Raw genomic sequence first — 114,461 nt, forward strand, 5'->3', positions numbered from 1 at the left:
CGGCATACGCCGATTCGAAGACGGCGGTGGCGTGCTGCGCCTGGTCGTCGTCACCGGTCAGGGCGCGGAACACGGCGGCCTTCTCCTGGCCCATGGTGCGGCGTACGAAGGCGAGGGAGCGCTCGCGGTCGCCCTCCGACCCGGCCAGGCCGGCGGTGTCGACGGCGCGGACGAACGCACGCTCGACGAGACCGTCGTCGACGACGGTCGTGCCGACGAGGTCGAGCACCACGAGCTCGAGGTCGGCGAGCTCGTCGTCCTCCTCGGGCTCGATGATCGCGGTGTCGTCGAACTCGCTGGTGATGCGGCCGTCAGGGGTCATGGGGATGCCTTTCTCCTGTCTCGTGCAGACGTGTCAGTGGGCCCGGCCGGCGGCGGTCGCCAGCACGCCGGGAGCGGAGGCGAACAGCTCGTCGACCACGCGATCGGCCAAGCCCAGCCCGGTGGTCATCCCGATGCCGGTCATCACCGAAACGACGCGGACGTCGGGCTGCGGAGCGGCGACCAGGAACTCGTCGGGAGCGGAGGCGTAGACGCCCTGCCAACGCTCGCGCACCCGGAGCCGGCCGGTGCCGAAGAGAGCCCGCGCACGCTCCAGGAGCAGCTCGAACGCCTCCTCCGATTGGAACGGAGGGATATCCGGGCCGAGCCGGTGGGTGTCGCCGACGAGCAGCGAGCCGTCAGGACGCTGCGTGTACATCTGGTTCACGTCGAGCGCGGCCAGAGCGGGGTGCTCGGCCGCCAGGCGCTCGCGCACGGCCTCCGCGCTCGGCGTGCGTGCGAATCCCGGATACCGGACGAGCGACCAGCCGGTGAGCAGCGGGGCGGCGAGGGGATGGTCGAGCTCCGCCTCCACCAGCATCATGTCGAGCACGCAGCGGACCATACCGTGGGCCTCCGCGACGCCCGGGAACAGCTGCTCGACGTCATGGTTGACGGCGACGACGACCGCGTCGGCGGCAAGCCGGCCGCGCGACGTGTGGACCGTTCCGGTCTGCACCCCGCCCACCGCGGTCTGCCAGTAGAAGTCGACGCCGTGCGCGTCGAGCCAGCGCACGATCGCGGGAGCCGCCTCCCGCGGGTCCACTTGCAGGTCGGCGGGGAGGAACGCGCCGCCCACGGCGACGCCGTCGGCGACGGGGATGCGCTCGCGCACCTCCGCCGGTGTCAGCATGCGCACCTGACGGCCTCCGCGCTGCGCGCGGAACTCCTCCAGCACGCCCAGCTCGTCCGGGGCCTGCGCGACGACGACGGTGCCCGACTCCTGCAGCCAGAACCCGGCCTCGGGGGCGAGCGTGAGCCATAGCTCGCGTGCCAGCTCGGCGTAGGCCCGCGCCTCACCGTCCTGGCCCGTCACGTGGAGGTGCCCGAAGTTGCGCACGGACGCGCCGAAGGGAGCCGCGGCGCGGTCCACGACGGCGACGGTCAGGCCCCGGCGCAACGCCGCGACAGCATGGCCGAGGCCGACGATGCCGCTGCCGACGATGGCGAGATCGTAATGCCTGCCCATAGCACTCCTCCTGTAGCGCACACGCTAGGCGGCGGGGACGACGGCGGCGCGACGGCCGGGTAACCGGGAGGTGAACGACGGGTGGGGTGAAGGAGACGCGGACCCGGTCGCTGGCGGGCCGGCGGATCCGCTCAGGACGGCGCCGACACGGCCGTGTCGGCGAGCACACCGTGCCGCCCGTCCACGACCACGGTCGCGCCGACGCGGTGATCGCCGGGCGCGACGACGAGGAGCACCGCACCATAGCCCGTGGAGTCGAGAGCCAGGGTGTGGCCCGTCTCCGCACCGTCGAGCCACACCTCGACCGTGTCACCGGGCTCGCCGTGCACCACGAGGAGGGCGGCGAACGGAGACCCCATCGCGAACACGTCCGGTGCGGTCGCGATGCACGTCACCGCCGCGGAGGGCGGGGAGACGTTGCCGGCCTCGTCCGTCTGACGGGCGGTGAGCGCGTAGGAGGGGGACGCGAGCATGAGCTCCCCGGTGCTCCAGGATCCCGACCCGTCGGCGGTGACCGTCGTCAGCGCGCGGTCACCGTCCGACACCACGACAGTGGCCCCCGGCTCCGCCGTCCCGGACACGATCGGGGCCGCGCGCCCGGCCAGGGCTCCGGTGCCGGTGTCGACCGCGGCGATCACGGGAGGCAGAGCAGTGCGGTCGACCAGGAGGCCCAGCGTCGTCGGCGCCGAGGTGCCGGCGGAAGTGCGCTGGTCGACGTCGAGAAGCCACGATCCGTCGGCGAGGGAGGACAGATCGACGGCGAGCGACCATTCCCCCGTGCCGGAGACGGTGGTCGAGGCGAGGAGCGGGGAGGCCGGTGTGCTCGCGGTCGCGGCGGCCGAGGAGGTCGCCGACGGTCGGGCCGCAACACCGACGATGGCGCCGGGAGTGCCGGTGCCGGCGAGGTCCACGGCGGTGGCGGAGGTGGCGCGGTCGGACTCCCAGGGCGAGGTGACCACGGGCGCGGCCGGGGGCTGCGGATCGGTCGGGGTGGTCGGGCCCGTCGGGGTGGTCGGGCCCGTCGGGGTGGTCGGGGCGCTGGGCGTCGCCGGCTCCGTCGCGGCCGCATCGGCGGGCACCCCGGGTCGCGACGGCGCGGCGCCGTCGCCCTGCCCCGTGTCGCGGCCGGTGCCCGGAGGGACAGGCGGCGTGGACGGTCCGGGCCGCGGCGAGGCCGGCGGCTCGGCCACCGGAGCGTCGGCGAGGGGGCCGGATGTCGCGGAGCCCCTCGTCCCGTCCTCTCCCAGCGCGCGCGGCGCCGTCGCGACCGGCACGTCGGCGGTCGGACCGTCGCCGCCGGAGGCGAGGAGCTGCGGGCCGAGCACGAGGACCCCGGCGACCGCGGCAGCGGCGAGGAGTCCGCCGCCCGTCCAGGCGGCCACGGTGACCCCGCCCGCGATCGCTCCGCCACCGGCTGCACCACCCGCCGGACCCGCCGACGAGATCGCGGTCGAGACGGACGCCGGAAGCGGAGCCGCCGCCGTGGACCCGGCCGAGGCCAGGACCGCGTTGTGTCCACCCTGGATCCACGCGGCGTAGGCGGCCGCGGCTCCCGTGCCCACCGTCAGAGGCAGGACGATCAGGGCCAGCCGCGATCCGACGTCGCGGGCCTCGCCGAGCACGATCGTGCAGCGGGCGCAGGTGAGCAGATGCGCCTCGAACCGCTTCGTCTCGCGCGCGGCGAGCTTGCCGCGGGAGTAGGCGCCCATGCGATCCGTCACCCAGCGGCACTCCGAGTCCGCGTCGAGGGACTGGAGGTGCACCTGGATCCACGCCTGGCGGAGTCCCTCCCGCGCCCGGTAGGCGAGCGCTGAGACGCCGTTCGGGCTGAGGCCCAGCAGCGGGGCGACCGAGGCCGGGCTCAGCTGCTCGACGTCGCAGTACCAGAGCACCTCCTGCCAGCGATCGGGGAGGGAGCGGAACGCCTGGGCGGTGAGGGAGCGGTCGAGCGCCTTCAGCGTGGTCGACTCCGTCGTCTCGGGATCGGGGACCGCCTCTGCGTCCTCCAGCGGCGACTCCCGTCGATCGCGGCCCCAGGACGCGGCCAGGTTGCGGATCGTCGTGAAGAGATACGGGCGGAACCCCACCTGGGGCCCCTTGCCGCTCTGCACCGCCTGCAGGATCTTCAAGAACGCCTCGGCGACGAGGTCGTCGGGGTCGAGCGTCGAGCTCGCGGAGCGTGCCACGGTCAGACCCGCGCGGGCGTGCCGACGCCACAGCTCCGCGTACGCGAGCTCGTCACCGGCGCGCGACCGCTCGACGAGGTCGCTGTCGGAGAGCTCCTCGGGGTCGGTTCGGCCCCCACGGCGGCGGGAGGGCTTCCGGTGCTGCGGGGTGGGTCGCGTGTCGCGAGGGGTCATCGGAACGCTCATTCGGGAGGGGCAGCGACCGACGGGCGTGCGGCCGGCTGCGTTCGGGTTCGGGGTTCGGGAGTTCGGGAGTTCGGGTTTCGGGGTTTCGGGTACGACCGCTCCGACTGGTCGCGTCCAAAGAGACGCAGCACCGGGCGTTCCATGACGCGACGGCGTCGAAGCCCTGCTCGATATATGCGTTTGTGGCTGTTTGGATACGTATATAGTTGTCGCATGAGGTCATTTCTCAGCGTGAACGAAGCAGCCGACGAGCTCCGCGTACAGCCGCGCACCGTGCGCGACTACATCCGATCGGGGCGCCTCGCCGCCACCCGGATCGGCAAGCAGTACCGCATCCGCGTGGAGGATCTGCGCCTCCTCACCGGGGCGCCCGCCTCCGCCCCGACCACCGTGGCGGGCGACGGTGCAGCCACGACAGCGACGGTGATCCTCGACATCGACGCCCACGACAGCTCGATCGCGGAGCGCCTGACCACGCTCGTGACCGCACAGGGATTCGTGTCAGGGGTCGACGCTCATCTGTCGCGCGCGGCCGGCTCGCGGACACTCCGGGTCATCCTGAGCGGTTCCGCGGGGAGCGTGCTCGAGGCGGCGTCCACCATCCATCGAGCGGTGGAGGCCATCCATGCGTGAGGACGCAACGACCGCCTTCCGCTCCCCCGCGGGCGCACGGACCGTGCAGGACGCGTACGACGAGACCGTGCGAGCACTCCTGCCGGACGTCGAGCACATCCGAATCGGACTGCCGTCGAGCAGCTCGAGACCGGCCATGACCGTCCACGCCCTTGCCGCAGGACCGCTCGACGCACCGCCCGTCGTGCTCCTGCACGGATCCGGCGCGACGGCAGCAGGGTGGGCCGCGGAACTGACGGGGCTGAGCGCCGACCATCGCTTACTCGCCCTCGACCTCCCCGGAGAGCCGGGCGACCCGAGCGGAACACGGCTTCCCCTGAGTCCGGGAGTCCATGCGTCGTGGCTGGGCGCCGTCGTCCGCGAGCTCGGCGTCGAGCGCCCCGTCCTCGTGGGCGAATCCCTCGGCGGCTGGGTGGCCCTCGACGCCGCGTCGGCGGCTCCGCACCTCCCGCGCGCCGTCGTGCTGGTCTCGTCGAGCGGCATCGGGCCCCGCCGCACGGCACCGCTTCTCGTGGCCGGGCTCCTCGCCGTCGCCGGGCGCAGTGGCCGCGCCCGCGCGCTCTCCTATCTGACCGGTCCACATCCCACGTCGGGCACGACCGGGCCCAGCCCGCTCGCTACCCTCGCTCTCACGACGTTCGCCCACTTCTCTCCGCGCACCGATCCCCTGCCGGTCTTCGATGACGCCGCGCTGTCCGCGATCACCGCCCCGGTCTGGGCGCTGTACGGCGCGCGCGACCGAATGCTCGACGCGCCCGCCGCCGCCCGCCGCGCCGACACCGCGCTCGCCGGAGGGCACGTGGAGCTCATCAGCGACGCGGGACACCTGCTGCCCGGGCGGGCATCCCGCGTCGAGCGCGCCGTCCGCGATGCGGAGGCCGGCTCGGAGCGCGGCTGATCACCGGGGTCCTGGGAATCTCCGGCGTCTCGCTGTTGCGTTTTCGTGACGATCGGCGCAGAATTGCAGCATGAGCGTCGACGGGAACACGCGGGATCTCGAGCCGGACATCGTGACGGACTTCCGCGAGCGGATGTCGTACGGCTCCTACCTCGACCTGGCGACCCTTCTGAGCGCGCAGCACCCCGTCAGCCGGCCCGAGCACCATGACGAGCTGCTGTTCATCGTGCAGCACCAGACCACCGAGCTCTGGCTGAAGCTGGTGCTCCACGAGCTCGAATCCGCGCGCGACCTGCTGCGTGCCGACGAGCTGCCGCAGGCGCTCAAGCGGATCGCCCGCGTCAAGCACATCCAGAAGACGCTGACCGAGCAGTGGTCGGTGCTCGCCACCCTGACGCCGACCGAGTACGCGCAGTTCCGCGGGTTCCTCGGCAACTCCTCCGGCTTCCAGTCGTACCAGTACCGCGCGGTGGAGTTCGTGCTGGGGAACAAGAACCGCCGCATGCTCTCGGTGTTCGCCGCCGATCCCGAGGCGCACGCACTGCTCGCGAGCCTTCTCGAAGCGCCGAGCGTGTACGACGAGTTCCTGCACTACCTCGCCCGCGCCGGCCACGACATCCCCGCCGCCGTGCTCGACCGAGACGTCACTCAAGCCCACGTCTACACGCCGGAGCTGGTGCCGGTGTTCCGCGGCATCTACGAGAACGCCGACACCCACTGGTCCGAGTACGAGGCCTGTGAAGAGTTCGTGGACCTCGAGGACAACTTCCAGCTCTGGCGGTTCCGTCACCTCAAGACCGTCCAGCGCACCATCGGGATGAAGGTCGGCACCGGAGGATCGTCCGGCGCCGCTTTCCTGCAGAAGGCGCTCGACCTCACCTTCTTCCCCGAGCTGTACGCCGTCCGCACCGAGATCGGCGCCCCGCGGTGACCCGGCCCGATGCCGTCCGGGTCGACGCCGTCCGGCTCGATGCCGTCCGGGTCGACTCAGTCCGCTTCGACGCCGTCTGGACCGGGGACGGTTTCCGCACCCCCGCCACGTTCGAGGTGCGGGGCGACCTGCTGACCCCGACCGCCCGCACCGACCTCCGGCCGCACCACATCGGCGGCACGCTCTTCCCCCGGCTCACCGACCACCACGTGCACCTCGGCCTGATCGACCCCGCGGCGCTCCTCGCCGGAGGGATCACCCACGCCGACGACCTTGGTTGGACCCCCTCCATCGCCACCGGCTGGCTGGCGGCAGAAGCCCCTGGCCCGACGACCACGATCGCCGGCGCCCTCCTCACCGCCCCCGGCGGCTACCCCGCACGGTCCACCTGGGCTCCCCCCGGCGCCGCGCGCGAAGTGGGCGGGCCTCGCGACGGGAGGGAGGCGGTGCGCGAACAAGTCATGGCAGGAGCCTCCCGCATCAAGGTCGCGCTCAACAGCGCCGCCGGCGAAACTGTGGACGACGCGACGCTGCGCGCGATCGTGGATGAGGCCGTGACGGCCGGGCTGCCCGTCATCGTGCACGCGCAAGGCCCGGGACAGCCCGCTCGCGCGATCACCGCGGGTGCGACGCACCTCGCGCACACGCCCTTCGACGAACGAGTCGACGACGCCGTGCTCGCCGAGATGGCGGATCGCGGCGCCACCTGGATCTCGACGCTCGACATCCACGGCTGGGGGCACCCCACCGCGCAGCACGCGATCGCGATCGACAACCTCCGCCGCTTCCACGCCGCGGGCGGCCGGGTGCTCTACGGCACCGACCTCGGGAACGGCCCGCTCGCCGTCGGCGTGAACGCCCGCGAGATCGCCGATCTGCTCACGGCCGGTCTCACCGCGGTCGAGACGCTGCGCTCCATCGCGGGCGACGGGAGCGCCGCCCACCTCGCGCCGAACGCCTCCATCGGCCCGCGCTTGGCCTGGACTCCCGCGCCACCGCCCGCCGATCCGGCAGATCTCGCCGCCTGGATCGCCACCGCCCGCCCGCGCGCCGTCGCGGACCTCCCCGCCCCCGCCTCCCCCGACACGACCGACACCGACACCGACACGACCGGCACCGACACGACCGACAGCACCACACGCACCACCATCTCCACCGAAGGGCCGCACCGATGACCGACCTCACCGTTCCGACACTCCTCTCCCCCGAACCGTTCACCGCCGCGCGCGCCCTGGACGCCGCGGACGCCCTCGCCGGGTACCGCGACCGCTTCGTCGGCGTGGCGGACGGCTCCGGCGTCTCCGCCTACTTCGACGGCAACTCCCTCGGCCGTCCCACCCTGGCGAGCATCGAGCGGGTGCAGCGATTCCTGGTCGAGGGATGGGGAGGGCGGCTCATCCGCGGCTGGGACGAGGAGTGGATGGAGCTGCCGTTCACGATCGGCGACGCCCTCGCCGACGCCGCACTCGGCGCCGCCGCCGGGCAGACGTTCATCGGCGACTCCACCACGGTCGTCCTCTACAAACTCGCCCGCGCCGCCGTCGACGCCCGGCCGGGCCGCTCGCAGATCGTGCTCGACACCGACAACTTCCCCACCGACCGCTACCTGCTCGATGGGATCGCGCGGGAGCGCGGCCTCGACCTGGTCTGGATCGAGGCGGACACCGAGGCCGGCGTCACTCCGGAGCAGGTAGGCGCCGCGGTCGGCCCGCAGACGGCGCTCGTCGTGCTCAGTCACGTGGCCTACCGCTCCGGCTACCTCGCCGACGTGCCGACCATCACGCGCATCGCCCACGATGCGGGCGCCCTCGTGCTGTGGGACCTCTGCCACTCGGCGGGGTCCGTGCCGGCGCGGCTCGACGAGTGGGGCGTCGACCTCGCCGCGGGCTGCACCTACAAGTACCTCAACGGCGGGCCCGGCTCGCCCGCGTTCGGCTACGTCGCCGCGGGCCTGCAGGGCCGGCTGACCCAGCCGATCCAGGGCTGGATGGGTGCGAGCGACGTCTTCGCGATGGGCCCGGAGTACCGGCCGGCGGACGGCATCCGCCGTTTCATCAGCGGCACGCCGCCGATCGTCGGCATGCTGGCGATGCAGGACACGATCGGGATGATCGCGGACGCCGGGATCGACGCGGTGCGCGCCAAGTCGGTCGCCCTCACCGAGTTCGCGATCGCGCTCGCGGACGAGTGGCTCGCCCCGCTCGGCGCGACGCTCGCGAGTCCGCGCGACGCGGATCGGCGCGGCGGTCACGTGACGCTCAACCACCCGGCGATGCGCCAGGTGACCGCGACTCTGTGGAAGCAGGACGTCATCCCCGACTACCGCGACCCCGACGGCCTCCGCATCGGCCTCTCGCCGCTGAGCACCAGCTTCGAGGAGACGTGCCGCGGAATGGCCGCTGTGCGCAACGTCCTGGGCGAGCTGACGCATGACTGACCGGGAGGAGGCGCCCTCCGTCGCCGTCCGCGAGGATCTCGAGGCGACCAGCGGAAGCGCCACGGCTCTGCTGCGCACGCTCGTCGGCAACACGCTGCGCCCGCTCGGCGGCTGGATGTCCGCCGCCGGGGCGGTGCAGCTGCTCGGCTCGCTGGGCATCCCGCCCGCGACGGCCCGGTCGAGCATCGCGCGGCTCGTCGCGCGCGGAGTGCTCCGCCGCGAGACCGGCCCCGCAGGAGCTCTGGGCTACGCGCTCGACCCCGGCGCCCTCCCGATGCTGGAGCGCGGCGACGCACGCATCTTCGGCGAGCGCCGCGCGGCAACCGCCTGGTGCCTGGTGTCCTACTCCTTCCCGGAACGGCAGCGCGCCCTGCGCCACCAGCTGCGTCGCCGGCTGGCGGCGATCGGCTGCGGGACCGTCGCGGACGGTCTCTGGATCGGCCCGGCGGCCCTCGAGGAGGAGCTCGCCGAGGTGGTCGCCGAGTTCGACGCCGTGCTGTTCGTGGATGCCGGCGTCCGCGGCGATCTCGTCGACGGCCTCGCGCGCTGGTACGACCTCCCGGCGATCCGGCGCGTGCACGAGTCGTTCCTCGATCGCTTCGGCGACGCGGACGCCTCCGCAGCGATCGGAGACGAGGAGGCGTTCGCGCTCTGGGTGCGCGCGCTCGACGAGTGGCGCGTCGTCCCCTACCGAGACCCCGGCCTGCCGCCCGCAGCGCTGCCGCCCGACTGGCCGGGCGACGCGTCGGCCGCCCTCTTCGCCCGGCTGCGCTCGGCGCTCGAGCAGCGGGCCGTCCACTACGCCTCCCGCGTCGCCGGTCCGGACCGCGCCGCCGTCGGCGCACGGTAGAATCGCTGGCGAACCCCCCGACCGCGAGCGAGCAGGAGCGCACCTTTGTCGACGATCGTTGTGGAAGTCATGCCGAAGGCGGAGCTGCTCGACCCGCAGGGGAAGGCCGTGGCCGGCGCCCTCGCGCGCATCGGCAAGGGCCAGTTCTCCGGCGTCCGTGTCGGCAAGCGGTTCGAGCTGACCGTCGAGGGCCCGATCGACGAGGCCACCCGCACCGCGGTCCAGGAGATCGCCGACGAGATCCTCTCCAACTCCGTCATCGAGGACGTCGTGGGCATCCACTACCCCGACGAGGCGGGCGCCTGATGCGCATCGGCGTCATCACCTTCCCCGGTTCGCTCGACGACCGCGACGCCCTGCGCGCCGTGCGGCTCGCCGGGGCCGAGGCCGTCGCCCTGTGGCACGGCGAGCACGACCTCCAGGGCGTCGACGCGCTCGTCCTCCCGGGCGGTTTCAGCTACGGCGACTACCTGCGCTGCGGTGCGATCGCGAGCCTCTCGCCGATCATGACCGAGGTCGTCGATGCCGCCGGCACGGGGATGCCCGTGCTCGGCATCTGCAACGGATTCCAGATGCTCGCCGAGGCGCACCTCGTCTCCGGCGGCCTCATCCGCAACGACCACGGCAACTTCATCCGTCGCGACCAGGCGCTGACCGTCGAGAACACGGACACCCCGTGGACGAACGGCTTCGAGCAGGGCCAGGAGATCGTCATCCCGCTCAAGAACGGCGAGGGCGGGTTCATCGCGTCGGCCGAGGAGTTGAAGCGCCTCGAGGGCGAGGGACTGGTGGCGTTCCGCTACCGGGGTGTCAACCCGAACGGGTCGCTCAATGACATCGCGGGCGTCCGCAACGAGCGCGGCAACGTGGTCGGCCTCATGCCGCACCCCGAGCACGCGGTCGAGCCCGGCTTCGGCCCCGACACCCGGGACGCGATGCGTTCCGGTGTCGACGGCCTCACCTTCTTCACCTCCGTCATCCGCTCGGCTCTCGTCGAGGCGTAGCCGGCGCACCGAGGCGGCCGACTCTGGGCCGTCTCGCACCGAGGCGGCCGACTCTGGGCCGCCTCGCGCCCGGAGCGGCGATGTTACGCCAGGGGGGTGTAGACCACCAGGCGCAGCTCGGGGTGGTCGGTCGGGGTGAGTTGGTGGTGCTCGTACCGCGCGCTCACGCCGCCCGGGAGGCGGAACAAGCGCTCACGGGAGGCGAACCCGCTGATGTCGTAGTGCTCCCACGCGGCGCGGAACTCCGGGCTCGCCGCACGCAACCGTTCCACGAGCGTCCGCACGCCCGGATCCCCGGCCCGCGCGCCGGTCTCCGCCCGGAACTCGGCGAGGAAGCGCGCGCTGGTCACATCCCAGTCCGGCAGCAGGTCGCGCACGGCGTCGTCCGTGTAGACCAGCCAGAGCAGATTGCGGTCTTCGGGAGGCACGGCACCGACCCGCGGGTACAGGCGCTCATAGGCCGCGTTCCAGCCCGCGATCCCCCAGTCGGGAGCGAGCGCGAACGCCGGATTCGGGTCGATCGCGTCGAGCAGGCGCTGCAGGTGGGGAGGCGCGTCCTCCACCGCGCGCGCCGCGACCGTCGGCGTCAGGCCGAACCCGGCGAGCGAGAGCACGAACTCCTGCTCCGGCAGCGGGAGGCGGAGCGTGCGGGCGAGCGCGTCGAGCACCGACCGCGACGGGTTGATCGGGCGCCCCTGTTCGAGCCACGTGTACCAGGTGACGCTGACGCCGGAGAGGTAGGCGACCTCCTCCCGCCGCAGGCCGCGGTCGCGCGTGCGCCCCACCGGTGGCAGGCCGTAGTCGGCGCGTGGCGCCTGCTCACGGCGGGAGCGCAGGAAGCGCCCGAGCTCACGGCGGCGGTCCTCGGTCTCCGGCATGGCGTCGATACTAGTGCTCCCACTACTAGGAGCGATGCTGACTTCCCCTCCCGCCCGGACGACCGAAGGATGGGGGTATGCCTCCGCTCCGTTCACGCACTGTCACGCACGGCCGCAACATGGCCGGCGCCCGCGCACTGCTGCGCGCCGCCGGCGTCGCCCGCGAAGACTTCGGCAAGCCGATCATCGCGGTCGCGAACAGCTTCACCGAGTTCGTCCCCGGCCACACGCACCTCCAGCCGGTCGGCCGCATCGTCTCGCAGGCCATCCACGACGCCGGCGGCATCGCCCGCGAGTTCAACACGATCGCGGTCGACGACGGCATCGCGATGGGCCACGGCGGGATGCTGTACTCGCTGCCCTCGCGAGAGCTGATCGCCGACTCGGTCGAGTACATGGTCAACGCGCACTGCGCCGATGCGATCGTCTGCGTCTCCAACTGCGACAAGATCACGCCGGGCATGCTGCTCGCGGCGCTGCGCCTCAACATCCCGGTCGTCTTCGTCTCCGGCGGCCCGATGGAGGGCGGCCGCACCACGCTCGTCGACGGGACCGTGCGCACGCTCGACCTCATCTCGGCCATCGCCGACTCCGCGAACGACAGCGTGAGCGACACCGACCTGTTCCGCATCGAGGAGAACGCCTGCCCGACCTGCGGTTCGTGCTCCGGGATGTTCACCGCCAACTCGATGAACTTCCTCACGGAGGCGCTCGGCCTCGCGCTGCCCGGCAACGGCTCGACGCTGGCGACCCACACCGCGCGACGCGCTCTCTACGAGAAGGCCGGCGCGACCGCCGTCGAGCTCGCCCACCGCTACTACGACCAGGACGACGTGTCCGTGCTGCCGCGGTCGATCGCGACCAGCGCCGCCTTCGGCAACGCCATGGCTCTCGACATCGCCATGGGCGGCTCGACCAACACGATCCTCCATCTGCTGGCCGCCGCGCGCGAAGGCGGGATCGACTACGACCTGACCGACATCGACGCCCTGTCGCGCCGCGTTCCGTGCCTGTCGAAGGTCGCCCCGAACGGCGCTGCGCTCGTCGAGGACGTGCACCGTGCCGGCGGCGTCCCGGCCCTGCTCGGCGAGCTGGACCGCGCCGGCCTGCTCGATCGCGGCGTCCACAGCGTGCACGCCGCGACACTCGAGGACTGGCTGGCCGACTGGGACGTCCGCGGCGGCTCCGCGATCCCCGAAGCGATCGAGCTGTTCCACGCGGCTCCCGGCGGGGTGCGCTCGTCGTCCGCTTTCTCGCAGTCCGAGCGCTGGCACGAGCTCGACCTCGACGCGTCGACCGGCGTGATTCGCGATGTGGCCCACGCGCACTCGAAGGACGGCGGCCTGGCCATCCTGCGCGGCAACCTCGCGCCGGACGGCGCCGTGGTGAAGACCGCCGGCGTGGACGAGAACATCCTCACCTTCTCCGGACCCGCCGTCGTGGTGGACTCGCAGGAGGCCGCGGTCGAGGCCATCCTCGGCAAGCGCGTGAAGGAGGGTGACGTCGTCGTCATCCGCTACGAAGGACCGCGCGGCGGCCCCGGGATGCAGGAGATGCTGCACCCGACCTCGTTCCTCAAGGGCCGCGGGCTCGGCGCGAAGTGCGCCCTCATCACCGACGGCCGCTTCTCCGGCGGAACCTCTGGCCTGTCCATCGGCCACGTCTCCCCCGAGGCGGCGGCCGGCGGCCTGATCGCGCTCGTGGAGGACGGCGACACGATCAGCATCGACGTGCACACCCGCGCACTGCGCCTCGACGTGCCGGACGCCGTGCTCGACGCCCGTCGCGAGGCGCTGGAGGCCGGCCGCGGCTATCGCCCGCTCGACCGCGACCGCCCCGTGTCGGCGGCGCTCCGCGCGTACGCCGCGATGGCGCTCTCCGCCGACAAGGGCGCGGCACGGGACGTCGACCAGCTCGAGGAGCGCATTCGTACTTTCGGGTGATTCGACGGCGGCGGGGAGCGGCCAGGCTGGACGGATGACTCCCCGCCTGCTCTACCGCATCCTCGCCGTCGCCGAGGCGATCACCTGGACCCTCCTCCTCGCCGGGATGCTGCTGAAGTACGCCGTCGGGGTCGGCGATTGGCCCGTCGCGGTGGCCGGCCCGATCCACGGCTTCGTGTTCATCGCCTACGCGATCACCGCCGCACTCATCGGCGTCAACCAGCGCTGGCGGCCGGGCCTCATCGTGCTCGCGGTCGCGACCGCCGTCATCCCGTACGCCACCATCCCGTTCGACCTCTGGGCCGACCGCACCGGTCGGCTCGACGGCGCCTGGCGCACGACGCCGACCGAGGACCCGCGCGACCACACCTGGTTCGGGCGGCTCTTCCGCTGGATGCTGACCCACGTCGCCGTGCTGGCCACCTCCCTCGCGGTCCTCGCCGTCGCCATCATGGCGGCCCTGCTCGTGATCGGACCTCCGAAGCTGTCCTGAATCGGGTCCCCGGGCTCCCATCCGACGTGACACGACGTTCCGCGCGACCGTTCACGGCCCGCGAGGGCGTGTCCTGACGTCTCGATCCTGCCGACTCCTCGCGTCGACCGGCCCCGGTAGACTGGTCTCCATCCCCCGCTTCCGCCTGCAGCCTGGAGTGCCCGCGTGACCGAGACCACCGCCCAGCACGTCGTCGACACCGTCGCGAACGCGATCGAGACTCCCGAGAAGGAGCAGCCGTTCGCGGCCCTCGGCCTCAAGGAGGACGAGTACGCCACGATCCGCGAGATCCTCGGCCGCCGCCCCACCAGCGGCGAGCTGGCGATGTACTCGGTGATGTGGTCGGAGCACTGCTCCTACAAGTCGTCGAAGATCTACCTGCGCCAGTTCGGCCAGAAGGTCTCCCCCGCCATGAAGAAGAACCTCATGGTCGGCATGGGCGAGAACGCCGGCGTGGTCGACGTGGGCGAGGGCTGGGCGGTCACCTTCAAGGTGGAGTCGCACAACCACCCCTCCTACATCGAGCCGTTCCAGGGCGCCGCGACCGGCGTCGGCGGCATCGTGCGCGACATCATCTCGATGGGCGCGCGCCCGGTCGCCGTGATGGACCAGCTGCGCTTCGGCGCGATCGACGAGGCGGACACCGCCCGCGTGGTGCACGGCGTCGTCTCCGGCATCTCGTTCTACGGCAACTGCCTCGGCCTGCCGAACATCGGCGGCGAGACCTACTTCGACCCGATCTACCAGGGCAACCCGTTGGTCAACGCGCTCTCGGTCGGCGTGCTGCGCCACGAGGACCTCCACCTCGCCAACGCGTCCGGCGCCGGCAATAAAGTCGTGCTCTTCGGCGCCCGCACCGGCGGCGACGGGATCGGCGGCGCCAGCATCCTCGCGTCCGACACGTTCTCCGCGGGGGGTCCGACCAAGCGGCCGGCCGTGCAGGTCGGCGACCCGTTCGCCGAGAAGGTGCTCATCGAGTGCTGCCTGGAGCTGTTCCGCGACAAGCTCGTCGAGGGCATCCAGGACCTCGGTGCGGCCGGCATCTCCTGTGCGACCAGCGAGCTCGCCTCCAACGGCGACGGCGGCATGTACGTCGAGCTCGACAAGGTCCTGCTGCGCGACCCGTCGCTCACCGCCGAGGAGATCCTCATGTCGGAGAGCCAGGAGCGCATGATGGCGGTCGTCAAGCCCGAGCTGCTCGACGCCTTCCTCGCCGTCACCGCCAAGTGGGATGTCGAGACCAGCGTGCTGGGCGAGGTCACCGAGACCGGCCGCCTGGTCATCAACTGGAAGGGCGAGGAGATCGTCAACGTCGACCCGCGCACCGTCGCCGTCGACGGCCCGGTCTACGAGCGCCCCGTCGCCTACCCGGCCTGGATCGACGCACTGCAGGCCGACTCGGCCTCCCGCCTCCCGCGCCCGCAGGACGGCGACGCCCTCCGTGAGCAGTTGCTGGCGCTGCTCGGCTCCGCCAACCTGGCCGACAAGGGCTGGATCACCGACCAGTACGACTACTTCGTCGGCGGCAACACCGCGCTCGCCTTCCCCGACGACGCCGGTATGGTCCGCGTCGACGAGGAGAGCGGCCTCGGCTTCGCCATCGCGACCGACGCGAACGGCCGCTACTGCCAGCTCGACCCGAAGGAGGGCGCCAAGCTCGCCCTCGCCGAGGCCTACCGCAACGTCGCCGCGTCCGGCGCCGTGCCCGCCGCGGTCACCGACTGCCTCAACTTCGGCAGCCCGGAGAACCCGGAGGTCATGTGGCAGTTCTCGCAGGCCGTCGAGGGCCTGTCCGACGCCTGCCTCGAGCTCGAGATCCCGGTCACCGGCGGCAACGTCTCCTTCTACAACCAGACCGGCGACGTCCCCATCTTCCCGACCCCGGTCGTCGGCGTCCTCGGCGTGATCGACGACGTCGCGCGCCGCATCCCCGCCGGCTGGCAGGACGAGGGCGAGAACATCTACCTGCTGGGCATCACCCGCGAGGAGCTCGACGGCTCGGCCTGGGCCGGCACCGTGCACGGCCACCTCGGCGGACGCCCGCCCGCGGTCGACCTCGCCGCCGAGCGCACGCTCGCCGAGACGCTGCACGCCGCGTCGGTGGAGGGGCTCGTCTCCTCCGCACACGACCTCGCCGACGGCGGCCTCGCGCAGGCCCTCGCCGAGAGCGTCATGCGCTTCGGCGTCGGCGCCCGCGTCTGGCTGGGCGAGATCGCCGAGCGCGATGGCGTGGATGCGGCGACCGCGCTGTTCAGCGAGTCCACCGCGCGCGTGATCGTCTCCGTGCCGCGCGAGGACGACGTGAAGTTCCGCGGGCTCTGCGAGGGCCGCGGCGTTCCGCTCCTGCGCATCGGCGTCACGGATGCCGAGGTGGGCACTCAGCCCGTGCTCGAGGTGCAGGACCAGTTCACGATCGGCCTGGAGGAGCTGCGCGCGACGCACCGCTCCACCCTCCCCGAGCGTTTCGGCCCGGTCGTCGCCTGACGTCCCACGGCCTCTGAACAGCGGGGTCGCACTCTGTCGTTCCGGGAGGCCCGGAACGACAGAGTGCGACCCCGCTGTCGCGTGCGGATGGCGCTCGTCGGACGCCCGGCCGCGACACGGGCGGTCACACGATTCCGTGACGGTGCGACCGGCTGCCAGGCTGGGAGCACCATGACCCAGCACAGCATCGATCGTCTCTCCGGCCGCTCCGTCGTCCTCGTCGGAGGCGGCTCCGGCATCGGGCTCGCCGTCGCGCGCCAGGCCGTCGCCGCCGGTGCCCGCGTGCACCTGGGAGGCCGCACCGAGGAGACTCTGCGGCGGGCCGCCGCCCAGCTGGGCGGGGCTGCTACCTGGGGCGTGGTCGACACCTCCGACGACGACTCCGTCGGCCGCTTCTTCGAGCCGGTGGAGACCGTGGACGCGCTGCTGACGACCGCCGCGAGCTACACAACCGGTCCCTTCACGACCTCCACCCTCGCCGAGGCGCGCAGCCCGTTCGAGTCCAAGTTCTGGGGCCAGTACCGGGTCGTCCACGCCGCCCTCCCACTCCTGACCCCCGACGCGTCCGTCGTGCTCATGTCGGGCGCGGCGAGCGTGCGCCCCGCCGGACCGGCCGCCGCCTACGTCGCCGCGAACGCGGCCGTCGAGGGCCTGGCCCGGGGCCTCGCCGTCGAGCTGGCACCCGTGCGCGTCAACGCCATCGCTCCCGGGACGATCGACGGCAACCTGTGGGCGCAGCGCTCCGCAGAGGTGCGGGAGGCGGCCTTCCACGGTTTCAGCGCGACCACCCTCCTCGGCCGGCCCGGCACGGAGGACGAGATCGCCGACGCGGTCGTGCACCTCTTCACGAACACCTACACGACGGGCTCGACGCTTTACGTCGACGGCGGCTACGCGTTGCGCTGACCGGCCAGTTCGGCCTGCCTGCGCGAGAAGATGCGCACTCGCTGCTGCGTGAGCAGGATTCCGGCGAGCACGATCAGCGCGCCGACGGGCTCGTTCCAGCTGAGGTGCTCGCCGAGCACGAGGATGCCCAGTGCGACGCCGACGACGGGTGTCACGTAGGTCACGCCCGAGGTGGCCGTCGGTCCCCACGCGCGCAGCACGTTCATGTTCCAGATGTAGACGACGCCGGTGCCCAGCATCCCGAGGGCCAGCAGGCTGAGCAGCACCGGCCAGCTGAACTCGACCGGTCCCCACGCGACGACGGGCGTCAGGAGGACCATGATGACGGCGGCGATCCCGATGTTGAGGAACGCCGTCGTCGTGGCGGGGATGGCCCGGTGGCTGATGAACCGTCGGATGTAGCCGAAGCTGAAGCCGTAGCAGGTGACCGCGGCCAGGCACGCGAGCTGGCCCCACAGGCTGCCGCTGAGCGCGGCGACGGTCCACGGGCCGACGACCACCACGACCCCGACCACGCCGATCGCGACGCCGAGCACCTGGTCGCGGTTGAGCTTCTCCACACGGAAGGCGGCGGTCGCCAGGATGGCGGTGGTGATCGGCGTGACCGCGTTGTAGATGCTGGCCAGACTGGACGACACATACTGCTCCGCCCAGGCGAAGAGCAGGAACGGGACGACGCAGTAGGTGATCGCGACCACTGTGAAGTGCAGCCAGACGATCGGCTCCCGCGGCAGCCGGCTCCGGGCGACGAGCACGATGACTCCGAGCGTGATCGCTCCGAACACGAGTCGCGCCCAGGCGACCTGGCCGAAGGAGACGCCCTCGAGCGCGACCTTCATGAACAGGAAGCTGGCGCCCCAGATGAGCCCCATGGCGACGAACTGCAGAGCGACCTTCACGAATGCGACAGTAGCGAATGCCGCCGACGCCGGCTCGCGGGAATCGGACGCGGCGTCGCACTCTGTCCGCAGCTTTTCGAAAGCTGGCCGGATCTCCCTTCTGGAGGCCAGACTGGGGGTCGGGAATACTTCGGCAGCCTCCGCGTTATATGCGTTTGCATAGAAACGGCGAGACGAAACCCACAAGGAGCCAGCCATGCAGTACGGACTCTTCTCCGTCAGCGACATCACCCGTGACCCGGTCTCGGGCCACACCCCGAGCGAGGCCGAGCGGATCGACGCGATCGTGAAGATCGCGACCCACGCGGAGGAGGTCGGGCTCGACGTGTTCGCGATCGGCGAGCACCACAACCCGCCGTTCTTCTCCTCGTCGCCCACGACCCTGCTCTCGCACATCGCGGCCCTGACGAAGACCCTGACGGTCACCACCTCCACGACTCTCATCACCACGAACGACCCGGTACGCATCGCCGAGGAGTACGCGATGCTGCAGCACCTGTCGAAGGGCCGCATGGACCTGATGCTCGGCCGTGGCAACACCGGCCCGGTATATCCGTGGTTCGGCAAGGACATCCGCCAGAGCCTGCCCCTCGCGCTCGAGAACTACAACCTCCTGCACCGCCTGTGGCGAGAGGATGTCGTGGACTGGGAGGGACGGTTCCGCACTCCGCTGCAGGGCTTCACCTCCACCCCTCGCCCGCTCGACGACGTGCCGCCGTTCGTCTGGCACGGCAGCATCCGCACCCCCGAGATCGCCGAGCAGGCCGCGTACTACGGCGACGGCTTCTTCGCGAACAACATCTTCTGGCCCAAGGAGCACTACCAGCGGCTGATCGCCTTCTACCGCGAGCGCTTCGAGCACTACGGCCACGGGACCGCGAAGGAGGCGATCGTCGGCCTCGGCGGCCAGGCCTTCATCGCGAAGAACTCGCAGGACGCCAAGGACCAGTTCCGCCCCTACTTCAACGAGGCGCCCGTCTACGGCAACGGCCCGACCATGGAGGAGTTCACCGAGGCGACGCCGCTGACCGTCGGCAGCCCGCAGGAGGTCATCGACAAGACGCTGACCTTCCGCGAGTGGGCGGGCGACTACCAGCGCCAGCTGTTCCTGATGGACCACGCCGGCCTGCCGCTCAGCACCGTGCTCAAGCAGCTCGACCTGCTGGGCGAGGAGGTCATCCCCGTGCTCCGCAAGGAGACCGAGGCCCGCAAGGACCCGGAGGCCCCCGAGGCCCCGACCCACGCCTCCCTGGTCGCCGCGAAGTACGGCGACGCCGAGCCGCGCCAGCCGCGCCCGAACGCGAACCGCGGCGACAACGTGACCGGCGCCTCCCCCTACCAGGACACCGAAGAGCAGTTCCAGGCCACCTTCCCCTCCCTCTGAGGGACGAGGCGGACCGGAACCGAGAGAAGGACATGATGACGAACAGCGAGCAGCGCCCGTTCCTCGTGGTGGTGGTCAACGCCGGCGTGAGCGACCCGTCGTCCACCAAGATGCTGGCGGACCGGCTGGCCCTGCGGGTGGAGGCCGCCGCCCAGCGCGACGGCCGGACCGTGGAGACGCAGCACCTCGACCTGCGCGAGCTGCTGCCCGAACTGCCGGCGGCACTCGCCTCCGGTCACCTCGGACCGAAGTTCACGAAGGCGGTCGAGGCGCTGAAGGCGGCGGACGGCATCATCGCGACGGCACCCGTCTACAAGGCGGGCCCGAGCGGGCTGTTCAGCTCGTTCTTCCAGGTGCTCGACAACGACCTCCTGATCGCGAAGCCCGTGGTGCTCGGCGCGACCGCCGGCACCGCCCGGCACGCGCTCGTCGTCGACGAGCAGATGCGGTCGATGTTCGCCTTCCTCCGCACGATGACCACGCCCACGTCGGTGTTCGCGTCGACGGAGGACTGGCAGGACAAGTCGCTCGGCAAGCGCATCGACCGGGCCGCGCGTGAGCTGGTCGTGCTCATGGAGAGCGAGGTGGAGGCCAAGATCACCGATGCCTCCTGGGACCACTACCAGCACGAGTTCGGCTCGGCGGGCGGCAACGAGCTCGGGATCGACCTCGACTCCGACCTCATGAAGCTGGCGGCCGGCGGCTCGCTCGGAGCACCCCGCTCCTAGCCCCTGTGCAGAAGCGGGCCCCCTCCACAGGCGGGGGCCCGCTTCTGTCCGCTCCGCATGCCCCGCTGTAGGGTTGCGGGTAGACGAGGGGAGTTTCCGGGTGGATGTACTGAGCGTCCTGCAGTGGATCGGCGTCGTCGTCTGCCTGATCCTGGCGCTGACGGGATTCATCCCCGTGATCGCAGCCGCGGCCACGTTCTTCGTCATCCCGTTCCACGCGTGGTTCAACCACTACAAGAAGGCCGCCCCCTTCCTGCCGCGAGTCGCGATCGTCGTGCCGGCCTGGAACGAGGGCGCCGTGATCGGCGCCTCCATCGACCGCCTCATGAAGCTCGACTACCCGAAGGAGGCGCTGCGCATCTACGTGGTCGACGACGCCTCCACCGACGACACCCCCGACGTCGTGCGCAGCCGCGAGGCCCAGTACCCGGGCAACGTGTTCCTGCTCCGGCGCGACCAGGGCGGGCAAGGCAAGGCGCACACGCTCAACCACGGGATCAGCCGCATCCTCGACGAGGACTGGATGGAGGCGCTCCTGGTGATGGACGCCGACGTCATCTACCTCCCCGACTCCCTGCGCCGCATGACCCGGCACCTCGCCGACCCCGAGGTGGGCGCCGTCTCCGCGTACATCCGTGAGGGCAGCACCCAGGGCCGCAACTACCTCACCAAGTTCATCGGCGTCGAATACGTGCTGTCGCAGCCCGCCGCGCGCCGGGCTCAGAACGTGCTCGGCGCCCAGGCGTGCCTCGCGGGCGGCGCGCAGCTGCACTCGCGCGAGAACCTCGTGGCCATCGGCGGCCGCATCGACACCTCCTCACTCGCCGAGGACACCATCACCACGTTCGAGACGCAGATCAAGGGGCGCAAAGTGGTCTTCGAGCCGCACGCGCACGTGCTCGCCGAGGAGCCGAGCCGGGTCGACGCACTGTGGAAGCAGCGCCTGCGCTGGGCGCGTGGCAACGTGACCGTGACCGCCCGCTACTCGAAGGTCTGGTTCCGCCCGTCGAAGGTGCACCACCTCGGCGCCTGGACCTTCGGGATCGTCTGGTTCAGCCTGTGGCTGCTGCCCCTCATCATGATCCTGTCGGCGATCGGACTCGCCGGGCTGCTGTTCCTGCAGTTCCCGTTCGCGACGGGGGTGTTCCGGGCGCTGTGGATCAGCGCCGCGCTCGCGTACCTCTTCGTGCTGATACTCGGATCGCAGACCGACAGCCGCACCTCCCTGCACGCGCTCGGCCATGTCCTCTTGTTCCCGGGGATCATCAACATGCTGGTCATGGTCACCGCTCTGTTCCCGACGCTCATGCTGGTGTGGCTGCCCGGCGCGTTCGGTGCGAAACTGAGCGACTCGACCGTCTTCGTCCTCACCCTCCTGATCTACATCTGGATCCCGTTCTCGATGCTCGTCGCGTGGCTCGCGCGCGTGGTCGAGAAGCGCAGGCCGCTCCGCTGGCTGGCCCCCATCCTCATCTACCTCGCCGGGTACGGCTCGCTGCTGTGCGCCATCACGTTCGACTCCTACTTCAAGGAGCTCGCGGGCGCTGAGGCCCGCTGGGACAAGACGGAGAAGGTCGGCCGCGTCACCGTCTGACCTCCCCGCCGAAGTTCACGTTGTGGTCACCACAAGCGCGAAATGAGCGCAACGACGTGAACTTCGGCGGGCGACGGCTTCGGCGGACGGTTCGTCAGTCGACGATGGTGATTTTGACGGGGATGTTGCCACGGGTGGCGTTGGAGTACGGGCACACGTGGTGGGCCTTCTCCCCGAGCTGCTCGGCGACCTCGCGGCTCACGTTCGGCACGTAGACGTCGAGCTCGACCTCCAGGCCGTAACCGCCCTCCCCGTTGGGGCCGATGCCGACGCTGGCCGAGACGCCCGCGTCGGTGGTGTTCTGCTTCTCGGCGCGGCCGACGGCGTGCAGGGCGCTGAGGAAGCAGGCGGCGAAGCCGGCGGCGAAGAGCTGCTCGGGGTTGGTGCCCTCGCCGGAGCCGCCGAGCTCGCGCGGCGGGCGGGTGTCGAGATCGATCAGGTCGTCCTCGCTGCGGACGTGTCCGTCGCGTCCGCCTCCGGAGGCGTGGGCGATGGCGGTGTATGCGATTTCCATGAGCTCAGCCCACTCCTCCCGTCTGAACGGCGACTGGGAGCCGCGTGAACAGTGCGGGTGTATAAGGCGCTAGCGTAGAGACATGAAGGTCCGCGGAATGGTGCAGAACAGCGAGACCAGCGACCTCACGGCCGAGGCGGACGACGCCGAGACCGCGCGGGCGCTGGTTGAGGAGCAGGTCCCCGAGGGCTACGAGCTTCTCCAGGTGCACAACGCGATGCCGCGCGGCGGCCGGGTCATCGCCACAGCGAAGATCCGCCTCGCCGCCGTGACCGAGATCGAGGCGGACGGCGCGGACTACGCGGCCGCGCGGGACGCGCTCCGAGCGGCGGTGCCCGACGGCCAGCGGTTGCTGTCGATCACCATCGTCGGCGAATAGCCGCCGCCGCGCGTCAGCGCGGAGCCTCCACCGCGCTCAGCCGAGCCCCAGCTCCACGCCCGCGGCCTGCTCCAGCAGCGGCCACAGCCGGGCGCCCACCCGCGGCGAGCGGGATTCGCGCGTGGGATGCGCGTGGGTCGGGATGCCCTTCGTACGGCCGACCGGTCCGAGGTAGTCCTCGCCGGTGAGCTGCGGATCGAGCACGGCCCGCACCGGCGCCCAGGCGCCGTGATCCTTGCCCTGCGTCCACGCCGCCTGCAGGTTGTCGACGAACCGCGTGGCGCGGCTCGGCTGATTGACCCCGCGGATGCCCGGCGTGCGGCCGGAGGTCGAGTATCCGGGATGCACGACCAGGCTGGTCACGTCGCTGCCGGATGCCCGCAGCCTCCGTTCCAGCTCGAAGCCGAAGACCTGCACGGCGATCTTCGAGCCGGAGTACGCCCGCCACGAAGTGTAGGAGCGCTCCAGCTGGAGGTCGTCCAGCCGGAGGCGGCCCAAGCGGGTGGCGAGCGACCCGAGCGAGACGATGCGCGCTCCGCCCGTGCGCTGCAGAGCCGGGAGCACGCCCGCCACGAGGCGGACGTGGCCGATCACGTTGGTGGAGAGCACGAGCTCGTTGCCGACCGCATCGGTCTGCCGCTCCCGGGGCGGGTGCACGATGCCGGCGTTCAGGACCAGCGCATCCACCCGCTCCCGCTCGCGCAGCTGCTCGGCGGCCGCGTCGATCGAGCCACGGTCGGTCAGATCGAGAGGCATGGCCTCCACGCGGGAGCCCGGCACGCGGCGCCGGATGGCGGAGACGGCGGCCTCCGCGCGCTCGGGGTCACGGCAGGCGAGCACGACCCGCGCTCCGGCCCTGGCCAGCTGCTCGCCCGTGAAGTACCCGACGCCGGCGTTGCCGCCGGTGATGACGATGGTGCGGCCGAGGGCGTCCGGCAGCGCTGTCGGATCCCACACCACGGTCAGCGGCCGTTCTCGGTCGCGATGCGCTCGTGGTGGTGGATGACCTCGGCGATGATGAAGCCCAGGAACTTCTCCGCGAACGCCGGGTCGAGGTGGCTCTCCTCCGCAAGGGCGCGCAGCCTCTGGATCTGCTCGCGCTCACGTTCCGGGTCGGCCGGGGGGAGCCCGTGCTCGGCCTTCAGCGCGCCGACCTGCTGGGTGAACTTGAAGCGTTCCGCCAGCATGTGGATGACCGCCGCGTCGATGTTGTCGATGCTCTGCCGGATGCTGCGCAGCCGCTCGACGGCCGCGTCGGACTCTGTGTCACCCATGCTCCGACCCTACCGGTTCGCGGGCTGAGACCGAGAGCGCCCCACGACTCCGCTCAGAGACTCGGCGACGGCTCGGCGAGCACCCGGGTGAGCACGGGCCGGGTCGCGAGGAGAGCAAGCCAGACCAGCGCGAAACCTGCGGCGAGGCACCCGACGATCACCGCGATGCTCGCGGGTGCGATGAGCAGGCTGAGGCCGGCGAGCGGGAAGACCACGACCCCGGCGACGAGCGCGGAGCCCACCGTCGTGATGCGCAGCGGCGACAGCACCGCGCGGCCGCGGGCGGCGTTCATCTCGCTCACGGGCATCCCGAGCCGGTCGAGGCTCACGTAGAGGTCCCGTCGGTCGAGGATGGCCGCCGCCTGGTTGACGCCCGCCGAGCACGCGACCATGAGGAAGGACGCGATCACCGTGATGAGGACGCCCGTGCGCACATCCGTCGCGAGCTGGAGCGTCTCGGGATCCGCGTCGCCGACGGAGCCGAGCAGGGCGACGCCGACCCCCGCGAACACCGCCATGAAGCTCGTCATCGCGACGCCGGAGACCTGCCGCCACGCCGCCTTCGGCGACTCCAGCACGGTGCGGGCGGCGAGGAGGCGGCGCGGGGTTCGCGCGCGGCGGGCCTGGCCCGTGGCGAGCAGGCGCAGCACCCACGGGCCGACCAGGTTGAGCACCGCGATCGTCCCGCCGAAGCCGGCGCCGAGCACGGCGATGATGATCGCCATGCCGTCCAGCGCGCCGAGAGCGCTCATCGCGGCGTACACCGCAGCGACGACGGCGACCGCGATCACGGCACGCAGCCAGTGCATGCGCGGTGCGTCCTGCCGGGTGCGCACGCCGAGGGGCGAGAGCACGACCTGCCGCAGGCCGATCACGGCGCTGAGCGCGGCCAGCACGCCGACGCCCGCGACGACGAGCGCGATCCAGCCCGGGGCGAGCAGCACGGACATCCCGAGCGGCTCGCCCCGGAACGGGATGAGCCCGACGAGCGGTGCGGTGACCAGCGCGAGCACCACGCCGACGAGCGCACCGGCCACGGCGAGGACGGTCGACTCGATGACGGTCAGCGCCGCGACGGTGGCGGTCGTCGCGCCGAGCAGGCGGAGGCCGGCGAGGCGGTCGTCGCGGCGACGCGCGGAGAGGCGGGCCGCCGAGCCGCCCAGCGCGATCAGCGGGACGACCAGCAGGGCGAGCGCGATGACCGCGAGCGCCAGATAGAGCGGGTCGGACAGGAAGGTCTGCGCGCCGCCCGCGACGATCAGCAGCAACGCCGTCACCACGGCGAAGGCGATGATGGGCAGCAGGATGGTGGAGCGGTCGGTGGCCCCGCGGCGAGCGAACAGCCACGCGAGGCGGAGGGTGGTCATCGGGATCCCTCCGTAGGTGTGCGTACCTCGTCGACGATGCGACCGTCCGCCAGCCGCAGCACCCGCGAGCACCGGGCCGCCACCTCGTCGTCGTGCGTGACGACGACGAGGCTGCGCCCCCGGCCGGTCGTGGAGCCGATGAGCGCATCCATCACCTCGGCGGAGGTGCGGGAGTCGAGCGCGCCGGTCGGCTCGTCGGCGAACACGACAGCGGCACCGCCCACCTGGGAGCGCGCGATCGCGACGCGCTGCGCCTGACCGCCGGACAGCTGGCCGATGCGACGCTGCTCGAGGCCCGCCAGCCCCAGGGCGGCGAGCCAGTTCGCGGCGTTCTGCTCGGCGCCGGCGCGCGGGACCCCGGCGAGCATGAGCGGGAGGGCGACGTTCTCGATCGCCGTGAGCTCGGGCAGCAGCAGCCCCTGCTGGAAGACGAAGCCGAACGCCTCGCGCCGCAGCCGGGAACGCTCAGCGTCGCCCAGGCCCGTCACCTGGAGCGGTCCGTGCGGGGTGGAGAGCACCACCGATCCCGCGTCCGGCCGTACGATGCCGGCGAGGCAGTGCAGCAGGGTGGTCTTGCCCGAACCGGACGCCCCCATGATCGCCACGGACTCGCCGAAGGCGATGGCGACGTCGACTCCGGCGAGCGCGATGGCGGAGCCGTACGACTTGGTGAGGCCCGCGGCGCTGAGCGCGGGCGAGGAGGCAGGAGGGGAGGCAGAGGGCGATGCGGTCATGTCTCCATGCTCGTCAGCGTGCGGCGGATGCGCATCGGACGACGGCGTCATCCCGGTCGATGGAGGTCATCCTCGCGATGGAGGAGGAGGTCGGACCGGCGGAGGGCGCCCCTCGCGGCCTCCCGGGCCCGGTGAGTACGGTGGAGAGGTGAACCAGAGCTATGAGAACACGCCCGTCGACGAGCAGTCCGCCCACGAGATCGAGGATGCCGGTCTGCGCCTGGCGCTCGTCGACACCTCCGACGCCGACGCGTTCGACGGATGGATCCGTGCCGACTTCCGCGGCTTCCACGGCGGCGCGCCCTCGAAGGACGTGCTGGAGGAGTCGCGCGGGCACCTGGCCGACCGGCGCACCACCGCGGTGTACGACGACGACGCTCCGACGGCCGAGCCCGTCGGGACCGTGAACTCGTGGATCGCCCCGCTGACCGTGCCCGGCGGCGTGCGCCTCGACAGCTGGGCCATCAGCTCGGTGACGGTCTCGCCCACTCACCGGCGCCGTGGCATCGCCCGCGCCCTGCTCGGCGGCGAGCTGCGCACCGCGCACCGTCTCGGCGTCCCGCTCGCGATCCTCACCGTCTCGGAGTCGGTGATCTACGGCCGCTGGGGTTTCGGCCCGGCCACCTTCTCCGCCGAGTGGCGCGTCGACACCAAGCGCGTGCGCTGGGCGGGCGGCGCGACCGGCGGACGCCTCTCGTTCACCGAGCCCGACGCGTACCGCGAAACCGGTCTCGCCGTCCTCGACGCCGCGATGGCCGCGCGCCCCGGCGAGATCGGCCTCTCGCCGTACCTGGCCGAGCGTCTGATCGGCCCGCTGAAGGGCAGCGACCACCCCGACCGCTTCCGCCTCGTCCGCTACGACTCCCCGTCGGGAGACCCGGAGGGCTTCGTCAGCTTCGCGCTGAAGGCGCACGACGACTTCGTGCGGCACACCGTGGAGGTCAACCACCTCGCAGCGACGACCGACGCGGCTCTCACGGCGCTGTGGCGGTTCCTGCTCGAGATGGACCTCGTCTCGGAGGTCCGCGCCTGGACACGAGGTGTCGACGAGCCCCTGCCCGCCCTCGTGTCCGATCTGCGCGGCGCGGCGGTCGCCAGCGTGCAGGACCACCTCTGGGTGCGCATCCTCGACGTCCCCGCCGCTCTGACCGCCCGCCGGTACGAGCGCGACGGCGAACTGGTGCTCGACGCGACGGATGACCTCGGTTTCGCCGCCGGCCGCTACCGTCTCACGGTGACGGACGGCGCCGCGACCGTCAGCGAGACCAGCGACGCCCCCGACGTCACCCTGCCGGTGGCCTCCCTCGGCAGCGTGTACCTCGGGCACGATTTCGCCCGCGCGCTCGCCGTCGCCGGCCGCATCGAGGGCGACGTCGCCGCGCTGGACGCGCTGTTCCGCACGGCGGTGCCGCCGCGCCTCAGCACCTGGTTCTGACGCGCCGCGCGCGCCGTCCCGTCCGCGCACCTACCTACTCGCCCGCCCGCCCGCCCGCCCGCCCGCCCGAGCAAATCCGGAGATGTTTGCTCGGCCGATCTCGATCTCCGTGCGAACGGAGTACTGAGCGGCGTGTCGACCCAAGCCTCCGGAATTCCGGAGTCCTCTGTCACCGCACCGCGGCCGGCTCACGCACAGCCAGGCCGATCCGTAACTCCGGAGACACCGACCGACACGCCGCTCACGTCACCGGAACTCCGGAGGCATCGCCGCGGGCGGCAAGGATCTCCGGAATTGCCCGGCGAGGAGGGCGCTGCCGCCGATTGAGCGCGGTGCTCAGTCGATCAGGTCGTGGCGGACGACGATCTCGTCGCGCGCCGGGCCGACGCCGATCGCCGAGATGCGGGCGCCGGACATCTTCTCGAGCGCGAGGACGTAGTCCTGGGCGTTCTTGGGCAGATCCTCGAAGGTGCGGGCACCGCTGATGTCCTCGGTCCAGCCCGGGAACTCCTCGTAGATCGGGGTGGCGTGGTGGAAGTCGCTCTGCGACGCGGGGACCTCGTCCACGCGCACTCCGTCGACGTCGTAAGCGACGCAGACCGGGATGCGCTCGATGCCGGTGAGCGTATCGAGCTTTGTCAGAACGAAATCCGTCACACCGTTGATGCGGGCGGTGTAGCGCGCGACGGGCGCGTCGTACCAGCCGGTGCGGCGCGGGCGGCCGGTCGTGGTGCCGAACTCGAATCCGCGCTCGCGCAGGAACTCGCCCCACTCGTCGAACAGCTCGGTCGGGAACGGACCCGCACCGACCCGGGTCGTGTACGCCTTGACGATGCCGATGACGCGGTCGATGCGGTTCGGGCCGATGCCGGAGCCGATGGCCGCGCCTCCCGAGGTCGAACTGGAGGAGGTGACGAACGGGTAGGTTCCGTGGTCGACGTCGAGCATGGTGGCCTGGCCGCCCTCGAAGAGCACGTATTTGCCGTCCTCCAGCGCGCGGTGCAGCAGGAGGGAGGAGTCCACGACCATCGGGCGCAGGCGCTCGGCGTAGCTCAGCAGCTGCTCCACGATCTCGTCCACCGAGATCGCGCGACGGTTGTACACCTTCACCAGCAGGTGGTTCTTCTGGTCGAGGGCGCCCTCGACCTTCTGGCGCAGGATGTTCTCGTCGAAGAGGTCCTGGATGCGGATGCCGACACGGTTGATCTTGTCGGCGTAGGTCGGTCCGATGCCGCGACCCGTCGTGCCGATCTGGCGCTTGCCGAGGAAGCGCTCGGTCACCTTGTCGATGGTGCGGTGGTACTGCGTGATCACGTGGGCATTGGAGGACACCTTGAGCCGCGACACGTCGACCCCGCGGGCGATCAGCCCGTCAAGCTCCTCGAAGAGCACTTCGATGTCGACCACCACACCGTTGGCGATGACCGGGGTGACACCCTCGGTCAGGATCCCCGACGGCAGCAGGTGAAGCGCGTACTTCTCGTTCCCGACGACGACCGTGTGCCCGGCGTTGTTGCCGCCGTTGAACTTGACCACGTAGTCGATGCGGCTGCCGAGGAGGTCGGTCGCTTTGCCTTTGCCTTCGTCGCCCCACTGGGCGCCGATGATCACGATCGCGGGCACTGTCCACGTCCTCTCGATGGATGGGCGCACCGGTGCGTCACAGGACGACCGCTGCACTCGATCCTATCGCGACCCGTGTGCGGGGGCCGTCGGAGGGGTCTGCGGGGCGGCCTATTTGATCGCCCCCGCCGACAGTCCCTTCTCGAAGAACTTCTGCAGGCCCAGGTACGCGATCACGATCGGGAGGCAGATCAGCACGAGGGCGGCGAAGATCTTGGGCTGATCCGAACCGTAGGTGCTCGTGAAGTAGAGCGGGATGGTCGTCACGGTCTGCATGGACGGATCCGGCAGGAAGAGCAGGGGAAGGAAGAACTCGTTCCATGCCTGCAGGAAGGTCCACACGATCAGGACCGCTGTGATCGGCTTCGCGAGAGGCAGGACGATCCTGACCAGCGCGGAGAAGCTGTTGCAGCCGTCGATGCGAGCGGCCTCGAGCACCTCCTCGGGGATCCCGGCGATGTAGTTGCGGGTCAGCAGGAGGGTGAACGGCACGATCGTCGTCGCCAGAGGGATGATGACCGCCAGATAGTTGTTGAACAGGTCCAGCCGCTGGACCATGACGAACAGCGGCACGATCAGCGCGATCGTCGGGAGGACGAGCCCGACCAGGATGGCATTGAAGACGAGCTTCTTGGCCGGGAAGCGCATCTTGCCGAAGGCGTACGCGGCGAGCATCGTGACGGCGTAGACGAGCACGATGACCCCCGCCGAGATGACGAGGCTGTTGCCCATCGACTGCAGGAACGGCGTCTTGGTCAGCACGGCCAGGTAGTTCGCCGCCGCCCCCTCCCCGTCGAACGACTTCGCGACGATGGCCACGAGCGGAAGGAGGAAGGGGAGGGCGATCAGGGTCGCCGCGAGCTGGCAGACGACGCGGGAGAGTGTGGTGGGGCGTCCGAACATGTCAGTCCTCTCCGAAGCGGTAGGCGCGGATCTGGATCGAGGTGAGGATGAGGGCGATCACGAGCAGGAGGATCGAGAGGGCCGCGGAGTAACCCGCGTGGTACTGCTCCACGACCTGCTTGTAGATGTAGGTGGTGAGGAACTCGGTGCTGCGACCGGGGCCTCCCCCCGTTGTCAGATACACCAGGTCGAAGGTCTTCAACGCACCGATGCAGCCTGTCAACGCCAGGGTCGCGTGCGTGCCCTTGAGCTGCGGAAGCAGGATCCGCCGGACGATCTGCAGGCCACCCGCACCGTCGATGGCCGCCGCCTCGAACAGGCTCTGGTCCAGCTGCGAGATGGCGGCCTGATAGAGCAGGAAACTGAAGCCCGTCCACTGCCAGATGTTGATGGCGGCGATCGAGTAGAGCGCGATGTTCGGATCGGCCAACCAGGCCGTGTGCGCGTCGATGCCGACCGACCGGAGGAGCTGATTGAGCGCACCGTCCGGGCTCATGATCTCGCGGAACGCGGTCGCAATGGCAGCGGGAGCGAGCACGACCGGGAGGAACATCACGATCTTGTAGAGGGCGCGGCCCCGCACGGAATCGCTGGCGAGCAGAACGGCCATCGTGAGTCCCAGCACCATCTGGACGAGCACGGTGATCACGCCGAAGATCGCGACGTGGCCGAGCGCGGTCCAGAACACCGGATCCTGCGCGATGGCGACGTAGTTGCCGAAGCCGACCTGCTTCTGGCTGTCGTCGATGCCGTTCCAGTCGAGGGTGGAGACCCATCCCGTGTAGCCGATGCCGACGTAGATGATCCCGACCACCAGGAGGAGCGCGGGAAGGATGTACAGCCAGGGTGTGAGCGGACGCTGCCCGATGGTGCGGACCGCGGCCGTGCGGCGCTTGGGCGCCCGCGAGCCATCCGGAGGCGCCGGTTCGGCGCGGGGCGGGCGTTCGATGACGGTCCTCGTTGTCATGTGCTTTTCCGAGGGGTGCCCGCCTGCGCGGGCACCCCGTCCTTCCTGATCCGGTGACGACTATTTCGCGATGGCGTCGATGGCCTTCTGGACGCTGACCGCAGCGTCCTCCGGGCTCATCTGACCGCTTGCGACGGACGAGAGCGCCTGGCCGAGTGCTGTCTGCACGTCGGCGTCCTGGATCTGCCGAGCGCCGATCAGGTTCGTGATCTGCTTCGCCTGATCCTCCAGCGCGGGCTTCTGCACATCGGGCGCCGCCAGCTCGCTCGCGTCGACGGGCACCGACTTCAGCGCCGGGGTCTGCAGGGTCTTCGCGATCATGGTCTGGGCCGTCTTGCTCGAGGTCAGCCACTGCACGAGTGCGAAGGCCGCATCCTTGACCTTGCTCTTGGCCGAGATGGCCCAGCCGACGTCCGGCCCGCCGAAGAGCCGGCCGGTCTCCTTGGCGCCGCCGACCACGTCGGGGAAGGCGGTGGGCACGAACACCTGCGACGTGATCTGATCGCCGTACGTCGGCGCGAGGGAGGCGAGGGTCGGCTTCGTCATGTGGTCGTCGTTCCACGTGCCCAGTGCGATCATCGCCGCGTCGCCCTTGCTGAACATGTCGTTCACGTCCGGGTACTCGGTCTGGCCGAGGGCGCCCGGCTGGACGATGCCGTCGTCGAAGAGCTGCTTCCAGACCTCGAACGCTTTCACGAAATCGGCGCTGTCGAACTTCGCCTTGCCCAGGACGGCCTTGTAGAAGGTGCCGGGCGTGATCTGGTTGACGATCGACTGATAGACGTCGATGTTGACCCAGTCGTCTTTCGCGCCCTGGACGAAGCAGGTCTTGCCGAGCTGGGTGATCTTCGCGCAGGCGTCCTTCCACTCGGCGAGCGTGGTGGGCGGCTGCACCCCTGCCTGGTCGAGGATGCCCTTGTTGTACCAGAGGAGGCCTCCCCCGGCGATCATCCACGGGAGGCCGACCTGCTTGCCGTCGACGGCGAGCTGCTGGGTCTCGAGCAGTCGGTCCTTCCAGTCGGCCCCGATGTTCTTGGCGGCGAGCGGGGCGAGGTCGACGGCGAGCGGGGCGAACTGCGTGGTCAACGCCCCGACCTGCAGGCCGAACACGTCAGGGCCGGAGTTGCTGGTCGCGGCAAGGCGAACGGCGTTGACGTAGTCGCTGTACTGGATGAAGCGGTGCTTGATCGTGATGTCCGGGTGCTCCTTCTCGAACGCCGTGATCCACTGCTTGTCCTGGGTGTCGTCCGGGTTCCACGACCACCAGTTGACGGTCGTCTTGCCTCCGGAGGCGTCGGACGATCCGCTCGACGAGCAGGCGGTCATGCCGCCGATCGCCACGGTCGCCGCTGCGGCGGCCGCGACCGCCCGGGTGAGCCACTTGCGGGTGCGGGATTCCATGCTGTCTCCATTACTTCGTTGTAGGGGATGGTGCGAGGGGTCGGTTCAGGGACGGAGCGCGTTCTCGATCCAGAGCATGCTCGGGCGCTCGACGAGGGCGACCACCCATTCGGCGGCGTCCCGATGCTGCGGCGGGCGCTTGAACGCGATCGAGAGGGTGTGCGCGCCCTCCGCGAGCTCGAAGTCGACATACTGGCCGACGGGCGCCATGTGGGGTGCAGGGAAGAACAACACGCTGCCTTGCGCTCCGTGGAGGAACTCGCCGTCGATCCACACGCGGTAGTCCTCGGTGCTGTTGACCATCAGGCGCACGTCCTGCCGGCCGCGCCCGTCGAGCGCGTACTCGACCATGAGCAGGCGGTCGTCGAACTCGGTCCGGGGCTTGCGCACCCAGGTGCCCGGAAGGCTTCCGTCCACATAGTCGAGTGCGGGGAGAGGCCCCCCGATCTGCGGCAGCTCGGACTGGTCGCGCTGGTTCCACCGCTCCGGGGAGTACACCGTGTTGAAGTGAGAGAGGCGCACGGGGATGCGGTGGGTCGCCGGGTCGAACGGTGCGCTCGTCGCACGGGGTGCGACGCCACCGAGACGGCGACCGAGCCTGAGGACCAGATCGGTGAAGTCGTCGAGTGTGGAGGGGTGCTCCAGGTCGACGATCTCCGAGTTGAGCACGAGGTCGCTGCCGATCGGCGCGAGCCAGCGATCGTCGATGCCGCCGGGGTCAAGGATGCCGAGCAGCGCGCCCACAGAGGCCGTCGAGCTGTCGCAGTCCTCGCCGCAGTTGTTGGTGATGAGGATGGCCTCCGAGAAGTCGCGGCCGTGCAGCCAGCCCAGGATGACGAAGCCCGTGTTCTGGCGCACGTCGGTGAAGTCCTGGCTGCCGTACTTCTCGACGATGAGCGCACGGACATCGCGCCAATCGTCGTGCTCCCGCGCCCAGCGTCGCGTGTCGACGACGACGGCGGCGATGCCGCTGTCGGCGGGGATTCCGGCGAGGGCGCCGTCGATGAGCGCGTCGGTGTCGGACTCGACGAAGGCGAGTGACTGGAGGCGGGCGAGGAACTGGGCCGCGTAGACACCGTCGCCGTCGTGGTCGAAGCAGGCGTCCTCGTAAGCGTAGGCGGCCGCGAGATCGGGGTCGCCGGGCGCCAGGCAGGCCCAGATCTCCGACCGGATCGCCGCACCCTCTCCGCAGGTGAACCAGTTGTCGTAGGAGCCGGTGTAGGGCGGCTCCAGCCCTTCCGCGAGGTTGCGCACCGCGACGCCGTACTCGTTCCAGGGGAAGAGCACGTGCTTGCGCCAGGCGTCGGCGAGGATGTGACGGTCGACGCGGGGCTCCTCCAGCGCGTCGAGCACCGCCGCATAGACGACCTGCAGGTCGAGGTCGTCGTTCGGGACCATCTCGTCCGGCACCGGGAAGTAGAAGTCGGCGTCGATCGGCCCGGACAGCCCTTCGAAGGTCTGCCCGAGGGTTCCTCCCACGGCTTTGCCGAGCCAGCAGCCCTGGATGCGGTCACGCACCGAGGGGGTCAGATCGGTCGGGGCGAGTGTCGTCATTGTTCTCCTTCGAACGGACTGCGCGTGCGGCGGTGAACCATTTCACCGTCGATGTGGTGAATCATTTCACCGAGGCGACTATCCTGTCAACGTGCGGATGCTCGGAACGGGCCCGCCGCAGAGAGGGGGCCACGTGTCGGCACGATCCAGCATCCGCGACGTCGCCGAGCGCGCGGCCGTCTCCATCGGCACGGTGTCGAACTTCCTCAACGACACGAAGCCGATCGCGCCCGCCACCGCGGAACGGATCCGCGCCGCGATCGACGAGCTCGGCTTCATCCCGAACGCAGCTGTGCGGGTGATGCAAGGCGCGCGCAGCCCCGCATTGGCGTTCCTCGTGCCCGATCTGTCCAACCCGTTCCTCGCGGAGGTGAGCCGAGGCATCGAGGACGTGGCACTGGAGCACGGCCACATCGTGATCACCTGCAACACCGACGGCGACCTCGACCGTGAACAGCGCTTCGCCCAGGTGCTCGCCGAGATGCGCGTGGCCGGCGCGATCACGATGGCGATGACCGCCGAAGGGGAGCCGTTGCAGCTGGTCAAGGACAGCGGCGCACGAGTGGTCCTCGTCGGCTCGCACTCGGACGAGTACATCTCGGTGAACATCGACAACCCGCTCGCCGGATATCTCGCCATGCAGCATCTGCTCGACCGAGGGCACCGGCACTGCGTGTTCTTCGGGGGCCCGGGCGCCGCGCCCCAGATCGCGGAGCGCCTCGACGGCATCCAGGAGGCCGCCCGAGACGCGCGCATCGCGATCGAGATCGCGCGCTTCGACGCAGCGGGCAACGACATGGCCTCACGCCTCCGGGCCGCCGAGGAACTGCTCGACGATCTCGGCGGCGCGACCGCTGCGATCTGCGCCAACGATCTCCTGGCGCTGGCGCTCCAGACGGCGGCACTCCGCCGCGGCCTCCGCATCCCTCAGGACCTCGCGATCATCGGATACGACGATATCGACGATGCGATCTCGGCGGTCGTGCCCCTCACCTCCGTCCACCATTCGGGCCGCGAGCTGGGTGCCCACGCCGCCGCCCTCGCCCTCGGGCTCGATCACGAGCTGCTGCCCGTCTCCCCTCCCCGCCTAGTCGTGCGCGCGTCGACCTGACACCCCCGCGCCCCGCACCCCCACCCCCTCCCCCTCCCCCCGCGTAGCCCGTGCGCCGAAGTTCACGTTCTTGCGCTCATTTCGGCGAAATGAGCGCACCGTCGTGAACTTCGGCGGCGGATGCAGTGCGATAAGTTGCACAGTGGTGTGCAAGAAGCGTAGGATGAGGGCATGCCCGCTCCCTCCAGCCGCGCGACGCGACGCGATGCCGCCGCGAACCGGGAGGCCCTCCTCGTCGCCGCAGCGGCGGCCCTGAACGAGGACATCGACGCCTCCCTCGAGACCATCGCCGCGCGCGCCGGCCTCAGCCGCCGCGCGCTCTACGGGCACTTCGCCAACCGCGACGACCTGCTGGTCGACGTGTTCACGCGCGGCGCCGCCCGGCTGGCGGCGCTGCTCGACCCGGTGTCGCATCCCGACGCCCGCGTCGAGATCGCGCTGTTCGGAGCGACCCTGTGGGCCGAGGTCGAGCACATCCGGGTCAGCGCGGCTCTCGCCGTGCGCGGGCCGCACCGGCACATGGTCGCCACCGCCCTCGACCCGGCCCGCGAGCGCCTCCGCTCCACGGTCGAGCGGGGGATGGCCGCCGGTCAGGTGCGCACCGACCTCGACCGCGAGACCGTCACCCGGCTCATCGAGAACGCGGCCGTCGCCGTGCTCGACGAGGCCACCCGCGCCGGACTCTCCCGCGCCGCCGGGCACCGGCTGGTCATGCTCGCCGGCCTCGGCGCCGCCGGGCTGGGCTGGCAGGAGGCCGACGCACTCATCGACAGCACACCCGAACTCGCGTTCGTCCCGGAGCAGGGCGGCACACCCGAACAGGACGCGGCACCCGAGGAGACCCGTTGAAGATCGCACTCGACTCCGTCGCGAAGGGGCCGCGCAACGCCGCCCTCCCGCCGACCACCGTCGCCTACGCCACCGGCCAGGCCGTGCTCGCCCGCGCCGAGACCGAGCAGCGCCCCACCGTGCTCGGGCTGATCGCCTCGGGCCGGATGCGCCCGGACGCCGGGGTGGTGACCATCGACGGAACGACGGACTACCGCACCATGCGGCGCCGGATCGCCCTCATCGACGCCCCCGACGTCTGCGAGCCCGCCGCCGACGTCACCGTCGCCGGAATCGTGGCGGAGGAGCTGATGTTCGCGGGACGCGCCTCCCACCCGATCGCCGTCAACAAGCGGCTGAACGAGCTCGGCGCCTCCGAGTACGCGCGCTGGGCGATCGGCACGGTGCCGCCCACCGTGCGCATCCGCCTCCTCGCCGAGCTGGCGCTGATGCGGGAGGGGGTGGACGGTCTCGTGATCGTCTCGCCCGACCGGCACGGCGGCGACCCGACCGAATGGTGGACGTTCGCGCGCGAACTCGCCGGTCGCGGCATCGCCGTGCTCGTGGTGGCGGGCGACGCGTCCGCCGCGGCCATCGCCGCCGCCTCCCTCGTCTCGCGACTCGACGAGACCGCTCCGACGACCGGCCCCGCGACCTTCGACGAGGACCCGGGCCACGACGACACCGACGACCTTCCCGACCTGATCGTGGAGAACGCATGAAGATCCCGCAGATGATCGCGGCGGAGTTCCGCCGCCTGACCGCCAACCCGATGGCCATCGTGGCGCTCATCGCGCTCATGGCCGTGCCCGTGCTCTACGGCGGCCTGTACCTGTGGGCCAACCAGAACCCCTACGCCAACCTCAACAAGATCCCAGCGGCGATCGTCGTGGACGACACCGGCGCGACCGTCGACGGCAAGACCGTCAACTACGGCGACCAGGTGGCCGACCAGCTCATCAAGGACGGCTCGTTCGACTGGAAGCGCGTGGAATCCGGCTCCGCGGCGAGCGGCGTCGACGACTCGAAGTACGACTTCAGCATCACGTTCCCGTCCGACTTCTCCGAGGCGCTCGCCTCCGCCTCGGGCGACAGCCCGCACCGCGCGGTCGTCACGCTGACGACCAACGACACCAACAGCTACCTGGCGTCGACGATCGGCACCCAGGCGGCCGAGAAGATCCGCACCTCCATCGTCAAGCAGGTGAACCAGCAGGCGGCGGAGCAGTTCCTCCTCGGCCTCGCGGACATCCGCTCCAGCCTGGTGAAGGCGGCGGACGGCGCGAGCCAGCTGGTCGACGGCAGCGCCACCGCGCAGTCGGGGGCCTCCGCACTCGCGGACGGCACGGCGCAGCTGTCGAGCGGGTCGCAGACGCTGGCGAGCTCGCTCGGGCAGCTCGCGTCGGGCGCGCAGCAGGTCAGCGACGGCGCGGCGCAGGTCGCCACGGGCAACAAAGAGCTCGCCGGCAAGGCGGACGAGGCAGGGCAGGTCGCCGCGCAGCTCGCCGCCGACGCACCGGCCGCGCAGCAGGAGCTGTTGACCCGCCTGCAGGAGGCGGGAGCGACCGAGGCCCAGCTCGACCAGGTGAAGGCCGTGCTCGGCGAGCTCGACACGAAGGTGCAGGCGGGCAACGACAAGATCCAGGCGGCCGTCGGAAAGATCAACCAGCTCTCCGCGGGCGCAGACCAGGTCGCGAGCGGCGCCTCCCAGGTCGCCAGCGGATCCGCCCAGGCGCAGGCCGGTGCCGAGCAGCTGGCGACCGGCGCCGGCTCCGCGGCCTCCGGCGCCGCCCAGCTGCGCGACGGCCTCACGACACTCCACGACGGCACCACGACACTGAGCAACGGTCTCCAGGACGGCGTGAAGCAGATCCCGGACAACTCCCCCGAGCTGCAGAAGAAGCAGGCGTCGACCATCTCCGACCCGGTCAACCTCAAGAACGACAGCATCACCTCCGCCGGCACCTACGGTGCCGGGCTCGCGCCGTTCTTCGTCGCCCTGGCCGGCTGGATCGGCATCTACGCGCTGTTCCTGATCGTGAAGCCCGTCTCGCGCCGGGCGATCACGGCCCTCCACTCGCCGGTCAAGATCACGCTCGCGGGCTGGCTCACGCCGGGCCTGCTCGGCGCGATCCAGATGGTCGGCCTCTTCGCGATCGTCGCGGGGGCGCTCGGCTTCCGCATCGACAACCCGGTCGGGATGTACGGGCTGATGGCGCTGGCGTCCCTGACCTTCGCGGCGATCATCCTGACGCTCAACGTGTGGCTGGGCAGCGTCGGACAGTTCCTCGGCCTGGTGCTGATGGTGCTCCAGCTGGTGACCGCCGGAGGCACATTCCCCTGGCAGACGCTGCCCGGACCGTTGGCCGCCCTGCACCACGTGCTCCCGATGTCCTACGCCGTCGACGGGATACGCCAGCTGATGTACGGCGGCAACCCGGCGACGGCCTGGGCGGACGCGGGCGTGCTCGGTCTCTGGCTGCTGATCGCGCTGCTGCTGGCAGCGATCGGGGTGACGCGGATGACGCACTTCCGCACGCTGCGCGACCTGCGGCCGTCGCTGATCGGGTAAGCGCGCCGATCCGCGAGAATCGAAGGCATGCGTTCGCAGCAACTCGAAGCCATCGTCCTCTCCGCGCTCGATCGGCTTCGCGCCGGGCAACCGCTCGAAGACGACCGCATCGAGCTGAAGCGGGAATGGCCGCTCCCCGACCGGCCGCGACAGCTCGCCGGCGCGGCCAACCGCGCGAACGGCGAGCCGATGATCTACATCATCGGAGTGGACGAGAAGACCGGAGACGTCGTCCACCCGGGCGATGTCGATCCGGCCACCTGGTGGAGTCAGCTCAGCTCACGCTTCGACGAGGTGCATCCCGAGCTGCTCCTCCACCTCAACATTCCGGTCGGCGAGGGCGGAAGCGTGGTTGCGATGCTCTTCGGTACCGACCGAGCCCCGTATGTCGTCAAGGCGCCGAGCGGTGGAGCGGTCGAACGGGAAGTGCCGATGCGCGACGGGACCAGGACGCGCAGCATCAAACGCAACGAGCTGGTGAGGATGCTGGCTGCGCAGGTGTCGATCCCGCCCGCTCAGATCCTCGACGCCGAACTGACGCTGACACGTAGCACCTACTCCGCCGCGCTGTCGCTGTCCGGCTTCGCCACGATATTCCTCGAGCACACCGAGGAGCGGAATCTCCTGCTTCCGCTCCATCGCTGTGCAGGCAGGGTCACCCTCGGCGACGTCGATCACGACGCAGATCTCGCTCTCTTCGGCTTCCCTTCCCGCGACTATCCCGCGCCGACGTACGGTGTCTACGCGGCGGGCGATGGCATCGTCGCCACGGGGCCGGGTTCGATCCGGGTCAGGATCGAGGCTCGTCCGACCGATGCGCTGACGGAGGAGACCGCTGAGGCATCCTCGGCCACCCTTCGCCTCGACCTGGGAGTGGCGGGTACACGTCGGGCGCTCACGCTCCACTGCGAATTGCGCGCAGAGAAGCGGCCGCGACCCGTCTCCGTCACCGAGCAGACTCTCGCATCCTGGACATACTCGGCGTGACGGCTTCGCTCCTCGCGAGAACGGCCCCGTCACCGGTGCGCGCTAGGCTCGGCGCGTGACCGCCTCCCACCGCATCCTGCACCTCAGCGATACCCACCTCTTCGGCGACGGGACCCTGCACTACGGCCTCGTGGACACGCGCATCGCGCTCGAGCGGGTGCTCGAGCGCGCGGGGTCGCTGGGCGCTGTGGATGCGGTCGTCGTCTCCGGCGACCTCTCCGACGACGGGTCGGCCGAGTCGTACCGGATCCTCTCCGGGATGCTCGAGCCGTGGGCGGCCGATCGGGGTGCGCAGGTCGTGTACGCGATCGGCAACCACGACCTCCCGGAGCCGTTCGAGGAGGTCCTCGGGGAGCGCGAGACCGTCGTGGAGGTGCGCGGGCTGCGGATCGTGACCGTCGACTCCACGGTGACGGGCGCCGGGTACGGGTCGATCGACGAGGAGCAGCTGGAGCGGCTGCGCGAGGTCCTGTCGGAGTCGGCCGAGCACGGAACCGTCGTCGTGCTGCACCACCCGCCGACGCCGCCGACGACCGGGCTCTTCGAGAGCCTGCGGCTGGTGGACCCGGACCCCCTCCTGGAGGCGTGCCGCGACGGCGATGTCCGCGCGATCCTGGCCGGCCACTACCACCACGCGCTCGCGACCGAGACGGACCCGGGGTACATCCCGCTCGTCGTCGCCCCGGCCGTCGCGAACACCGTCGACGTGCTCTGGTCCGAGCCCGGCGACCGTGCGGTTCGCGGTTCGGGATTCGCGGTGGTCGACCTCCCGGACGACGAGCCTGTGCGCGCGCACTTCGTGACGGCGCCCGCCGGGGACGACGGCGACCCGGTCTACGTGCTCAGCCCGGCGGACGTCGAGCGCATCGCCGAGGCTTCGGGGTGGCGGGGCGAGGGATGAGCACCCCGGCCGGCTACTCCGGCACACCGCTGTGGAAGAAGCTCGGGCTGAAGCCCGGGATGCGCGCCCAGCTGCTGCACGCGGACGCCGGCTGGCGCATCCCCCTCGACGCACCGGACGCCCCCGCACCGATCGAATGGCTCCCTCCGCGCGATGACGGCCCGGCCGGGCTGGTGCTCGCGTTCTACCGCGAGGCGGCGGAGTACCTGGCCGAACTCGACGCGCTCGGCGCGCGCATCCGGCCGGCCGGGATGCTGTGGGCGGCCTGGCCGCGCAAGGCCGCCGGGCACGTGAGCGACATCGACGAGAACCTCCTGCGCGACGCCGCACTCGACCGCGGGCTTGTCGACGTGAAGGTCGCCGCCCTCTCGACCGATTGGTCCGGCCTCAAGATCGTCTGGCGCCGCGAGAACCGGTGACCCCTCCCCTCGCGCGCGCCCGCCCTCCTCGCGACATTTGGACCGAATCGCGAGAAACGGCGTCGGTGGTTTCTGGTGGTGAGTGCAACACCCTTTGTTGATGTGGAGGGTTGGGATGGGGTTGCATTCGTCGTTGGAGACGCGGGTTGAGGCGTTGGGGTTGTTGTTGGCTGGTGCTTCGGCTGTGAGTGTGGCGGTGGTGGTGGGGGTGCCGCGTGGTCGGGTGCAGCGGTGGGCCAGGCTTGCGGGCATGAGGTTTGAGCCGGGGAGTCGTGCTGGTTTGTTGCGTGTCGGGCTGTCGGGTGCGGGTGGCGCGGCGGGGGGTCATGGGCGCAGGTTGTCGTTGGCGGATCGGGCGTTGATCCAGGCAGGGTTGGCGCAGGGGTTCTCGTTGCGCCGGATCGCGGGTCTGGTCGGGGTGGCACCGTCGACGGTGTCGCGGGAGGTTGCCCGTTCCAGGTGGTCGTATCGGGGGCGGTGGCAATATGAGGCGGGGGTGGCGCATCAGGTCGCCGGTCAGCGGCGGGCCCGGCCCAAGCCGCGCAAACTCGATCAGGATCCGTGGTTGCGGGCCGCGGTGGTCGAACAGTTGAACGCCCGGTTCTCCCCGCAGCAGGTCGCGGGTCGGCTGCCGCTGCTGTTCCCGGGGCGAGAGGATATGCGGGTGACGGCTGAGACGATCTACCAGGCCCTCTATGTTCAGGGCAAAGGCGGGTTGCGGCACGAGCTGACCGTGGTCAAAGCGTTGCGGACCGGTCGGGCGGGACGCATCCCGCAGTCGAAACTGCCGCGGCGCAGCAACCGGCCCTGGCTGGACGGTGCCCGGCTCAGCGACCGGCCAGCCCAGGTCACCGACCGCGCCGTCCCGGGACATTGGGAAGGCGACCTCGTCGTCGGACCCGCAGGCTCCGGGATCATCACCCTGGTCGAACGCTCCACCCGGTTCGCCCTCCTGGGCCGGCTGCCCGGAACCCGGGACTCCGCCACGGTCATCGACCGGCTCACCGAGATGATCGGCCACCTGCCGTCCGCACTGTTCTCGACCCTGACCTGGGATCAGGGCACCGAGATGGCAGAACACGCCCGCTTCACTATCGCAACCGGTTGCCCGGTGTTCTTCGCCGACCCTCACTCACCCTGGCAGCGCGGCAGCAACGAGAACCTCAACGGGCTGATCCGAGACTTCTACCCCAAGGGCACCAACTTCAACACCATCCCCGACGCCGACCTCGCCGAAACCCAACGCCTCCTCAACATCCGCCCCCGACAAACCTTGAACTTCCACACCCCAGCCGAGAAACTCGACCAATACCTACAAGGTGTTGCACTCACCAGCTGAAACCGCCCGCGCTATTCGCGACTTTTGGACCAAAACGCGCCGCACCTCCCCTCGTGCGATTTGGACCAAAGCGCGGGATAGCGCGCGCCATCCGCGACATTCGGACCAAAACGCGCGTGGGAGGTCAGAAGCGCACGTGCTGCAGGATCCAGGCGTGCATGGCCACGGCGGCCGCCGCCGACGCGTTGATCGAGCGGGTGGAGCCGAACTGCGAGATCTCGACCACGGCGTCCGCCGCGTCGATCGCGGGCTGCGAGAGCCCCGGGCCCTCCTGCCCGAAGAGCAGCACGCACTCCCGCGGGAGCGCGAAGGTCTCGATGAGCACCGACCCGGGCACGTTGTCGATCGCGATGATCGGGAGGCCGGCCTCCCGCGTCCACGCGACGAACCCCTCCACGTCCTCATGGTGGCGGACGTGCTGGTACCTGTCGGTCACCATGGCACCGCGCTTGTTCCAGCGCCGACGGCCGATGATGTGCACGGTGTCGGCCGCGAACGCGTTGGCGCTGCGCACGATCGAGCCGATGTTCATGTCGTGCTGCCAGTTCTCGATGGCGACATGGAACGGATGCCGGTGCTCGTCGAGGTCGGCGACGATGGCCTCCATCCGCCAGTAGCGGTAGCGGTCGATCACATTGCGGGTGTCGCCGTGGCGCAGCAGCTCGGGATCGTAGTGCTCGCCCGCGGGCCAGACGCCGGGCCAGGGGCCCACGCCGTGCGTGCTGAGCTCGTGCGACGGTCCGGGCTGATCCACTCCGCCAGCGTAGTCGCGCGCCACGCATCTGCTCGACAGCGGCGCCATCGCCCCGGACGGGTTCGCGTCGCTCACGGCGAAGGCTCTGGCCCGATGCGTCCGCCTGGCCCGTCCCCGGCCCGTCCGCCCGGCGCATCCGCGCAACGCGCCCGCGCGGCGGGCGTGAACAGGCTGAGTGCCCGCCCGCCGCCCGGCCCCGACCTCTAAGCTGGTGGCGTCCGGTCCATCGAAAGGGGTTTGCGTGGCTCGACGCGACGAGATCGAATGCTGGCTCACCGACATGGATGGTGTGCTCGTCCATGAGAACAAGGCGCTGCCGGGCGCCTCCGAGCTGATCCAGCAGTGGCGCGACAGGGGCACGCCGTTCCTCGTGCTCACGAACAACTCCATCTACACCCCGCGCGACCTCGCCGCCCGTCTCCGCGCCTCCGGGCTGGACGTTCCGGAGGAGTCGATCTGGACCTCCGCCCTCGCCACGGCCGACTTCCTCAAGTCGCAGAAGCCCGGCGGCAGCGCCTACGTGATCGGCGAGGCGGGTCTGACGACCGCCCTGCACGAGGCCGGCTTCATCATGACCGACACGAACCCCGACTACGTCGTCGTCGGCGAGACACGCAGCTACTCGTTCGACGCGATCACCAAGGCCATCCGCCTCATCGGCGCCGGAGCGCGGTTCATCTCGACCAACCCCGACGCGACCGGCCCGAGCGCCGAGGGCCCGCTGCCCGCGACCGGAGCCGTGACCGCCATGATCACCAAAGCGACCGGCGGCATGGAGCCCTACGTCGTGGGCAAGCCCAACCCGATGATGTTCCGCTCGGCCCTCAACCGCATCGGCGCGCACTCCGAGAACACGGCGATGATCGGCGACCGGATGGACACCGACGTCGTCGCGGGCATCGAGGCGGGACTGCACACCATCCTGGTGCTGACCGGCATCAGCGATCAGGCCGAGATCGACCGCTACCCGTTCCGGCCCGACGAGATCCTGAGCGGCGTCAGCGAGCTGCTCTCCACCGAGCCCGTGGAATCGGATCTTTGACGGCGTGACCCTCGAGCACCACCCCGCCGCCTACGCGCGCGTCCGCTCCGCGATCCGGGGGGCCGCCCGCCGCGCGTGGACCGAGCTGCGGCGCGAGCACCCCGAGTCGTTCTACTACTTCGGGCTGTGGACGACGCCGCTCGCGCACCGGCCGGCCCCCACGGCCCTCTCGGTGGAGGGACTCCGTCGAACGGTCGACCACTACGGCGCGCGAGGCATGACCGTCACCGAGGACGAGCTGCGCTGGGCGGAGAACGACTCGCCCTTCGACCTCTACGGTGACGCAGGCTTCGCCGAGGTCGAGGAGCTCTTCGACGCGTTCGGCAACCCCTACGACCGCCCCCGCGCCGTGAACGAGGCCCTGTTCGAGGCGATCTCGGGCGCACTCGCCGACCTCGACGCGGAAGGGTTCTTCGGTACCGGCTCCGCCCGCGACGCCGTGGTCGTCAACGTGACGATGCCCGGTCACGACGAGGCGGAGGACGTGCTGGAGTCCGCGCGGGCCCTCAACCCGCCGACGGCGCTCGGCCGCTACGAGGCCGACAGGTCGGAGTGAGCGCCACGACCGGCGATCAGGCCGCGGGGCCCGGCCCGGCCACCGATGATGTCATGGGCTCGCCCGTCGACCGGCTCGCGAAGCAGTAGTAGGAGCGCTGCCCGTCCTTCCACTGCTCCTCCGTCGCGGGGAAGGTGCCCTGCACCTGCAGCCCGGTATATGCGCCCGCGGCGTTCAGGTCGATCACGCCCGGGGCTGTGCACAGGCCGTTGATCTGCTGCGCGAGGGCGTCGGCACCGGGATAGGCCGCCGCGATGTCGGGGTTCAGGATGCCCGTGTAGACCATCTGCGCCGTGTGCGGCGTCGCGCAGTCCACGACCGTGAACGACTCGGCCCACGGTGTCGTGTACGGCTCGATGCACTCGCCGCCGCCGAGCACATCCCAGGCCTGCACGCCCGCCGCGGCGGGGGCCGCCGGCTTGGGCGTGACCGTGGGGGTCGGGGTGGGCGTCGGCGTGGGCGTCTTCGACGGGGTGGAGGCCGACGTCGCCTTCGCCGTGGACGACGCGGCGCCGAAAACCGACGGCAGACGCGTGCCGAGGGCGAAGAGGCCGATGAGAACGAGGATCACCGCGAGAATGCCCGCGACGAGGAAGAGCACGCGGGTCTTGCGCGGATCCCGCGGCCGGGACGGGGGTGTCGAGCCGTCGCCCGCGCCGGGTGCGCCCGGGCCGGCGGGTTCTGCGAGCGGTCCAGGGAGCACGGTGGTGGGCGGGCCGTCGACCGGGGGCGGCGCCGTCGGCGGTGTGGCCGCGGACGGGATCGCGACCGTCGGGTCGGCGGCGAAGACCGGAGCGGGCAACGTCTCCTGCGGCACGGTCACGGGCTCCGTGAACTGCGGGCCCTCGACGGCCGCGCTGGGCTCGACGGGCGGGAACTCCCGGAACAGCGCGGGCTCGACGGCGGCGGGGAGGTCGGCGGGCGCTGCGGGGTCGGCGGTCGCGTCGGCTTCGGGCTCTGGAGTCGTCTCGGGAACGAGTTCCGGGTCGGGCTCGGGCTCGGGCGCGAGTGCCGGCTCCGGTTGGGCCTCCGGCTCCGGCTCAGCGACCTCGCCAAAGAGCGCGGCCAGGCCGTCGTCCGGGTCCGCGTCGCCGGGATCCGCGCTGCCGGACTGCGGTTCATCCGAGCCCTCGGTCGGCGTCTCCCCCGTCGCGGGGTCGTCGGCGGTGACCGTGTCCTGGGGCAGTGCCGCGGTCGGCTCCGACGCTGCGGTGGGGGCCGTCGCCGCGGTGGGCTCCGACGCTGCGGTGGGGGCCGTCGCCGCGGTCGACGAGGCGATCTCGGGCGACGCCAGCGGATCCGGGTCGCCGGCTCGGGCCGCGAGCAGGGCGGCCATCTCCGCGGTGTCGAGTTTCGTGGTCGGCACATCCGCGCCGTCGACTGCGGGCTCGAACAGCGCGGACGGATGCGGCGGCGGAAGTACGGGCTCGGCGGGAGGTTGGGGCGCGACGAACGCGGATGGCGCGGGCGTGGGTGCGAACGGCTGCGTCGGCGTCCAGAGCGGCGCTGCCGCAGGCGGGGGCGTCGTGTCGGTAGGCGTCGTGGCCGCAGGCGGGGGCGTCGTGGCCGCAGGCGTCGTGGCGGTCGTGGCGTCTTCCGGGGCCGGCGTGGCGACGGGAGACGACGGGACGACCGGCGTCGCGGGTGGCGGTTCGGACCCCCGCACGATCGGGATGATCCCGGTGGTGTCGCCGATGATCGAGCGCGACGACGGCGCATCGGGCGGGGGTGGACCGTAGCCGAGAAGGGCGGCGAGGCCGTGGCTCTGCGCCTCCTCCGGAGCGACCGATTCACGAGAGGCCGGGGACGGCTCCGGCTGCTCGGGCGCGTCGGCCGATGCAGGGGGCGTGCCACGGCGCGCACTGGCCGACGCGTCATCCCACTCCGGAGGTTCCGGCATCCGGAGCGAAGCGAGGAAGCTCGGCGGTTCGGAGGACGGCGCGCCTTCATCCGTCGCGGACGCCTCCGCGGCGGGCGGAGTCGGTTCCGACGGTGCACGGTGCGACGGCGCGGTCACCGGCGCAGTGAACAGTGGCGGCTCCGCCGGCGCGTCGGCGCGCGGCTCCGCCACCGGCGCAGTGAACAACGGCGGCTCCGCTGCGGGCGGGGCCTCCGCGGTCGGTTCGGCAGCCGGCCCTGTGACCGGAGGGGTGTACACGGGCGGTTGCGGGAGCACGGGCTGCTCCGCGACAGCCGGCTGCTCCGTAACCACCGGCCGGTCCGGTGTCACCGACGGCTCGGGGAGGGCAGGGATGACGGGTGCAGACGGTTCCGGCAGCGTGGGTTCACGATCCGGCTCGGCGGGTTCCGACGAACTCGATCCGGCATCCTGAGCGGGGTTCGATCCGGGTTGCGCACGGTCCTCCGGGTTCCCGGCGACCAACGGGTCCGCGCCGGTGCCGGGCGTCAGGTTCCAGGTGAAACCGGCCGGGGCGACCGGGGAGACAGGCGGGCTCGACTCGGCGGGCGACGCCGACGAAATCGCCGACACAGTCGGTCCGGTCGGTCCGGTCGATTCGGCGGATCCGGGCGCATCCTCGTCGCCGACGTCCGCATCCGCTTCGGCCGAGGCGTCGGGAGCGGTCGACCCTCTGCGCCACCGTCGCCGTCCGCGCGGCGCGGGCTCCAGCTCGTCGTCGTCCTCGAAGGAGGAATCCGTGGCCGCATCCTCGGCCGACGTTCCCAGCTCGCGGAGGAGCCACTCGCTGCTTCCGAACTCGGGTTCGGCCTCCTCCGCGCCGGGCGCTGCGGAACTCGGCGGCGCCTCGGCATCGCCGTCCCCGGTGCCGGGATCGCGGTGGTCGGCCACTACTCCAGCCCCAGGTCCTTGAGGCCGATGGCGGCGTAGTACGGGTAGCCGGCGGCCTCGATGACCTCGCGCGCGCCGGTGTCACGGTCGACCACGACGGCGACGGCGGCGATCTCGGCCCCCACCTTCTTCAGGGCCTCGACGGCCTTGAGCGGGGAGCCTCCGGTGGTGGAGGTGTCCTCGAGGACGACGACGCGCTTGCCCTCGAGGTCGGGGCCTTCGACCTGCTTGCCGCGGCCGTGGTCCTTCGGCTCCTTGCGCACGACGAACGCGTCGTAGCCGGCGCCGCGGGCGGCACCCTGGTGCAGGATTGCGGCGGCGACCGGGTCGGCTCCCATCGTCATCCCGCCCACGGCGGAGACGTCGGGGATGCCCGCGATCAGATCGAGCATGACCTGGCCGATGAGCGGCGCGACGCGGTGGTCGAGGCTGACCTTGCGCAGATCGACGTAGTAGGTGGCCTTCTTCCCGCTCGTGAGCGTGAAGTCCCCGTGGAAGACGGCCTCGGCCGAGATGTAGTCGATGAGCTGCTGTCGTGCGTCGGTCACGTCCCGATTCTATGGGGGCGGGCCTCTCGATACGATCGGTGCATGCGTGTCGCCACCTGGAACGTCAACTCCATCCGCACCCGTGTCGGCCGGGTGGTCGACTGGCTGGTCCGCGAGGACGTCGATGTGCTGGCCATGCAGGAGATCAAATGCAAGCCGGAGCAGTTCCCGTACGCGCCCTTCGAGGACGCGGGCTACGAGGTGGTGCTGCACGGCCTCAACCAGTGGAACGGGGTCGCCATCGCAAGCCGTCTGCCCCTCGAGGACGTGCAGATCGGCTTCCGCGACATGCCCGGCTTCCTCAAGGGCCACGAGGGGCCGGACCTGCCGAAGGAGGCGCGTGCCATCGGCGCCACCGTCGACGGTGTGCGCGTCTGGAGCCTGTACGTGCCGAACGGCCGGGCCCTCGGCGACCCGCACTATGACTACAAGCTCGACTGGCTGGCCGCTCTCGCGGAGGACACGCGCCGCTGGCTGGCCGAGAACCCGGGCCTCCCGCTCGCGCTGACCGGCGACTGGAACGTGGCGCCGCTCGACTCGGACGTCGGCGACCCGAGTCTGATCCCGGGCGTCTCCACGCACATCTCGCCGCCGGAGCGCTCCGCGTTCTCGGCCTTCGAGGCCGTGGGCCTGACGGATGTGGTGCGCCCCCTCGTTCCGACCGGCTACACCTACTGGGATTACAAGCAGCTTCGGTTCCCCCGCAACGAGGGCCTGCGGATCGACTTCATCCTGGGCTCGCAGGCCTTCGCCGACCGCGTGGCCTCGGCCTCGATCCACCGCGAGGAGCGCAAGGGCGATGCGCCGAGCGATCACGTTCCGGTGCTCGTGGAGCTGACGGATACGGCCGCCGCCGAGGACGACGACGACCGGCCGATGATCTTCGGCTGACGCGCCTCCGCCGACCGCGTGCCACGCCGCCGTCGGATGTCCGACGGTCCGGCGGGCAACCTTTCGTTACGTCACGTTTCGTCGGGCGGGCGTGAGCGCGTGCGCTTCGGTAGCGTCGGAGCACCATGTCCGAGACATCGTCCGCCTACCCCGTCGAGTTCGCCGGGGTCGGGCGCGCCTTCGCGACGCCCAAGCGACGCGGGAGCGCTGGCGAGGTGCGGCCCGTTCTGCGCGATGTCTCCCTGCGCGTCGACGCCGGAGAGGTGGTGGCCATCCTCGGCCCCAGCGGCTGCGGCAAGTCGACGTTGCTGCGCATCGCCGGCGGCCTGGACCGGCCCACCGCGGGATCCGCGCTCATCGACGGCTCGGCCGTGGCGGGCGTCGACCCACGCTGCGCTGTCGGGTTCCAGGAGCCGCGACTGCTCCCGTGGCGCTCGCTCGCCGACAACGTGGCCCTCGGGCTCCCGCGTGGCATCGACCGGTCCGAGGGTCGCGAGCGCGTCGCCCGGCTGCTCGACCTCGTCGGGCTCTCCGCCTCCGCCGGGCTGCGTCCTCGTGAGGTCTCGGGCGGCATGGCCCAGCGCGCCTCCCTCGCGCGAGCACTCGCCCGCAACCCGGGCGTGCTGCTGCTGGACGAGCCGTTCGGCGCCCTCGACGCGCTGACCCGGCTGAAGATGCAGGACCTCCTGGTCGACGTGCACACAGCGGCCCCGACGACCATCCTGCTCGTCACCCACGACGTGGACGAGGCGCTGCAGCTCGCCGACCGCATCATCCTGCTCGGCGCCGAGGAGGGTCGCGTCGGGGCGACCATCCGCAGCGTCACGACCGTTCCGGGCGAACGACCTCGCGATCGTGGATCGGCGGAGCTCGCCGAACTGCGCGCCGACCTGCTCGACGGGCTCGGGATCGACCGGCACGGGAACGCGCACGGCACCACCGCGACCGGCAGCGGGCGAATGCCCTCCACAGCCGAGGCGTCTCTGGTCTGATTCCACAGATCGGCCGGCCCCGCCCCGCGAGCCTGCTCCGGCCGCGAGGCTCGATCCAGCACCACCGCTCCATCGCACCACTCGCACCGCCCCGTCTGCACCGCAGCACCCGCACCGCAGCACCCGCACCGCAGCACTCACACAGCACCGCTCATCGAGCACCGGACCAGGAGGCCCCATGCGCCGCACACCCACCATCGTCACCGCCCTCGCGGCGGCCGCCGCAGCAGCGACCCTGCTCCTCACCGGCTGCGTGGCCGGCGAGGGCTCGGCCTCCGGCGCCGCGGCGAGCAGCACCCCCGGCGCCGTCACGAAGGGCGGCACTCTCAACATCGACTTCGCGACGTACAACCCGCTGAGCCTGGTGATCAAGAAGGAGGGCTGGCTCGAGAAGGCCCTCGCCAAGCAGGACATCACCGTCAACTGGGTGCAGTCCGCCGGGTCGAACAAGGCGAACGAGGCGCTGCGCTCCGGTGCGATCGACGTGGGCTCGACGGCCGGCTCCGCCGCGCTCCTCGCGCGGTCGAACGGCTCCGAGATCAAGACCATCGACATCTTCTCCCAGCCGGAGTGGTCCGCCCTCGTCGTCGGCCCGAACTCGTCGATCACCGACGTGAAGGAGCTCAAGGGCAAGCAGATCGCGGCGACCAAGGGAACCGACCCCTACTTCTTCCTGCTGCAGGCGCTGGAGGCGAACGGGCTCTCGGCCGACGACGTCACCATCCAGAACCTCCAGCACGCCGACGGCTGGGCCGCCCTGCAGAACGGCTCCGTCGACGCGTGGGCCGGGCTCGACCCGATCATGGCGAACGCGCAGGCCGCCGGCGCGAAGCTGATCTACCGCAACGTGGCGTTCAACACCTACGGGTTCCTCAACGCGACCGAGTCGTTCATCTCCAGCAAGCCCGACGTCGCGCAGACCGTCGTGAACACCTACGAGTACGCGCGGGCGTGGGCGCTGAAGCACCCGGACGAGACCTCGCAGATCCTCGCGGACGCGGCCAGCATCTCCCTCCCGGTCGCGACGACCGTCATCACGGAGCGCACCAACCTCGACGTCTCGCCGATCCCCGGCGATGCTCAGTTGAAGGTGCTCAAGAAGGTCGGCCCGATCTTCGTGCAGACCGGCGACGTCGCGGCGCAGTCCGACATCGACGCCGCTCTGAAGAACCTGCTCGACCCGGCCTTCGCCAAGAAGGCCGACCCGAGCGCGATCGGCGGCTGATCGAACCATGTCTTACCAGAACGCACCGGAGGGCGACGGCCCGCTGATCGTGGTCGGCGGCCCGGGCGGCGAGGTCGGCAGCGCCACGTCGGTGGCCGGTGAGCGGCCCCGCGAGGCCGCGGCTCCGACCATCGTCGCGGACGGAACGGGCGCGGTCGTCGCGCACACCCCGTTCCTCTCGCGCCGCTGGGTGCGGATCACCGGCGGCCTCGTGCTGCCGGCGATCATCCTGGTGGTCTGGCAGGTCGCCAGCACCTCCGGTGCGTTCACGTCCGCCCAGCTGCCGTCGCCGGCGATGGTGTGGAACGCCGCGATCGACCTCGCGCAGCGCGGCCTGCTCGGCCTCTACGTCGCGATCTCGACGCAGCGCGTCCTCCTCGGCTTCGCCTGCGGCGCCGCCCTGGGCCTCGTGCTCGGGGCGGTCGTCGGGCTGTCGCGGCTGGCGGACATCCTGTTCAGCTCCACGCTCGCCGCCATCCGGGCCGTGCCTTCTCTGGCGTGGGTGCCGCTGCTGATCCTGTGGTTCAAGATCGGCGAGGACTCCAAGATCATCCTGATCGCCATCGGATCGTTCTTCCCCGTCTACACGACGGTCGCGGCCTCGCTGAAGCACGTCGACCGCCACCTGGTGGAGGCCGGCCGCGCGTTCGGGCTGAACGGCATCCGTCTGTTCACGACCGTCCAGCTCCCATCGGTGCTTCCGTCCGTGATCTCCGGCCTGCGGCTGGCGCTCGCGCAGGCCTGGCTCTTCCTGGTCGCCGCCGAGCTGATCGCCTCCTCGATGGGCCTCGGCTTCCTGCTGAGCGACTCGCAGAACAACGGGCGCACCGACCGCCTCTTCCTCGCGATCATCCTGCTCGCCCTGCTCGGCAAGCTCACCGACTCGCTCGTCGGCCTGTTCGAGCGGTGGGCGAACCGGCGCTGGGCCTGAGCAGGAACCCGAACCTCGGTCGCCCCCTTCGCACCATCCGCCTGTGATGTCCAGGCCCTGTACCCGACCGCTGCCCGGCCTACCGTCCCACGGGAATCCGAAGACAGCGAAAGGAGCAGCGATGGCTGCAGTGACCACCTCCATCGACGTGAACGTGCCGGTCTCGACCGCGTACAACCAGTGGACCCAGTTCGAGTCGTTCCCGCACTTCCTCGACGAGGTCGAGGAGATCCGTCAGGTGGATGACACCACGAACCACTGGCGGGTGAAGATCGGCGGCGCAGAGCGTCAGTTCGACACCGTCATCACCGAGCAGCTCCCGGACGAGCGCGTGGCGTGGAAGTCCGTCGCCGGCGACACCGAGCACGCGGGCGTCGTGACCTTCCACCGGCTGTCCGACACCGAGACCAAGGTGACCGTGCAGCTGGAATGGGCGCCGTCCGACGCGCTCGAGAAGATCGGAGCCGTGTTCGGCCTCGACGACCACGCGGTCAAGAAGGACCTCGAGAACTTCAAGAAGTTCATCGAGTCGCAGGGCTCCGAGTCCGGTGCCTGGCGCGGCGAGGTCGACCACGGCACGACGGTCTGATCGTTCCGCTTCCGGAACGAGGGAACGGCGCCGGTGCGAGTCGCACCGGCGCCGTCTCCGCATCGGCTCTCCGCGTCAGCGCTCCCGGTCAGCGCTCCGGGTCTATCCGCTCCAGGGCGGCGCGCTGCCTCGCCCTCCGCGAGTAGATCCGCTCGACGACCCACAGCAGGATCCCGATCGCGAGCAGCCCGAGAGCGATCGTGTACTGACCTACGGGGCGACCCGAGGTCCACGGGAACACCAAGTAGAGGCACGTGAGCCCGCCGACGATCGGCAACACGGTCGGCGAGCGGAAGTGCTTGTGGTCGACCGGCTGCTTGCGCAGCACGAGCACCGCCACGTTGACGACCGCGAACACCGCGAGGAGGAGCAGCGACGTCGTGCCGCCGAGCAGCGCCACGATCGAGCCCTTCGGATCGAGCGAGACATAGATGATGAGGGCCACGGCGAGCGCCGAGGTGAACAGGATGGCGGTCCACGGTGTGCGGCGCTTCGCGGAGACTTTCGCCAGGAACGGCGGCAGCACCCCCTGCTTCGCCATGCCGTAGAGCAGACGACTCGCCATCATCATGTTGATGAGCGCCGTGTTGGCGACCGCGAACATCGAGATGAACGGCAGGAGGTCGTTGATCGGGAAGCCGGGGGCGGCCGCCTCGACCGCCGTGACGAGTGGCGTCTCGCTGCCGGCGAGCTGACCGATCGGGACCAGCGCGACGACGGTGATCGACACCAGCACGTAGATGACGGCCGCGATGCCCAGGCCGCTCAGCATCATCTTCGGGAAGATGCGGCTCGGCTCCTTGGTCTCCTCCGCCATGTTGACCGAGTCCTCGAATCCGACCATCGCGAAGAACGCCAGCGAGGTCGCCGTGCTCACCGCCAGCAGCACCCCTTTGTCCTCCGGCGTCTCGAAGGCCACGACCCGGGACCAGTCCGCGTTGCCACCGGCGATCGCCCACATCCCGATGAAGATGACCAGCAGCAGACCGGACAGCTCCACGAGGGTGAGGACCACGTTCAGCCACACGCTCTCCGTCACCCCGCGCAAGTTCACCAGCATGATGAGCACGATGAACGCGAGCGCGATCAGCAGCGTGGTGAGATTCGCGTCCGGGATGCCGAAGCCCACGGTCAGGTTCACCGCGAACGCGCGCGACGCCGTCGACGCCGAGGTGATGCCGGACGTCATGACGATGAAGCACACGATGAACGTGAAGAAGTGGATGCCGAACGCCTTGTGCGTGTAGAGCGCGGCACCCGCCGCCTGCGGGTACTTGGTGACCAGCTCGAGGTACGAGAAGGCGGTCACCGTGGCGACTGCGAACGCCAGCAGGAACGGCAGCCAGGCCGCGCCTCCCACCTCCGCCGCCACCTGGCCGGTGAGGGCGTAGACGCCAGTGCCGAGGATGTCGCCGACAATGAACAGCAGCAGCAGACCGGGCCCGAGTGCCCGCTTCAGCTCGGGCTGCTCCGGCTCGACGGTCTTGACCACCTGGGTCCAGGACGGATCGCTCACGAGTGCTCCCTTCGGCGCGGCCGCGGTGCGGCGTGTACGGGGCACTGTATGTGAGTTCTCTCAGAAATGCGACCCGTTCGGGGGCCTGCGAGCCGGTCGAGCGCCGGAAGAGCGCATTCTGCCCGCTGCCGCGGCGGCGAGCGAGCGCGGGGCTCCCGCATCGTTTGAGTGAACGTACTCGAACTGACGAGTTCCGTCGCACAGCTGGCCGGGTCCCGTGCGAGCCATGCCTCTGCCGCGCCGAGCCACCGTCTCCACTATTCCAAGTAACGTATGGGAAGCGCTCCCGCTGGCACCGGGGATCGCCCAAGCCCTGCTCGGCTACGCGCGGAAGGTGAACGCGCCCGGCGGCGTTGTTCGCCGGCGTCGCAGCACATTCCGGTGCCCCGCTCGGCGGGGTGAGTTCTGCCAGCGTCAGGGTAGTGCTTGGCGCCCTGGCCCACACCACCGGATGGCGCTACCCGGAGGTGGCGCGGCCGTCTCGCCGACGCGCTCGTTGCCGATCTGCGGGCGCACGGCGGTGCCGTACACACCGACGTGCCGATCCGGCGCTGGGGCGACATGCCGTCTGCAGACTTCGTGCTGTTGGCGACCTCCGCCCGTAACACCCACAACATCCTTGCCAGCTCTCCCGGCTACCGGTCGCGGCCGCGCCGGACCCTCTCCCCCGGCCCTGGTGTGTTCAAGGTCGACTTGCTGCTTTCCGAGCCACTGCCGTGGGCTCACCCGGGTGTCCGGCGGTCGCCGACCCTCCATCTCGGCGGGGCGCGGCCCAGCTCGCCCACGCCGAGTGGGAGGTCGCCTCCGGGCGAATCCCGGATCGCCCGTTCGTCATGCTCATCCAGCCCACCGTCGTCAACCCCGCCCGCGGTCGCGGCCGACACACCGCCTGGGCATACACACGCGTCCCAACCGGTCCACAGCCGACATGACTGATGCGATCCTCGACCGGATCGCCTCGGGCACCCGCGACACGATCCTCGCCAGCCAGGTCACCCGCCCGACCGACCTCGAGACGGCCAACCCCAGCCTGAAAGGGGGCGACATCTTCGGCGGCAGGACCCGCGGCCTCGACTTCGCCCGCCGGCCCACACTCCACACCGCCCCCTGGCGCACTCCGATCAAGCACGTCTACCACGACTCCAGCGCCGTCGCGCCCGGCCCCGGCGTCCACGGCATGGCCGGCTACCTCGCCGCCGTCGTCGCCTTTCGCGCCCACTACGGGCTGCCCGCACCATCGCCGACTAACACCGCATAGGAATCGAAGCATCGCGATTATGATAGGTCAGATTCTTTTATATGCATTTCAAGGGCTTGATGCACTGTTTTTATATGTGCACGGTGTGTCACTCTATTGCCAGGCCAACTCGTGAGTTGGACGACGGACAAAGGGGTTTCTATGACTGTTTCTTGGGGAAAAGGGCTTGCCATTACAGCAGGGCTGGTGAGTGCGAGCCTGTTAGGGGCAGCGATCCCGGCCAACGCTGCGCCCGCGGAATCCGCTTCGGTAGTGGAGACGCACGGTAGCAACCTTCAGTACTCAGACCGGGACGTTGTTGACTTTCTCGTCTTCGGGCGGGGAGAGATCGCCGAGAACAAACCTGAACTGCTCGAGGCCCTGAACATGACTCCAGTGCCCGACGCTCCCAGCTCGGTCACCGACCAGCTGCTTGCCGAGTTCATGGAAGAGGACCCGACCTTTCACGAGGACGTCACCGTGAAGGCTCAGGCCGGTGACCCGTATAAGGCGGAAGAGTCCTTGAAGGCCTTCTCGGATGTGGTCCAGGCGGTGGCGGCGAAGCATCAGGTGTCATCGAACGGATCGATGATTTCCACGCGGGCGAACGGGTCGGTGTGGGCGTTCTCAAATTACGTCGTGAGTACTCAGGTCGCCGTCGCGGCGGCCATCGCGATCTCGGTGATTGGTGTTGTTGCCGCGTTGGCCGTGATCGCGTACCAGCGGCCGGGCGACGACAACGCGATTGTGCGGCAGACATATGCGTCGGCGTGGGCCGGGCTGTAGGTCGATGTCGGTAGGTGGACAGCGAACCCGAACGTCCTTCGCCTCTGGGAGGAGGACGTTCGGCTTCGCGTTGGGAGCAGTCGCAGTTCTGCTTGCGATCACCGTGGGAGCGTCGTGGCAGGACAACGTACTTCAGCCCACCACCACAAAGGGAGTCAGATTCGACCTCCAGGTCCTCGTCCCGCAGGGGTGGGCGTTCTTCACTCGCAGTCCCCAGGAGACCAGCTACGTTCTCTATGAGCGGGTCAGTGGCCAATGGGTGCGGGCTGACTCCCTGCCACAGTCAGAAAGCGAGAACCTCTTTGGGTTCAGCAGAGAGCAGCGGGCGCAGGGCACCGAGGTAGGCGTCTTGGCGTCGTCGGTTTCGTCCTTCACCGACTGCGCAGGCTACCTGAGTGAGTGTCTGGCCAAGCCGGCCACGCGGGCATGGGAGATCGCGAACCCGACGAACACCCAGCACTTCTGCGGCGCGATTCGGGTCGTTCAGCAGGAGCCGGTGAAATTCGCCTACCGCAACTCCGCACCGGAGCAGGTTCGAGTGAAGTCGTTCGCAGATTTGGAGGTCACGTGTTCTCACAACTGAGTCCTGGCAGGGACCTTCTTCGTGCGTTCGATTCGCTGGCGAACAACATCCCTCGCTTCCGCAGCGGCTCGATTCAGGTGCAGGTGGGACGATCGCTGATCGCTCTGGCGCAGCTGATCACGCTCGCGCTCACTCCCTGGGTCAGCCTCAGTGCCGACGTCGTAGGAAGAACTCCGGTCGGCTATTGCGAGGGCGTTCGGCAGATCTCGGTGTTTTGCCTGGGCAGCGAGGTCCCGAACGAGTTCGGCAGATGGGCCGGAACCGCGATCGCGATACTGGTGATCAGTGGGCTCTTCCCTCGGTACACGTCGGTGCTGCACGCCTGGTTGGCGCTGTCGATGGGCGTGTCGCTTTCCGTCCCGGATGGTGGAGAATCCGTAGCCGTGTTTTCTGCGGTGCTACTCATTGCGGTGACCGTCCCGGACGGGCGGGTCAACGGATGGGCTCGCCGCGGCTCCCGGACGCCGTCCGGGCACCTCCAGGCGATCGGATATGCCGGCTCGATTGCTCTGTGCCTTCAGCTCTCTGGGATCTACTTCGAGAGCGGTCTGGCCAAACTCGCGGTTACCGACTGGGTGAACGGGAGTGCCATGTTCTACATCACCCGAGACCCGATGTTCGGAAGCGTCGGAGTCGTAGGCGACGTTCTGCACTGGTTTACCGCCCTCCCTATCGGCACTGCACTGCTCACCTGGGGAACGATCATCGCGGAGGTGAGCTTCGCGGTCCTGTTCCTATGCCCCGCCCCGCTCAAGAAGTACGGCTTGATCGGCGCGATCACCTTGCACCTTGGCATCGGTGTGATTATGGGCTTGTGGTCTTTCGCCCTCACCATGATCGGGACGGCCGTAGTGGCTGCCCACACGCTGAGGCCGCGCGAGAGTCGAGCGAATGATGAGGCAGCCACCGAAAACGCATCCAATATCGCGCCCGCGGGTACGAAGGAGTTCGTGACATCATGACAGCGTTGCTGACGCTGATTGGGCTGGCTATTGTGCTGATACTGGTCGTCGGCTTGTGCGCCGGGGGGACGATCGGGGCAAACCGCGGAATCGGCATCCGACTGCCGGCAACCCGATTGAGCGAGAGCGCATGGCGAGCCGGGCACCGCGCGGCGCTCCTACCAGCGATCGTCGGCGGCGGTGTAGTGATCGTCATCGCGGGCGTGGGGCTTGCCTACCCTGATCTTCAGCCGGCGATGCAGGTGATAGGCATCGTCCTGTTCCTGGGTACGCTGACGTGGGCCACCCTCTGCGCCAACAACGCTGCCCGCGCACTGGCTGACGATCGACGAGATCGGTGACCATGGAGCGGATTGTCTTGCAATTCGTTGTCGTCGCGGTCATGACCGCGGCCACTCCGATCGCGCTCGTCGTGTCTGCGTTGCTCTGGCAATCGCCAGCTGCGCAGGTCCCGTCGCATTGGAGCTTCACCGGGACTCCTGAGGTCCAGTCATCCACTACGGTCTTCCTCATCGCACTGGTCCCCTCCGTGCTCTGCAGCATCGTTGCCGTCTTCTGTGCGATCTTCCTGCGCGGAGACGTCGGACGTTGGACGGCAGCAATCGGGTTAGGCGCTCTGGTGCTCGTTGCAGCGTTCTCGAGCCTCATCTGGCCCGTCGCCCAACTGACCGCAGCGACACCGTCGTTGGAGAACCGAATCGGGCCGCCATTCGCGCTCTTCGGCATCGCGCTAGCCCTCGGCGCCGGAGCGTTCGTGATCGCCGCGACACGTGCGCCCGCCGGCACGTCACTCGAACTCCTCGATGACGGTGTCCAGCCAGACCGAGATCCTGGCGCCCGACGCCTCAACGAACGCTGGCGCTGACGGCCCCGCGAGAACCGATCGCGGCGCCCCTCGGGCCAGGCGCCCGCACGCGGGGTGCCGGTTCACGAAGGCGGGGTGCCGGTTCACGAAGGCGGGGTGCCGGTTCACGAAGGCGGGGTGAGGGTGCATGGAGAAGATGGGCGCGGTGAGGGTGGCGTGCTCGAGTCGGCTGTGAGCGGGCGGATGGCTCGGACGGTCTGGGCAGCTGGTGCAACTCGCGCGACTTCCACAGTCGCTTCGAGCGCACGGCCCGCGCCTACGCCTCGCCCTGGACGGCCCTTCGCAACGCTCCTGATCCCTGACAGGCTGGCACACATGATCGCTCTCGTGTCGGCGCCGACGAACCTGGGCCTGCGGCCCCCGCAGCCCGGGAGCGTGCCCGGTGCGGACAAGGCTCCGGAGGCCCTGCGGGAGGCCGGCCTGTTCGGGCGCCTGCTCGCCTCGGGGGCCCGGGATGCCGGGGCGATCGTCGCCGGGCGCTACCGCGATGACGACGGCACGCGCGCGCCCGGTCACGTGCGCAACGAGGAGGCGCTGGTCGATCACGCCCTCCGGCTCGCCGACCGAGTGGGGTCCGTGCTCGACGCCGGCGACGCACCCGTGGTTGTCGGCGGGGACTGCAGCGTGCTGGTCGGGATCGGCCTCGCGCTCGCGCGACGCGGCGGCACCGGGCTCGTCCACCTCGACGGTCACACGGACTTCCGGCACCCGGGCAACAGCGCCGCGTGCGCCAGCGTCGCGGGCGAGGACCTCGCGGCGGCCGTCGGGCTGCACTGGCCGGCCATCGCCGACCTCGACGGGCTCTCGCCGTATTTCGCTCCCGGCCGCGTGGTGCACCTGGGCCACCGGGAGGACGACGAGCACGCGGTGGAGGCGCGCGAGATGCTGGGGGCCGTCGTCTCGGCACGAGAGGCGCGGGAGGCCCGGGAGGCCGCACCGGCACCACTCGTCGCGCGCCTCCGGGACATCGCGGGGCCGGGCTATTGGCTGCAGCTCGACGTCGACCTCCTCGACCCGAGCGTGCTGCCCGCCGTGGACAGCCCTGACCCCGGCGGCCTGGACGTCGAGCAGCTCGGGGAGCTGCTGCAGCAGCTGGCACCCCACGCGGCCGGCGCGTCGATCACGGTCTTCGACCCGGACCTCGATCCGGACGGGCGCTTCGCGCGCCTGCTCACCGACCTCCTGGCCGGCCCGCTCGCCTCCGTCGGGAGCGCACTGCGCTGAGAGCGGCCGCGCGATCCGCGCCTACGGCCGGCGGCCCGTGAAGAAATCCATCGAGTGGTAGACGCCGAGCCGGTCGGCCACCGCATCCCACGCCCGCGTCGGGAGCACGCCCTTGAGCAGGCGAGCGAGGCCGACCGACCACGGGAGCATGAGAAGAGGACGCCCGGCGAGCATCGCCCGCCAGACCTTGTCGACGACGTACTCGGGTGTCAGCACCGGCGTCAGGAGCGGCCCGCGAGCGCCCTCGAACATCCCGGTGTCGATGTAGCTGGGTGCCACCGTGGTGACCTTGACATGGTCGAAGCCCTGCTGCTGCAGCTCCAGCCGCACGCTGTCGCTCCAGCCGATCACCGCCCACTTGCTGGCGGCGTAGACGCTCATGCGCGGGTTGGAGAGAGTGCCGGCCGCGGAGGCGATATTGACGATGCGGGCCTCGCGCGTGCTCTCGATCATGCCGGGCAGGAACTCCCGGGTGATGTACATCGGAGCGAGCGCGTTCACCTGCATGGTCGGCCGGGTGTCGTCGCCGTTGTCGTGCTCCCAGAAGTACTTGCCGCGCACGATGCCCGCGTTGTTGATGAGCACGTCGATCCCGCCGAGCTCGCGGCGCACCGCCTGGGCGCTCTGCGCGATCGCGCCCAGCTCGCCGAGGTCGAGGAAGTAGGGGTGCACGCTCGTCACCGCGCCGCCCGCAGCGGAGGAGGGCGAGCGCGGAGGCGCACCCCACGCGGCGGCGGTGCGGCCGGTGAGGATCTCGGACCGCAACGTGTCGGTCAGAGCTGTGAGGGCGGCGGCGTCGCGGTCCCACAGCACGACCGCGCGGGCGCCCTCGCGCACCGCCCGCTCCGCGTAGAGCCGCCCCATGCCGGACGCGGCCCCGGTGATCAGAACCCGTGCGCCCCGAACCGTTCTCGCCATCTGTCCATCATCGCAGGCGCGAGAAGAATGGTGCGGCGTGTACCATCGACGTGAACACCGACCAGCAGTCGGTTTTGTTCCCCCGCCCGCCTGCCCCGATACGAGGTCCCTGTGACGACGCAGACCGCTCTCGACCGCCGCGCCCTGGTGCGCTGGCGCAACGCGATCACCGCCGCCTTCGGACTCGGCGGCGTGACCATCGCCACCTGGGGCCCGAGACTGCCCGAGCTGATGCGCGAGCTGAACATCGACACGCCCACGGTCGGCGTGCTCATCGCCTGCTCGACGGTCGGGTCGATCGCCGGGCTCGGGATCTCCACTCCCCTGCTCGGGCGCCTGGGCGGTCGGTGGGCGGTCTCGACGGCGCTGCTCACCATCGCCGGCTCGCTGGTACTGCTGGGCGGCGCGCTGCTGCTCCAGTCCGTCCCGCTGGTCGCGGTGGGCTTCGTCACGGTGGGCCTCGGCATCGGGACGCTCGACGTGCTCATCAACGTGGAGGGCGCGGCGATCGAGCAGGCGGCCGCCAAGACCCTCATGCCGCTCATGCACGCCGCATGGTCCGTCGGAGCGGCCATCGGCTCCGGGATCGGCGCAGCCTGCGCCGCCCTCGGCATCGCCCCGTCGGCGCAGTTCACCGCGCTCGGCGTCGTGGTGGCGATCGTCGCACTGGGCATGGCGCGCGCCATCCCGGCCGCGGCTCCCGAGACTCCCGACGCCCCGGCCCGGCCGCCCGTGGCGGCGCGGGTGAAGCAGTGGCTGCGCGGCTGGCTGGACGCGCGGCTGCTCGTCATCGGCGTCGTCATGCTCGGTGTCGAGCTCGGCGAAGGCTCCGCCAACACCTGGCTCACGCTCTCGGTGAAGGACGACCACGGGCAGACCGCAGCCGTCGCCGCCCTGTTCTTCACGATCTTCGCGGCGAGCGAGGCGGCCACCCGCATCTTCGGCGGGCCGGTGGTCGACCGGCTCGGCCGCGTCGCGACGATCCGCTGGACGACCGCGCTGGGCATCGCCGGCCTCCTCCTCTTCATCCTCGGCGGCGCTCTCTGGATGGTGCTCGTCGGCGTCGTGCTGTGGGCGGTCGGCGTATCGATGGGCTTCCCGCTCGGGATGTCCGCGGCGGCCGAGGGCGGTGGCAACGCGGCCGCGCGGGTGAGCGTCGTCGCCTCCATCGGCTACGTCGCGAACCTCGCCGGGCCGCCGGTGCTCGGCGTCGTCGCGCACTCGACGGGGCTGCTCGGGGCGCTCTGGCTGGTCGTCGCGCTGATGGCCGCGGCGTTCGTCAGTGCGCCGGCGCTGCGTCCGCGGGCCGTGCCTGTCGATTCCGGAGAATAGCCGCGACACGCCGCTCAGGATGCCGTAGGGACGGAGGATCGGCGCTATTCCGGATGGATCTCCGGAATAAGCAGGCGGGGAAATGTGCGCGGGAGGCGGATCTCGCGCACGAATTCGCAGAAGTGGGCAAAGAAACGTCCACGATCCGCGGTTAGGCTCGGGTGGAGGCGCGATTTCGCGCGCCCGCAGCCGCCGCAACGCGCGGCCGACCCACGACGGGAGGTTCGTCATGTCTCAGTTCGTCCCCCACTTCACGCAGGACGCGATTGTCGGAGAGCCCGAGGTCGTCGAGGACGCCCGCCCGGTGCGCGAGGTCGCGACGCACCCCGCATGGCTGCGACTGAAGGACGCCGCCGTCGCCCTCCAGGCGTTGCAGGTCAAGGACGGCTCGGTCGAGCAGGAGTCGGACCGCGCCTCCGCCGCCGCGCACGTCGACGCCATCGTCGACGCCATCGGCGAGCTCGCCCCGTTCTTCCCGCACGATGCGGCCTACCTCGCCGCCGCGCAGCGAGACTTCGTGCGCTGGTCGGACGAGGGCTTCGGCGTTCCCGACTTCCTGGACGCGCTGAACGAGTTCCAGCCCCAGCAGCACCGCATCGACGGGCTCGGCCACCTGGTCGTCTTCCCGATGTACACGCAGAACGGCAGTGCGAACCGCCTCGTCGAGGCCGTGCTGGTCGAGGTGATCTGGCCGGAGTTCGTCGCGGAGCTCGAGGCCGGCGACTACGGCAACAAGCTCTTCGTCGCGCTGCGCTTCGTGGACTTCACGCCCGGCTACGACACCAACTCGGCCGTGCTGTTCCCGGAGACCGTCGCGATGCGCGAGATCCCGCAGTTCACCTGGGGCGCGATCTTCCAGGACCGCGAGGCCGCCCGGTACCGCCGGGTGGTGCGCGCCGCCGCCGAGATCACGAAGCTGGAGCTGCCGGCCGACGCCGCCGCGATGCTGGACGACCAGCAGCTCACGGAGGAGACCTTCGTGATGTGGGACATCATCCACGATCGCTCCCACATGCGCGGCGACCTGCCGTTCGACCCGTTCATGATCAAGCAGCGGATGCCGTTCTTCCTCTACTCGCTGGAGGAGCTGCGCTGCGACCTGACGGCGTTCCGCGAGTCGGTGAAGCTGGAGCGCGAACTCAGCGCGCTGCCCGACTCGGAGCTCTCGGACGCGCAGCGCGCGATCCGCGACCACGCGCACCTCGTCCAGTACGCGGTGATCTTCGACCGCATCTTCCGGTTCGCGATCACCGGCAGTCGCGTGCGCAACTACGACGGGCTCGGCGGTCAGCTGCTCTTCGCGTGGATGCACCAGCACGATGTGCTGCACTGGACGGACACCCAGCTCACCATCGACTGGGAGGCCGTCCCGGACGTGGTGGTGGCGCTGAGTGACCAGATCAACGAGCTCTACTGGCGCTCGATCGACCGGCCGAAGGTCGCGCACTGGCTCGCCGCGTACGAGATGCTGACGCAGACGCTCACGCCGCATCCCGCCTCGACGTGGGCGCGCGGGCTGTCCGACGAGATCCTCTCGGGCGCACCCAAGGGCTACACGGACGCGGTGCTCGACGACGAGTTCCCCCTGTCGATGTTCTACGAGGCGCTCAACAAGAAGATGGCGGCGGTGATCGAGTCCACCGCGGGCATCACCGGCACGACGGACGACGCCCCGGCGGGCGCCGCGTGACGGACGCTCTGCCGCTGCACGGCCGGCTGGTGCTGATCGCGGGCGCGACCAGCACCAGCGGCGAGGCCGTCGCTCGAGCGCTGGCGACGGCGGGCGCGACGGTTCTCGCGGTCGGCACGCGCGAGGAGGCTCTCGCCGCCCTCGCCGCGGCCGTCCCGGGAGTCGACACCCGGGTGTGCGACCTGGCCGACCGGGACGCCGTGGCCGAGCTGGCGATGCGCATCCACCTGAAGTTCGGCGCCATCGACGGGCTGATCCACCTGGTCGGGGGCTGGCGCGGAGGCGGCGGGATCGCCGGCCAGTCCGATGAGGACTGGGACTTCCTGGAGCGCGGCTTCCGCACGCTGCGGAACACCACTCGCGTCTTCCTGGACGACCTGACCGGGTCGGAGGCGGGGAGGCTCGCGATCATCTCGTCGACCGCCGTCGAGAGACCCTACGCAGGGGGAGCGAACTACGCCGCGGCGAAGGCGGCGGCCGATGCCTGGACCCGGGCCATCGCCCAGGGGTTCGGGAAGGACGCCCCGAATGCTGCGGCCACCGTGTTCGTCGTGAAGACCCTCGCGGGCCTGGAGGACCGGCTCGGCGAGGAGGTCGTGCGACTCTGGGCACGCTCCCCCGCTGAGATCAACGGCGCGCGCATCCCGCTCGTGGCCCCGGAATCTAGGATGGACGGGTGACGCTACAACTCCACGATCTGAACCTGCGCGGCTTCGCCTCCGACAACTACGCGGGAGTCCACCCCGAGATCCTCGACGCGATCACCGCGGCCAATCAGGGCCACCAGATCGCCTACGGCGAAGACGTCTACACCGAGCGGCTGCACGAGGTCTTCGCGGAGCACTTCGGCGAGGGCGTCCAGGTGTTCCCGGTCTTCAACGGTACCGGCGCGAACGTCGTCGGTCTGCAGTCGATGCTGCCGCGCTGGGGCGCCGTGGTCTGCGCGAAGACCGCGCACATCAACACCGACGAGGCGGGTGCACCGGAGCGGGTCGCCGGGCTGAAGCTGCTCCCGGTCGAGACGCCGGACGGCAAGCTGACGCCGGAGCTGATCGACCGCGAGGCGTGGGGCTGGGGAGACGAGCACCGGGCGCAGCCGCTGGTGGTCTCGATCACGCAGACCACCGAGCTGGGAACCGCGTACACGGTCGAGGAGATCCGCGCGATCGCCGACCACGTGCACGCGCTCGGCATGAGGCTGCACATGGACGGCGCACGCATCTCCAATGCGGCAGCGACCCTGGGCCTCCCGTTGCGCGCCTTCACGACGGACGCCGGCGTCGACGTGCTCAGCTTCGGCGGCACGAAGAACGGGATGCTCTACGGCGAGGCCGTCGTCGTCCTGAACCCGGAGGCGTCCGAGGGGCTCCTCTACCTGCGCAAGCTGAACATGCAGCTCGCCTCCAAGATGCGTTTCATCTCGGCCCAGCTGATCGCGCTGCTCAGCGACGACCTGTACCTGCGCTCAGCCGGCCACGCCAACGCGATGGCCACCCGACTGCGCACGGCGCTCGAGCGCGGAATCGCCGAGGGCAGCATCCAGGGCGTCGGCTTCAGCCAGGAGACCCAGGCGAACGGCGTCTTCGCGACGCTCCCCGCCGGCGTCGCCGACCGGCTGCGCGAGCACTTCCGCTTCTACGACTGGGATGCAGCCCGCAACGAGGTGCGCTGGATGTGCTCGTTCGACACCTCGGAGAAGGACATCGACGACTTCGTCGCGGCACTGGTGCAGGAGCTCGGCGCCGTCTGAGCCTCCTCACCTCGCCGCGGTGCCCCTCGGTCTGGGGTGAGGTCGGGGTACAGAACTGTCCTCCATTTGACCCACAAGTCCGCTATTCTCGAACTGCGGCCGGGGGAACCCGAATATCCACAGGCCGTTACCCCGAACGTATGCCGGGCAGCACGAATGATCCCTAGTCTCCGTGTCGCCCGGCATCGTGGGTTAAATAGGTCGTGCCAGCCGAACCGCGGCGCGGGGCCGAGTCCCGCCGACGCCCCCGAATTGGGGTAGAGGGGTACAGGTTTTGTCCTCCATTTGGCCCACATGGAGGACGTACTTTCCGCTAGTCTGCTGATGCGGCCGGGGAGATCCGAATATCCAGCGGTCGTAACCCCGAAACGCTGCCGGGCTGTGTGGACTAACCCTAGTGTCCATACCGCCCGGCATCGTGGTTAAGGCGCTCGCCCGTCAGGCGCAGCGGCTCCGAGCTCACGCGCCACGGTGTTCACGACGCGATCGACGAACGCGTCGTCGGGAGGAGCGTTGCCCGGGAGGGCCGCCCGCAGGAATGCCGGACCGTAGACGAGATCGAGCACGTACGGCAGGTCGTCCACGGGCGGGATCTCGCCGCGCCCGACAGCTCGTTCGATGACCCGGGCCGTCGACTCGCGCTGCAATCGGAGGAACCGCGTCTCGAAGAGGTCGGGCGGCATCCGACTTCGATGACAATATCGCGATCACGATCGTGGCCGACGGCGAAGACCGGGTCTGGCCGACGGCCGTGTGATACGGGATCAGCGCCCCTGCTCCCAATAGGAGTAGCGGGACGCCGGCGTGAAGCCGAGTCCCTCGTAGAGTGCGAGGGCTGCGGCGTTGCCGGCGACGACCTGCAGCCAGAGCCGTTCGACACCGGCCGACCCCGAGGCCTCGGCGAGCGCGACCGCCAGCCTGCGGGCGAGACCGCGTCGACGTGCGCGCGGGAGGGTGGCGACCGCGTAGAGGCCACCCCAGCCCTCGGCGAGGGCGAGGCGCGCGACGGCATCCGGATCCGCGCTCGCGCCGGCCCACGCGTAGAGCGCGGGACCACCCGCGAGGATGCTCTCGACCGTGGCGCGCTCCGATGCGCCACCGCGACCGTCGACGGCCCACCACGTGTCCAGCCAGCCGCGCGGCGGCGAGGCCGCCACGGAGACGTCGGAGGGAGCGTCCAGAGCATCGCCCGAAGCCGTCTCCAGGAGGGTCGCGGCAACCGCGGAACGCTCCGCCACCAGGATGCCCGTCTCGGAGTGCTCACGGTAGCCACGCCTCTCGAGCTCTCCGACCAACGCGTCGGACGATGCGGGGCTCACCTGGAACACCGTGGGGAGGGCACGCATCGCGTACCAGCGCTCGGCCGCATCCACGGCCTCCCCGATGTCGCCGGAGCCCGGGTCGCCGATCGCGAGCACGGAATTCGCCCGATTCGTGACACCGCCGGCCGCCCGAAGCGCCCAGGGTCCGAGCTCCTCGCGATGGAGCGCCGGCCAGCCCCTGTCAGCGAGGCGGTCGAGGGTGGCAGGCAGAGGGAGTTCCATCCGATCACGCTACCCGGCGCCCCTGCCCGCAGGGCCGGGGACGGCGTACGGTCCGGCCCAAGACCGTCGCCCACGTCGTCCATTACCGTCGGAAGACGTACGTTACGCGACCCTCCGAGGGATACGCCCTGCTCAAGCGGGTGCGCACGCTGCTGCGCGACGGCACCACCGACCTCGTCCCGCTCGTGCACCGCGACGGCTTCGGATGACTCGTCGTGGGTCCCGGCATTCCGATCGCCGTCGATGAGATCGAGACCGATGCCGGCCGCAGCGAGAAGCACACGCTCAAGCGGCTCGGGCTGGACTGAGCCGCCCCCGCAGTGCCTGCGCCGTCGCGGTACGACTGCGCCAGGTCGCCGTGCGGCGAACGGACCGTGGGAGCGCATTCGCATCCGGTCGGCGTCGTCACCGCCAGATGTCGAGGAGCGTCCAGAGCGCGATGTAGACCGCGCTGGCGGCGAGGGACGCGCCGGCGACGGCGGCCGCCTGGCGGACGGCGAGGCGGTTGCACCCGATCGTGACGGCGATGACGACCGCGGAGAGCACGATCTCGATGATCCAGTAGACCGGGCTCGTGGTGTCGGCGATGGCGACGAGCGCCCACACTCCTTCGCCGAGCAGCACGGCGGACAACGGCACCGTCGCGAGGGCGGAGCGCAGCCGGGAACCATGCCGGGCGATCGCTGCGGACAGCCCGATCACCGGGCCGGCGACGAGGGCGATGATCGTCCAGACGCTGGTGAACGGGTCCGCGTAGAAGTATCCGCGCCAGGCCGAGACGACGCCGTAGCCCTCCACCATCAGGAGGAACGAGACCGCTCCCAGTACCGCACCGAGGGCCGGGCGCGCCCGGCTGAGCCAGACGATCCCGAAGGCGAGCATCGTCCAGCCCCCGGCGGAGTTGGCGAACGAGGAGGTCCACTCGGGAAGGTACTGCTGGCCGAAGCTGGTCAGGCCGCCGACTACGAGCGAGCCGATCGCCACTCCCGCGACGCTCGTCGCTCCGCGGATCCACGGCGACCACGCGCCCCGAGCCGGAACCGTCACTGGCCGTGTCGCACTGGTCATGCCCCGACTCTAGGAACCCGCATGCCCACGGCGCGTCCGTCTCGCGACGGACATCCGCCCGCGACAGCTGCGATTCGGGACGTCCGCGGCCGGGCGCCGCACCGCCGTCGTCCCGTCGCGCCGCGGTCGTTCGGACTGCGGTGCGACGGGGCGCGTGGCGGAGGGGCGTGGCGGCGGGAGGGGTCAGGCCCCGGCGATGGGGAGCAGCTCGCGCTCGCGCTTGGGCGCCTGCTTCGGCTGCTTGGCGGCGGGGCGCACCGGTGCGGCGGGCACGGCGGCCGGCGCGACGACCTCCTGCGCAGCAGCGGGCGCGATCCCGTCCGCGAACTCGCGCAGCCACGGCAGCAAGCCGGGGCCGAGGTCGTCGCGGGCGGAGGCCAGCTGCACGATCGCCTTGATGTAGTCGAGGCGGTCGCCCGTGTCGTAGCGGCGTCCGCGGAAGATGACGCCGTGCACTCCCCCGGTCCACGGCGGCGCGGTCGCGAGCCCCTCGAGCGCGTCGGTCAGCTGGATCTCGCCGCCCTTGCCCGGCTCCGTCTTCTCCAGGATGTCGAAGATCTCGGGACGCAGCACGTAGCGTCCGATCACGGCGTAGTTGGAGGGGGCGTTCTCGCGGCTCGGCTTCTCGACGAGGCCGGTGATCCGCACCACGTCGTCCTCGTCGGTCTCCAGGACCGCGGCGGCGCCGTAGAGGTGGATGGAGTCCGGCGGCACCTCCATGAGGGCGACCACGGTGGTGTTGAGCGCGTGCTGCACCTCGAGCATCCGGGCGAGCAGCGGGTCGCGCTCGTCGATGATGTCGTCGCCGAGGAGCACGGCGAAGGGCTCGTGGCCGATGTGCATCTTGGCACGGAGGACGGCGTGCCCGAGCCCCTTGGGGTCGCCCTGGCGCACATAGTGCATGTCGGCGAGGGAGGTGGAGTGGCTCACCTTCTGGAGCTTGTCGGTGTCGCCCTTGCGGACGAGCGTGTCCTCCAGCTCGGTGTTGCGGTCGAAGTGGTTCTCGAGCGCGTTCTTGTTGCGGCCGGTGATGAGGAGCACGTCGTGCAGGCCGCTCGAGACGGCCTCCTCGACCACGTACTGGATCGCCGGCTTGTCGACCACCGGGAGCATCTCCTTGGGCATGGCCTTGGTGGCCGGCAGGAAGCGGGTGCCGAGGCCCGCCGCGGGGATCACGGCCTTGGTGACGTAACTGGTCATGTCGGTTCCTTCGATCGGAGGGCTAGTGGACGGGGGCGAGGGAGGCGAGGTCGCGCTCGATCGGAGCGACGACGGGGACGGTGCCCATGGCGAGCACATCCCAGCCCGCGCTGCTCCAGGCGGCCTGATCGAGGCAGTTGCGGGCGTCGATCACGGTGCGGCCGGCGGCGAGCGCCTTGAGCGCGGCCGGGTCGGCGGTGGTGAACTCGTCCCACTCCGTGAGCACGACGAGCACATCGGCACCGGCGACGGCGTCGGCCATCGAGTCGGCGTAGCCGAGGGTCGGGTAGAGCCGCTGTGCGGTCTGCCGCGCCTGCGGGTCGTACACGACGACCTGCGCGCCCCGCAGGTGCAGGGCGGCGGCCACGTTGAGCGCGGGCGAATCGCGCACATCGTCGGTCTCCGGCTTGAACGCCGCGCCGAGCACGCCGATCCTCCGGTTGAGCACGGAGCCGCCGAGCGCCTTCAGCGCGAGGTCGATCACCCGCTGGCGTCGGCCCATGTTGATCTCGTCGACCTGCTGCAGGAGACCGACGGCGGCATGCGCGCCGAGCTCGCTCGAGCGGTGCATGAGGGCCCGGATGTCCTTGGGCAGGCAGCCTCCGCCGAAGCCGAGGCCGGCGTTGAGGAACTGTCGTCCGATGCGCTTGTCGTGCCCCAGCGCGTCGGCGAGGAGCGAGACGTCCGCTCCCGCCGCGTCGCAGACCTCGGCGATCGCGTTGATGAACGAGATCTTCGTCGCGAGGAACGCGTTCGCGCTCACCTTCACGAGTTCGGCTGTGGGGAGGTCGGCGACGAGGACCGGCGTCCCCTCGGCGATCGGCGCGGCGTACACACGGCGCAGGAGCGCCTCCGCGGCCGCACTGGTGCCGCCGAAGACGAGACGATCCGGGTGCAGGGTGTCGTCGACGGCCTTGCCCTCGCGGAGGAACTCCGGGTTCCAGACGAGCTCGACCTTCACGCCGGCGGGCGCCGCCTCCGCGACGATCGCACGGAGGCGCGCGCCGGTACCGACCGGGACGGTCGACTTGCCGACGATCAGGGCGTCGTGCGTGAGGTTCTCGGCGATACCGCGCGCCGCCGCCTCCACGTAGGCGAGGTTGGCGGCGAACGAGCCGGACTGCTGCGGCGTGCCGACGCAGATGAAGTGCACGTCGGCCGTGGCGACCGCCTCGGCGATGTCCGTCGTGAACGACAGCCGCCCGGCGGCGACGTTCGCGCGGATCAGCTCCGGGAGGCCGGGCTCGAAGAACGGTGCGCGCCCCTCCCGCAGCTCCTCCACCTTGCGCGGGTCGGTGTCGACGCCGACGACGTCGAAGCCGAGTTCGGCCATGGCGGCGGCGTGCGTGGCCCCGAGGTATCCGGTGCCGATGACGCTGATGCGGGGAGCAGGCTGCTCCTTCGGGGACTTCTTCGCGGTGGTCATGTCGTGTCCTTCCGGTGAGGCGGTGCCGCTCAGGGCGCCGGGGTCAGGGTGAAGCGGTCTTCCGGTCTCGTGAGACCGGCGATGAATGCGGAGAGGGTGTCGGCGCGGGAGTCGATGCGCCAGTCGTTGGTGGCGCGCACCCCCTCGACATAGCTGGTGATCGCGAGGTTGAACCAGGAGAAGCCGATGATGTCGTCGTTCTCGGGCTTGCCGAGCGCGTCGAACAACGATGTGATCCATTTCGCCTTGTAGCCCCCGGTCTCGGACGCCCCGATCTCGGCGAGGATGATCGGCTTCTTCGTCAGGGCCCGCAGTTTGTCCAGCGTCGGCTTGAACGTGTAGTCGAAGCTGAAGTCGTTGTCGGCCTTGTACGGCGGGCGCAGGTAGCCGGAGACGCCGACCCAGTCGACGTAGTCGTCCCCGGGATAGAGGGCCTCGGTGAACCCGTCGACCTTGTGCGTGGCGGCGAGGTTGTTGACGATGTTCGGCGCCCAGACCCAGACCACCAGGCTGTTCGCACCCTCCTGCTGGAAGATGTCGTGGACGTGGCGCCACATCTTCACGTAGTCGCCGACGTTGTTGCCGTTGATGGACCGGCCCTGGCCGTCGGTCTCGTTCCACGGGTACCAGGTGGCGTTCATCTCGTGGTCGAGCCGGATGGCGAGCGGGAGGCCGGTGGCGACGATGTCCTTCGCATACTGGTGCAGGTAGGCGTCGAAGTCGCCTCCGATGATCTTGGGCAGCGAGTATGCGGGGGCGTCGGTCGTGTCGTTGGCGGACTTGATGGGCCGCGACTCCCACGTCATCATCGGCATGCGACCTTGCGCCCAGGCGCGGGTCACCGCGTTGGCGCGGTAGGTCTCGTCCCAGCCGCTGAAGTAGCCGACCAGGTTGGGCGCCACGCCGACCTTCGCGCTGGTGGCGTCGAAGGTCGCCCAGTTGAACGGCGCCTGCTCGGTGTACATGCCGTAGTAGCGGCTGGACGGGGAGATCAGGTCGGCGCGCGCGGGTGCGGTGATCGGCGCCGCGCCGGTCCCGCCGGACGAGCCGCCGTCGCCGCTCCCGGAGCCGGAGGCGCTCTGGCCCGAACCCTTCGACCCGGCCGACGCCTTGGCGTTCGCGGCGGCGAGCTGGGCTTTGACGCTCGCGAGCTGGTTCTGAGCGGCGGTGGCCTGCCGTTGCGCGGTGGCGAGCTGCTTGGCCGTCGACGCCTGCGCGGCGAGGGCCTCCTGCTCCATCGCGGTCAGCTTGCCCTTCTGGGAGGCGATGGTCTCCGTCGCGCGCTGGAGGTTGCGACGCAGCTCGGTGTTCTGGGCAGCGTACGGGGTGATCGCCTCGGTGGCTTCGGCGACGGCCTTGCGCAGCGGCGCACCGGTGGGCGACGCCCAGACGAACGCCGACAGGCCGACCAGGGTGGCGGTCAGCAGGATGGCGGCGGCGGCCGTCGCCTGCGAACGGGACCGGGACTGCGACCACCAGGTCGCGGCTCTCGTGGTGATCGAGGGGCTAGACAAGGAACAGAGCCTCCAGGGTCAGGATCGCGAAACCGATCAGGTACGGGATGGCGGCGTACGGGTTGAGCCGGCGCCGCTTCGGGGTCTTCGTGGCTTTCGCCGCCCTGGCCGCCGCACGCGTGGTGGTCGGCGCGACGACGGGACGCGTGGCGACCGCGGTGAGGCTGCCCGTCTGCAGGGCGGTGGCCGTGGTCACACCGCCGACGGCGTCCGGCAGGCCTGCGGGGGAACCCGCCGGCGAGCCGGGACCGGCCGGCCCGGCGGCCGTCGAGTCGAGAGCGGCGATCTCATCGTCCGACGAGATCTCGGCAGGGCCTCCCGCGTAGGCGCCGGCACGGGTGCCCCAGCCGCTGGCGTGCGCCATGCGGAAGAACCCGATGAGCCGGATCGGCATGAGGAAGAAGGTCGAGACGATGATGAAGATCGGCAGCCGGAAGAAGTCGGAGGGCTTCTCGGAGAGGTGCCGGATCTGACGGATCGACATGCTGATCACCGAGGAGGCGACCATCAGCGCGACCACCGTCACGACGCCCGCCGAGACGCCGTACTCCTTGAGGAAGCCCTGGTAGAAGTTGTAGCCCTGGCCGGTGATCGACCGGTAGACCCAGCCGCCCAGCACGCCCGCGAGCACGAACGGCAGGATGATGTCCATCACGAAGAAGAACGCCAGCAGCGGGGCGTGCCCGAGCATCCAGGGCAGCATCCGGAGCGTGTTGTACTGGCTGCCGCGCGCCCAGCGGAGCTGCTGTTTGAAGAGCTTCTTCACCTTGAGCGGGGCGTCCGTGTAGCAGAGGCTCGTGTGCTGGTAGACGGTGCGGTAGCCCTCTTTGAGTGTGAGGTTCGTGAGGGTGCGGTCGTCCGAGACCTCGAGGAAGACGCCGAGGAACTTCTCGTTCATGAACTTGTCCATGACGCGCATCAGGATCGAGCGGCGGAACGCGATCGTGCGGCCCGGGAGGCAGCCGATCTGCCCGACGACGCTCTGGGCGGGCATCGAGTAGAGCGCCCGCGAGTTCTCCAGCCAGTCCGCCCAGCGGGTGATCCAGCTGCGCTCCGGCTCCAGGATGCGCTGCTTGGTCGTCACGCCGCCGACGCGCTGATCGGCGAACGGCTTGACCAGCTCGGAGAGCGTGTCCTGCGTCCACACGGTGTCGGAGTCGACCAGGACGGTGATCTCTCCGGTGGACATCCGCGTCCCGATCATGACGGCGTTCCGCTTGCCCGGGATCGGTGTGTGGACCCAGCGCACGAGAGGCGCGAACTCTTCGCACACCTCAGCGAGCTCGGGGTTCGGGGCGCCGTTGATGACGACGATGATCTCGCCGGGCCGCTGCTCGACCATGCGGCCGAGCACGTCGCGGAACAGGTCGAGCGGCTCGTCGACGACCGGGACGACGACGCTGGTGGTGCCGTGGAAGTCGTCCGTGTACGGGCGGTAACGACGGGACATCAGGACCTTCACGATCCAGATGACCCAGATGAGGGCGGAGTACACGGCGAAGAGATAGATCTCGGGATGGCCGCCGAACATGTGGCGGATCTGCAGCAGGAAGATGAACACGAACGGACCTCTCACGGTGAGCTGGGGGGTGGCATCCGCGACGGTGGGGACCTGGTCTGGTTCGGGTGGATCAAGTTCTACGGGCTCTCAGGCATGGCCCGCAAGTAGGGGTGGACAAGCCGGGTCGGCGCGTCGGCCGGCGCCGCCGTTGGGTCCTGTCCGCAGACACGCGGACACCCTTCCGCCGCCGCCAGACGAAGGGAGATCCCGGGCGCGTCGCCGATTGAAAGGCCGATCAGGCACCAAATCGCTGGACGGCGCGCCCGAACTGACGGACACTCGGGTTTTGTACCCCGTAGAACGAGTCGTGTACCCCGAATGGCCGGCCTGGACGCACGCTGCGAATGTTACGAATCTTTACATGTGCGTCATCCTGCGTTAACAGAATCGCCCGCGCGAGAGCACCCTTCGCCGCCGCCCGGCCCCGGGTCTAGGCTGAGCGCCGTGGGGCAGGCCGACCGCCTGCGTCCGCATTCCCGTCCGCGGCTGAGGAGGGCGCTCTGCGATGACTCGATCTGTGACGACTCGACACACCCGGGCCCGCGCCGGCGCCGCGGCGGGACTCTCACTCGCTCTGCTGCTGCTTCTGACCGGCTGCGACCTCGTCGTGCCACAGGACACCCTCCACATCCACGAGACGAGCGACGGGGTGAGCGGCACCGTCGACGATGTCTTCGTGGCCAACGCCGACCTGCTGACCTCACCGGACGGAGACGGCCCCGCAGGACTCGTCGCCAGCCTCGTCAATCAGAGCACGTCGTCACGCGACGTCCGCATCCACACCGCCGCGGGCGGCGAGACCGTCGCACTGGAGCCCTCCGGAGTCGTGCAGCTCGGGGTGCCACAGGGCGAGACCGTGGAGTTCGCCGGGCTCGATGCCAAGCCGGGTGCCCTGGCGGATGTGACCTTCGAGTCCGGCTCGGAGTCGCTGACGATGCGGGTGCCGGTACTCGACGGCGCGCAGTCGCAGTACAGGGACCTGGTGCCGACAGCGCCACCCACGCCGATGCCCACCCCCACGTCGGAGTAGCTGGGCGAACCATCCGCGGAATACTCCCGGCGTCCATGTGTTTACATCGATATAGCCGGGCAATGGAGCCTCGAGGCCACCGATCCACACTTCGAGGAGAACACCCATGTCGCTCACCGACGCCACGCCCCGCAGCGCCGAGACCGCCGCGCCCCTGCTCCCCGCGCTCGCCGAGCGCTGGAGCCCGCGCTCCTTCGACGGCGCCGCCGTCATCGACGACACCAAGCTCACCGCCGCCCTCGAGGCGGCGCGCTGGTCCCCGTCGGCCAACAACTCGCAGCCGTGGCGCTTCATCGTCGCCCGTCGCGGGACTCCGGAGTTCGACAGCATCGCCGCCAACCTCCTCGGCTTCAACCAGGCGTGGGCGGGAGCTGCGAGTGTTCTCATCGTCGCCGTGGCGGAGACCGCCGACGCAGAGGGCACCCCGCGCCGCTGGGCCACCTACGACGTGGGCCAGGCCGTCGCCCACCTCACCATCCAGGCCCGCCACGACGGCCTCCACACCCACCAGATGGGCGGCTTCCAGCCCGACGGCCTCCGCGAGGCGTTCGGCCTCGAGGAGCGCTTCGTCCCGGTGTCGGTGACCGCCCTCGGCACCCTCGGCGACGCCGACGCGCTCCCCGAGCAGCTCCGCGAGCGCGAGCTCGCACCGCGCACCCGCCGCCCCCTCGACGAGGTCGTGCTGGTCCGCGCCTGACCGCTGCCGACGTTCTCGAGAAGGCCCTCATCCCCTGCGGATGAGGGCCTTCTCCGTGCATGCATTGCGGAGATGTGCGTCGCCATTACGGAATGTGCTCCCGCGACCACTGGCGTTCGACGTGGGCTTGGTAGTCCTGGTGGGAACCCTCGTAGGTCGATCGGACTCCTCGATCGCAGAGGCTACCGAGACTCTCATCGACGAGACTTGTTCCGAGCGATCTCGCTCGTCCCTGCGGAGTCTCTGCAAGGAGAGATCATGTGGAGAACAACGAAGTTCGCCTCTGCCATCGCGGTAGCCGTCGTCGCCGGTATCGGCGCGGTCGCCGGCGCTCCTCCCGCGAATTCGGCACCGCCGGTCGAAAACTCGGTTGCCCCGAAGTGCCCACCGAAGCCATCGACGGTCCGCTGGACCCGAGCACCTTCGAAGGAGAAATCGTCGTCGCCGTTCCGTCAGGGCACGAGATCGTCGTGAGCGTGGAGAAAGGAGAGGCCCCCGCGGTCATCGCCCAGGTGCGCTCCGATGACGCGGCGGGAGTAGCGCCGACTCGAGGTCGCATGGTCGAGGCTCGCGCGGGATGCGGTGAAAAGGTGCGCTCGGTAGCAGGACAGTTCGGCTGGATGACGAGCGTCCAGGGATGCGCCGTCGCGGGTTATCCGGGTTACCAACGAGAGTACTCGTGGAGCAAGACCTCGGACGCCGGCCTCTGCACCAAGGGCAAGGGCTTCAACAGCAGCAACGCCGGAACGTGGTACAGCACCGCCTGCAGCAGCGGCAATTGGACGGTGCCTTGGGGCAATGTCCTCGCCTATACGCAGATGCAAGGGATGTCCACGGCCGGGGTCGTGGGAGCGACGTATGACTGGCGCGCATAGCCCGGCCGAAACACATCCACACGGGACGAAAGGACGTGACCACATGAACGCGCGACGGCTCCACCCGAAGGCGGTCCTCTCCTGGGGGATCGCGCTCACGATCGCCGGATCGGTGCTGACCGTCTTCATCCCGAACATCGCGTCGTTCTTCACAAATGCGCAGACTGCGGCGACCGGGGTCGACCAGGGGATCCTCGTGCTGCTCGACCTGGTTTCGCGTATCGTCGGCGGCGTCGTGACTCCGCTCGGGGTCGTGCTGATCGGCGCCGCCGTCGTCATGGCCTACGTGCGTGAACGGGTCCGCGCCTGAGCACCTCCGCCGAAGTTCACGTCGTGGCCCTCATTCCGAGCGAATGAGGGCCACGACGTGAACTTCGGCGGAGGGGGAGGCGCGCGGCGGGGGCGGGGCTAGGGGCGCACCAGCGTCTTGATGGCGCGGCGCTCGTCCATGGCGGCGTACGCCTCGGCGATGTCGCTGAGGGGGAGTTCGAGGTCAAAGACCTTGCCCGGATGGATGGCGCCGGACCAGACGTCCTGGAGGAGCTCCTCGACGTAGTTGCGCACGGGGGCGACGCCGCCGTTGACCCCGATGTTGGCGTTGAACAGCGGGCGGACGGGGAGCTCGGGGCCGCCGTTCGGGACGCCGACGTAGCCGACCATGCCGCCGGGACGCGCCGAGCGGATCGCCTGGTCCATCGACTCCTTGGTTCCGACCGCCTCGAGGACGCAGTCCGCGCCGACGCCGTCGAAGAGAGCCTTCACGGCGGCGACGCCGGCGTCGCCGCGCTCGGCCACGATGTCGGTCGCGCCGAACTCGCGGGCGAGCGCCTGGCGCGGCTCGTGCCGCGACATGGCGACGATGCGGGAGGCGCCGAGCCGTGCCGACGCGAGCACGGCGCACAGGCCGACGGCGCCGTCGCCGACCACGACGACCGTGCTGCCCGCGGTGACACCGGCGGAGACGGCCGCGTGGTGGCCGGTCCCCATGACATCCGAGAGTGTCAGGAGGCTCGGGATGAGCTCCTCAGCGGGATAGGAGGGCGTGGCGACGAGGGTGCCGTCGGCGTGCGGCACGCGCACCCGCTCGCCCTGCCCGCCGTCGGCGAAGCCGCCGACCTGGTCGTTGGCACCCCACCAGCCGCCGTGCAGGCATGAGGTGCTGACGCCGTTGCGGCAGTTCACGCAGGTCATGTCGCAGTCGTAGAACGGCGCGATGACGAAGTCGCCGGGTTTGATCGTTCGCACGTCGGGGCCGACGGCCTCCACGACGCCCACGAACTCGTGACCGATGCGACGGGGCTTCGGGGTCGGGGCGATGCCGCGGTAGCCCCAGAGATCGGAACCGCACACGCAGGCCGCGACGACCCGGACGAGGGCGTCTCCGCCGGTGGAGAGGACGGGATCGGGGACCTCTTCGAGACGGACGTCTCGCTCCCCGTGCAGAACGGTTGCGCGCATGGGACGAGCCTACGCCCGCGTGCGAGCCGCTCCGGCGTCGCCTGCGGTTGGTTGTCGGGCCGCGCTCAGACGCCGCGCACCCGCCGCCGGACGACCAGCGCCGCGCCGAGGCCGAGCAGGCCGAGCGCGAGGAGCAGCAGCGGCGTCGCGTCGAGCCCGGTGTCGGCGAGACCCGACCCTCCGCTCCCGGCCGTGGAGCCGCCCGAGCCGGAACCGCTGCCGGAACCGCTGCCGGAGCCTCCCGAACCGCTGGTGCCTCCCCCGGCCGTCGGCAGCAGGATGTCGGTGCGCAGCACGCGCGTGCTGCCGTCCGGGGCCGTGCCGAGCGCGACCAGCGAGTGGGCGCCCTCGTATCCGGACGGGATGACCACGGTCAGGCTCGCGGTGCCCTGCGCGTCCGCAGGCACCACACCCAGCGTGACCGGCAGCGAGTACAGGCCGAAGGTCACTGGGGAGTCGACGGCGAAGCCATCGGCGACGAGGGTCACCGTCTGTCCCGGCTTCACGTTCGACGGCACTCCGGCGAGCGCCGCGTCCGCCGTCGGCGGCGTGAGCGGCAGCGCGAGCACGGGCGCATCGGCGAGGACGAGCGTCAGCGGGCGAGTGACGTCCGGCGCCCCCGGCGCCTGCGCGGAGAGGGTGAGCGAGACGGAGCCGGCCGGGTCGGTCGTCGTGCCCGCGAGGCGCGCCGTGCCCCCGGCCCCGGAGGTGAGCGTGAGTCCGGAGGGCACCGGGCCGGAGATCGTGACCGCCGTGACGGCCGGGTAGTTGTGCCCGGTGCCGAACGACACGTCGACGGTGACGCCGCGGGTGACGCCGACGCTCGCCGGCCCGCTGAAGACGGCGGCCTCGACGACGGTGACGACGAGTGTCTGCGTCGTGGCCGGGGCCACTCCGTTGCTCGCCGTGATCTGGAGGCTGTACTCGCCGCCCGACCCGGCGGCGGGGGTGCCGCTCAGCACGGCCGTGCCGTTGCCCGCGTCGGTGAAGGAGAGGCCCTGCGGCAGCGCTCCGCTCTCGGTCAGCGCGACGGCCGTCGGGTACCCGCCGGCCGTGGCGACCGTGAACGAGCCTGCGGTGCCCGCCGTGAACCCGGCCGTCGCGGCGCTCGTGATGACCGGTGACTCGGCGACGGTCAGGGCGAAGCCCTGCGTCGCGTCGGGCTGATAGCCGTTGGAGGCGGTGAGCGCGAACGAGTGCACGCCGGCCGATCCCGCCGGAGCGGTGCCCGCGAGGGTGCCGCTCCCGTCGCCGTGGTCGGTGAGCGTGAGCCAGGCCGGGAGGCCCGCTGCGGTGATGGCCGCTCCCGGGAAGCCCGTCGTGGTCACGGGGAAGCTGTGCTCTGCGCCGTCGAGGAGGAAGGTGGTGCCGGCGGCGCTGGTGAACGCGGGCGTCGTGCCGACGCTGAGCCGCGCGTCGGCCGAGACCGATCCGGCCGTGTTGGAGAACGTGACGCGGTATCGGTTGCCGTCGTCGCCCGCTGCCGCGGTGAACGAGTAGCTGGGGGAGGTCGCGCCCGCGATGAGCGCCCAGGACATGCCTCCGTCGATCGAGACCCACCACTGCGCGCCGGGCGCGGGGAAGCCGGAGGCGGCCGCGGTGAAGACCACCGGAGCACCGACCACGACCTTCTGGTCGGCGGGCGCCGTCGTGACGACCGGGGCCTCCCGCACGGTCAGCGCGAGGCTGCCCGAGGCGGCGGGTGCGACGCCGTTGGCCGCGGCGACACCGAGAGTCGCGACGCCGCCCGTGCCGGTCGGGGTGCCCGAGATCGTGCCGGTGCCGTCGCCGTTGTCGACGTAGGAGAGGCCCGCCGGGAGACTGCCCGTCACCGACACCGCGGGAACGGGGTAGCCCCGATCGGTGGTCACGGTGAAGGCGAAGGGCTGGCCGATGGTCGCGGTGGCGATCGCGCTGCTCGTCAGGACGGGCGCCTCGTCGATCGTGAGCGTCAGGGTCTGCGCGGCGGCAGGGCCGATGCCGTTGCCCGCACTCAGTGAGAGGGTGCGGACGCCTCCGGTCTTCGCGGCGGGCGTGCCCGCGAGCGTGGCGGTGCCGTCGTGGTTGTCGGTGAAGCTCACGCCGGAGGGCAGCTGCCCCGTGAGCGTGATCGGGTCGGGGGTCGGACGTCCGGTCGTCGTCACGGTGAACGATCCGGCCGTCCCCGCGACGAACGTCGCGGTGTCCGGGCTCGTGATCGCGGACGACTGGTTCACCACGTAGGTCAGGGCCTGGTCCACGGTGCCGCCGGCGTTGGTGGCGCGCACGGTGACAGCGTAGTCCTGCGCCGCACCCGACGGGGTGCCGGAGATCGTGGCGGTGCCGTCGTGATTGTCGGCGAACGCGACACCGGTCGGCAGGGAGCCGAGAAGCGAGAGGGCCGGTACCGGGTACCCCGTCGTCGCGACGGTGAAGCTGCCTGCGGTGCCGACGACGCCGGTCGCGGTGGCGCCGGTCGTGAATGCGGGCGGCGCGTACCGTGCGACGGCGGTGGAGGCGGTACCGCCGTCGAGGGTGGCGGAGACGGTCGCCGTGCCGGGTTGCAGGAGCGTGAGGGTCGCGGTGGCGGTGCCGCCCGAGATCGCCGTGCTCGACGGGCTGATGCCGCCGGTGGTCCCGGTGCGTGAGAAGGCGACCGTTGCGCCGTCGAAGGCGCCGAGGTCGGCCGGGGCCACCGCACCGCCCTGCGAGTCGGCGAGCAGGCTCGCGGTCACGACCGCCGTGCTCTGCGGCGGGACGATGGCCGCCGGGGAGGCCGTGACCCCCAGGGTCAGGTAGGGAGCGGAGGAGACCGTTCCGCTCACCGCGTCGCATCCGGCGGCGGCCGGGCCGCCCGGGCACCCCCACCAGCTGCGGCTGAGGTCGACGGTCCCGCTGAGCTGCTTCACCGCGGGCGCCGTGTTGCCGGTGATGCGGTTGTAGTGGCCGGTGAGCGAGCCTCCCGAGACGGCGATCGCCGACCCGGTGCCCGACGGGTTGCCGTTGCCGCTGAACGTCGATCCGGTCACCGAGAGGGCGCCGTTGTCGAGCCAGAGACCGGCGCCCGTGAACGCTGCCGTGCCGGTCGGCGCGTTGCCGGTGAACCGGGTGGAGGCGATCGACATGGCCGCTCCGCCGTGCGGGTCGCTCACGGCGACGGCTGCGCCGCCGGTGGCGCCGGAGGACGTGGCGGTGTTGTTCGAGAACGTGCTGTCCTGGATGTTCAACGTCTCTCCGGAGGACGCGCCGGTGGCCTGGTAGAACAGGGCCCCGCCCGAGGCGATGCCCGACGAGTTGCCGTCGAAGGTCGTCGAGCGCACGTCGAGCGAGCCGCCGATGAACTGCACAGCCCCTCCCGGGTTGGCGGTGGACGCGACGGCGGCATCCGTGTTCGCGCGGTTCCCGCTGAAGAGCACGCTCGTGACGGCCAGCGAGTCCGCGACGACGGCGTTGCCGGAGCCGCCGATGATCGCCCCGCCGCCGTAGACGTTGTCGACACCTCCGCGGATGGTGACGTGGTCGAGGGCCACCGCGATGCCGCCGGCCTGCTGCGGGTCGAGCGTCATCACCTGCTCCGTGCCCGAGCCGACAAGGACCGTGCCGCCCGTCGACTGACCCGAGATCGTGACGCTCGTGCCCGGCTGGGTGCCGACCTCCAGCGCACCGTCCGGCAGCGCGTAGGTGCCGTCCGGCACGGAGACGGTGGTCGAGCCGCCGAGGTTCGAGGCCACGCAGAGCGCGGCGCGGAGGGTGATCGGGCTGCCCGGGTCGGTCACGCTCGGGGTGGTGCACGCGTCGTTGACGTCGGCGTCCGCACTGCTCGCCACGACGAAGGTGCGATCCGCCGCCTGCGCGGGAGCGGCGATGCCGACACCCAGCAGGGCCGCGATCACCGCGGCGACCGTCGCGGAGGCGACGAGAGGGAGACGACGAGCGGACGGGCGATGCATCGGGTTCGGGCTCCTCGCCGGGCTCGGGAGATCAGGCTTTCTCGATGCTAGTGGGCAGCCCACACCGCGCGTTGTCCCCTCTCTAAGGGCCAGAGCAGCGCAACGGGGATGCCCTAAGCTCGCATCCAGGCTGCGCGCCACCCGACCGGTGCTCAGCATCCAGAGAGGACAGCCGTGCCCGAGGTGTCGCGTCGTGCCGTGATGGCCACCGCCCTGGGCGGTATCGGCCTCGCCGCGCTGGCCCCTGCCGCTCCCGCGTTCGCGCACTCCGTCTCCGGGACCATCGCCTCGTCCGCCACGGGCGCCACCGGCCTCGCCGAACCGGTCCGCTCGCTGTTCTCGCCCGCCGTCGGTCACGCGTTCACGGCCGCTGACGGCGACCGGACCCTGCGTCTCGTGCTCACCGCCGTCGAGGACCTCCCGGGAGCCGCGTCCGATGACGAGCACCGGTTCGCGCTGCTTTTCTCGACCGACGGCTACGCGGCAGTGGACGGCACGGTCACGCTGAGCCGCGCCGGCGCTCCGGACGTCGCGCTCTTCCTCACCCCCATCGGCCGCCCGGGACTCTCGCGCACGCTGCAGGCCGTCGTCGACCGGACGGCGTGATGGCGCTGCTCACGGCCGGGCTGCGCGCGGCGACTCCCGCCGACGACCCGTTCCTGCGGCACCTCTTCCTGGACAGCCGGCGCGCCGAGTTCACCGGCCTCCCCGAGAGCCAGCTCGACCCGCTGCTCGCGATGCAGTACCGCGCGCACGCCGCCGACCGCCGCGCGCGCCACCCGCGGGCCGAGACCTTCGTCATCACCTCCGCGGACGAACCAGTGGGCTCGGTGACCGTCGACCGCGACGGCGGGCGGATGCACCTGGTCGACATCGCCGTCCTGAGCGCCCACCGCGGACGCGGCATCGCGTCCGAGGTCCTGGGCGAGCTGGTCCGCACGACCGAGCACGCGACGCTGACCGTCTGGCGGCTGAACACCGGCGCGCGCCGGCTGTACGAGCGGTTCGGCTTCCAGGTGGTCTCGGAGCAGTTCGGCTACCTCCTGATGGCCACCGAGGTCGACGGATGAGCGCGACCCACGCCGACTGGGCCGCGGCGGCCGGCGGGCCTGTGCGCGCGACGGCCCCCGACGGCGCCGGCTTCGACCTGCGGCTCGTGGAGGTCTCCCCCGCGCGGGAGACGGACGGCTGGGTGGCGTACACGGTCCGGTTCGAGAGCGGACCCGACCTCCCGCCCGAGCAGCAGACCTACGAGATCGTCGTCGGTGCGGTCGCCGAGCCCGTGTTCCTGGTCCCGACCGGGCGCATCGCGGACGGGCTCGCGCTCGAGGCCGTCTTCGCCCAGGCCGCGCCCCGTGCGCAGGAGGAGAGCTGATGTCCCAGCCTTACGTCGGAGAGATCCGCATGTTCGCCGGCAACTTCGAGCCCAACGGCTGGCTGTTCTGCCGCGGTCAGCAGGTTCAGATCTCCGATTACGACACCCTGTACGCGCTCATCGGCACCACCTATGGCGGCGACGGCGTGAACACCTTCTGCCTGCCCGATCTCGGCGCCCGGTTCCCCGTGCACCAGGGGACGCTGAACGGCCGTTCCTTCACGATCGGCGAGACGGCGGGGGTCGACGCGGCGACGGTGAGCATCCCGCAGATGCCGAATCACACCCACACCCCGGTCGCGGCGAGCGCGCCGACGAGCCCGAGCGCGTCCGGTGCCTACCTCGCGGGATGGGCCGACGCGCCGTACACGTCGGCCGCGCCCACCGTCGCGCTCGCCCCGCAGCAGCTCGGCCCCGCGGGCGGTTCGCAGCCGCACGAGAACCGCCAGCCGTACGTCGCTGTGAGCTTCATCATCAGCCTCTACGGCGTCTTCCCGTCCCAGACCTGAGCCAGGAGTCGCGATGTCCGATCCCTTCGTCGGCGAGATCCGCCTCGCCAGTTTCACCTTCGCCCCCAAGAACTGGGCGCTCTGCAACGGTCAGCTCTTGCCGATCAACCAGAACCAGGCGCTGTTCGCGCTCCTCGGCACCAACTACGGCGGCAACGGGCAGACGACGTTCGCACTGCCCGACCTGCGCGGGCGGGTGCCCGTCGGGATCGGTCAGAAGTACACGGTCGGCATGGTGATCGGCGAGACCGCGCACGCACTCACGTCGGCGGAGCTGCCGCCGCACACGCACCCGGCCGCCGTCGCGGCCTCGGCCACGGTCACCACGCCGACCGGATCGTCATACCTCGCGCAGCCGGGAAAGGCGGCGTTCGCCGCGACGCCCACCACCTCCCTCGCCGCCGCCGCCGTCTCCACCACCGGCCAGAGCCAGCCGCACGAGAACATGGCGCCGTATCTCGTGGTGTCGTACATCATCGCCCTGACCGGCATCTTCCCGTCACAGAACTGAGGCCCGCATGTCCGACGCTTTCGTCGGCGAGATCCGTCTCGTCGGATTCACCTTCGCCCCGACCGGCTGGGCATTCTGCCGCGGCCAGCTCATCCCGATCTCGCAGAACGCCGCCCTGTTCTCGATCCTCGGCACCCAGTACGGCGGCGACGGCAAGTCCACTTTCGCGTTGCCCGACCTGCAGGGCAAGACGGTCATGGGAACGGACCAGAACGGCTCCTTCCCGGTCGGCACGACCGCGGGAACCGAGGCGGTCTCCCTTCTGATCACCCAGATCCCGTCCCACACGCACGGCGTCCTCGTGGCTCCGACCCCCGGCACCACCAGCAACCCGACCAGCGCATCGCCGGCAATCCCCCGCGTCGGCCGTGTGACCGAGGCCGCCTACGGCACGACCGGCACGATCCCGCTCGCACCGACCGCCTTCGCGGTGACCGGCGGCGGGCAGCCGCACAACAACATGCAGCCGTCGCTCGGAATGAACTACATCATCGCGCTGCAGGGGATCTTCCCGCCGCGCTGGTGATGGCGGTGGGGGCTTCGCTGTTCAGTTCGGCGAGAGGGAGAGGCAACCCTCCCGACCGCCCTCGCCCTAGAGTGACTGCGTGTGCCGGTCTCAGTATGTGCGATTCCGTTCGACGACGCCGAATGCTCAGGGTGTGCACGTCGGAGTCTTCGCACTGGCCAACGGACTCGCGCGCGCCGGGGTGCTCAGTGACGACGAGTATGCGCACTGGAGACGCAGCAATGACTGGTTCGAAGCAGCCTATCCGGAACCGACGGCGACTGACCCGTCCGCCTACGACCGTTCGGTGAATCCCGGAGCGGTCGCTTGGTTCAAGCTCTCCGCCGTCCATCTGATCGAGAGGACAGAACTCTACGCCGAGCTCCTGGACGCACATCAGGTGGCGTGGGAGCGGGTGGAGACGTCGGACCCGGGCCGCATCGTGCACGAGGACGACGTGCAGGTGATCGCGGTACCCCGTCCCGGCGAGACGAATGGCTCGTCGAGGTGACCGGTGGCGCGAACGGAACGCTGGTCCCGAGTGTCCCAACGAATGTCGCGAATCGGAACCAGCGCAGTCTCTTTCGATCGTGCACGGAGCGCATCGGATCGCCCACAATGGTCAGCACTCGCTGCATGCTCAAACGCGGGAAGATGTCGAGAGCCCGAAATCGCGGATGAGTTCCCGCCTGTAATAGCCGCTCGGCGAGCGAAGATACTGCTGACGAGCTCGGAGTCATGACCATCAGCCTGGCAGCAGGATGTGACGCCAGGCCGCACACAGCGCGCGCGGGTGGTCAGTCGCGCCAGACCAGCCGGTGGAGGGTCATCGCCCGGCTGAGTTCGGGATCCGCGAGGTTGACGAGCTGTGCGCTGTCCTGCGCAAGGTGGCGGCTGGCGGGCTCGTCCCCGGGGCGCTCGAAGATGCCCCACATGGTCAGGTCGTCGCCGTGGCGCGAGGCGAACCGCACGCCGTCGACACGGGTCGTACCGTGGTCGTCGGTGAGGGCGTAGAGGTGACTGGCGACATGCTGGGTGAGCTCGCGCGGGTTCGCGCTCTTGAGGGCAGCAGCATCGAAGTCCGGATACCCCAGCCGCAGCGCGAGGCGGAGGAAGTCGGGCCGCAGCGCTGCGATGGTGTCGGCCGCTCTCACGTCCGCGTAGGGGCCGGCGAGTGTGGCGCTGGTGACCATCCGCCCGCCGATCCAGTCGCGCGGTATCGACCCCGCAACCGGCACGGGGAACTTGGCGGCATCCTCGGAGTCCTCTGCGATCCCCGCGAGCATGTCCGATCCGTCGGAGTTGACGTCGGGGCGGGAGTAGGCGAGGACCTCGACGTAACAGCCGTAGAGCGAGTCGCCGGCGTATACGGTGCGGAAGACCCCGTTCGCATCGTCCCAGCGCTGGTGTCCGGCGTACTGGCGATCGATCCACGCCCACGGGTCGGGTGCGCGGCCAACCCTCCACACGATGCGATCAGCCGCGTCGACGACCTCGAGCTCGGGCGCCGGCATCAGGCGCCGACGAACGCGTTCGCAGCTGCGAGGACGCGCGGCCCCGCCTCTTCGAACGAGTCCTCGTGCAGCACGCGCGCCGGCGACCGGTCACCCAGGTGCGGGTTCATCCCCTGGAACCATGTCGGTACCACCGCGTCGCCCTCGCTCTGGCCGATGAGGGTGACGATCCGGTGCGTCAGGCGCAGCCGATCGACCGCGGCCGGCGACGGCCGGCGGGGAGTCTCGACCCACTCGCGGACTGTGCGGGTCTCGGTCACGCCGGCGATGTACGCTACGAGCTTCGCACCAAGCGCCCGGCGCAGCTCATCAACGATCTGCGGAACGGCGTGCTTGATCGAGTCGTTGTACGCCTTCAGCTCCGTGGTCGCCAGTGTAGTGCTCATGCCCTTATCTTAATCATAAAGCCAGGTCCAATCCACATCCAAAGAACATAGTCAATCCCATCCAAGATCCCATCTCGTATCGCAAGCCTGATCCATACGACAAGCCAACAGCGATAGAGCGGCCTACGGCCTGAAGGGAATGGATGACGTGCTCACCTCCACGAATGGGTAGATGCCTTGCACGAGTCGACGCACGCTCGCGGCCGCGACCTCGTTTGTAGCTTCGTATCCAGTGGGGCCGCATTGGATCTTGGTGATAGGGACGGGACCGGGCCGTCCAGGGGCGCCCGATTGAGCTAGTGGGACCTTCAGTCGGACATACGGGGTGATCCCGTAGCGACCTGAACGAAATCCTTCATCGAACGACTCGGTGAGCCGTCTCGAGTAGATAAATCTCACCTCATGTTCGGACTCGAACGACGGATGCTTCAAGCGAACAGCGGCCTCTGCAAGGATCTTCTGAATCGCTGTCCACCGCACCAGGCGGCCGAGATCAACCGGCACCGCCATCGCCTCTTGCAGGGCTGCCAGCGCGACCCGCTCCTGTGAGCCACGGTCATAGATGACGCGATACCAACCATCCGAGGGAAGATAATTTCCGACTGAATCAGCAACAAGGTCACCCTCGCGACCAACGAGGTCAAGCGGCACGTCCGTCTGCAGCTCGAGTGCATACCCTTGTAGGCCTGCATAACCACGCCACTGAGGAAGCGAATCCTGATCAGCACTTGCTGAGAGCACGTAGATCCACCGAGTCACAACTTCAGTCAGGCCCTCGAGGGATTCATCGATCTTCTCGTGCATCGGAGCCAGCACTTCAGGTCGGATGCTCTCCCATACACGCTGGATGATGTCTACGCCGTACTCGAACTCTCCGACATCGTTCATACTCATCGGCGCTGAAGCCCAGAGGCATCCCCCCTTCACGATTCCAAGCAGCCCCTCGGACGACGTGTAATGCCAAACCCGCCCAGGGAGATCGTCAACGGCAACCATGTGCATATTGTGGCCCCAAGAGGCGGTCGTGCGGACGCAATCGCGGTACACCGGTAATATTTATTATGTCAGGTAGCGAACAGTTGGCTCTCTTGCCACGGCGAGCGTCATCCGAGCTACCTCGACCTCCGCATCCCGCCAGCTCACGACCTCCTCACCTCAGAGAGGTTGCCGGCTTACTGGTCGTATCCGATTGTCTGGCTCGTTCAGGGTTGTGGTGCCGTCTTGGCTGTCTATGTGCCTGACCGACTGTCAGCGGGACGTTCGCGTCAAACTGACAAGACCACGCAGACAACTACTCCCACGACCGCAATGAAAACTGCCGCCCCAAGGAGGCTCCGTATTAGCTTCCTCACGCGAAGACCACTCAAAAGAAGTCCCAATAGCCGACCCTTGTGTCGATCTCATTGATGTACCTCGGCGGGAGCCATCTGAGCTTGGGCTCACGCATGAGGGGCGACAAGACGGTTCGACAGAGCGTCACAATCATGTTGTAGTCGACCCACCTGATCCACCCACGAAGGGATACTTTCGCCCAAAGCCAGAGAAAGAGGACTAGCCACAAAAGAAAAGCGACAGGAACGACGACCCAAAGGAGGACGGATCTCAGCAACCCGAGGGCTACTCCCCCAGCGAGTCCGGTGTTAGCGACGGGCGGCTTCACGCGATTCCCCCAATCCAGTCAATCCAATCTCCCTTGAATGGCGTCATCCCTTCCACAATGCCCACACCAAATTCATACGGAGTCGCGTTCACTGTGACACTAGAGGATCCCCGTATGATCTGGCGAATTCCCTTGATCATCTTCAACCCACCTTGCGCCATCAACGCCGCCCCACCAACGTCCGCGGCTAGACCCTCAGGCAAAGTAACTCCGAAGAACGTGGCGGGTACTCCTGCTTGGAGCACCATAAATCCTGCAGCAGCCTTGACCGTTCCAAGGAAGAGATTGGCAATCCCGGTAAGCAGTGTCGGATTTGCAAAAGTCGCCTTGCTGGTTATCCAGGGATAGGCGGGACCCAGCACTGATGCTAGGGCGCTTTTTGCATTCGCGTTTTGGATACTGCTTCGGCGTAACGGCTCTGCCTGCGGGCCCGGCATCGAGTTGAATTCCGATGCCAACCTTGCCTGTGAGATCGCTGCCGTTGACGGGGTCATTGGGGTAGTTGTAAGCGCTCGTATTGCCGCCAGCGACTGGGTCGACCGAGAGGAAGCGCCCGAGCAATGCGACGTATTGCCGTGCACCCATTTCAATGGTGGCAGCCGTGCCTTCGTGCTCGTAGAATTTCTGGTTTGCCCCTTCCCAACCGGGTCTTCGGCGAGGATGACCTCGACACCTCCACCTGGCGAAGCGGCCGGTGAAAGTGGCGGTGGCGGTGAGCAAGAGCGTGCTCGCCGGGTGCTTCACGCTCTACGTCGCGGTCATCGCTATCGCCGCAGACCTCGAGAAACGCTGGGACTTGTAGCCGGCCCCGTGGGCGTGGATCCTGTTGGCGGTTGCAGTTTTCGCCGGCGTCGTCTGGCTGGCCGCAGCGCGCGCCGGTTGGCCGAGGACGGTGCCGGAACCAGCCGCTCGCCCGCCACGGATTGTACCTGCCCGCATCATCGTTCCTGGACTGACACTGTACGGCCGGATGGAGGCTCGCGAGAACTACCGGGACCACTCTCATCGCGTCCGCTGGCGCTCCAACAGGGTCTTCGTCGGGACCCCGTGGCCAGATATTCGCGGAGGCTTTCGTGCAGTCGACGCGGACGGTGCCGATCTCGGTTGGGTTAAGGATGTCCGCGAGGGCATGTCCACTCTGGAGCGCTACGCCGAATGATAAACAGTCTGCCTTGCCCGACCACGTAAATTCATATCCACGGAGCCCAGGATCGAAGGACCCTGCGACGGCGTGGTGTACCTTCGGCGGTATCGGGCTTCTCTCCAACTAGAGTGATCCGCCCCCAAGGCACACCGAGACGCGTCGTACGCTCGGTTCGCAGCCCACGAGCGGCTATGTCACGCACTATTCCGAGGGCCCAATCTGCCCCTCGAGCAACGTCATCATAGCCGTCGAAGGTGACCGTATTTGCCGCATCGATCACGTAAACCCCGAGCGAAAAATCGACCGTGAGAGCTGCAGAGGTGGGATTTTTGGGGGCGAACTGGATCACGTACCCGGTTCCGTCGATCAAAGGAATTCGCGAGAGTTCAAACGACCCAGGAAACTGCTCTTCGACATCTCTCACAATCGCCTCAAGCTCAGGAATTGCTGATTCGCTCAATACAACCTCGGCCCTCTGAACACCGTGTAGTGACCGTTGTCGGCGGAGATTCGAGGCGTGGATAGGCGGAAGACGGCGTAACCATTTCCCTTGCTCCAGCCAAGTTTTGTGGTCGAAGTGTTCTTGTTAAGGAGCCCTCCCGGTCTTGCCGGAATTCCCTTGGTCGGGCCCATTGTGAAATTGCCAAACAACTTGCTATCGCCGCCAATTATCTTAGAATCCCATGCGGCTTGCCGAGAAGCCGAACTCAGGTCGCGCGCAAGAGGAGCAAAAGTACCAGCGAACGGGTCTTCAGGTTGCACTGCGATCATCGATATCACGCTCCCCAGCGTTGACATGAATGTTGTGGCCACCCAGTCGTTGACAGCAGCTGACTGCTCGCCTCCGCAATCATGTGCGTAGTAGCATGCCGCCGCCATATTGCCAGAGAGGTCCTCCCCATCAAGAGGGTCGTTGGGGTAGTTGTAGGCGTTGGTGTTGCCGCCGAGCATGGGATCGACCGAGAGGAACCTCCCGAGCAGTGGCACGTACTGTCGTGATCCCATTTCGATGGTGTCGATGGAGCCTTCGTGCTCATAGAGCTTCTGATGCGATCCTTCCCACCCGTAGGTTGCGCCTTGGGGCGTGTTCGCTGGCACCGCGTCGTCGGCTCCTTGCGTTCCTACAAGTCGGGTGGTGGGGTCGATGGGGTCACCGAAGGGGTCGTACTGGGCCAGTTGTCCTTGGCGGGCTCCTGACCCGTTAGTGGTGACGATGACGTCGCCGTGGATGTTCGGGAACGACCAGGCTGCAGTTGTCGCCTGGAGCGAGACAACAACTCCGCCCGGCAACGAGAGGGTGCGCTCTGTGACGCCGCCGCCGCTGGTAAGGGTCCAGTCGGGACTATCCCCGACTCCGCTAAACCCGTACCGGACAGTATTCGCTGGCCCCGAGAGGGGGGTGGCTGTTCGGGCCACGATGCGTCCAGTGACATCGCGGAGGTAGGAGATATTCGGGCCGGTGACGGTCGTGGTGGCCGTGTGGCGGTCGGATTGGTCGTACGTGAGCGACTGATCGGCGAGTCTGGTGATGTTCCCGTGCGCGTCATAGGCCAGGTTCCCCGTCGCGGTGCTCATCGAGGAATTGACGGGACTTGCGAGAACAGAGTTGTCACTCTTCGCCTTGATCTCGACGCTGACACCATTCCAGGGAGCACCATTGCCATTGGCCGTCGTGAATGCGACGGTGGTTGCGTTGGGAAGCTGCGTGTTGGTCGCGCTAACCCAGTACTCGCTTCCGTAGAGGCTGCTGTGCACCTGATCCGTGACATCCTGAGAGTCAAGGAGCAGCGAATGCCCATTGCTTGTGACGTTCAAGAGTTCGGGATATGCGACGATCCCGCCGGTGAGCACCAGCGAGTTTGCGGCGGTGGTGGTGAGCGAGAGGTTCGGGTCGGTTCCCGGATCTCCAGCACCGGTTGAGGCTCCGACTCCGCTCGCGTTCCGGTAGGCGATGACCGTCAGCGTCTGGTGGTAGTCGTCATCGGAATTCGATCGTTGCGCACTGATGCTGGCGTTCGAGAGGCTCGCCGGGGCGGTTGTTGCCCACACCTCGCTCGTCCCGCGCTGCCCGTTCGCCCGCTTGATGAGAGTCCAGGTGAGCCCGCCACCGCTGATGACGCCGGATTGGGCGTTGGCGTCCTCGGGGCCATCCGCTTGATAGAACGCGACCAGAGTGTCGCCGGCGGTGCTCGTCGTCAGCCCCGATGCGGTCACAGTTGTTCCACCTGTGTCGAACGTGTTCGCCGTCACGAAGGCGTCCTGGACGGGAGACGGTGGCACGGTGGGAGAGGTGACGGCGGTGAGGCGGTCGGCGTTGTCGTAGCAGTACTTGGTGGTCGAGACCGTGGCCGTCGTCGTCCCGGGAGCGGTGTACGTGTCGGTTTGAGCGATGCGGTTCCCGTTCTTGCCCGCGTTGACGTCGGCGCCGCAGGTGGCGGTCCCGAAGCTATAGGCGAGAGTGTGGTTCGGGAGCGTGGCCGACGTCAACCGGCCTGCGCCGTCGTATGAGTAAGAAGACCCGAACGATGTGGCGCCATCGGCGAGGGTGTCCGTGAGGACGCGACCGGATTGGGACCGCACGACCGTATCCGTCACGCCCGCCTGCCCGCTCCGGAAGGCCCAGCCGAGTGATTGGACCGCGCCCGCTGCGTTTCGAGCGATCGATCCGGTGACACCGGGCCCAGCGTTGCCGGCTCCGGCCGGGTAGGCGATCGAGGTGAGCTCCCCGTTTGTGTAGGCAGGTTGCGCCAACACCTTTCCCGCGAGGTCTTTGACCACGGTAACTCGGCCGTCGCTGTCGTAGCTGAAGACTTCGCCCTGGGCTGCCTGTCCTGCCGGTGTGCTCGTCTGAGTGACCAGCTGGCTGAGAAGGTTGTATGTGTTCGTGGTCACCGTTCCCCACACGTCCGTGTAGGAGAGGGTGCGGCCGAGCAGGTCGGACACCGTGGTGATTCGGCCGCTGGTGGGTGACCCGGGCACCGCGTCGTCTTGTGCCCAGGATGTGAGCGGGTCTCCCGAGGACGATGCGAATCCGAACGCCGCTGTACGAGCGGCTGAGGTCGACGTCGCCGCGTAGCTTTGCTGAGTGACCCGGCCCCGTGCATCGTATGTCGTGCAGGACCAGTCATTGTCGCCTGTCCTCTTCGTGGCGACGACCCTACCGAGCAGGTCGTAGACGTAGCTGGTGACGATCGCTGCACCGGTGGCAGGCGTAGCTCCGGTGGAGGTCATCAGTTGCCCGTACTGCGGGGTGGATGCTGGTAGCCCGCAGACTGCGGTTCCGCCGTTGACCTGTGTGGCGTAGCCGCCGGTCTCCGTGTAGTAGGTGTTCGTGGTGGTGGTGTTGCCTGCGGGGAGGGTCTGGGAGAGTTGGCGGAGGTATCCGGTGGATCCGTAGGGCTCGTATGTGTTGGTGGTGGTCAGGTTCAGTCCGGCCGGATCCGCGCTGGTCGATGTGGCCATGCCCAGCCACGGGTTCGATCCGTAACCGGTCGCCGACTTCAGTGCGGGGACCTGCGAATTGGACACGTTCGGGTTCCCGGCGGGTGCGGAATCGTCGGTCTGCGAGCTCGTCGCCAACCCGTATGCGGGCGAGAGGGCTGTGCCGGGGATGACCGCTTGCGAGCTTCCTGGGGGTGTCCAAAGCAGTTGCAGGCTGGCAGTGGAGGTGTCCTCCTTGTATTGCAGACGGATCCGCATCACTTGGCCTGCAGTTACGGTCACGTTCGCGGTGGGCGAGAGGTGGGCGGCGCCGGACACCCAGTCGTTGATCATCAGGACGTCGTTCAGCCACACTTGGGAGCCGTCGTCGGCGTTGGTGTTGATCTTGTACGTGCCGGCGTTGGGGAACGTGATCGTGCCGGTCAGCCTCAGGGTCCAGTTGTCGGCCGGACCGCCGCTGTATGGTGCGCCGGTGCCCCAGTTGGCGTTCACCGATCCGTCGGCGGTTCCCACGCCGAGGGCGTAATTGCTGGGCAGGCCGGACAGGGTGGAGTTCGCGTAGTAGGTGGCGCCCAGCCCCTTCAACCCTTCGTCGTAGGCGGTCGAGGTGTGCGCGGGAGTGATCGCGCAGCCGGCCGTTGGCCGCAGATCGGCGCCGAAGCAGGAGGATGGCGCTGGACCGTAGACATCGGTCGGCCGGTTGAGCTGGTCGTACAGCGTGGTGGCTTTCCGTCCCGCCGCGTCGGTCACCGTGGCCTGCTGGTCCCGGACGTTCCACGTCGTCGAGCTCGCCAGACCGGTGGCACTCAGAGTAGTGGTGCGTCGCCAGGCGGTATCGAAGGACGCAGTGGCCGCGTGCCCGTTGGCAGGTGCGGTACTGGAGGGGGTCAGGCCGGCCGCGTCCACGAAGGTGACGCCCGACCCGTCCGGGTTGGTGGTGTAGGTGTAGGTCTTCTGCGGCCGCAGCGAGCCGGTCACCCCGTCGGGGGCAGGCAGGGTGAGGCTCGAGACCTTGGTTCCGGTGTATCCGATCTGGGTCAGCACCTCCGGTGCGGACGCGTTCTTGTCCGGGTGCGCTACGAGCCAGTCGTTGACCGTCGCAGAGCGGATCGCGGAGAGCAACCCGTTCTTGTACCCGAAGTCCGTGGTTTCGTTGCCCGGGTCGATGATCCGGGAGAGGAACTTCCCGCCCGCCGACTCCGGCAGGGCGACCTGGTTCGGGTTGTCCGTCGCATCCGCAGCCTTGTAGAGCAGCTGGGTGGTGTCGGCGGCCCCGGCGACATGGCCCGGGTAGATGATCCGGCAGATCATCCCCGCGGGAGCGGTGGAGAATCCCGACGGCACCGGGCAGGCCAGCCCCGACCCATCCGTGTCAGCTGCCGACAGCCCGACGGAGGCGGCAGTGTCCCCCGCGTACGCGAACTTCACCTGCCGGATAGTGCTCCCGGTCCCGGAGAGGGGGTCGGTGATCGAGTCCAGTTGGTTCGTCCCGGTCCGATATGCCAACACGGGCGTGGCGCGCTTCTTGGCATCCATCGCCTGGGTGATGGCCGTGATCTTCCCTGCCGTGTTGATCTGGTAGATCGTGCCGGCCTCATCGGTGAGGGTGTAGGTCGAGGGATCGTCGGTGGTCGGCGTCCGCTGGATGAGCACCCCCTGCTCCCCCGGCGGCGGTGTGTACGCACCTCCGGCGGCCTTCGTGTAGGTGTGGGCGGCCCCGCTGGTGTCGATCAGCGCGACCGACCCCTCCTTCACCTCGGCACGGACGTAGACCGCGCTCGTGCCGTTCAGCGCGGTGGACGCACCCCACCCCGGCGGCAGGGTCTCCACGCTCTTGCTGAACCACGTGCCGGGCACGATCGTCTGACCGAGAGTCTGCTGGACACCGTTCGCGTCGGTGTAGGTCCCCTTCACCCACAGCTCCAACTGCGCCGGACCGGTGTGGTTGAAGTACTTGACGTTGATCGGGACCGGTTTCAGGTCCATGTTCAGGGCAGACCCCCACGACGTCGACGTCGTGAAAGTGTCCGTCAGCTGGTCGAGAACCGTCGAACCGCCAATGGTGAGCTTCGCGCCGTTGTCCCGCACGAACCCGAACGTGTAGGAACCAGGACCGGGCGGGGTAATGAACCCATTCCACTGCGCGAGGAAGTTGTTGTTCGGGACAGCCGGCCCAGGTGCGGCGGTACCCCACTCCATCTTCAGCACCGGGTCGGTACGGACCAGTCGAATGCGACTCGTCAGATCCGTCCGATCGAAACTGCTGGCCGACGCCGAGGAATCCGACACATCGTAATACGTCGCCGTCAGCCCCCGTGTCGAGGGCTGCTGCGAGTTATAGGTGAACGACAACCCCATCGGACCACCCACCGTCGACACCGTCGGCGAAGCGAACGACAGATTCGCGTTGCCGTTCGCGAGATTGACCGTAACGCCCCCAGCGCTATCGCTCGGCGACGGCCCGCCACTGCCCGCCCGGGCGGTATACCGGAAATGGTTCACCCACGTGCCGGGCGATTTGTCGAACCCGTCATCGACGACGATCACCCACGAATACGTGACTCCGTCCTGCAGGATCCCGTCCGGGACCTGCCAGGAGATCGGGCCCGTGGTGATGGGGTCAGAGAGTGCGACCACACCACTGGCCCCATCCGAACCGGTCGTGATCCGGAACTGGTACTTCAACGTGTCACCGTTGGCATCCGTACCCGCAACCGACGACGCGAGAGTCGGAGTCGGTGTAACGATCACCGACCCATCAGACGGCGACGTATTCGCCTGCGCCACCACGCCCGGAGTGTTGGTCTTGAAGGAATACACCTGGGAGACACGTTGCGAGCACGAGCCCGCGGGGATGGGATTGTCGCTGTTGCAATAGGCGTCTTTCACGTACAGGTGGTAGTAGTACGTCGTGTTCGGTTGCAGGTACGTCGCAGGAACCGTCACAGGGTTGGTGCTGGTCCAGCCCGACTGCCATACGACCCCGGTCTCGCCGTCCGAACCCGTTGTCACCCGGAAGTAGTAACCCAAACCGGTCCCCTCCGGGTCGGAGGACGCGATCTTCAGAGTTGGGGTCAAACTCGCGCGCGCCCCACCGACGGGAGACGGTTGCACGGCAGTCGGAACAGCTGGATAGTCCTTCCACACGACCTGGAGATACGCATCGAGGCTCTTCAGCGTGTACGCGCCGGCCTGCTCTTGGCCAGTGAGCATCAGGTACGCACCCGAACTGCCCGCGTTCACCCACGACGAGATCTGCTGACCGAGACCGTCTCCGCTCGAGTTCCCATACGACCCCACCGGCAAAGTCGCAAGGAGCCCGCTCCCGACCCCGTTGAATCCGAACGACGACGCGTAATAGATCCCACCCGTGTACGGCCCCGCATCCGTTCCCGGACCATTGTTGGTCTGGGCATACACGCCGGCATTCAGGATCTGCTTGCCGAAGAGCTGCTCGTACGGAAACTTGACGATCGAACGCCAGTAACGGTCACCCGCATCCCGGGAATTGCCAACCAGGGCGTAGTCGGTTCTAAGGACTCCGTCGGACTTGTACGAGCGGATGTCCGTCGTACCTGCCGGACCCCAGGTGGTGGGGTCGACGGAGACCGGATAGACGCGGGCACTGTCGGTCAGCCATTCCCTCGACGGCGACAGCGTGAGCGTCCATCCAGCGCCCGTACGCGTCACCGTCACTGGCACGTTCGTGGTGGCATCGGAAGACTCCCCCTCCACGCCGGAGGAGTCCCACATCAGGGGAGTCGGGATCTGGAACCGCACCGTGCCGTTGGTGTCAGTGAAGTCGACCCCACCGTCGGCGTTCACAGCCAATGCGAGCCCAGGTGCCTTCACTTTCCACGTGTAAGAGCTCTGCGCTACATCCGGCACGGAGTCGAGCGTGAGGGTCTCCTTCACCGCCGACGGCTGCACCTGGTACTCAAGATCGATGCCGTCGAACACATCCGGATAGGACGCCGTGTCCGCACCCTGACCATTCCTCACCGCTGTCGGAAGCGGACGCTTCAGTCTCGTCGACTCCGCACCCTGCAACGTGTAGGAAACCGTGTAGCCGTCCTGTTCGACCGACACGGCATCGACCGCGGTCGCGTCGTCCTTGAAGACGGGGTGCAGCATGTTGTCCGGAACGGACAGACCACCTGATGCCGAATCATTCCTGAGAACCGTCGACGACGCTTTCCACTCACCCTCCTGCATGACGTTGACCGGAGTGGGTGACACTCTCGTCACGTGCGAGCCGTCGGGCTTTGTATACGTCGTCGAATAGTCATCGCGGTCAGAAACCGTCGCGTCCGAGAGATCAACGGCCGAACCCGATTCCGTGCCAGAGGCATCAACCTTCAGAGCCTTCGGCTTCGCGGCAGGCTTCGCTTCCAGTGGCTTCGCGCCGAGGTCCTCCACCGTGCCCGGCGAGACACCTGCCCCACCCGCCGCCAGGGATGGGAGATCAGCCGCGGAACCAACCGATTCGCCAGACGCACCCATCGAGGACTGAGCTGTCGCTGGCGAAACAGAGGACACCACCAGCACGGCCACCGTCAGAACCGCAACGAACGTAGACGCAACCCAACGACCAACATGCCTCACGGCAGTCCCCCTCAACAGTCACCGCGCCCCGAACTGTCGAGCACAGGGACAACCTAGAGGCAACCGAATCTGCGAGAAAAGTAGGATTCTCTGAGAGAACACACAGGAACACCGCCCCAAAATGGGGCTAATACCAAGCGCAACGAATCGGATCTGCGGGCGCTCACAGTTTCAGCTCCGAGGGTGCCCCCATCATCTCTGATCAGCCGCGGATAACGGCGACTACGTCAGCTTGTCATCCACGACAGGACCAAGCGTGCGCGGCCGCTCGAGCATCATCATGTGCGGTAGCCCACGCCGGAACATCCGACCCGTCGGTGGATCGCTCGCCGCCGATCAAGCGCGCCGGGATCGCGTCGAAGACTCGGCGAAGCCGGTGGTCGGGGCGGTCGTCTTCGGCCTCTTCCACCATCGCCCGGGCGGACTCCCCTACGACGGGCCACGGCTAGGGCGTGTCTTCTAACCGTTTGAGCCAGAGTGTGATTGCGCGGAGGACGACTGCTCCCCGGTAGGTGACGGCGAGGTTGTCGTAGCGGGTGGCGAGGCCTCGCCATTGCTTGGTGTCGCAGAAGCCGCGTTCGATGACGTTCCGTCCTCGGTAGTTGATCGCGTCGAATCGGGGTGGTCTGCCGCCCGCGCTGCCGCGGTTGAGGCGGTGTCGCTTCTGATCGTCGGGTTCGGGGATGACTGCCGCGATACCGCGTCGGCGGAGGTGGGAGCGGATTGCGCGTGATGAATACGCTTTGTCGCCGCGGACGGCGTCGGGCCGGGTGCGAGCTCGACCCATTCGATCTACTCGGAGCTGTCCCATCAAGGCGTCAAACATCGGCGAATCACCGGACTGGCCCGGCGTGAGGAGCACGACAAGCGGGAGTCCGTTGCCATCGACGAGTTGGTGGATCTTCGTCGACAGGCCGCCACGCGAGCGGCCGATCGCGTGGTCAGCGGGTTCCTGACGAAGATTCTTGTGATTCGATCGTGCCCCCTGGGGTGTTGGTGGGGCGGCGGCCCGCGGGCTCCTCGACACGGGCGAAGGTGGTCGCATGCTGGTGGGCTCGGTTGATCGTGGAATCCACGCTCACCGTCCAATCCAGCACCCCGGCCGCGTCGGCCTCAGTCAACAGCGCAGCATGCACCCGGTCCCAGGTGCCGTCGTGACTGAATCGGTTGTGACGCTTCCAGACCGTCTGCCAGGGACCGAACTCCGCCGGCAGATCCCGCCACGGAATCCCGGTCCGATACCGCCAAATGATGGCCTCGACCACCAAACGATGATCACCGAACGGGCGACCGCCCTTCGGCGACGGGGCCGGCATCAACGACGCGATCCGCTCCCACTGAGAATCCGACAACACCCGAGACCGCGACACAACGCCCAGCCTGCACCACGACCACAACAACGGTTAGGAGACACGCCCTAGTAGATCGACGACGATCGGGTGCGCCACGAGGTGGATCGCCTCGCCGCTGCCGGGATCCTCCCACGACCACGAAGAAAGGGGGCGCACGGCATGCCGCCGTGCGCCCCCCTGCGTCGCTGCGCGCGGTCGCCGCGGCCTACTCCCGCACGGCCTCGACCGTCAGCCGGTCGCCCTCGGGCGCGAGGTCGACGCGCACCAGGTCGCCGTCGCGGATCTCGCCCGCGAGCAGCGCGGTCGCGAGCCGGTCGTCGATCTCCCGCTGCATCAGCCGGCGCAATGGGCGCGCCCCGTAGATCGGGTCGTAGCCCCGCTCGGCCAGCCAGGACCGGGCGTCCGGCGTGACCGCCAGCTCGAGCCGGCGCTCCGACAGCCGCGCGGCCAGGCGATCGATGTTGAGCTCGACGATCTCGCCCAGCTCGTCCTTGCCGAGCGCGGAGAACACCACGATGTCGTCGAGACGGTTCACGAACTCCGGCTTGAACGCCTGCCGCACCTGCTGCAGCACGGCCTCCTCACGCTCCATCTCGTTCAGCGTGGGGTCCACGAGGTACTGGCTGCCGAGGTTGGAGGTCAGGATGAGGATCGTGTTGCGGAAGTCGACCGTGCGGCCCTGACCGTCCGTCAGGCGCCCGTCGTCGAGCACCTGCAGGAGGATGTCGAACACCTCCGGGTGCGCCTTCTCGACCTCGTCGAGGAGGATGACCGAGTACGGACGGCGACGCACCGCCTCCGTCAGCTGGCCGCCCTGCTCGTAACCGACGTAGCCGGGAGGAGCGCCGACCAGCCGCGAGACGGCGAACTTCTCGCCGTACTCGCTCATGTCGATGCGGATCATCGCCTTCTCGTCGTCGAACAGGAAGGCGGCGAGCGCCTTCGCGAGCTCCGTCTTGCCGACACCGGTCGGGCCGAGGAAGAGGAACGATCCGGTGGGACGATCGGGGTCGGAGATGCCCGCGCGCGTGCGGCGCACCGCATCGGCGACCGCGCGCACCGCCTTCTTCTGTCCGATCAGGCGACGGCCGAGCTCCGCCTCCAGGTGGAGCAGCTTCTCGGTCTCCCCCTGGGTCAGCCGGTCCACGGGGATGCCCGTCCACGCCGCCACCACGGCGGCGATGTCGTCGGCCGTGACCTGCTCGTTCACCATGCGCGGGTGATCGTGCTCGGCCTGCTCGGCCTCCGCCAGCTCGCGCTCGATGTTCGGGATGGTCTCGTACTCGATGCGCGAGGCCTCCTGATACCGGCCGTCGCGCAGGGCGACGTCACGGCTCGTCTTGGCCTCGTCCAGCTGTGAGCGCAGTGCGCCCACCCGGTTGAGCGCGGCCTTCTCGGCGCGCCACCGGCTCTGCAGCTCCTCGAGTTCGTCCTCCTGCGCCCGCAGGCGCTCCTGGAGGGCGGCGAGGCGCTCCTTGCTGGCGTCGTCCTTCTCCTTCTTGAGGGCGAACTCCTCGAGCTTCATCCGCTCGACGACGCGCTGGAGGGTGTCGATCTCCACGGGAGCGGAGTCGATCTCCATCTTGAGCCGGGAGGCCGCCTCGTCGATCAGGTCGATCGCCTTGTCGGGCAGTTGCCGGGCGGTGATGTAGCGGTTGGAGAGCGAGGCCGCGGCGACGAGGGCGGAGTCCTCGATGGTGACGCCGTGGTGGGCCTCGTACCGGCCCTTGAGGCCGCGCAGGATGGCGACCGTGTCCTCCACGCTCGGCTCGCCCACGTAGACCTGCTGGAACCGGCGCTCGAGCGCGGCGTCCTTCTCGATGAACTCCCGGTACTCGTCGAGCGTCGTGGCGCCGATGAGCCGCAGCTCGCCACGGGCCAACATCGGCTTCAGCATGTTGGAGGCGGCGACGGAACCCTCTCCGCCGCCCGCACCCATGAGGATGTGGAGCTCGTCGACGAAGGTGATGATCTCGCCCTCGGCGTCGTTGATCTCCTTGAGCACGGCCTTCAGCCGCTCCTCGAACTGGCCCCGGTACATCGCACCGGCCACGAGGGCGGAGAGGTCGAGCGAGACCAGTTGCTTGCCCTTGAGCGAGTCGGCCACGTCGCCCGCGACGATGCGCTGCGCGAGCCCCTCGACCACGGCCGTCTTGCCGACGCCGGGCTCGCCGATGAGCACGGGGTTGTTCTTGGTGCGCCGGGTCAGCACCTGGCTGACGCGACGGATCTCGGCATCCCGCCCGATGACCGGGTCGAGCTTGCCGCTCTTGGCGATCTCCGTGAGGTTGACGCCGTACTGTTCCAGCGCGCTCTTGGCCTCCTCCTGCGAGGAGGGCGCACCCTGCATGTTCGCCATTCCGTGTCCTTTCGAGAGGTGGCAAAGTTGAGTCTACTAGGCTCAACTTTGAAAGGCGAGGGGGTATTCCGGGTCGGAACGGAATCCGGCGCTATCGGTGGCCCTCCGTAGCATGGGGGCGTGATCACCACCGTCGCCGTCTCCGGCTACCGCTCGCTGCGCGATCTCGTCCTGCCGCTCGGGAGGCTGACCGTGGTCACAGGGGCCAACGGCGCCGGCAAGTCGTCGCTCTACCGTTCGCTGCGGCTCCTCGCCGGGTGCGGGAAGGATGAGGTCGTCGTCGCGATCGCCCGCGAAGGCGGTCTCGATTCCACCTTGTGGGCGGGGCCCGAACAGATCGGACGCGCGGTGCGAGACGGGCGCGCGCCGGTGCAGGGCACGGTGCGGCGCGGACCTGTGGCCCTGAGGCTCGGGGTGCAGCTCGACGACGACGGGGACGGCCTGGGCTACGCGCTGGATCTCGGATTACCGCAGATCACGAAGTCGGCCTTCGCACGGGATCCCGAGCTCAAGGCGGAGACGCTCTGGACCGGAGGTGCACCCCGACCGTCCACCATCGCGGCCGAACGCCGCGGCGGCCACGTGCGCGTGCGCGATGACGACGGCGGGTGGACCGAGCTCGGCCGCACGCTACGGCCGTTCGAGAGCCTGCTGACGGAGGTGATCGATCCGGTCCGCGCACCCGAGGTGCTCAGGATGCGGGAGCAGCTGCGCTCCTGGCGGTTCTACGACCACTTCCGCACCGACGCGAGCGCTCCGTCGCGTCTCCCGCAACTCGGCACCCGGACTCCCGTGCTCTCCGCCGACGGCCTCGATGTCGCCGCGGCGGTACAGACCCTGCGCGAGCTGGGCCGCGGCGACGCGTTCGATGCGGCGATCGACGATGCGTTCCCGGGCAGCCGCGTGGAGGTGGCGGTCGACGGTTCGCAGTTCTCCCTCAGGGTCCGCCAGCCCGGACTCCTGAGACCACTCGCCGGCCCCGAGCTGTCCGACGGCACCCTCCGCTATCTGCTCTGGGCGACCGCGCTGCTGAGCCCACGGCCTCCCCGGCTCCTGGTCGTCAACGAGCCGGAGACCAGCCTGCATCCGGACCTGCTCCCCGCACTCGGCGCACTCCTCGTCGCCGCCGCGGCGGACGCACAGACCGTCGTGGTGACGCATTCGCAGGAGCTGCGCGCGGCGATCGAACGGGCCGCCCAACGGGGCCCCGCGGAGACTCTGCGCTACGTCGAACTCGAGAAGCGGCTCGGCGAGACCGTCGTCGTCGGCCAGGAAGGGCTGCTCGACCGACCGTCGTGGCACTGGCCGAGCCGCTGACGACGGCGCCCCGGTCGCCGCGGTCTCCCGCAGCGCCGGGGCGCTCGACGTTCCGGCCGGGCCGGTGCGGATCAGTGGGTCAGGAGGCGCAGACCTTGCCGACCTCGGTGAAGGACTCGGTGATGGCGGTGGCCTTCTCGCCGACCTTGCTGGCATCGACGGAGGCCGGGTTCTGGACGGCGTCGTGCAGGAAGGTGGCGTAATCGTCGATGGCCGCCGCGGCCTTGTCGACCGACGCCTTGACCTCCGGGTTGCCGACCTGGTCCTTGATGGACGTCATGGTCTCGTTCATCTGGTCGAAGAGGGCGAGGGCCTTCTGCGGGTCGGACATGGCCGCACTGGCCTCGCTCTGCATGGACTGGAGCTTCTGCAGGCCGGCCCGGACGGCGGTGCAGGCATCGGCCTTCGACTGGTCGGCCGACACCTTCGCCTCGGCCGAGGGCTTCGACGTCGAGGATGCGGACGTCGAAGCGGTGTCGTTCGACGCTCCGGCCGAACAGCCGGTGACGGCACCGGCGACGGCGACGACGGTGACGGCCGCGAGCGTGAGACGGGTGGTGAGAGTTCGCTTCATGATTCCCCTAGTTGACGCGGCACGGGCTGCCGCATGTTTCCCCCTGCGGTTGAAGAGGCCGTGGGTCACCATAGCAAATCCACAGGAACAGGCGGGGTGCACGACTCCGTCCACCCCGGCCGGCGCGCGCTGTGTACCCTGACGGTGATGATCGATCCGATGGACCTCCACATCGTGCTGATGGACAGCGCGTCGGCGGCGGCGCTCGCCCAGATCCTGCCGCTGCTCCTGCTCACGCTCATGGTCGAGTTCCGGCGCGTGGAGGTGCACCATCGCGGCCGCGTGCGGGTCACGCGCCTGCTCCTCGGGATCTTCTTCCTGGTGTTCGGCGTGATCGAGACGGTGCTCGTGCTGTCGATCGACGGGACCTTCATCCCCTTCCAGTGGAGCGACCTCGCCGCCGCCCTCGTGATCTTCGGGCTGCTCGCTCTGCTGTTCTGGCTGTCGATGCTGGACACGCCGCGCCGCCGGTCCACCCACGCGGACGACGAGGACGTCGACTAGCGCGACGACGCGGCCGACCGCTCCCTCGCCGCCCGCCTGCCCGCCAGCCCGCTGCCCTCCCTATTCGTCCGCGTCGAGCCGCTTGCCGCGCATGACGATCAGCGGGTCGGGACGGCGCACCACCGACGGATCCTTGCCGTCGTAGTCGAACTGGCTCAGGAAGTAGCGCATCGCGTTCACGCGGGCGCGCTTCTTGTCGTTGGAGCGGACGATCGTCCAGGGGGCGTGACGCTTGTCGGTACGGCGGAACATCTCCTCCTTCGCCGCCGTGTACTCGTCCCAGCGGTCGAGGGAGGCGATGTCCATCGGCGAGAGCTTCCACCGGCGCACCGGGTCGAGCTGGCGCATGGCGAAGCGCGTGCGCTGCTCGGTGCGCGAGACGGAGAACCAGAACTTCGTGAGATGGATGCCCGAGTCGATGAGCATCTTCTCGAAGGCCGGGGCCTGCGCCATGAACGTCTCGTACTCGTCGTCGGTGCAGAACCCCATGACGCGCTCCACGTTTGCGCGGTTGTACCAGGAGCGGTCGAACATGACGATCTCTCCGGCGGTCGGGAGGTGCTGCACATAGCGCTGGAAATACCACTGCCCGCGCTCGCGGTCGCTCGGCTTCGACAGCGCGACCACCCGGGACGTACGCGGGTTGAGATGCTCTGTGAACCGCTTGATCGTGCCGCCCTTGCCTGCGGCGTCACGGCCCTCGAACACGATGACCGCCCGGCGGTCGTTGTCCTCCAGCCAGTACTGGAACTTCAGCAGCTCGACCTGCAGCTGATACTTCTCGATGTCGTACTGCTCGCGGCTCATCCGCTCGGAATAGGGATACCCCTCCTGCCAGGTGTAGACCGGGTTGCCCTCCGGGTCGATCAGCTCGGGGTCGGGGGTGTGCCCGCCCTGCACGGTGTATCCGGTGGCGCGCAGATGCTCGATGTACTCGCGCAGATCGGTCGCGGGCGTGTCGTCGGCCATCGTTCCTCCTGGTCGCCGGCGGTCGTCGGTGAACCGGAGTGTACGCGGGGAAGATGTACGGACGGTGGCGCGTGCGAGGCGCGTGAGAGCGGGGCGGGAGCAGGCGCCGGTGCGTGCTCAGCCGCGCAGATCCGCCAGCAGCCGGTCGAGCTCCCGCTGCAGGGCGGTCCTCCCCCGCACGTCGAGCGCCCCGAACAGTGGCTGGAGTGCATCGCGCACCTCGTCGGCTCCGGAGCGGGCCAACACGTGACCGGCGTCCGTCGCCTCCACCTCCACCGCCCGGGCGTCGGCGGCACTCGGCACGCGACGCACCAGACCTCGGCGCTCGGCCCGCTCGATGAGACCGGAGACCGTCGACTTGTCGAGGCCGAGCAGCTGCGCGAGCTGCGCCATCCGCGGGCGGCGGTCGCGCAGCACTCCGAGCATCCGCAGCTGGGTGAGCGACAGGTCGTGCTCGGCGGCGACACGGGTGAGCACACCCATCACGACGAACGAGGTCTGGACCAGCGCATCCACCAGGGGGTCGTCACCGGGTGGGGTGTCGTCGTCGCTTCTCTCGCTCATCCTCCGAGCCTACTTGACAGAAGTTGGTAGTACCAACGATTATGGAATGGTTCGCAATGCAAACCAATTGGAGGAGCCATGCGCGCCGCAGTCGTCACCTCGTTCGATTCCCCGCCCGAGTACGCCGAGTGGCCGGAACCGGCCGCATCGTCCGACGACTCCCTCGTCGTCGACGTGCTCGCCGCCGCCCTGCACCCTCGCGTGCGCTCGCAGGCGGACGGCAGCCACTACACGAGCACGGGGGACCTGCCGTTCGTCCCCGGCATCGACGCCGTCGTACGCGACGCGAGCGGACACCTGCGCTACGCCCTGCTGCACGAGAGCGAGCTCGGCACCTTCGCCGAGCGCACCGTCGTACCGCGCGAGGCGACGGTGCCCCTCCCGGACGACATCGACGTCGCCCGGGTCGCCGCCGCGATGAACCCGGTCATGTCGTCATGGGTGGCGCTCCGCCGCCGGATCGCGTTCCAGCCCGACTCCCGTGTACTCGTCCTCGGCGCGACCGGCAACGCGGGCCGCCTCGCCCTGCAGGTCGCCCGCACGCTCGGTGCGAGCGAGGTCATCGCCGCCGGTCGCGACGCACACCGCACGGCCTCCCTGCTCGGCCACGGAGCGGACACGACCATCGGGTTCGACGAGCTGTCGCGGGCGGCGGACGTGGACGTCGTCCTCGACTACGTCTGGGGCGCCCCGACCGAACGGGCTCTCGTGGATGTCGTCACCGCCCGCTCCGACCGCAGCCGACCGCTCCACTGGGTCGAGATCGGCTCCGTCGCGGGCCCGACCGCGAGCATCCCGTCGGCCGCCTTCCGCGCCGCCCGCCTCGACCTCGTCGGCAGCGGCATCGGATCGGTGTCGGCCGCCGAGTTCGGCGCCGAGCTGCCCGCCATCGCCGAGGCCGTCTCGCGCGGCACCTTCGACGTGGAGGCGCGCCCGGTGCACCTGAGCGACCTCACCGCCGTGTGGGCGGAGGATCCGGGCGCGGCGGGGCGCGTGGTGTTCGTGCCCTGACCGGCGGTCGCCGTGTGCCCTCGGCACTGCGACCGCGGCGCCTCGGGACGAGCGCGGTCGGGCGCCGCGGCGCAGACGTCCCGTGGCGAAGCGCTCACGGAGCGGACGCGCGTCCCGCAATGTCGGCGTTCGTCGAGGCTGCGCGTTCCTCGCGCGCCAGCACCCAGGTCGCCCGGGCCGCGGTCGTGCCGGCGAGGCGGAATCCGAGGCGTCGGGCAAGGCGTGCGGACGGTGCATTGGCGCGGTCGATCACGGCCGTGACGAGCACGGCGCCGAGCCTCCCGAATGCCAGGTCGAGCGCGGCGTCGGCCGCCTCGGTCGCATAGCCGTGGCCGCAACGGTCCGAGCGCTGCAGCCAGCCGATCTCGACGCTGCGCGTCTCTTCCGCGAGCGTCCGCAGATGCAGGGAGACGTCGCCGATCACATGACCGTCCAGCTCCACGGCGAGCGCCAGGAAGTCACCCACCTGGCTGAGGACCGTGTGGTGGCGGCGCGCGCGAAGATGGTCGAGAGCCTGCCGGTCGGTCCGCTGCGGCCAGCCGAGACCGGCGCGCACGCGGTCGTCGGCCTCGATCGCGAGCCAGTCGACGGCATCCGATGCGCCGTATGGGCGCAGGAGCAGCCTGTCGGTACCGAGCACCGGGGCGACCACGGGGTCCTCGAGCGCTGGACCGCGCAGCAGACGAGGGCGGTGCAGTGTCAGAGTCATCTCTCGCCGTCCTCCCCGCCCTCGAGGCGAGGCTACGACGGCGCGGATAGCAATGGGCTGCCAGGGGGAGCGGGTGCAGTGTGAAGGCTCGCAGCCGCGCATAGCCCGCGTGGAGGCGAGCCTCGGGCGGCTCGCCGGGCGGGCGATCCAGGGGGCGCATTCTGCCGCTCTGCGTGGCCGAGAGCGGCAGAATGCGACCCCTGTGTGCGCCGGTGGGCGCGGATGCTCAGGGCGCGCGCGAGGCCGTGACCGTGAACTTCGGGTTGCGGGCGATCTGCCGGGTCGGACCGACGGTGCGCTCGAGAGCGGGACGGTACCCCAGGTGGGAGTTCCACACCGACCACAGCTCGCCGCCGGGTCGGAGCACCCGCGCGGCGTCGGCGAACATCCGGTGCGCGATCCCTGTGTGCACGGCGCCGCCGATGTGGAACGGCGGGTTGAGCACGATGAGATCGGCAGACGCGCTCGGCTGGGAGCCGAGGCCGTCGTCCCGCACCACCGAGACCCGGTCGGCGACGTGGTTGGCGGCGGCGGTCGCCCGCGCGGACGCGACCGCGGCGGCGGACTGGTCCGTCCCGATGACGCTCAGCCCCGGGCGCGCGGTGGCGAGGGCGGAGGCGAGCAGACCGGTGCCGCAGCCGAGATCGATCGCCGTGCGCGCCTCCGGCGCCGCCTGCGGCAGCACGCTCAGCAGGAAGCGGGTGCCGATGTCGACGGACGCGCCGGCGAACGCCGCCCCGTGCGCACACACCCACAGGCCGGACGCGTCGTCGAACGCGCGCTCGGGCCACCGGTCGAGCACGGTCGCGGCGGCGGGATGCGGCTCCGTGGCGGTCAGGACCCGGGCCTTCTGCCGCGCGAGCGACACCTGGACCGCGCCGAAGACCTCGGCGAGCACGCCGTTCATGGCCACGCTCATGTGCTTCAGCATCCCGCCGGCGAACACCTGCACCTCCGGCCGGGCATGCTCGGCGATCAGCGCGGCGATCTCTGCGAGCGCCTCCAGGCTGCGCGGCAGCCGCAGGAGCACCGTCGTCGCGCCGCGCACCAAGGATTCGTCGAGAGGGTGGTGCGTGTAGATGCCGGTGGCGGGGAGGTCGAGGGCGGTTGCCAGCGCGACGGCGTTCTGGTCGAGGGCACGCTCGCCGGTGAGCGGGTCCTGGTGGACACGGATGTCCCGCGCACCGCGCTCCGCCGCCGCCAGGGTGAGGGCGCCGTAGGCGTCGCCGATCACCGCCAGGCCCGGGCGGAGCACCGCGTCTCCCGCCGTGTCGGCCAGCAGCCGGTCGGCCGCATCCGAGGCGAACAGATTGGGCGCCTCCACGTCGGGCCGGCGCCGCAGCTGCTCGTACGGGAACATGCACCCAGTCAAGCAGACGCGCCCGTCACCTCACCCCGCTCCCCTCTCCCACCCGGTGATTCCGGAGATCTGTGCCGCCGGGCGCAGCATCGCCGGAGTTCCGGTGATTTCGACGGTGTGGCGGGCACGGCCTCCGTAGCTCCGGTGTGCTCGGCCGACACGCCGCCGGAATCGCCGTTGGTACGGAGGTTCTGCCGACTCCGGCTCACATCTCCGGAATTGCTGGGTGGGAAGGGGGTGAGGAGGGGTGAGGGGGTGGGAGGGGGTGGGGGGGGTGGGGGACAGGGTGGGGGGCGGGCTCACGCCTCCGCGGGGACGGCGTCCTCCTTCTCGGAGAAGTCCATGACGGGGGGCTTGCGGCGGAAGCCTCGGGTGAGGACCGCGAGGTAGATGACGCCGAGCGCCATCCACGAGAGACCGACGACGAAGGTGGTGGCGGTGAGGGAGGTCCACAGCCAGACCGTGAGCAGGAAGCCGATCGCCGGGAGCAGACCGTAGCGCAGCCACTCGCCCGCCGTCGGCTTCTCGCGGCCGCCCTTCGGGAAGAGGTGGTGGCGGATGACGGAGAGGTTGACCATCGAGAAGGCGGCGAGCGCGCCGAAGGAGATCATGGTCGCCGCCACGTCGAGGGTCAGCACGAGCGAGAGCAGCGACACGATCGACACGGCGACGGCGGCGACCCACGGGGTGCGGAAACGCGAGTGGAGGGTGCCGAAGATCCCGGGCAGGACCTTGTCGCGGCCCATCGAGTAGATGATGCGCGAGACGCTGACCTGCGTGGTCATGCCCGAGCCGAACGCGCCGACGACGTAGACGGCGACGAAGAACGAGGTGAGGAAGGTGCCGCCGACCTTCGCCATGAGGTCCACGCCGGCGGAGTCGACGTTCGCGAAGTCGCGCCAGTCGGGGAAGACCAGGGCGCCGAGCCACGACACGACGATGAAGATCGCGCCGCCGATGAGGGTGGTGAGGAGGATGGCGCGGGGGATGTCGCGCTTCGGGTTCTTGGCCTCCTCCGACAGCGTGGAGACCGCGTCGAAGCCGAGGAACGACAGGGCGAGCACGGCGGCGCCGGAGAAGATCGGACCGAGGCCGCCGGAGCCGGGGAGGAACGGCTCGATGAGGCTCGGGGTGCTCGATGACGGGTTCGTGGCGAGCTCCTTGATCGCGAGCACGGCGAACACGACGACGAGCAGCACGGAGAGGGCCACGATCGCGACGTTCAGCTTGTTGACCAGCGTGATGCCGAGCACGTTGAACAGCAGAACGAGCAGCAGCGACGCGAGCGCGAAGACCCACTGCGGGACCTCCGGGAACTGCGTGTTCAGGTACAGGCCGATGAGCAGGAAGTTGATCATCGGGAGGAACAGGTAGTCGAGCATCAGCGTCCACCCGGTGAGGAAGCCGATGTGGCCGCCGAACGACTGCTGCGTGTAGGTGTACGCGGAGCCGGAGACGGGGAACGCGCGCGCCATCGCCCCGTAGCTCAACGCGGTGAAGAGCATGGCGACGAGGGCGACCACATACGCGGAGGGGAGGTGGTTGTCGGTCGACTCCGTCACGATGCCATACGTCGTGAAGACCGTCACGGGCGCCAGGTAGGTGAGGCCGAACAGGATGAGGGCGGTCGGCCCGAGAGCGCGCTTGAGGCGCGGCTGGGCGGGCAGGTCGGTCGTGGTCATGGTGCTGCCTCTCTGATTCGAGTGGTGCATTCGGGTTCGTGGGGGAAGGAGGAGCGGGTCGGCTCTCAGGCCCGGCGCACGCCTGCGACCCAGGCGCCGAGTACGGCGATCGAGCGCAGGTCGTGCGGGTCGACGGCGCGGGGATCGCGGTCGAGCCAGACGAGGTCGGGCGCGGCGCCGACGATGAGCTCGCCGCGGGTCGCCTCGGCGAAAGCCTGGCGGGTGACGCCGGCGGAGTACGCCTCCAGTGCGTCGGGCAGCGCGATGCGCTCGGCGGGGGTCCATCCCGCCTCGGGCACGCGCGCCGCGGTCTGCCGGGTGACCGCGGTCGCGATCCCGGGCCGCCAGTCGTTGTCGCTGACCGGCCAGTCGCTGCCGAAGGAGATGTGAGCCGTCTCCAGCAGCGTACGGATGCGGTACTGCAGCTGTTCGCGCTCCGGCCCGAGGCGAGGGAGCGTGAGGTCGAGCATCATGGGGTCGAGCTGCGCCCAGAGCGGCTCGAAGTTGGCGGTGACGCCGAGCGCGGCGAACCGCGGCAGGTCGGCCGGGTCCGCGAGCTGCACGTGGGCGATCACGGGGCGGCGGTCGCGCGGGCCGTTCGCGCGCTCGACGTGCTCGAACACGTCGAGCGCGGTGCGGCAGGCGGCGTCGCCGATCGCGTGCAGGTGCAGCTGGAAGCCGAGGCGGTCGAAGGTCGCGGCGGCCTCGGCGAGCTGGGCGGCCTCCCAGTTCGGAAGTCCGCGGTCGCCCGGGATGTCCGCGTAGTCGGCCAGCATCGCGGCGGTGTGGTTCTCGACGACGCCGTCGACGAAGACCTTGACCGTCGCCGCGGTGAGCAGGGGGTCGCCCAGCTCCTCGACGCGTCGGCGGGCCTCCACGAAACCGGGCACCTGGTCGCGCCAGCGGAACGGGTCGGCGCGCAGGGCCAGGTTGACGCGCGTGGAGAGCAGGCCGCGTTCGGCGGCGGCGAGGTACGCCTCCACCTCGGCCGGCTCGACCCAGGCATCCTGGATCCAGCTGACGCCGAGGGCCGCGTACTCGGCGGTGGCGAGGCGCAGCGCCTCCACGCGGTCCTCGTGCGTGCGGCCGGGCTCGACCGGTACGAGGAGGTCGACGGCGCCGGGCTCCTGCAGGATTCCGAGCGGCGTCCCGTCCGGGCGGCGCGGGATGCGGCCGAGCGCCGGCTCCGGGGTGTCGGCGTCGATGCCCGCGCGGCGCAGCGCCTCCGAGTTGACCCAGACCGTGTGGTAGTCCCAGGCGCGCAGCACGACCGGGCGGTCGGGAACGGCCTCGTCGAGCCAGCGGGCGTCGAACATCCCCTCGGGGGCGAGGGTCGCGTCGTAGCTGCCGCCGTAGATCCACTCCTGCTCGGGATGCGCCTCGGCCCACTCCTTCACGCACGCGACGATCTCGTCGACGCTGCCGCACGACCGCACCTGCGGCCCGAGCTTCTCCAGGCCGCCCTGCAGCGGGTGCGCGTGGCCGTCTCCGAATGCGGGGGCGAGGACGCCTCCGGCCAGGTCGATCACCTCGCCCGCGCCCGCGCTCAGCGCCAGGGCCTCGGCGCCGATCGCGGCGACGACACCGTCGACCACGGCGACAGCCTCGGCTTCGCGCGCATCCGCACGGTAGCCGGAGAGGATCCTCCCGTTGACGAAGACCGTCGTGCCCATTGCACCTCCGCAGTCCGACGCCGCAAAATGAACGACGTTCTTTTATTTCGTCAGAGACTAGGGCACGATCCGCGCGAGCGGAAGAGCAGGACCGGAATTCGTGCGCACCGCGGGGGTTAGGGTGTGATCGTGCCCCAGCCTCCGAGCGACACCCGCGCCGATCGACCGGCGCGTCGCGTCGGCCGGCCGACCACCACGGTGCTCACGCGCGACCTCATCGCGGAGGCCGCACTGCGCCTCCTCGACGAGGGCGGCACCGACGGGTTCACCATGGCCCGACTCGCCCAGACCCTCCGCGTGCGGCCCAGCGCCCTCTACAACCACGTCGACGGCAAGGAGGACGTCATCGCGGGCATCCGGGAACTCATCAGCGACAGGATCGATGTCAGCGCGTTCGCGACCGAGCCCTGGGATCGGGCGATGCTGCACTGGGCGTACTCGTACCGCGTCGCGTTCGCCGGCCATCCCCCGACCATCGCGATGCTCGCCACGATGCCGCTGCACGGCGCGCTGCGCACGATGCGGATGTACGACACGGTCGTCGCCGCCATGGTCGCCGCGGGATGGCCCGAGCCGGAGGTGCTGCCCACGATCGTCGCGGTCGAGTCGTTCATCCTCGGCTCGGCGCTCGACGCGGTCGCCCCGGGGGACATGTTCGACCCGACCGGAGCGGAGGCGGAGGTGCCGGCGTTCGCATCCGCGTACAGCGCCCGCGCAGCCGCAGTCGGGGACGCGCCTCCGGCCGACGGCGCCTTCGCGATCGGCCTGCACGCGCTGCTCGACGGCCTGCGCACCCGCTTCGCGACCTTCGCGCACTGACCGCCGCAACGCCGACACAGGGGTCGCGAACTGCCGCTCTGCGCGCGGCGAAGCGGCGGAATGCGACCCCCGTGCGTACCGGCCCGGGGTGGGCAGGACAGGGGTGGGCAGGACAGGGTGGCGGCTAGACGGTGAACTCCGCCGGGGTGCCGAGGGCGGCGACGGAGGTGCCGAGGCGGAGAGCGTAGACGCCCGGCTCGGTGCGCCAGGCGTGATCGTCGACGGACCAGTGCTGGAGGCTGCGCGGCTCGAGCTCGATCGTCGCGGTGATGGTCTCCCCCGGGTCCGCGTGGACCACCGCGTAGCCGGCGAGCCACAGCACCGGCCGGTCGAGGTCGGACGCGGTGACGCGTGAGAGATACGCCTGCACGACCTGCTTGCCCGGCCGGGTCCCCGTGTTGCGGACCGGGACGCTCGCGGTCAGGCCGTCGAGCGTCGTCGCGCCGAGCTCCCACGTCGTGTAGCCGAGGCCGTGACCGAACGGGATGGCCGGGGCCGGCCCGCCGAGCTGCTGACGGCGCACCCACTCCCGATACCCGACGTTCAGCTTCTCGTCGTAGAACAGCTTGCCGTCGACCGGCTCGACCTGCCAGACCGGCACGTCGTCCTCGCGCGCGGCCCAGGTGGTCGGGATGCGACCACCGGGCTCGCGGGAGCCGGTGAGCACGTCGGCGAGCGCGCCTCCCATCTCCTGTCCGGGGAACCAGGTGAGCACCACGGCCGGCGCGTCGTCGAGCCACGGCAGAACGACCGGGCCGCCCGAGTTGACGACGACCACGGTGCGCGGATTGGCGGCGAGGACGCGCCGGACGAGCTCGTCCTGGCCGTCCGGGAGACCGAGCCCCGCACGGTCGAAGCCCTCGGACTCCAGCGTCTCCGTGGTGCCGACGACGACGATCGCGGTGTCGGACTCCGCCGCGAGTGCGACCGCGCGCTCCAGCTCCTCGGCCGAATCCGAGAACGGCTCTTCGTAACCGAGGGTGAACATGACCGCGGCGAGCCCGGCCTGCATCTGCGGGCGGTGCTCGAGGCGCAGCCCGACGGTCTGCCCGGCGGAGAGACGCAGCGGGAACGACTGTTTCGGCGGGTTGAGGAACGCCATGAAGGGGTCGGTGCCCTCGGGGAAGAACAGGCCGTCGCTCTTCAGCTCGCCGTCGACCTCGAAACGGAACAGCCCGAGGCCGGCGAAACCGACCGCGTATTCGCCGTCCTCCGGCGCCGTGAAGGTCGCCGTCGCCTCGACGACGGCGGTCTCGCCGAGCACCGGATCCCCCAGCCAGATCAGCCGGCCGGAGAGGCGGTGCTCGTCGAGCAGCACCGCGCCGCCCGCGTCCAGGAACCGCACGTGCACCCCGGCCTCGCCGGTGACCGGATCGGTGGCGACGCGGCCGTCCAGCGGGAGGACGCTCTCGGTCGACCGGGCGCCGGGCGCGAACCGCACGCGGTCGGCGCCGAACGCCTCCTCGATCCCGTCCAGCGGTGTGACGACATGCTGCGGGAACACGGTCGCGGAACCGCCTCCCTGACTGCGCGCCACCCGCGCGTGCTGGCCGATGACGGCGATGCGGCCGCCCGTGCCGTCACTGTCGGGGTCGGCGGGTGCGAGGGGGAGCAGGCCGCCCTCGTTGCGGACCAGCACCATCCCATCGGCCGCCGCCTCCCGCAGCAACGCGTCGACGCTCTCCTGCGACCAGGGCTCCGCGAGCGGCGTCGCTGCCTCCACACCGTCGAGCGCACCCAGGCGACCGGCCAGACGGAGGATGCGACGCACCTTCTCGTCGACGTCGCTCTCGGCGACCGACCCGGCGCGCACGGCTTCGACCAGTGCGTCGCCCCACACGCCCTGCGGGCCGGGCATCGCGAGATCCTGCGACGAGACCGCGGCGGCGACCGTGTCGCGCACGCCCATCCAGTCGGAGACGACGACCCCGTCGAAGCCCCACTCCTCCTTCAGCGGCGAGCGCAACAGCTCGTTCTCGGTCATGGTCACGCCGTTGACCGAGTTGTACGACGACATGACGAGCCACGCGCCGCCCTCGACGACCATCCGCTCGAACGGCGCCAGGTAGACCTCGCGCAGGGTGCGCTCGTCCACCCGCACATCGACGGTCATGCGGTCGGTCTCGCTGTCGTTCGCGACGTAGTGCTTCGGCGTCGCACCGAC

At 69.8% G+C, this 114,461-nt stretch carries 101 protein-coding genes and 2 pseudogenes (2 of these 103 running past the window's edge); 58 read left to right on the forward strand and 45 right to left on the reverse strand.

The features are described 5' to 3' along the window. From IT072_RS18250 to IT072_RS18260, 3 genes are all read right to left on the reverse strand, one after another. Positions 1-322, reverse strand: partial view of a phosphonatase-like hydrolase gene (locus IT072_RS18250; protein ID WP_223358253.1) — the start only. The gene continues 506 nt to the left of window position 1, outside the view; the window shows 322 of its 828 coding nt (coding positions 1-322); its start codon is at positions 320-322; its stop codon lies beyond the left edge, outside the window. Between the two features lie 33 nt (positions 323-355). Next, the gene (locus IT072_RS18255; RefSeq protein ID WP_223358254.1) at positions 356-1,510 is read right to left on the reverse strand and encodes a TIGR03364 family FAD-dependent oxidoreductase; all 1,155 of its coding nucleotides are present in this window, start codon (positions 1,508-1,510) and stop codon (positions 356-358) included. Positions 1,511-1,641: 131 nt separating this feature from the next. Beyond that, complete coding sequence (locus tag IT072_RS18260; protein WP_223358255.1) at positions 1,642-3,870, reverse strand: sigma-70 family RNA polymerase sigma factor; 2,229 nt, start codon at positions 3,868-3,870, stop codon at positions 1,642-1,644. A 225-nt stretch (positions 3,871-4,095) separates the two neighbouring features. Between IT072_RS18260 and IT072_RS18265 the strand changes: the two genes are divergently transcribed. From IT072_RS18265 to purQ, 8 genes are all read left to right on the forward strand, one after another. Further along, the gene (locus IT072_RS18265; protein ID WP_223358256.1) at positions 4,096-4,515 is read left to right on the forward strand and encodes a helix-turn-helix domain-containing protein; all 420 of its coding nucleotides are present in this window, start codon (positions 4,096-4,098) and stop codon (positions 4,513-4,515) included. Further along, positions 4,508-5,413, forward strand: coding sequence for an alpha/beta fold hydrolase (locus IT072_RS18270; protein WP_223358257.1), 906 nt, complete (start codon positions 4,508-4,510; stop codon positions 5,411-5,413). The genes IT072_RS18265 and IT072_RS18270 overlap by 8 nt, the downstream gene beginning before the upstream one ends. Positions 5,414-5,483: 70 nt before the next feature. Beyond that, positions 5,484-6,344, forward strand: coding sequence for a tryptophan 2,3-dioxygenase (kynA, locus tag IT072_RS18275; RefSeq protein WP_223358258.1), 861 nt, complete (start codon positions 5,484-5,486; stop codon positions 6,342-6,344). After that, a complete protein-coding gene (locus IT072_RS18280; RefSeq protein WP_223358259.1) occupies positions 6,341-7,519 on the forward strand; it encodes an amidohydrolase family protein in 1,179 nt (392 codons plus the stop codon). The genes kynA and IT072_RS18280 overlap by 4 nt, the downstream gene beginning before the upstream one ends. Continuing rightward, on the forward strand, positions 7,516-8,781 hold the full coding sequence (locus tag IT072_RS18285) for a kynureninase (protein ID WP_223358260.1): 1,266 nt from the start codon (positions 7,516-7,518) through the stop codon (positions 8,779-8,781). Before IT072_RS18280 ends, IT072_RS18285 begins: the two co-directional genes overlap by 4 nt. Then, on the forward strand, positions 8,774-9,631 hold the full coding sequence (locus IT072_RS18290) for a PaaX family transcriptional regulator (RefSeq protein ID WP_223358261.1): 858 nt from the start codon (positions 8,774-8,776) through the stop codon (positions 9,629-9,631). The genes IT072_RS18285 and IT072_RS18290 overlap by 8 nt, the downstream gene beginning before the upstream one ends. Before the next feature lie 45 nt (positions 9,632-9,676). After that, complete coding sequence (gene purS, locus IT072_RS18295) at positions 9,677-9,937, forward strand: phosphoribosylformylglycinamidine synthase subunit PurS (RefSeq protein ID WP_223358262.1); 261 nt, start codon at positions 9,677-9,679, stop codon at positions 9,935-9,937. After that, positions 9,937-10,635: a phosphoribosylformylglycinamidine synthase subunit PurQ gene (purQ, locus tag IT072_RS18300; protein ID WP_223358263.1), complete on the forward strand. Its 699-nt coding sequence runs from the start codon at positions 9,937-9,939 to the stop codon at positions 10,633-10,635. Before purS ends, purQ begins: the two co-directional genes overlap by 1 nt. Positions 10,636-10,718: 83 nt before the next feature. Here the strand turns inward: purQ and IT072_RS18305 are convergent, their stop codons facing one another. After that, positions 10,719-11,513 carry a helix-turn-helix transcriptional regulator gene (locus tag IT072_RS18305; protein ID WP_223358264.1) on the reverse strand — a complete coding sequence of 265 codons (795 nt, stop codon included), beginning with the start codon at positions 11,511-11,513 and terminating at the stop codon, positions 10,719-10,721. Between the two features lie 77 nt (positions 11,514-11,590). Between IT072_RS18305 and ilvD the strand changes: the two genes are divergently transcribed. From ilvD to IT072_RS18325, 4 genes are all read left to right on the forward strand, one after another. Then, a complete protein-coding gene (gene ilvD / locus IT072_RS18310) occupies positions 11,591-13,456 on the forward strand; it encodes a dihydroxy-acid dehydratase (protein ID WP_223358265.1) in 1,866 nt (621 codons plus the stop codon). Positions 13,457-13,490: 34 nt separating this feature from the next. After that, positions 13,491-13,949: a DUF3817 domain-containing protein gene (locus tag IT072_RS18315; RefSeq protein ID WP_223358266.1), complete on the forward strand. Its 459-nt coding sequence runs from the start codon at positions 13,491-13,493 to the stop codon at positions 13,947-13,949. A gap of 165 nt (positions 13,950-14,114) precedes the next feature. Beyond that, entirely contained in the window at positions 14,115-16,433 is a 2,319-nt protein-coding gene (gene purL / locus IT072_RS18320; protein ID WP_223358267.1) for a phosphoribosylformylglycinamidine synthase subunit PurL, read from the forward strand. 171 nt (positions 16,434-16,604) lie between these two features. Next, entirely contained in the window at positions 16,605-17,339 is a 735-nt protein-coding gene (locus IT072_RS18325) for an SDR family oxidoreductase (RefSeq protein ID WP_223358268.1), read from the forward strand. Here the strand turns inward: IT072_RS18325 and IT072_RS18330 are convergent. Continuing rightward, positions 17,324-18,238, reverse strand: a complete 915-nt coding sequence (locus IT072_RS18330; protein WP_223358269.1) for a DMT family transporter — start codon at positions 18,236-18,238, stop codon at positions 17,324-17,326. The two genes, IT072_RS18325 and IT072_RS18330, sit on opposite strands and share 16 nt — an antisense overlap. 196 nt (positions 18,239-18,434) lie before the next feature. Between IT072_RS18330 and IT072_RS18335 the strand changes: the two genes are divergently transcribed. From IT072_RS18335 to IT072_RS18345, 3 genes are all read left to right on the forward strand, one after another. Continuing rightward, positions 18,435-19,622 carry an LLM class flavin-dependent oxidoreductase gene (locus tag IT072_RS18335; RefSeq protein WP_223358270.1) on the forward strand — a complete coding sequence of 396 codons (1,188 nt, stop codon included), beginning with the start codon at positions 18,435-18,437 and terminating at the stop codon, positions 19,620-19,622. Positions 19,623-19,654: 32 nt separating this feature from the next. Beyond that, on the forward strand, positions 19,655-20,350 hold the full coding sequence (locus IT072_RS18340; RefSeq protein WP_223358271.1) for a CE1759 family FMN reductase: 696 nt from the start codon (positions 19,655-19,657) through the stop codon (positions 20,348-20,350). A 100-nt stretch (positions 20,351-20,450) separates the two neighbouring features. After that, on the forward strand, positions 20,451-21,944 hold the full coding sequence (locus IT072_RS18345) for a glycosyltransferase family 2 protein (RefSeq protein WP_223358272.1): 1,494 nt from the start codon (positions 20,451-20,453) through the stop codon (positions 21,942-21,944). Between the two features lie 94 nt (positions 21,945-22,038). Here the strand turns inward: IT072_RS18345 and IT072_RS18350 are convergent, their stop codons facing one another. Beyond that, positions 22,039-22,458 (reverse strand): organic hydroperoxide resistance protein, encoded by a 420-nt coding sequence (locus tag IT072_RS18350; protein WP_223358273.1) that lies wholly within the window; start codon positions 22,456-22,458, stop codon positions 22,039-22,041. 82 nt (positions 22,459-22,540) lie between these two features. Here IT072_RS18350 and IT072_RS18355 point away from each other — a divergent pair, with 82 nt between their 5' ends. Next, positions 22,541-22,837, forward strand: coding sequence for a hypothetical protein (locus IT072_RS18355; RefSeq protein WP_223358274.1), 297 nt, complete (start codon positions 22,541-22,543; stop codon positions 22,835-22,837). 36 nt (positions 22,838-22,873) lie between these two features. Here IT072_RS18355 and IT072_RS18360 read toward each other — a convergent pair whose 3' ends face one another. The 4 genes from IT072_RS18360 to IT072_RS18375 are packed head-to-tail and all read right to left on the reverse strand — an operon-like array spanning position 22,874 to position 26,212. Continuing rightward, positions 22,874-23,797, reverse strand: a complete 924-nt coding sequence (locus IT072_RS18360) for an SDR family NAD(P)-dependent oxidoreductase (protein ID WP_223358275.1) — start codon at positions 23,795-23,797, stop codon at positions 22,874-22,876. Positions 23,798-23,799: 2 nt separating this feature from the next. Next, positions 23,800-24,111, reverse strand: coding sequence for a chorismate mutase (locus tag IT072_RS18365; RefSeq protein ID WP_223358276.1), 312 nt, complete (start codon positions 24,109-24,111; stop codon positions 23,800-23,802). Positions 24,112-24,164: 53 nt separating this feature from the next. Further along, on the reverse strand, positions 24,165-25,478 hold the full coding sequence (locus tag IT072_RS18370) for an FtsX-like permease family protein (protein ID WP_223358277.1): 1,314 nt from the start codon (positions 25,476-25,478) through the stop codon (positions 24,165-24,167). After that, on the reverse strand, positions 25,475-26,212 hold the full coding sequence (locus tag IT072_RS18375) for an ABC transporter ATP-binding protein (RefSeq protein WP_223358278.1): 738 nt from the start codon (positions 26,210-26,212) through the stop codon (positions 25,475-25,477). The genes IT072_RS18370 and IT072_RS18375 overlap by 4 nt, the downstream gene beginning before the upstream one ends. A 148-nt stretch (positions 26,213-26,360) precedes the next feature. On the opposite strand from IT072_RS18375, the gene IT072_RS18380 reads away from it, so the two are divergent. Beyond that, entirely contained in the window at positions 26,361-27,647 is a 1,287-nt protein-coding gene (locus tag IT072_RS18380) for a GNAT family N-acetyltransferase (RefSeq protein WP_223358279.1), read from the forward strand. A gap of 336 nt (positions 27,648-27,983) precedes the next feature. Here the strand turns inward: IT072_RS18380 and IT072_RS18385 are convergent, their stop codons facing one another. The 5 genes from IT072_RS18385 to IT072_RS18405 form a co-directional block, all read right to left on the reverse strand. Further along, entirely contained in the window at positions 27,984-29,270 is a 1,287-nt protein-coding gene (locus IT072_RS18385; RefSeq protein ID WP_223358280.1) for an adenylosuccinate synthase, read from the reverse strand. 111 nt (positions 29,271-29,381) lie between these two features. After that, the gene (locus IT072_RS18390) at positions 29,382-30,173 is read right to left on the reverse strand and encodes a carbohydrate ABC transporter permease (RefSeq protein WP_223358281.1); all 792 of its coding nucleotides are present in this window, start codon (positions 30,171-30,173) and stop codon (positions 29,382-29,384) included. 1 nt (position 30,174) lies between these two features. Next, entirely contained in the window at positions 30,175-31,140 is a 966-nt protein-coding gene (locus IT072_RS18395; RefSeq protein WP_223358282.1) for a carbohydrate ABC transporter permease, read from the reverse strand. A gap of 60 nt (positions 31,141-31,200) precedes the next feature. Further along, positions 31,201-32,541, reverse strand: a complete 1,341-nt coding sequence (locus tag IT072_RS18400; RefSeq protein ID WP_223358283.1) for an ABC transporter substrate-binding protein — start codon at positions 32,539-32,541, stop codon at positions 31,201-31,203. Between the two features lie 45 nt (positions 32,542-32,586). Further along, positions 32,587-34,095: an ADP-ribosylglycohydrolase family protein gene (locus IT072_RS18405; RefSeq protein ID WP_223358284.1), complete on the reverse strand. Its 1,509-nt coding sequence runs from the start codon at positions 34,093-34,095 to the stop codon at positions 32,587-32,589. A gap of 133 nt (positions 34,096-34,228) precedes the next feature. On the opposite strand from IT072_RS18405, the gene IT072_RS18410 reads away from it, so the two are divergent. The 8 genes from IT072_RS18410 (at position 34,229) to IT072_RS18450 (ending at position 42,252) form a co-directional block, all read left to right on the forward strand. Continuing rightward, positions 34,229-35,206: a LacI family DNA-binding transcriptional regulator gene (locus IT072_RS18410; RefSeq protein WP_223358285.1), complete on the forward strand. Its 978-nt coding sequence runs from the start codon at positions 34,229-34,231 to the stop codon at positions 35,204-35,206. 171 nt (positions 35,207-35,377) lie between these two features. Next, complete coding sequence (locus IT072_RS18415) at positions 35,378-36,055, forward strand: TetR/AcrR family transcriptional regulator (RefSeq protein WP_223358286.1); 678 nt, start codon at positions 35,378-35,380, stop codon at positions 36,053-36,055. Beyond that, positions 36,052-36,756: a hypothetical protein gene (locus tag IT072_RS18420; RefSeq protein ID WP_223358287.1), complete on the forward strand. Its 705-nt coding sequence runs from the start codon at positions 36,052-36,054 to the stop codon at positions 36,754-36,756. Before IT072_RS18415 ends, IT072_RS18420 begins: the two co-directional genes overlap by 4 nt. Then, on the forward strand, positions 36,753-38,606 hold the full coding sequence (locus IT072_RS18425; RefSeq protein ID WP_223358288.1) for a YhgE/Pip domain-containing protein: 1,854 nt from the start codon (positions 36,753-36,755) through the stop codon (positions 38,604-38,606). Before IT072_RS18420 ends, IT072_RS18425 begins: the two co-directional genes overlap by 4 nt. A gap of 27 nt (positions 38,607-38,633) precedes the next feature. Further along, positions 38,634-39,593, forward strand: coding sequence for a hypothetical protein (locus tag IT072_RS18430; RefSeq protein WP_223358289.1), 960 nt, complete (start codon positions 38,634-38,636; stop codon positions 39,591-39,593). Positions 39,594-39,648: 55 nt separating this feature from the next. Beyond that, positions 39,649-40,494, forward strand: a complete 846-nt coding sequence (locus IT072_RS18435) for a metallophosphoesterase (protein WP_223358290.1) — start codon at positions 39,649-39,651, stop codon at positions 40,492-40,494. Continuing rightward, on the forward strand, positions 40,491-40,913 hold the full coding sequence (locus IT072_RS18440; protein WP_223358291.1) for a DUF3052 domain-containing protein: 423 nt from the start codon (positions 40,491-40,493) through the stop codon (positions 40,911-40,913). Before IT072_RS18435 ends, IT072_RS18440 begins: the two co-directional genes overlap by 4 nt. Positions 40,914-41,028: 115 nt before the next feature. Then, a complete protein-coding gene (locus IT072_RS18450; protein ID WP_442786773.1) occupies positions 41,029-42,252 on the forward strand; it encodes an IS30 family transposase in 1,224 nt (407 codons plus the stop codon). A 124-nt stretch (positions 42,253-42,376) separates the two neighbouring features. Here the strand turns inward: IT072_RS18450 and IT072_RS18455 are convergent, their stop codons facing one another. After that, positions 42,377-43,054 carry a TrmH family RNA methyltransferase gene (locus IT072_RS18455; RefSeq protein WP_442786814.1) on the reverse strand — a complete coding sequence of 226 codons (678 nt, stop codon included), beginning with the start codon at positions 43,052-43,054 and terminating at the stop codon, positions 42,377-42,379. A gap of 193 nt (positions 43,055-43,247) precedes the next feature. Here IT072_RS18455 and IT072_RS18460 point away from each other — a divergent pair, with 193 nt between their 5' ends. Both IT072_RS18460 and IT072_RS18465 read left to right on the forward strand, forming a co-directional pair. Then, positions 43,248-44,048, forward strand: coding sequence for an HAD-IIA family hydrolase (locus IT072_RS18460; RefSeq protein WP_223358293.1), 801 nt, complete (start codon positions 43,248-43,250; stop codon positions 44,046-44,048). A gap of 4 nt (positions 44,049-44,052) precedes the next feature. Beyond that, a complete protein-coding gene (locus tag IT072_RS18465; RefSeq protein ID WP_223358294.1) occupies positions 44,053-44,604 on the forward strand; it encodes a DUF4303 domain-containing protein in 552 nt (183 codons plus the stop codon). Positions 44,605-44,620: 16 nt separating this feature from the next. On the opposite strand, the gene IT072_RS18470 is transcribed toward IT072_RS18465, so the two are convergent. Together IT072_RS18470 and pyrE are read right to left on the reverse strand one after the other, a co-directional pair. Then, a complete protein-coding gene (locus IT072_RS18470) occupies positions 44,621-47,413 on the reverse strand; it encodes a septum formation family protein (protein WP_223358295.1) in 2,793 nt (930 codons plus the stop codon). Next, positions 47,413-47,961, reverse strand: a complete 549-nt coding sequence (gene pyrE, locus IT072_RS18475; protein ID WP_223358296.1) for an orotate phosphoribosyltransferase — start codon at positions 47,959-47,961, stop codon at positions 47,413-47,415. Before pyrE ends, IT072_RS18470 begins: the two co-directional genes overlap by 1 nt. A 42-nt stretch (positions 47,962-48,003) precedes the next feature. Between pyrE and IT072_RS18480 the strand changes: the two genes are divergently transcribed. The 5 genes from IT072_RS18480 (at position 48,004) to IT072_RS18500 (ending at position 52,589) form a co-directional block, all read left to right on the forward strand. Next, on the forward strand, positions 48,004-48,852 hold the full coding sequence (locus IT072_RS18480; RefSeq protein WP_223358297.1) for an exodeoxyribonuclease III: 849 nt from the start codon (positions 48,004-48,006) through the stop codon (positions 48,850-48,852). 125 nt (positions 48,853-48,977) lie between these two features. Further along, positions 48,978-49,844, forward strand: coding sequence for an ABC transporter ATP-binding protein (locus IT072_RS18485; RefSeq protein WP_223358298.1), 867 nt, complete (start codon positions 48,978-48,980; stop codon positions 49,842-49,844). A gap of 178 nt (positions 49,845-50,022) precedes the next feature. Further along, the gene (locus IT072_RS18490; RefSeq protein ID WP_223358299.1) at positions 50,023-51,069 is read left to right on the forward strand and encodes an aliphatic sulfonate ABC transporter substrate-binding protein; all 1,047 of its coding nucleotides are present in this window, start codon (positions 50,023-50,025) and stop codon (positions 51,067-51,069) included. 7 nt (positions 51,070-51,076) lie between these two features. Then, entirely contained in the window at positions 51,077-52,000 is a 924-nt protein-coding gene (locus IT072_RS18495; RefSeq protein WP_223358300.1) for an ABC transporter permease, read from the forward strand. Positions 52,001-52,121: 121 nt separating this feature from the next. Continuing rightward, a complete protein-coding gene (locus IT072_RS18500) occupies positions 52,122-52,589 on the forward strand; it encodes an SRPBCC family protein (protein ID WP_223358301.1) in 468 nt (155 codons plus the stop codon). Positions 52,590-52,677: 88 nt separating this feature from the next. On the opposite strand, the gene IT072_RS18505 is transcribed toward IT072_RS18500, so the two are convergent. Beyond that, entirely contained in the window at positions 52,678-54,105 is a 1,428-nt protein-coding gene (locus IT072_RS18505) for an APC family permease (RefSeq protein ID WP_223358302.1), read from the reverse strand. A 928-nt stretch (positions 54,106-55,033) separates the two neighbouring features. Between IT072_RS18505 and IT072_RS18510 the strand changes: the two genes are divergently transcribed. The 7 genes from IT072_RS18510 to IT072_RS18540 all read left to right on the forward strand — a co-directional run bounded on the left by IT072_RS18510 (position 55,034) and on the right by IT072_RS18540 (position 59,762). After that, complete coding sequence (locus IT072_RS18510) at positions 55,034-55,363, forward strand: hypothetical protein (protein WP_223358303.1); 330 nt, start codon at positions 55,034-55,036, stop codon at positions 55,361-55,363. Between the two features lie 141 nt (positions 55,364-55,504). Next, positions 55,505-56,128 carry a hypothetical protein gene (locus tag IT072_RS18515; protein ID WP_223358304.1) on the forward strand — a complete coding sequence of 208 codons (624 nt, stop codon included), beginning with the start codon at positions 55,505-55,507 and terminating at the stop codon, positions 56,126-56,128. A gap of 70 nt (positions 56,129-56,198) precedes the next feature. Continuing rightward, positions 56,199-56,711, forward strand: coding sequence for an SdpA family antimicrobial peptide system protein (locus IT072_RS18520; RefSeq protein ID WP_223358305.1), 513 nt, complete (start codon positions 56,199-56,201; stop codon positions 56,709-56,711). Then, positions 56,696-57,673 carry a sporulation-delaying protein SdpB family protein gene (locus IT072_RS18525; protein WP_223358306.1) on the forward strand — a complete coding sequence of 326 codons (978 nt, stop codon included), beginning with the start codon at positions 56,696-56,698 and terminating at the stop codon, positions 57,671-57,673. The genes IT072_RS18520 and IT072_RS18525 overlap by 16 nt, the downstream gene beginning before the upstream one ends. Next, entirely contained in the window at positions 57,670-58,014 is a 345-nt protein-coding gene (locus IT072_RS18530; RefSeq protein ID WP_223358307.1) for an SdpI family protein, read from the forward strand. The genes IT072_RS18525 and IT072_RS18530 overlap by 4 nt, the downstream gene beginning before the upstream one ends. Further along, on the forward strand, positions 58,011-58,538 hold the full coding sequence (locus IT072_RS18535) for a hypothetical protein (protein ID WP_223358308.1): 528 nt from the start codon (positions 58,011-58,013) through the stop codon (positions 58,536-58,538). The genes IT072_RS18530 and IT072_RS18535 overlap by 4 nt, the downstream gene beginning before the upstream one ends. Positions 58,539-58,853: 315 nt before the next feature. Then, positions 58,854-59,762: an arginase family protein gene (locus IT072_RS18540; RefSeq protein ID WP_223358309.1), complete on the forward strand. Its 909-nt coding sequence runs from the start codon at positions 58,854-58,856 to the stop codon at positions 59,760-59,762. A gap of 21 nt (positions 59,763-59,783) precedes the next feature. Here IT072_RS18540 and IT072_RS18545 read toward each other — a convergent pair whose 3' ends face one another. Then, a complete protein-coding gene (locus tag IT072_RS18545; RefSeq protein WP_223358310.1) occupies positions 59,784-60,680 on the reverse strand; it encodes an SDR family oxidoreductase in 897 nt (298 codons plus the stop codon). Positions 60,681-60,791: 111 nt separating this feature from the next. On the opposite strand from IT072_RS18545, the gene IT072_RS18550 reads away from it, so the two are divergent. The 4 genes from IT072_RS18550 to IT072_RS18565 all read left to right on the forward strand — a co-directional run bounded on the left by IT072_RS18550 (position 60,792) and on the right by IT072_RS18565 (position 65,452). Then, positions 60,792-62,012 carry an MFS transporter gene (locus tag IT072_RS18550; protein WP_223358311.1) on the forward strand — a complete coding sequence of 407 codons (1,221 nt, stop codon included), beginning with the start codon at positions 60,792-60,794 and terminating at the stop codon, positions 62,010-62,012. Positions 62,013-62,241: 229 nt separating this feature from the next. After that, a complete protein-coding gene (locus IT072_RS18555) occupies positions 62,242-63,702 on the forward strand; it encodes a DUF6421 family protein (RefSeq protein WP_223358312.1) in 1,461 nt (486 codons plus the stop codon). Continuing rightward, positions 63,699-64,382: an SDR family oxidoreductase gene (locus IT072_RS18560; RefSeq protein WP_223358313.1), complete on the forward strand. Its 684-nt coding sequence runs from the start codon at positions 63,699-63,701 to the stop codon at positions 64,380-64,382. Before IT072_RS18555 ends, IT072_RS18560 begins: the two co-directional genes overlap by 4 nt. Continuing rightward, complete coding sequence (locus IT072_RS18565; RefSeq protein ID WP_223358314.1) at positions 64,379-65,452, forward strand: threonine aldolase family protein; 1,074 nt, start codon at positions 64,379-64,381, stop codon at positions 65,450-65,452. The genes IT072_RS18560 and IT072_RS18565 overlap by 4 nt, the downstream gene beginning before the upstream one ends. A gap of 422 nt (positions 65,453-65,874) precedes the next feature. Here the strand turns inward: IT072_RS18565 and IT072_RS18570 are convergent, their stop codons facing one another. The 7 genes from IT072_RS18570 to IT072_RS18600 form a co-directional block, all read right to left on the reverse strand. Then, on the reverse strand, positions 65,875-66,135 hold the full coding sequence (locus IT072_RS18570; protein ID WP_223358315.1) for a TetR-like C-terminal domain-containing protein: 261 nt from the start codon (positions 66,133-66,135) through the stop codon (positions 65,875-65,877). Between the two features lie 81 nt (positions 66,136-66,216). Next, complete coding sequence (locus IT072_RS18575; protein ID WP_223358316.1) at positions 66,217-66,996, reverse strand: GNAT family N-acetyltransferase; 780 nt, start codon at positions 66,994-66,996, stop codon at positions 66,217-66,219. Positions 66,997-67,401: 405 nt separating this feature from the next. After that, positions 67,402-68,064: a DUF6518 family protein gene (locus IT072_RS18580; protein ID WP_223358317.1), complete on the reverse strand. Its 663-nt coding sequence runs from the start codon at positions 68,062-68,064 to the stop codon at positions 67,402-67,404. A gap of 183 nt (positions 68,065-68,247) precedes the next feature. Further along, complete coding sequence (gene galU / locus IT072_RS18585) at positions 68,248-69,264, reverse strand: UTP--glucose-1-phosphate uridylyltransferase GalU (protein ID WP_223358318.1); 1,017 nt, start codon at positions 69,262-69,264, stop codon at positions 68,248-68,250. Between the two features lie 22 nt (positions 69,265-69,286). Continuing rightward, positions 69,287-70,690, reverse strand: a complete 1,404-nt coding sequence (locus IT072_RS18590) for a UDP-glucose dehydrogenase family protein (protein WP_223358319.1) — start codon at positions 70,688-70,690, stop codon at positions 69,287-69,289. 29 nt (positions 70,691-70,719) lie between these two features. Next, complete coding sequence (locus IT072_RS18595) at positions 70,720-72,204, reverse strand: glycoside hydrolase family 26 protein (protein ID WP_223358320.1); 1,485 nt, start codon at positions 72,202-72,204, stop codon at positions 70,720-70,722. After that, the gene (locus IT072_RS18600; protein ID WP_223358321.1) at positions 72,197-73,765 is read right to left on the reverse strand and encodes a glycosyltransferase family 2 protein; all 1,569 of its coding nucleotides are present in this window, start codon (positions 73,763-73,765) and stop codon (positions 72,197-72,199) included. Before IT072_RS18600 ends, IT072_RS18595 begins: the two co-directional genes overlap by 8 nt. Positions 73,766-74,282: 517 nt before the next feature. Here IT072_RS18600 and IT072_RS18605 point away from each other — a divergent pair. The 4 genes from IT072_RS18605 to IT072_RS18620 all read left to right on the forward strand — a co-directional run bounded on the left by IT072_RS18605 (position 74,283) and on the right by IT072_RS18620 (position 76,677). After that, positions 74,283-74,795, forward strand: coding sequence for a hypothetical protein (locus IT072_RS18605; protein ID WP_223358322.1), 513 nt, complete (start codon positions 74,283-74,285; stop codon positions 74,793-74,795). Positions 74,796-74,901: 106 nt separating this feature from the next. Next, positions 74,902-75,492: a nitroreductase family protein gene (locus tag IT072_RS18610; RefSeq protein WP_223358323.1), complete on the forward strand. Its 591-nt coding sequence runs from the start codon at positions 74,902-74,904 to the stop codon at positions 75,490-75,492. A gap of 260 nt (positions 75,493-75,752) precedes the next feature. Beyond that, positions 75,753-76,367 (forward strand): hypothetical protein, encoded by a 615-nt coding sequence (locus tag IT072_RS18615; protein ID WP_223358324.1) that lies wholly within the window; start codon positions 75,753-75,755, stop codon positions 76,365-76,367. 43 nt (positions 76,368-76,410) lie between these two features. Further along, positions 76,411-76,677, forward strand: a complete 267-nt coding sequence (locus IT072_RS18620; protein WP_223358325.1) for a hypothetical protein — start codon at positions 76,411-76,413, stop codon at positions 76,675-76,677. A gap of 98 nt (positions 76,678-76,775) precedes the next feature. Here the strand turns inward: IT072_RS18620 and IT072_RS18625 are convergent, their stop codons facing one another. Both IT072_RS18625 and IT072_RS18630 read right to left on the reverse strand, forming a co-directional pair. Continuing rightward, a complete protein-coding gene (locus IT072_RS18625) occupies positions 76,776-77,825 on the reverse strand; it encodes a zinc-dependent alcohol dehydrogenase family protein (RefSeq protein WP_223358326.1) in 1,050 nt (349 codons plus the stop codon). 65 nt (positions 77,826-77,890) lie between these two features. Further along, positions 77,891-81,754: a beta strand repeat-containing protein gene (locus tag IT072_RS18630; protein WP_223358327.1), complete on the reverse strand. Its 3,864-nt coding sequence runs from the start codon at positions 81,752-81,754 to the stop codon at positions 77,891-77,893. 174 nt (positions 81,755-81,928) lie between these two features. Between IT072_RS18630 and IT072_RS18635 the strand changes: the two genes are divergently transcribed. The 7 genes from IT072_RS18635 to IT072_RS18665 all read left to right on the forward strand — a co-directional run bounded on the left by IT072_RS18635 (position 81,929) and on the right by IT072_RS18665 (position 85,165). Beyond that, positions 81,929-82,360, forward strand: a complete 432-nt coding sequence (locus tag IT072_RS18635; protein WP_223358328.1) for a DUF6916 family protein — start codon at positions 81,929-81,931, stop codon at positions 82,358-82,360. Beyond that, positions 82,360-82,824, forward strand: a complete 465-nt coding sequence (locus IT072_RS18640) for a GNAT family N-acetyltransferase (protein WP_223358329.1) — start codon at positions 82,360-82,362, stop codon at positions 82,822-82,824. Before IT072_RS18635 ends, IT072_RS18640 begins: the two co-directional genes overlap by 1 nt. Continuing rightward, complete coding sequence (locus IT072_RS18645; RefSeq protein ID WP_223358330.1) at positions 82,821-83,129, forward strand: DUF6916 family protein; 309 nt, start codon at positions 82,821-82,823, stop codon at positions 83,127-83,129. Before IT072_RS18640 ends, IT072_RS18645 begins: the two co-directional genes overlap by 4 nt. Beyond that, positions 83,129-83,638 carry a phage tail protein gene (locus tag IT072_RS18650; protein ID WP_223358331.1) on the forward strand — a complete coding sequence of 170 codons (510 nt, stop codon included), beginning with the start codon at positions 83,129-83,131 and terminating at the stop codon, positions 83,636-83,638. The genes IT072_RS18645 and IT072_RS18650 overlap by 1 nt, the downstream gene beginning before the upstream one ends. Before the next feature lie 13 nt (positions 83,639-83,651). Beyond that, the gene (locus IT072_RS18655) at positions 83,652-84,149 is read left to right on the forward strand and encodes a phage tail protein (RefSeq protein ID WP_223358332.1); all 498 of its coding nucleotides are present in this window, start codon (positions 83,652-83,654) and stop codon (positions 84,147-84,149) included. 7 nt (positions 84,150-84,156) lie between these two features. Beyond that, entirely contained in the window at positions 84,157-84,675 is a 519-nt protein-coding gene (locus IT072_RS18660) for a phage tail protein (RefSeq protein ID WP_223358333.1), read from the forward strand. Between the two features lie 133 nt (positions 84,676-84,808). Further along, on the forward strand, positions 84,809-85,165 hold the full coding sequence (locus IT072_RS18665) for a hypothetical protein (protein WP_223358334.1): 357 nt from the start codon (positions 84,809-84,811) through the stop codon (positions 85,163-85,165). Between the two features lie 286 nt (positions 85,166-85,451). On the opposite strand, the gene IT072_RS18670 is transcribed toward IT072_RS18665, so the two are convergent. The 8 genes and pseudogenes from IT072_RS18670 to IT072_RS18705 form a co-directional block, all read right to left on the reverse strand. Further along, positions 85,452-86,168 carry an RES domain-containing protein gene (locus IT072_RS18670; protein ID WP_223358335.1) on the reverse strand — a complete coding sequence of 239 codons (717 nt, stop codon included), beginning with the start codon at positions 86,166-86,168 and terminating at the stop codon, positions 85,452-85,454. After that, the gene (locus IT072_RS18675) at positions 86,168-86,554 is read right to left on the reverse strand and encodes a hypothetical protein (protein ID WP_223358336.1); all 387 of its coding nucleotides are present in this window, start codon (positions 86,552-86,554) and stop codon (positions 86,168-86,170) included. The genes IT072_RS18670 and IT072_RS18675 overlap by 1 nt, the downstream gene beginning before the upstream one ends. 123 nt (positions 86,555-86,677) lie before the next feature. Further along, positions 86,678-87,550, reverse strand: a complete 873-nt coding sequence (locus IT072_RS18680; RefSeq protein ID WP_223358337.1) for a DUF2971 domain-containing protein — start codon at positions 87,548-87,550, stop codon at positions 86,678-86,680. 660 nt (positions 87,551-88,210) lie between these two features. After that, entirely contained in the window at positions 88,211-88,708 is a 498-nt protein-coding gene (locus IT072_RS18685; protein ID WP_223361037.1) for a hypothetical protein, read from the reverse strand. A gap of 28 nt (positions 88,709-88,736) precedes the next feature. Beyond that, positions 88,737-88,799 (reverse strand): annotated as a pseudogene (locus IT072_RS21445) (hypothetical protein); the annotation flags it as partial. 1,015 nt (positions 88,800-89,814) lie between these two features. Then, positions 89,815-97,353, reverse strand: coding sequence for a PA14 domain-containing protein (locus tag IT072_RS18695; protein ID WP_223358338.1), 7,539 nt, complete (start codon positions 97,351-97,353; stop codon positions 89,815-89,817). A 496-nt stretch (positions 97,354-97,849) separates the two neighbouring features. Then, positions 97,850-98,774, reverse strand: a pseudogene (locus tag IT072_RS18700) (IS5 family transposase). Positions 98,775-98,961: 187 nt separating this feature from the next. Continuing rightward, positions 98,962-101,115 carry an ATP-dependent Clp protease ATP-binding subunit gene (locus tag IT072_RS18705; protein WP_223358339.1) on the reverse strand — a complete coding sequence of 718 codons (2,154 nt, stop codon included), beginning with the start codon at positions 101,113-101,115 and terminating at the stop codon, positions 98,962-98,964. Between the two features lie 120 nt (positions 101,116-101,235). On the opposite strand from IT072_RS18705, the gene IT072_RS18710 reads away from it, so the two are divergent. Further along, a complete protein-coding gene (locus IT072_RS18710) occupies positions 101,236-102,432 on the forward strand; it encodes an AAA family ATPase (RefSeq protein ID WP_223358340.1) in 1,197 nt (398 codons plus the stop codon). A 79-nt stretch (positions 102,433-102,511) separates the two neighbouring features. Here the strand turns inward: IT072_RS18710 and IT072_RS18715 are convergent, their stop codons facing one another. Next, positions 102,512-103,006 carry a hypothetical protein gene (locus tag IT072_RS18715; RefSeq protein ID WP_223358341.1) on the reverse strand — a complete coding sequence of 165 codons (495 nt, stop codon included), beginning with the start codon at positions 103,004-103,006 and terminating at the stop codon, positions 102,512-102,514. 147 nt (positions 103,007-103,153) lie between these two features. Between IT072_RS18715 and IT072_RS18720 the strand changes: the two genes are divergently transcribed. Further along, positions 103,154-103,510: a hypothetical protein gene (locus IT072_RS18720; RefSeq protein ID WP_223358342.1), complete on the forward strand. Its 357-nt coding sequence runs from the start codon at positions 103,154-103,156 to the stop codon at positions 103,508-103,510. Positions 103,511-103,570: 60 nt separating this feature from the next. On the opposite strand, the gene ppk2 is transcribed toward IT072_RS18720, so the two are convergent. Further along, complete coding sequence (gene ppk2 / locus IT072_RS18725) at positions 103,571-104,479, reverse strand: polyphosphate kinase 2 (protein WP_223358343.1); 909 nt, start codon at positions 104,477-104,479, stop codon at positions 103,571-103,573. A 117-nt stretch (positions 104,480-104,596) separates the two neighbouring features. Further along, positions 104,597-105,043: a MarR family winged helix-turn-helix transcriptional regulator gene (locus tag IT072_RS18730; RefSeq protein ID WP_223358344.1), complete on the reverse strand. Its 447-nt coding sequence runs from the start codon at positions 105,041-105,043 to the stop codon at positions 104,597-104,599. Between the two features lie 78 nt (positions 105,044-105,121). On the opposite strand from IT072_RS18730, the gene IT072_RS18735 reads away from it, so the two are divergent. Then, the gene (locus tag IT072_RS18735; protein WP_223358345.1) at positions 105,122-106,054 is read left to right on the forward strand and encodes a quinone oxidoreductase family protein; all 933 of its coding nucleotides are present in this window, start codon (positions 105,122-105,124) and stop codon (positions 106,052-106,054) included. A 94-nt stretch (positions 106,055-106,148) separates the two neighbouring features. On the opposite strand, the gene IT072_RS18740 is transcribed toward IT072_RS18735, so the two are convergent. From IT072_RS18740 to IT072_RS18755, 4 genes are all read right to left on the reverse strand, one after another. Further along, on the reverse strand, positions 106,149-106,763 hold the full coding sequence (locus IT072_RS18740; RefSeq protein WP_223358346.1) for a GNAT family N-acetyltransferase: 615 nt from the start codon (positions 106,761-106,763) through the stop codon (positions 106,149-106,151). Between the two features lie 226 nt (positions 106,764-106,989). Then, positions 106,990-108,123 carry a class I SAM-dependent methyltransferase gene (locus tag IT072_RS18745; RefSeq protein ID WP_223358347.1) on the reverse strand — a complete coding sequence of 378 codons (1,134 nt, stop codon included), beginning with the start codon at positions 108,121-108,123 and terminating at the stop codon, positions 106,990-106,992. Positions 108,124-108,422: 299 nt separating this feature from the next. Beyond that, positions 108,423-109,805 (reverse strand): APC family permease, encoded by a 1,383-nt coding sequence (locus IT072_RS18750; RefSeq protein WP_223358348.1) that lies wholly within the window; start codon positions 109,803-109,805, stop codon positions 108,423-108,425. 65 nt (positions 109,806-109,870) lie between these two features. Continuing rightward, on the reverse strand, positions 109,871-111,478 hold the full coding sequence (locus tag IT072_RS18755; RefSeq protein ID WP_223358349.1) for an amidohydrolase: 1,608 nt from the start codon (positions 111,476-111,478) through the stop codon (positions 109,871-109,873). 129 nt (positions 111,479-111,607) lie between these two features. On the opposite strand from IT072_RS18755, the gene IT072_RS18760 reads away from it, so the two are divergent. Beyond that, a complete protein-coding gene (locus IT072_RS18760; RefSeq protein ID WP_223358350.1) occupies positions 111,608-112,297 on the forward strand; it encodes a TetR/AcrR family transcriptional regulator C-terminal domain-containing protein in 690 nt (229 codons plus the stop codon). Positions 112,298-112,421: 124 nt separating this feature from the next. Here the strand turns inward: IT072_RS18760 and IT072_RS18765 are convergent, their stop codons facing one another. Continuing rightward, positions 112,422-114,461: the 3' portion of a beta-glucosidase H gene (locus IT072_RS18765; RefSeq protein WP_223358351.1), read on the reverse strand. The gene runs 435 nt beyond the window's last position; 2,040 of the gene's 2,475 nt are visible here — the last part of the coding sequence; its start codon lies beyond the right edge, outside the window — the gene reads right to left on this strand; its stop codon occupies positions 112,422-112,424.

The organism is Leifsonia sp. ZF2019 (assembly GCF_019924635.1).
Lineage (GTDB): Bacteria > Actinomycetota > Actinomycetes > Actinomycetales > Microbacteriaceae > Leifsonia.

What these genes read in the sequence shown, in the direction of transcription:
- IT072_RS18620 (WP_223358325.1), top strand. Translation starts at nt 76,411, where the DNA reads ATGAACGCGCGACGGCTCCACCCGAAGGCGGTCCTCTCCTGGGGGATC.
- IT072_RS18575 (WP_223358316.1), bottom strand. Translation starts at nt 66,996, where the DNA reads ATGGAACTCCCTCTGCCTGCCACCCTCGACCGCCTCGCTGACAGGGGC.
- IT072_RS18395 (WP_223358282.1), bottom strand. Translation starts at nt 31,140, where the DNA reads ATGACAACGAGGACCGTCATCGAACGCCCGCCCCGCGCCGAACCGGCG.
- IT072_RS18530 (WP_223358307.1), top strand. Translation starts at nt 57,670, where the DNA reads ATGACAGCGTTGCTGACGCTGATTGGGCTGGCTATTGTGCTGATACTG.
- IT072_RS18655 (WP_223358332.1), top strand. Translation starts at nt 83,652, where the DNA reads ATGTCCGATCCCTTCGTCGGCGAGATCCGCCTCGCCAGTTTCACCTTC.
- IT072_RS18335 (WP_223358270.1), top strand. Translation starts at nt 18,435, where the DNA reads ATGCAGTACGGACTCTTCTCCGTCAGCGACATCACCCGTGACCCGGTC.
- IT072_RS18455 (WP_442786814.1), bottom strand. Translation starts at nt 43,054, where the DNA reads ATGGCGCCGCTGTCGAGCAGATGCGTGGCGCGCGACTACGCTGGCGGA.
- IT072_RS18285 (WP_223358260.1), top strand. Translation starts at nt 7,516, where the DNA reads ATGACCGACCTCACCGTTCCGACACTCCTCTCCCCCGAACCGTTCACC.
- IT072_RS18400 (WP_223358283.1), bottom strand. Translation starts at nt 32,541, where the DNA reads ATGGAATCCCGCACCCGCAAGTGGCTCACCCGGGCGGTCGCGGCCGCC.
- IT072_RS18570 (WP_223358315.1), bottom strand. Translation starts at nt 66,135, where the DNA reads ATGCCGCCCGACCTCTTCGAGACGCGGTTCCTCCGATTGCAGCGCGAG.
- IT072_RS18265 (WP_223358256.1), top strand. Translation starts at nt 4,096, where the DNA reads ATGAGGTCATTTCTCAGCGTGAACGAAGCAGCCGACGAGCTCCGCGTA.
- IT072_RS18755 (WP_223358349.1), bottom strand. Translation starts at nt 111,478, where the DNA reads ATGGGCACGACGGTCTTCGTCAACGGGAGGATCCTCTCCGGCTACCGT.
- IT072_RS18430 (WP_223358289.1), top strand. Translation starts at nt 38,634, where the DNA reads ATGCGTTCGCAGCAACTCGAAGCCATCGTCCTCTCCGCGCTCGATCGG.
- IT072_RS18650 (WP_223358331.1), top strand. Translation starts at nt 83,129, where the DNA reads ATGTCCCAGCCTTACGTCGGAGAGATCCGCATGTTCGCCGGCAACTTC.
- IT072_RS18705 (WP_223358339.1), bottom strand. Translation starts at nt 101,115, where the DNA reads ATGGCGAACATGCAGGGTGCGCCCTCCTCGCAGGAGGAGGCCAAGAGC.
- IT072_RS18370 (WP_223358277.1), bottom strand. Translation starts at nt 25,478, where the DNA reads ATGACCACCCTCCGCCTCGCGTGGCTGTTCGCTCGCCGCGGGGCCACC.
- IT072_RS18580 (WP_223358317.1), bottom strand. Translation starts at nt 68,064, where the DNA reads ATGACCAGTGCGACACGGCCAGTGACGGTTCCGGCTCGGGGCGCGTGG.
- IT072_RS18270 (WP_223358257.1), top strand. Translation starts at nt 4,508, where the DNA reads ATGCGTGAGGACGCAACGACCGCCTTCCGCTCCCCCGCGGGCGCACGG.
- IT072_RS18610 (WP_223358323.1), top strand. Translation starts at nt 74,902, where the DNA reads ATGTCGCTCACCGACGCCACGCCCCGCAGCGCCGAGACCGCCGCGCCC.
- IT072_RS18495 (WP_223358300.1), top strand. Translation starts at nt 51,077, where the DNA reads ATGTCTTACCAGAACGCACCGGAGGGCGACGGCCCGCTGATCGTGGTC.
- IT072_RS18590 (WP_223358319.1), bottom strand. Translation starts at nt 70,690, where the DNA reads ATGACCACCGCGAAGAAGTCCCCGAAGGAGCAGCCTGCTCCCCGCATC.
- IT072_RS18545 (WP_223358310.1), bottom strand. Translation starts at nt 60,680, where the DNA reads ATGGCGAGAACGGTTCGGGGCGCACGGGTTCTGATCACCGGGGCCGCG.
- IT072_RS18745 (WP_223358347.1), bottom strand. Translation starts at nt 108,123, where the DNA reads ATGTTCCCGTACGAGCAGCTGCGGCGCCGGCCCGACGTGGAGGCGCCC.
- galU (WP_223358318.1), bottom strand. Translation starts at nt 69,264, where the DNA reads ATGACCAGTTACGTCACCAAGGCCGTGATCCCCGCGGCGGGCCTCGGC.
- IT072_RS18390 (WP_223358281.1), bottom strand. Translation starts at nt 30,173, where the DNA reads ATGTTCGGACGCCCCACCACACTCTCCCGCGTCGTCTGCCAGCTCGCG.
- IT072_RS18630 (WP_223358327.1), bottom strand. Translation starts at nt 81,754, where the DNA reads ATGCATCGCCCGTCCGCTCGTCGTCTCCCTCTCGTCGCCTCCGCGACG.
- IT072_RS18735 (WP_223358345.1), top strand. Translation starts at nt 105,122, where the DNA reads ATGCGCGCCGCAGTCGTCACCTCGTTCGATTCCCCGCCCGAGTACGCC.
- IT072_RS18720 (WP_223358342.1), top strand. Translation starts at nt 103,154, where the DNA reads ATGATCGATCCGATGGACCTCCACATCGTGCTGATGGACAGCGCGTCG.
- IT072_RS18730 (WP_223358344.1), bottom strand. Translation starts at nt 105,043, where the DNA reads ATGAGCGAGAGAAGCGACGACGACACCCCACCCGGTGACGACCCCCTG.
- IT072_RS18305 (WP_223358264.1), bottom strand. Translation starts at nt 11,513, where the DNA reads ATGCCGGAGACCGAGGACCGCCGCCGTGAGCTCGGGCGCTTCCTGCGC.
- ppk2 (WP_223358343.1), bottom strand. Translation starts at nt 104,479, where the DNA reads ATGGCCGACGACACGCCCGCGACCGATCTGCGCGAGTACATCGAGCAT.
- IT072_RS18555 (WP_223358312.1), top strand. Translation starts at nt 62,242, where the DNA reads ATGTCTCAGTTCGTCCCCCACTTCACGCAGGACGCGATTGTCGGAGAG.
- purQ (WP_223358263.1), top strand. Translation starts at nt 9,937, where the DNA reads ATGCGCATCGGCGTCATCACCTTCCCCGGTTCGCTCGACGACCGCGAC.
- ilvD (WP_223358265.1), top strand. Translation starts at nt 11,591, where the DNA reads ATGCCTCCGCTCCGTTCACGCACTGTCACGCACGGCCGCAACATGGCC.
- IT072_RS18715 (WP_223358341.1), bottom strand. Translation starts at nt 103,006, where the DNA reads ATGAAGCGAACTCTCACCACCCGTCTCACGCTCGCGGCCGTCACCGTC.
- IT072_RS18255 (WP_223358254.1), bottom strand. Translation starts at nt 1,510, where the DNA reads ATGGGCAGGCATTACGATCTCGCCATCGTCGGCAGCGGCATCGTCGGC.
- IT072_RS18515 (WP_223358304.1), top strand. Translation starts at nt 55,505, where the DNA reads ATGACTGTTTCTTGGGGAAAAGGGCTTGCCATTACAGCAGGGCTGGTG.
- IT072_RS18315 (WP_223358266.1), top strand. Translation starts at nt 13,491, where the DNA reads ATGACTCCCCGCCTGCTCTACCGCATCCTCGCCGTCGCCGAGGCGATC.
- IT072_RS18365 (WP_223358276.1), bottom strand. Translation starts at nt 24,111, where the DNA reads ATGGGTGACACAGAGTCCGACGCGGCCGTCGAGCGGCTGCGCAGCATC.
- IT072_RS18625 (WP_223358326.1), bottom strand. Translation starts at nt 77,825, where the DNA reads ATGCGCGCAACCGTTCTGCACGGGGAGCGAGACGTCCGTCTCGAAGAG.
- IT072_RS18260 (WP_223358255.1), bottom strand. Translation starts at nt 3,870, where the DNA reads ATGACCCCTCGCGACACGCGACCCACCCCGCAGCACCGGAAGCCCTCC.
- IT072_RS18500 (WP_223358301.1), top strand. Translation starts at nt 52,122, where the DNA reads ATGGCTGCAGTGACCACCTCCATCGACGTGAACGTGCCGGTCTCGACC.
- IT072_RS18640 (WP_223358329.1), top strand. Translation starts at nt 82,360, where the DNA reads ATGGCGCTGCTCACGGCCGGGCTGCGCGCGGCGACTCCCGCCGACGAC.
- IT072_RS18490 (WP_223358299.1), top strand. Translation starts at nt 50,023, where the DNA reads ATGCGCCGCACACCCACCATCGTCACCGCCCTCGCGGCGGCCGCCGCA.
- IT072_RS18325 (WP_223358268.1), top strand. Translation starts at nt 16,605, where the DNA reads ATGACCCAGCACAGCATCGATCGTCTCTCCGGCCGCTCCGTCGTCCTC.
- IT072_RS18290 (WP_223358261.1), top strand. Translation starts at nt 8,774, where the DNA reads ATGACTGACCGGGAGGAGGCGCCCTCCGTCGCCGTCCGCGAGGATCTC.
- IT072_RS18480 (WP_223358297.1), top strand. Translation starts at nt 48,004, where the DNA reads ATGCGTGTCGCCACCTGGAACGTCAACTCCATCCGCACCCGTGTCGGC.
- IT072_RS18415 (WP_223358286.1), top strand. Translation starts at nt 35,378, where the DNA reads ATGCCCGCTCCCTCCAGCCGCGCGACGCGACGCGATGCCGCCGCGAAC.
- IT072_RS18440 (WP_223358291.1), top strand. Translation starts at nt 40,491, where the DNA reads ATGAGCACCCCGGCCGGCTACTCCGGCACACCGCTGTGGAAGAAGCTC.
- IT072_RS18510 (WP_223358303.1), top strand. Translation starts at nt 55,034, where the DNA reads ATGACTGATGCGATCCTCGACCGGATCGCCTCGGGCACCCGCGACACG.
- IT072_RS18660 (WP_223358333.1), top strand. Translation starts at nt 84,157, where the DNA reads ATGTCCGACGCTTTCGTCGGCGAGATCCGTCTCGTCGGATTCACCTTC.
- kynA (WP_223358258.1), top strand. Translation starts at nt 5,484, where the DNA reads ATGAGCGTCGACGGGAACACGCGGGATCTCGAGCCGGACATCGTGACG.
- IT072_RS18405 (WP_223358284.1), bottom strand. Translation starts at nt 34,095, where the DNA reads ATGACGACACTCGCCCCGACCGATCTGACCCCCTCGGTGCGTGACCGC.
- IT072_RS18750 (WP_223358348.1), bottom strand. Translation starts at nt 109,805, where the DNA reads ATGACCACGACCGACCTGCCCGCCCAGCCGCGCCTCAAGCGCGCTCTC.
- IT072_RS18350 (WP_223358273.1), bottom strand. Translation starts at nt 22,458, where the DNA reads ATGGAAATCGCATACACCGCCATCGCCCACGCCTCCGGAGGCGGACGC.
- IT072_RS18675 (WP_223358336.1), bottom strand. Translation starts at nt 86,554, where the DNA reads ATGAGCACTACACTGGCGACCACGGAGCTGAAGGCGTACAACGACTCG.
- IT072_RS18685 (WP_223361037.1), bottom strand. Translation starts at nt 88,708, where the DNA reads ATGACCCCGTCAACGGCAGCGATCTCACAGGCAAGGTTGGCATCGGAA.
- IT072_RS18375 (WP_223358278.1), bottom strand. Translation starts at nt 26,212, where the DNA reads ATGACCGCATCGCCCTCTGCCTCCCCTCCTGCCTCCTCGCCCGCGCTC.
- IT072_RS18680 (WP_223358337.1), bottom strand. Translation starts at nt 87,550, where the DNA reads ATGGTTGCCGTTGACGATCTCCCTGGGCGGGTTTGGCATTACACGTCG.
- IT072_RS18645 (WP_223358330.1), top strand. Translation starts at nt 82,821, where the DNA reads ATGAGCGCGACCCACGCCGACTGGGCCGCGGCGGCCGGCGGGCCTGTG.
- IT072_RS18485 (WP_223358298.1), top strand. Translation starts at nt 48,978, where the DNA reads ATGTCCGAGACATCGTCCGCCTACCCCGTCGAGTTCGCCGGGGTCGGG.
- IT072_RS18425 (WP_223358288.1), top strand. Translation starts at nt 36,753, where the DNA reads ATGAAGATCCCGCAGATGATCGCGGCGGAGTTCCGCCGCCTGACCGCC.
- IT072_RS18670 (WP_223358335.1), bottom strand. Translation starts at nt 86,168, where the DNA reads ATGCCGGCGCCCGAGCTCGAGGTCGTCGACGCGGCTGATCGCATCGTG.
- IT072_RS18540 (WP_223358309.1), top strand. Translation starts at nt 58,854, where the DNA reads ATGATCGCTCTCGTGTCGGCGCCGACGAACCTGGGCCTGCGGCCCCCG.
- IT072_RS18450 (WP_442786773.1), top strand. Translation starts at nt 41,029, where the DNA reads ATGGGGTTGCATTCGTCGTTGGAGACGCGGGTTGAGGCGTTGGGGTTG.
- IT072_RS18340 (WP_223358271.1), top strand. Translation starts at nt 19,655, where the DNA reads ATGATGACGAACAGCGAGCAGCGCCCGTTCCTCGTGGTGGTGGTCAAC.
- IT072_RS18740 (WP_223358346.1), bottom strand. Translation starts at nt 106,763, where the DNA reads ATGACTCTGACACTGCACCGCCCTCGTCTGCTGCGCGGTCCAGCGCTC.
- IT072_RS18355 (WP_223358274.1), top strand. Translation starts at nt 22,541, where the DNA reads ATGAAGGTCCGCGGAATGGTGCAGAACAGCGAGACCAGCGACCTCACG.